We start from the raw sequence: 115,343 nt of genomic DNA, 5'->3' as shown, positions 1-115,343 counted from the left end.
AACGTATATAGCCGCTTTCCGAAACGGCATGCTGACGATATTATCGAGTTACTTATGAACTCTAAACGTTTACAGCAAACGCCTGTGCATGAGTTTATGTCATTACTGATGATCTGACAGAATGTTATGCATAATACAAGCTTACAGTATCTTTATAAGTGCTCTATTAAAGTAGAAAATGATAGCTAAGTGATCATTGTGTAGTAAGCTAAACTTTTTGTAAGTCACTCAGGGTGAGCAGGGAAGAGGTATGAAAAGAGTTTATTTAACGTTATGTTTTCTGTTAGGAGCATCGTTGCTGCTTTGGCCCATTGGACTGGTTCTAATGTTTTTTATGTTTGATGCACCAGGAAGTGAAAGCTCGACACTTACACTGTTTTTAGCTGCAACAATTCTGTTTTATCCTATCCCTGTAGTGTATGGCGCCGTCATGGCATGGAAGAATCGGACGAGCTCTGCCCCTTCGGTAATAGCACGTTACACAGCTATTGCTATGAGTGGCCCGCTGCTGTTGTTTTTTGCGATTTTATTATTAGACGTCATATGTGGTGGTCAGTTTGCTTGCAATGTCTTAACGTAGCTGACGGTTTTGTTGTCATGGAGCGGGTTACACTTCAAGGGTTACCGGGGCGTGGTAGGTGACATCTTGCTGGCTGACAGGGTCGGTGAACTTTAAACAATATGCCAGTAGTTGCAATGGCTTCTCATAGTTATCTGCTGATTTGGGCTGTAGTTCAGGATAGAATCTGTCATTTAAGATGGGGTAGCCAATATGCTGCATATGCAGGCGTAATTGGTGGGTTCTACCGGTTATGGGCTCGAGTTTGAAGAGTGCCTTATTGCTTTTTATTTGGGTGCACTCAATGAGTGATTCGGCGTATTGAGCTTTTACTGTTTCATCAGCAGACTCAAGGTTTTTAAATAAAAACTTAGGGGTGGAGCGGGCAAGATAGTTTTTTATATGCCACTTTTGTCCAACAGAAGGCGAGCTTTGTTCGCTGATCTTTGCGATTGCCTGATACTGTTTTTCAATCTTCTTTTGACCAAACAGCTCATGGTAGTGGTGTCTGGTATCAGGCTTGGTAGAAAAAAGAACCAGGCCTGCAGTATCTCTATCCAAGCGGTGAACGGCCTGTAATTCAGTATTCCCTGTAGCTTTGATGAGTCGTTGTTGCAAACATTCGTTCACAAAAACACCGGTTGGCATTACTGGCAAAAAGTGTGGCTTGTAGGCGATTAAGTAATGCTCGTTGTGCTCTATGATTTCTTCACTGAAAGGGATGGTGGGCTCTGCGCTTACCTGACGGTGGTAGTAAATTAAGCCCGGTTGGTAGGGGCTATCTGGCTTTATTATCGTACCATCCTCTCGGTAAACTGAGTCATCCGCCATGCGCTGCTTCCATTCATGTATTGGAACATGGGGGAACTGCTTGATTAAAAATTCAAGGATCGTAGCGTGAGATGCCTCATGCGGTAAGTTTACTTTCGACGGTTTCTCAGATTTTGACACGATACTTTAAAGGACAGTAAAAGACGTATCATAACATCAGTTACTTTCGGTTAATATTTTTCATGGTTTATTCCTATTTTGTGAAAGAATCGGTATGATGTTTGCTGAATTAACAAAGGACGATATTATGAAAAAATTTATTTATTTACTTGTAGTTGTTGGTTTTTCGTTTGTTTTGGCGGCTTGTGGGGCTCCTACAATTGATGCTTCTAGTGAAGAAGCGATGAAGGCTTCTATGGAAGAAGTAACCAAAGATATGACTGAAGCAGAGAAGGCTGAGTTCGGTGCGGCGATGATGGCGGTTTCGATGAAAGTTGCGATGGAGAACATGTCCGACAAAGAAAAAGCTGAAGAAGCGATGAAAGAAGCTTTGGACGGTAAGACAGCTGAAGAAATTATCGAGATGAGCAAAGAATAACGTCATTATTTCTTTTTTTTTCGATATTAAAAAGCGCCCGAAGGCGCTTTTTTTGTGTCCGTTTTATCTCCAACTCTCTATTTGCTGATGATTTTTATTAATTGAATCAAATTTGACTTGCTTTAAGAATGAGAATTGTTATCATTCGCGACATATTTAATGAATACTCAATAAGCCATGAAAAAAACACCAATTTATAGCGCTGTTGTTGCTGTTATTAGCTCCGTTTTAACTTTGAATACAGCTGTCGCTGAGGACTCTAGAGATACTGAAATACTGGTTGTATCCGCCACCCGGGCACCTTTACAGCAAAGTGCGGTACCAGCGACGGTTACTATCATTGATGGTACCGATATTCGTCAGCAGTTATCGGTCAGCAATTCATTATCAGACATTCTGGGTAACTTATTGCCGTCTTTCAGTCCATCAAGACAGAAATTAACCAGTTCAGGCGAGACATTACGTGGTCGTACGCCTTTGTACCTGATCGATGGTGTGCCGCAGTCGAATCCTTTACGAAATGGATCGCGTTCAGCAAACACCATTGATCCGATGATGATTGAGCGGGTTGAGGTTATTCATGGTGCTAGCGCAATACAGGGGCTGGGTGCCAGTGGTGGTATTATCAATATCATCACTAAGACCGCACAGAGTGGTACGGAGCACGAGCTAACGGCTGGAATTGGTGCGCCAACCAGCGAAACATCTGAAGGCATGTCTTATGACGCAGGCTACTTGGTATCCCATGGAGAGGGGCAGTGGCAGTTTGTGGCTGGCGTTCACTTGCGTGAAACCGGGATGTATGTCGATGGCAACGGCGAGTTAATCGGCGTCGATACGACGCAAGGCGATACCATGGACTCCAGCAGCCAGGATATCTTCGGTAAAGTTATTTATCAATTTAATAATGAGCAGCAATTGCAGTTGATGCTGAATCATTTTGAACTGGCTTCGAATGGAGATTATTCAACCCTTGTCGGTGATCGAGCCGCTGGCATCCCAGCAACCTCTGTTCGAGGTGACGTTGAGGGTGATCCTGCTGAAAATGAAGTTACTACGGTCAGCTTAAATTACAGCGACGCTGACTGGATGGGAGCCGATCTAAAGTGGCAGCTATTCTCGCAGAGTTTTTCAGCGTTGTACGGCGGGGGACGCTTCGCAACATTTCAGGACCCAGAGTATGGTGATGATCTCTATGACCAGTCGCGCAATGACTCCAACAAGCTAGGTTCGCGCCTGACATTAAACTGGCAACAGGTTGCTGATACGGCGATTGATATGACTGGTGGTTTTGACTTTTTAAGAGACCGTACATTCCAGGAGCTGGCACAGACGGGGCGAAAATGGGTTCCTGAAACAGACTTTGAGAATTGGGCACCGTTCCTACAGGCACGTTTGAACCAGGGCGCCTGGAGTTTTAGCGCTGGACTTCGTTATGAATACGGCAAGTTAAAAGTTGACGACTTCACAACACTTGCGTCTTATAACAATAGCTTCGTTAAGGGCGGTGAACCATCGTTCAATGAGCTGCTGACAAATTTTGGTGTGGTATATGAGATTAATGATGAGTGGCGCGCATTCGTCAGCGTTTCGGAAGCCTTCAGCATGCCAGATGTCGGGCGTGTACTGCGTGGCATTAACCAGCCGGACCTGTCAGTTGACTCGTTTCTGAACTTACAGCCAGTGCTCAGCGATAATAATGAAATCGGTGTCGAGTATCTCGGCGAGCAGTTTAGCTTTGCGGCCAGTTACTTCGAGTCGGACTCGGATTTAGGTGCGCGTTTATCGCCCAATGCTGATGGTATCTATGAAGTTAACCGTGAGAAAACAGAGATTCATGGTTTTGAACTATCTGCCGAGTATGGTTTGGCCGATGCAGCTAGCTTGGGTTTGCTGTATGCCGACAATGATGGTGAGTTCGACAGTGATGACGATGGCGTCGTTGATGCCAAGCTGGGAGGCCGCAATATTGCACCCCGTCGCCTGAATTTGTTCTGGCAGCATGACTGGACGGTGAACGTTAATAGTCGACTGCAGTGGAATACATTCTTTGATAGAGATATTTATCAGGGCGCTGATGCGATTAATAACTTTGACGGTTATTCAACCGTAGACTATACGCTGAGCATGCTGACTCAGTCAGCCGGCGAGTTTACCTTGGGTCTGGAAAACCTGTTGGATGAAGAATACTTCACCTATTACGCACAGACTGCCGGTAATGATGCGCGTAATTTCAGAGGACGAGGACGGACGGTTCGTTTGAACTGGTCTTATTCCTGGTAAGGACCGAAGTTTAGTCCAATGAAAAAGTTTTCAATGCTCGTGCACAAATGGCTGGGCCTGGTGCTCAGCCTTTGGCTGTTGTTGATTACTTTAACCGGAACCATTCTGCTCTATAAAAATCATTTTCTCGAGTGGCAATACCCGCAATTAGCAGGACAGGCTGGCGCTAGTGCTGAGCAAGCGGTTCAGGTATTGCAGCTCGATTCCGTATCGGCAGTGGCCGAGTATAGCTTCCTGCCGACGGAGCTTCACCCCTGGATCGAGGTTATTGATAAATCAGGGGGGCGGCTATACTTTTCTCAAAGAGGAGAATTGTTGGTAGAACGCGGCAAGTACGCTGACTGGATAAGCTGGTTTACAGAGTTTCATCACCATTTACTACTCGATAATTTAGGGGAAGAGTTACAGGGCGTGTTGGGCCTGCTCGCGATCCTGGTGTTTATCACCGGGTTAATCAAGTGGTGGCCAAAAGGGAAGTTTAGTAAGCGTGACTTTGGTATTACCTGGTCCAGGCCGGGCAAGAAGAAGTGGGGCCAGACCCTGTGGCAGACCCATCGAACGTTTGGCGTTATATTGTTTCTGCCAATGTTGCTGTTAATCGTTACCGGAGTTGGGATGATATACTCTTCAGCGTTTAATAGCGGTCTCAATTATCTATTCCCCGAAAAGTCAAAAAAAATTGTTGATCATGCCAATACGATCTTAGAGCAGAATAATAAGGCTTCACATTTACCAGCTGACTGGCAAACCCGGATTAAGCAGGTAACAGAAATTTTACCAGAAGCCAGCACCATCATGGTCTACCATCAGCGTGATAAATTAAGATTGAGACAGCCCGAAGAGTGGCACCCCAATGGTCGAAGCTACCTCTCTTTCAATCCAGATAGCAGCGAGGTATTGAGCGTGACCGACTATCGAAATGAAACCGTCGGTACTCAATTGGCACAAAAAATTTACCCGCTTCATATTGCCTCGGTTGGTGGTAATGGCTACTTAATTTTGATTACTTTAAGTGGCATTATTTTAGGGTGGATCTGTGTCAGTGGCAGCTGGTTTTGGTACTGGTGTTATCGGAAAAAATCAGCTGCAAAAAAACGCAAAAAATCTTGCTGATTTCAAATTAGAAAATTTTTATTAAAATCGTTGCAGCCCTTGAATTTATTAATGGTCAAGGAAGTTGCGATATATCTCAATGCAAATATGAGATATAAAACAAGAACTGTTCCACGTTTTGGTGAAAAAGAAAATATAATTGATAAAAATCAAAACTAAATCACGTATTATGGATAGCGTGAAAGGTTCAAAATAAAAATAGGATGTTGAGAAATGGTCAAAACAATAATCAATCAAGTTGAATCTAAAAATGATATTGTTTTAGTTGAAATGCTTGCGAATAAAATATGGAAAGAACACTATCCGCCGATCATCGGAAAGGAACAGGTTCGTTATATGCTCGGTAAGTACCAGACCTCCCCAGCGATTAAGCAACAGATTGAACAGGGCGCTAACTACCATATTTTGTATGAGCAAAGTCATCCTGTGGGCTACTTCAGTTTTCACTTTGAAAATGATGTTGTATTTCTTAGTAAAATTTATGTAGCAAAAGAAGTACGTGGGCATGGCATTGGCAAAAAAGCGATGGATTATATTATCCAACAGGCGAAAGCCCATTCTGCTAAGGTCATACGACTGACGGTTAATAAGCTGAATGTAGCAACAATCGATGCCTATAAAAAGTTGGGCTTCTCCATGACGGACTCCGTCGTCAAAGATATCGGCGGTGGTTATGTTATGGATGACTATGTGATGGAAAAAGCGGTTTAAGCCAATAAGGTAAACCGCTTTGATTTTACGGGGCGGGTTAGAAGCCAGCCGCCTGTCCGTCTTTTCGTGATTCTGAAGCACCGCGATAGACGCCTTCTTCGTGATCACGCAGTATCGCCTGGTAGCCGCCAAATCCACCGTTGCCGCTACGCACGTCATGTCCTTTTTGTTGTAAGTCACGTAGTACTTGTGGGCTGACACCAGACTCTACTTCGATATAGCCGCCATCGGTCAGGTATGCCTGCTGGCTTTCTGTTGGTTCTGTAGAGCCCATATGCTGCCAACGTGTAGCGTCACCGGCTTCCTGCAGGTTCATGCCATAGTCGATCATGTTCACCAGAATCTGTACGTGGCCTTGCGGTTGCATGGCGCCGCCCATGACACCAAAGCTCATATGAGGTTTACCATCCTTTGTGACAAATGCTGGAATAATCGTATGAAAAGGGCGTTTTCCTGGTTCATAGACATTAGCGTGAGACTTGTCCATCGAGAATAACTGTCCACGATCCTGAAAAACGAAGCCCAGCCCAGGGACCACGACCCCAGATCCCATGCCACGATAATTACTCTGGATTAGTGACACCATATTGCCCTCCTGATCTGCCGTAGTCAGATAAATGGTATCGCCTTCTGACAGATTTGGGTTACCTGCCTGAACCGTACGTGCTGCGCGTTCTTTAATCAGTTCTGCGCGCTTTTTACCATAAGCGTCGGAAATCAGTTTCTTCACAGGCTGTTTTCCGAAGTCTAAATCGGCATAAAATTTTGCACGATCTTCGAATGCTAATTTCTTGGCTTCGACCAGCGTATGCAAACTATCTGTCGAGTTGTAGCCCATCTTAGCTAGATCGAAGTTCTTTATGATCTGTAGCATCTGTAGCGCGGCGATACCTTGACCATTCGGTGGCAGTTCCCACAGGGTGTATCCCTTATAGTCGACTCCAAGTGGCTCGACCCAGTTTGAGTCATGCGTGGCTAAATCTTCGTACCTTAAGTAGCCATCATTTTCTTTCATGAAGGCGTCGATTTTCTTAGCAATCTCACCTTTGTAGAAAGCATAACGTCCATCGCGTGCAAGCAATTTATAAGTTGCTGCTAAGTCAGGATTCTTGAACATCTGACCTTCGCGGGGCGCTTTACCATCGATGGTAAAGGTTTCGCTGAACGCACCTGGTTGAGGGCTTAAACGAGGTACACTCAGGTTCCAGTAGTAGGCAATCAATTCTGATACTGGAAAGCCGTTTTCAGCATAATTTATCGCTGGCTGTAAGACTTTATCCATTGGCATTTTGCCAAACTTGTGGTGGAGCTCAAACCAGCCATCAACAGCACCTGGGACAGATATCGGTAGCATGCCATAGGGCGGCAACTTGTCTCGCTCAAGCTTGTCCAGTTCTGCTTTTAATTGGTCGTAGCTCAGACCTTGGGGAGAGCGCCCGGATGCATTTAACCCATACAGTCGCTGAGTTTTTTCGTGCCATACAATAGCAAACAGATCACCACCGATACCACTACCTGTTGGCTCCATAAGGCCGAGTGCTGCATTTGCTGCGATTGCTGCGTCGATGGCATTGCCACCATTTTTCATGACGTCCAGAGCTACTTGTGTGGCGAGCGGTTGGCTGGTCGCTGCCATGGCATTGGGGGCTATTATCTCTGAGCGAGTAGCATGCATGTCCCCGGTCACTCGGTCGGCGGCCTGGGATAAGGGGATAAAGCTGGCGCTTATTATCAGCGTCATCAGGGTTCTTTTTAGTTTCATCGGACTCCACACAGGTTTTTATAAGTGTGTCTTGATAATAAACGCTGTTTGAGCGAAGTTCAAAGAGGTTCTTTTCTTTGTTGTTGATGCAGTTTTGCATTATTTTGCTGCGAGGGAGGTCGCATACTTTAAGTTTTCAGTGACGCATAATAATAATGCGAGCCAGAATATTAAGGATAATGTCATGTACTTTATTACTAACCGCGCTTTTGATGCCAGCCAGCCAGGCTTTGATAAGCTGACCAAACACCCGAATGAGAAGGGCCCTAACGAGTTATCGGTAGTCAGGATTAACGGTTTGCGAAACCCGACTATCGAATTACTGCCCGATGAGTTAACTCAAGAGGAAGTGCAGGCTTTTAAACAGGAGTTCGAGCTGGATCTTGATATGGATGAGCCTCATTATGCCAGCCTTAAAGTTGCCTGCGAGACATTTCGAGAAGCGAAGAAAACGGGTAAGAGCGTTTTGTTATATGTCCATGGTTATAACAATGACCTGAAAGATATTTACCACACTGCGCATGAGCTCGAAAGTTTGTATGATGTTTTGGTTGTGCCTTTTACCTGGCCGGCGAATGGCGGCGGTGCCATGTCAGGGACCCTGTCTTACTTAGCGGATAAGCGGGATGCCAGGGCTTCTGATGATGCCTTAAATCGAGTGATCGATATTGTTGGCCGTCATCATTGTTTATTAACCCAGTCGACGCGCAAACGTCTTGAGAAGCAGGCAGCGGCCAAATTTCCGGAAAACCCAACCAAGCAGCGCGAACACTTGTCGTTATTGTTTGAGCGCTTCTGTGATGTATCGGTCAATTTATTTTGCCACAGCATGGGCAACTATGTGTTAAAGCATGCGTTAAAAAGTAGTTTATCGGAAGCCCGACAGCTGGTGTTTGATAATATCCTGCTGGTCGCTGCCGATACCAATAATGAGGATCATGAGGGCTGGGTTGAAACGCTACGTTGTCGCAAGTCGGTATATGTCACGATTAATGCCGACGATTACGCTCTGTCCTGGTCCAGACGCAAACCGGGCGAAGAGCAAAAGGCCAGACTGGGGCATTACCTGATGTCTCTGGATGCGAAGAATGCGTTATATGTCGACTTTACAAACTGTAAAGCGGTTAATCGAAGCCATTCCTATTTCGATGCAGCGACAGTCGATCGCAATAAAACCGTTAAGCGATTTTTTGAAAAAGCATTCAGTGCGAAAAACTTGCTACCTTATCTGGATTATCAGGCGCATAACAATACCTACCATCCAAAGTAAGCTTATAAGCGTGGTTTGGGAAAATGAGGCATACAAATAAGATGTAGGGCTTATAGAAGTCCTATTATGATGTGCTTATTTTAAGAACGGCAGTACGGCCCTGACTACCAGTCTGTTTTACACAGCAGAGCTAGTGCATCCGCTGCATTATTTTCATCGGTATGGTTGTTTCTGCGTGATCACTGAGTAACGTTAAGTCCGGGTGGCGAGTGCTCATGATCTGCTTGATTTTCGACTCTTCGGCCAGTGTTAAGTCAATCAGCAGCAGGTACTTTCCTTCATCAACCAGATGATAGAACTTTTTAAGTGCATGGTTTTTCGACTGTAGACCAATGAAGCCGCCAAGCCACAGACCAAAACCGGTGAACACTACCAAGGTAGCGAAGATCCCAAGAATGCCATAATTTCCATTAAACGCATTAGTGGCAAAAAAGATGATGGCCATAGCGATCGATACTAAAAAGCCGATGATGGCTCCTTTACTGGCACCGTTAAGGATATCGGTTTTGTACCAGTTATTCGCAGCGTTAAGGCCCCGGCGGAGAACTCTCCCCTGTTTCTTGGCAATAACGTGCAGGTGATCATCGGAAACACCGGAAATACGAAGATCTTCATAGGTATTTTCCAGTTCAGCCAGGTGCTCGGCCTGATAGAGTAAACGTGACATACGAACCTCCTGTAGATTGTCATTAAGACCATTTTACTATAGCAAATGCCGCATAGAAAATCTGCTAAATTACTGGGCTGGGACGGGAGCTGTTGAGGGGGTAATAAAAACAATGGCTTAGAAGTAAGTTTCCCGTTTTTTACCCGTGTTTTATCGGACAGCCTAAGGTTAAAACGATATGATTGTGAGCAGGTTATGTGGCTCAGCGTGAGGCCACTGACACTGGAATGATTTGTAAATAATAATATTGGTGGTCGCGGGGGTAAACTCGCTCACTTTATTGAGGAGATAGTAAAACTGATGAAAGCATTATTGTTAACCGTTTTTGCTTATGGGATGAGTGTTAGCGTACAGGCGCATGAATTACCGGATACGACCTTGCATTCAGGTGAAACATTGGCTGTCGCAACTTCGTATTCGCTGACCAGTGAAGAGGTGAACTCAACGTATAATTATTACGGACAGTTTTTTGACTACGCAGGCTGGGTTAATTATAAGTTAGAGCAAAAAGGTTCGAAAACAAAAGACGAAGGTACTTGTAGTGTTGAGTTGGTGACAGCCAAAACGTGCGGTCAAATCGACCACTTTTATAAGGCGGCCTTAGCGGGAACTATGACCTGCAACGCTTACGCCATATTACACGCTGCAGCGTACCCCAATGGTTTAACCGCACGTTTTACTGGGCCAAGCAGTTTTGTCGATAATATGGATGCGGCAACGGGCCACCATGATTATTATGATTTCTCCCAGGGCATTGCGTTTGACTGTGTTTACCCTGTCAAGGAAGCCGAGCCTGTTGAAGCTGAATTAAGTAAGTTTTAATCATGCTTTAATGCAAGCTTTAAGAGAAGGAGCCAGCCCCTAGCTGATGCCGCCAGGGGCTTTTTTTATGGAGCGCATTTTTACCAGTTGCATCACTTTTTCTAACTTTTTCTCTAAAGCATTCCGATCATCACTATCAAGTGGGCATTCGGCCAATACGTAGTGGCTGGTTTTGACAACATTTCGCCAACGAGGGTGTTGCGGGATTTTATTGATATCAATGTACTTATCCAAAGAACGGGTTCTTAAACGTCCATCATCGATCGAAACTTTCCATATTCCACTTTTTTCAGCCAGCTCGATGCGATCACTTTGAGTTGTCTTCTCCCATAGAGCTAAGGTTTCAATCAGCAACTCCACCAGCAATTGCCTGAAACCCAGATTATCGTCTTCCCTCTCTGCTGAAGCGTCACCCGTTTCCTGATCATGCTCTGATTCTAGCAACAACACTTTTTCTTTATGTGACTGGATGGATTCAACCAGTCGTTGCTTTTCCTTGGCTTTGCGATAGATAACAAAGCTCGCTGAGAAAGCCACGATAATCAGGATCAGGGAGATGATTAGTACGGTATTTGATAAGGACTGGATCTGGTTTTTCTGTTCCTGGCTTTTCAGCTTTTCGGTAACTAGCTGCCTCTCAACCTGTTCTTTCTTTATTTGTTCCTGAATAACCTGTAAGTCGCTTTGATATTGCTTCTTGAGGTTGAGTTCCTTATAGCGATAGGACTGAGACTGGGCATCTATGGCGTCGGTTAAGCGGCCGTCGGCCAGGGCCATAGTGTATTGCAAATAAAAGATTTGCTCCAGTAACAGGTTATTATCATTGTTTTTAGCCAGAGGGGTGGCTTGTTGCAGGAGCACTTTCGCCTGATCATGCTGGTGGCGTAAATGTGCGATACTCGCTTTGATGTAGTCTATCTCAGCTAGATACTTGTTATTACCCGTCGCGTATTCGGCTGCCTGCTCAATGAACGTCTCAGCGCCATCAGCGTCTTTTTGCTCGATATGGATTATGGCTAAATTTTTTAGCGCTCGAACTTTTTCGTTGTTACGGAGTTTTTTGGTAATGGTGTTGATAACTTTTTGCGTGTAGATGTCTCCTTTATCACTCCTTCCTGCCAAGCTATAAGTGACAGCAAGGTCTTCGTAGAGGTGGTAGATGTTGTTGAATACTCGCTGATCGAAGTGTTCCTGTTCGGTATATTCGAGAAAACTTTCCAGTGCCTGCTCATAGTAGTGAATAGACTGAGAATAGTCTTTTAAGTGTCTGTTCAGTAGGCCAAGGTTATTTAATGTGGTGCCAATATAATATTGGTTACCGATGGTCTCTTTAAGCTCGAGACTTTCTTTGTAGAACAGCAGAGCGGCTTTATAGTCTTTCTGCTTAAAGTGGACCAGCCCCATATCGTTTGCGCTTCGAGATTTCTTATTAATGTCACTCAGTTGTTGCGCTATGTTATAGGCCGTTCGGAAGTAGTCTTCCGCTTTTTGGAAGTTTTCATCATGTAGATAGTCTGCTCCCATGGCTCGATACCAGTCGTACTGAATATCACTGTGGCGCTCGAAAGGCTGACTATTGCGAATTTGGCCTAACAGATTTCCTCGTTCCGCTTTTTTTCCTTGTTGGCTGTATAGACTGGCAAGCTGCAGCATAATACGAACGTTTTGCTCGGTATTATCCTGCGCGTAAGATGCCTTGAGCTGCTGTTTGCAGATAGTCACTGCTGTAGAAACCTCTTTGCTCTTGAGGCTGCTTGCGCAGGTTTTCAGAGCCGTTTCTTCGTTGGCTTGTGTAGGAATTAATGGCACGAAGAATAAAGTTAAGCTACTTAGCAGCAGTTTATGGAGTGTCATAGCATATTGATTTCTTTATGTTATTAGGAGCATATCATACAGAGAGTATAGTCGCTGATCCTGAATTAATACAGGCTGAATACGACGACCATAGATATTTTTGATGGCGTTATTGATACTTTATATAAAGCAAATGGTTTATTAATTCGTGGTCCTTCCGGATAATATGCTTGTCGCGTAAAAAGAAAGTGAACTTAAGATGACAAAACAAAAAGCGGTTTGGGTATTAATCAGCGTTATGTTGCTGTCGGTGCTGGGCACTGCCGGGATTGCGTTGCCATACCCTGTGTTAGCACCTTATTTTCTCGATGCACCACCGAATGATTTAACACACTTTATGGGGATTCATCCTAAGATCCTGCTAGGCTTTTCCTTAGCGTTTTATCCTCTGGGCTTGCTTATCGGGAATATTTTTGTGGGGGCTTTGTCCGATAGTTATGGTCGCCGCAAGGTGTTGCTTATTACCTTGTTTGGCAGTGGTGTTGGTTATTTATTAACGGCGTTCGCGGTCATTTATGAGTCCTTTATTGGGTTTACTCTGGCCCGACTCTTGACTGGAGTATGTGAAGGGAACATGTCGATTGCGCGAGCTATTGCAGCAGAGTTGCATCCCCATATTGAGCGTACCAAAGCCATATCCATGACCTATGCAGCGACTTATTCTGGCTGGTTAATTGGTCCTGTGATTGGTGGTTTCTTAGTGGTATATGGCGTGTCTACGGTATTTCTTTTTGCCGCACTGGGGATTGGTGTTGCTTTTGCACTGGTATTTTTCACGATTGAACGTCGCCAACAGAGAAGCGATACGCAACCGATACCGTTTTGGCAGATCATTAAACGCAATAACTCCCTGACGTTATTAAAAAATCGTCAAATTCTGCCGATTTTCTGGTTTTACTTTTTGTACTCTATGGGGCTCAATGCCTTTTATGATTTTTATCCGGTGTGGTTTGTTGATTATCTTGATGCAAATAGCCAAACCATCGCCTGGGCAACAGTTGCACTGACGGCGTGCATGATCATTGTCAGCAGTTTGTGGGTTGGTAGGCTCAATGCGCGCTTTGGCGAGATTAGCCTGATGGTGGTTGGTGGCGCCTTGTTAAGTCTTGCTTTAATAATTCAGCCATTTGCCGGCAAGGGCTTGGTTTTCATCATTTTTGGATGCATTGGTGTAGTCATTGCCATTGCAAACGGCATGGTGCCGACGTATTTGTCGACGTATTTCGGTCATCTCGGGCAGGGTAAGGTTATGGGGCTGCAAACCTCCACATTTTGTGTGACCAACGTCATTATTGCCAGCTTAGGTGGACCTTTGAGCATTCTCAGTTCGCGCTGGGTTATATTAACAGGCGCGGTACTGGTGCTGGCCTCGGTAGTGGTGATGTTAATGACGCGGCAGCAACAGCAAGTCATGATGAACAGTCATCAGGAGGAGGTGTCAGGTGCCTGATAACAATATGGATAAGAGTAACTCGGAGCGCATATTGTATTTATTAAAGACCCGTGGCGAGCAGACCGCAACGGTGCTGGGCGAACTGTTGGGTATAACCATGATGGGAGCTCGGCAGTTGCTATTGTCGCTTGAGGAGCAACAGCTGGTCTTCAGCCGCAAAAAAGCACAGGGGAGAGGACGTCCCAAGTTATTCTGGTCGCTGACCGATAAAGGACATAGCCGTTTCCCCGATCGTCACGCTGATTTAACGCTCAGTTTAATCACCGGTATCCAGCAGACTCTGGGCGGGGAAGCCATGGAACAGCTGATCGCGGTTCGAGAAAAGCAGTCATTACAAGATTATCAGAAACATTTAAAGCAACACCAAAACCTCAAAGATAAAGTCATCGCTTTAGCCGATATACGCAGTCAGGAAGGGTATATGGCGAGCATGGAAGAAGACGAGGAGGGGTATTTGCTGGTTGAAAACCACTGTCCCATCTGCGCCGCAGCTCAGGCATGCCAGGGTTTTTGTCGTTCCGAGCTGGAAGTCTTTAAGCAATGCTTACAGGCTGATGTCGAACGGGTCGAGTATATGCTCGAAGGCGCCAGGCGTTGCGCTTACCGAATCAAGCCGCTAACCCAGAGGGCATAATGCTCTCTGTTGAATTTTGTTACATTTTCATCGGTCTTCCTGTTTGTTGCTCCTTGCCTATTTGATATAGACCACGTATAAAAGATCAGTTGCGAGCCTTAATGATAAACAAGATAGGTAACTATATGAGAAAACTAACCCTTGGGGCAGCTATTGTATCGGCTTTATTGGCCGTCGGCTGTAATGATAGTGACGATAAGCAAGTTACAGCGACTGAAGAAGTACAAGCTGCACAAACAGAGCAGACAGATACTGCAGAAAAAACTGCAGATAAGGTAACCGAAGAAAGTAAAGAAGCGAGTGCGGACGGCACTAACCCTTTCTTCCAGGAGTGGGACACGCCATACGGCATGCCTCCATTCGATAAAATTAAGGACGAACACTTTGCGCCAGCTTATGAAAAAGCCATAGCTGAGGCGCGCTCGGAAGTTGACAGCATCGTCAATAACCCAGATGAGCCGACTTTTGAAAATACCATTGAGGCGCTTGAATACAGTGGTCGTTTATTAACCAAAGTTTCCAGCGTTTTCTATAACCTGACTTCTGCTAATACCAACCCTGAGTTACAGAAGATTCAGAAGGACATTGGTCCGAAACTATCCGCTTTTCGTGATGATATGAATCTTAATGCGGACTTATTCAAGCGTGTTGAAGCCGTGTATGAGCAGCGTGATGAGCTCGGTTTGCGCGAAGACCAGATGCGTCTATTGGAAGAAAAATATAAGTCATTCGTTCGCGGTGGTGCCAAGCTTAATGATGAGGAGAAGCAACAGTTACGTGAGCTTAATAAAGAAATGACGGAACTGGCGTTAGCTTTCTCTGAAAATGTGCTGGCTGAGACCAATAACTGGGAAATGGTTATTGATAACAAAGATGACCTGGCCGGTTTACCGCAGGGCTTAATTGATGCGGCAGCAGATACCGCTGAGAAGCGTGGCCATGAAGGCAAGTGGGTCTTTACCACACACCGCCCGAGTAAGACGCCTTTCCTGATGTACTCGACCAACCGTGAATTACGCGAGAAAATGTATCATGGCTATACACACCGTGGTGACAACGACAATGCGCATGACAATAAAGAAAATGCTGCAAAATTAGCACAACTTCGTGCCAAAAAAGCACAGTTATTAGGTTATGACACTCACGCAGACTTTGTTCTGGAAGAGCGTACGGCGAAGAATGCTGAGAATGTTTATAACTTGTTGAATCAAGTATGGCCGGCAGCTCTGGAGCAAGCGAAAGCTGAACGTGCTCTGATGCAGGAAATGATCGAGAACGAAGGCGGAGACTTTAAATTAAAGGCTTCAGACTGGCGTTACTATGCGGAAAAAATCCGTAATGAAAAATATTCATTAGACGAAGCGGCAGTTAAGCCATACTTCTCACTGGAAAGCACTTTACAGGGCGTGTTCTATACGGCGAATAAGCTATTCGGTATGAACTTTAAAGAGCGCTTTGACCTGCCGAAATACCATGAAGATGTGCGTACCTTCGAAGTGACTGACGAGAATGGTGAGTTGATCGGTATTTATCTGACTGACCACTATGTCCGTGACGGTAAGCGTGGTGGCGCCTGGATGAACTCTTACCGTAAGCAGTTTGTCACAGAAGATGGTGAATTCGTTAAACCAATTATCGTTAATGTCCTGAATTACCCACGCCCAGTCGGCGATGAGCCAACTTTGTTGACGTTTGATCAGGCCAGCACCTTGTTCCATGAGTTCGGTCACGCGGCACACGGCCTCTTGTCAGATGGTGTCTACCCGTCGCAAACGGGTACTTCAGTACCTCGCGACTTCGTAGAATTCCCATCACAGGTACTAGAAAACTGGATGCTGGAACCAGAGGTATTGGCGAAGTTTGCTAAGCATTACAAAACGGGTGAAGTCATCCCACAAGAGATGATCGACAAGATCCAGGCAGCTTCTAAGTTCAATCAGGGCTTTGCCACTACCGAGTATATGGCTGCTGCATTGTTAGATATGGCATGGCATACACTGGACGGTAAGGACCTGAAAGATACTGACGCCTTTGAGAAAGCGACACTCGATGAGCTGGGACTTATCCCTGAGATAGCGCCACGTTATCGTTCGACTTACTTTAACCACATCTTCTCAAGTGCCAGCGGCGGCTATTCAGCGGGCTACTATAGCTATATCTGGTCTGAAATTTTCGCTGCCGATGCCTATCAGGCATTCCGTGAGAATGGCATCTTTGATAAGGAAACAGCGGATAAGTACGTTGAGTTCATCTTATCGAAGGGTGGCACTCAGGATCCGCTGGAACTGTACAAGAAATTCCGCGGTAAAGAAGCTGATCCAAAGTATTTAATGATCAGCCGTGGCTTGATTGATGAACAAGATGTTGAATAAATCAACTTTGAAATGATGCAAAGCCACCCTCGGGTGGCTTTTTTAATACTTAAAATACAAGAGGTAGATAACTTCTTAGCGGCTGGTTGCGAATTGAGCACGTTTCCTAAGTTGCTATAATTGTATTTTGTTGAGCAATTTGCACGTTGTTGTTGCGGATTGAGCACGTTTCCTAAGTTGCTATAATTACGCAACTCGTGATAGCCCAAATGCAGTAGTTGCGGATTGAGCACGTTTCCTAAGTTGCTATAATTCACGGGCGGCGCAGCGTTAACGCGTGGCAGTTGCGGATTGAGCACGTTTCCTAAGTTGCTATAATTTGATCGCCATAAACCCGATGAACTGGCCCGTTGCGGATTGAGCACGTTTCCTAAGTTGCTATAATCGCGTATGGTGCCTGAAACAGATCCAGACAGTTGCGGATTGAGCACGTTTCCTAAGTTGCTATAATACTGGAATAAAATTAGATCTGACTTCCCTGGTTGCGGATTGAGCACGTTTCCTAAGTTGCTATAATAAACTTCAATTGAACTTAAGCGGTACGGTCGTTGCGGATTGAGCACGTTTCCTAAGTTGCTATAATTTCGAGCGGGCCAACAAACCAGACTGCCTTGTTGCGGATTGAGCACGTTTCCTAAGTTGCTATAATTGGATCTCCTAAATTACGCTACGACAGAAGGTTGCGGATTGAGCACGTTTCCTAAGTTGCTATAATATCATTGCTGTTGACTAGTTCGTAATTGTGGTTGCGGATTGAGCACGTTTCCTAAGTTGCTATAATTTCGGACAACTGAGTAAGACGCCTTCGCGCGTTGCGGATTGAGCACGTTTCCTAAGTTGCTATAATGTTAACTTCGCTCATTATCCCGTCCATGATGTTGCGGATTGAGCACGTTTCCTAAGTTGCTATAATATCATAGGGTAAAGCCTTTCGCCTATTGGCGTTGCGGATTGAGCACGTTTCCTAAGTTGCTATAATGGCAAAAAGATAAATACCTGGGAAGGTAGTGTTGCGGATTGAGCACGTTTCCTAAGTTGCTATAATAGAACGTCGCTAAGCCTTTGAAAGGAAAGAGAAAAACAGGCTGGCTTCACGAAAAAAGTTAAGCGGACGCGCTTAAAATAGGTGGAGCTGGTCTGTTTTTTTACAAGTTTCGGGGCTGTTACCATAGTAGGCCTTGATGTTTTCATATTGCTTGTCGGTTATGGTAATGATCTGAACTTTACCCGATTCGGGCAGTTGATCGGCTATTTTATCTTCAAACCGCTCAACGCGTTCTTTGCTCGAGACCAGTCGGAAATATACTGAATATTGCGACATATCAAAACCACAGTCGAGCAGGTAATTTCTAAAGCGGGTATATTCTTTGCGATCTGCCTTGGTCATGGTTGGCAAATCAAACATCACCATCATCCACATAAATTTATAACCACTAATGTACCTTACCGGTGACATGGCTACTCCTTTTTGCTAGCGGACTGTTTATTATATAACCAATTCTGGAATCTGCAAACTAACTTCTTTATTATCAAGGCTTTGTACTACTGACTGAGCCAGTTTCTGCATCGAAGTGTTGACGGTTGTGGTTTCTTCGTTTAGCGTGACATCGGCCTGAAGGACTTTTGTTAACGCTGCTTTATTGCTTGGGGTGAGTGTATCTACTAAATCCATTGTTTGAATGGTTAAGTCGATTAATGGGCGATAGATCTCCATTAGGTCGTCAGCCAGGCAGAAGGGATTATTGATATTCTGATGGTGGAGTCCAAGGCTTGGGTTAAGCCCCGCAGCAACAATGGCTCTGGCGCAGGCGGCTCTTAAAATGGTGTAGCCATAGTTTAAAGCACTGTTTTCGACATCACTGGATCGTGGCCTGCGCCTAAAGTCGCTGCCCATTAATGACTGCCAGTAAATTCTGGAGGCTTGAGCTTCACAGTTATCAGGATCACCTGAACGAACTTTATTGCTTAAACGTTTTAGCCGTAATGTCTCCGCTGACTGGGCCGGATCGCAGTAGTCCAAAACTCGATACTGATTAAAAATTTTGGCTTTTACCAGCCGTTGCCAAAGTCTTTTCTTGAGCGGTTGAGAAGCATCAATTTGAAGATGAATCACTTTATTGGACTGGTGATGAACCGAATAGGGCAGAGTAATGGATATGGGGTGGTAATTTGTACCGCATGTGATTATCGGGATGCCGTGCTCTGCCAGTTTGACTATAATCTGCTTGGAAAGAGTGGCTTGTTCGGCGCTGAGTACAAGGCAGTTCAGTTCGTCAATAATAACTCGACCGAGTTCCTCCTTGTCATCCATCACAAGGAGAAAGCCACGGTAGAGCTTTAAATAGCGCCCGTTCTGAGCAATTTCCAGTACATTCCAGCGCATTTATTGTTTTAACCGGTTAACTTTGTGATTTTGGAAAACGGTATTTATTGATATGAAGTTTCGGCCATCGTTAGTGGCTTTAAGGTTAGGGCGAAGATCAAACTTATTTGCAAAAGCGTGGTATCCAGCTAATCTCATCACCTCTATTTCTCCTGTCTCCAAATTTGTCAGTCTAATATTATCGTCCTTATAAAGTCGCATTAGACGCTTAGCTGCGGGATGGCTTCGTCCTTGTTTATCCGTAGGGCGTTTAGGGTGTCTGTCATATTGTTTTATTTCGGCATAAGGTACGAAAGCCCCTTCGTATTTATAGAGCCATTTCCCCGTCTTGGGATCTTTCTTTGTTGGGATTTGCCAGACATCACAATAAGCATAGCCGTTGAGACCATAGCCTTTGTACGGAGCACTTGGTATTGGTTTAACGCTGTTATTCGGTACGTTTATTCTTAGTTTCTTAATGCCGGTTTTATCGGAGTACTCCTGTAGCGTCTTTTCAAACGCTTTCTGGTTTTTAAAGTGCGCTTTTAACTGCTTAGTAAACCCACGGATGGACTGAACATCGAAATCAATGCCTTCCCCATCAGTCAGATAATCCAGCAGTTGTTCTCCCTGATACTTTCCTCGAATACGGAAGACCTCTTCCCAGCTTAAACTGCCGACCGCTTTACGGGTTATACACCATTGGTTTCCATCTTCATCGTGTTCGATGCCATAAGCGGTATCATTAAACATGGAGCCCTGCTCGGTATGATCGGGCTTATAGGAGGCGTAAACGTTATCCAGAGCCTGCATAAGTTGCTCTTTAAGGTGGGGTATATCATCAACACGGTGTTTAACGAAGTGATATAAATTGCGTTCACTTTGCTCATGTTTGGAGCGTCTGGTGCCAAGCTGTTGTATTAAGCGCCTTGAGGTTAAGCCGACCACAAAGGCATCAACAATATGGTGTCGGTGATCGTCACGATAATGGCCTGTTTCTTTATCCTTAAAGTGATTTAACTGCCAAACGTCGCGTAAAACCGCCGTTAGACGCCCGTTTACCCGAATAACGTCGCTACAAATACAGTTTAAATATTGGGCTGCTTTACGGGTAATATATTTGGTGTCATTGATCTGGCGCTCAATCATGGTGCCTTTTTCTTCGCCATAGAAGTTTTCATAAGCATCTTCTTTAAAGCGTTCGAATTTAGGCCCCTGCCCAAAGCTGGCTAAAGCTCGCTTTAAAATGGCTTGGTACTCTTCGCCACTAAATGCTTCTGCCGGCGTTTTGTTGCCTTTTCGATTATTAACGTTCTTAAACGCCAGGGTTTTATTGACCATACCATCGTCATAACAACGGCTAAAAGGCACGATATGCTCAATTTCTACTTCACCGTTCATGAGTTGGCGAGCGCTAATCGTCCTACCTGTAAAAATACAGTGTCTAGCACCTTGTTTTCCCAGCTCTTCCCACAGTTTTACTTTTTGAAAGTCCTCGCGGTGCGGGTGATCAATATCGTACTCTTCTTTTAAGAATTTACGGATTTCGTCATTTTTCTTTTTGTTTTTGGACTGCGCCTGTTCAATACGCTTGCGGGCTTCTTTTGAGTTTTTGAGGTCGCGGGTAAGCTCAATGTGGATTTTGCCCGGCGTTTGCCCCATTTTCTCGATGACTTGATTAACCACCACCCTAAGTTGGTTTAGGGCAACGTGTACCGTTGGATTGGCAATTTTCCCATGCAGATAAGCGTCCTCATCACGTTCATCCGGACTTTTATTTTTATCAATTTCAGGGTGATCTCCCCAGACGGATTCTGGCATGGCGACACCGTAGTAGGGGAGTTTGTCGTATGTATTGGGTTTTATAAAACTATGATGAAATTTTTCTCCTTTGTCATCTTCAATCCGAGCTACGGCATCTGAATAGACTAATCCTGTGCTTTTTAATACTGGGTTAATTTGTTCCATAAACTTTCTGGATACTGATGCTGTGTCACGTTTAAATCTGTAGCCACAGAGTTTAGATACCTGCTCTTCGCTCAAAGCTGGGAGTTCGTTTTTTAACCAGATTTTTAGTTCAGGAGTTTCTACTACGACATCTTTGTCGTTAACCTTTTTCAAAGGCTCGATTAAATAGTGAATAATGTCATTTAGTTGTTTTTCTGGTAATTCATCTGCCAGTTTGCCCAAATACTCGGGTTTTCGCAGATCACACATGACCTTATTGCCATATAGCTTTCCTGAGCGGCTTTTGACATCAAGATTAAAAGTCGCATCGCTGGGGAAATAAGGTGAGCCGTGTTCATCTTTCAGTTTCAATATGCCTTTAAAGCTGAGAGTCTTCTTGACGTTTAATTCATCATAAAGCGCCAGCCTTTGCCGTTCATCAAGTTCATGGTCAATGCCTTTGGAAACATACTTTAGAGCATTCACTTCCTGATAAATACGAAATTGATGGCTAATCGGTAGGTCGATATGTGCGCGGGTTTCTTCTGGATAGAAGCGGCATTTACCTTTAGGAACGGGTTTTAAGGGGTATTGCCAGAAAGCAGTTTCATACAAGGCATCCCACTGCTCATCGGTTAGATGGTGGTTTCCTTGAACTTCACGAATTCGAGCAAATTCGTCTTTGTACATTTTTCGATCGGCATAGAACTCAGTTTCACCCCCTCTAAAGCGAACGACCTTTTGCTCGATAGGGCGCTTTTTTTGGGCCAGTTTATGATTATTCTGAAGTTTGGCGTATAAGTATTCACCCAGCGTATTATCGCCAAGCTCCTGACGTAGTTCTTTAATTTTATTTTTGTAATCGGATTCTTCCGAATCCCCGGCCAGCCTGTTGGACTTAAAGCCACGACGTCTGCCTATGTGAAAAATGGCTCTCGCCAAAGTTTCTTTATCGACTTTGCTGTTAACTGCCTTATGGCGTGCGTCATAAGGGCATATTTCGTCGAATACTTTTTTCCGTGACTGCTCGTTGGCAGGGAGTAAGCCAAATTCAATAAGTTCTTTGACTAAACGCCTGACACGGTTTTGTCCTCGGTCACGTGTGCGGCGGATACCACGAGCGATACGACGGCTAACGGCAAGCGGTTCTTTGGTTTTAGGATCGCGACCATCAGAAAATATTCTGACACCTAAATCAATAAGATCGGTAGGCAGGATGTCTTCATCAAGCGTAAAAACAGTATAGCCGATAGAAGAGGTTCCAAGGTCTAGCGAGAGCAAATATGGTTGTGCCATGGTGGTTCCCTTTTATGGTTTTTTATTGACATTACCAATTTGGAGCGGTACTGTCTAGTTTGTGACGACGGTCACAAATAGCAACTTAGGAAACGTGTTTTATAATCTGTTAACAAGTTTTAGAACACAAAATAGATAACCCAGCTACGGCTGGGTTACTTGTATCTGGGGCAAATTAAAGTTTGTTTTTTTTACTGAACAAGTTCAATAATTGTCTCTTTAGCATATAGTCGCTTTTGCATCAAAAAAGGGTCACTTTAGCGGTGACCCTTTTGTTTTTGTGAGGGCTCTCACCATTTCTCGTGCATATTCATTGCATGCCTGCATTTTATAAATAAAACTAATCCGAAAGGTTAAAAAATATCCTGTGAAAATGTCTTAAAACTGTCATAGAGAAGGCATATAATTCATCACGTGGCAAACACTTACGGTCGAAATCTTAAAGGAGAAGATGATGAGCGAGTATATCGAAAGTGCATTAGTAGCTGTAATTGCTGTCGTGGTTGTTTCAGCGCTAGTAATCACACTGTTCTAGTTTCATTAAAAAGTACTTGTTAGTTTAGGTTTATTACCCAAATATTCCTATCCAGGCCCGAACGTTATCCACCAACGTTCGGGCTTTATTCTATCTATTGTTGTTGGTTACAATCAGGATACTCTCAATTAATTGATCAGCCAGCCTTTGTCTCAACCAATAACTTTAAAGCCTGCCTTATCCATCAATGAAATAGATGCCAAAGATTGGCAGGACTTATTGAGCGCTGGTGACTCTGCTGATGCCGACCACCCTTTTGTCCAACACGCATTTTTAAAAGCATTGGAAGATTCTGCTTCTGTGGGGGCCGAATCAGGCTGGCAGCCATGCCACCTGGCCTTTTATCGTGATGACAAGCTGGTAGCAGTAATGCCTAATTATATTAAAGGTCACTCATACGGCGAGTATGTGTTTGACTGGACCTGGGCCGATGCATTTCAGCGCAATGGCCTTGAGTATTATCCAAAAGCTCTGACCGCTGTCCCAATGACGCCCGTAACCGGTCCCAGGCTTATCAGCTCCCTCCAGTCTCTGGAGCGGGCGGCATTGATACAGGCTGCGGTTCAGTGGTCTGAACAAAATCATCTCAGCAGCTGGCACGTTAACTTTATTACACCAGAGGAATACTCTGACTTTTCATGCGAGCAGATGCTGGAGCGTTGGGATATTCAGTTTCATTGGCACAATCAGGAGTACGGCTCTTTTGATGACTTTCTGAGCCACCTTAAAGCTAAGAAGCGTAAGAATATCTTGCGGGAGCGTCGTCCTTTTCTAGAGGATGAGTCAGAGCAGGGATGGCAGTTCTGCTGGCTCAATGGACATACGGCTTCTACTGAGGACTGGCAGTTGTTCTATCGGATGTATCGTAATACGTTCGATAGGAAAGGGGGCTGGGCTCAGCTCTCGGTTAGGTTCTTTGAGCAGTGTGCTCGGGCCATGCCTGAGCAGACGTTATTGTTATTGGCCAAATATCGGGGCAAGGTTATCGCTGGTGCCTTTTTTATGCGCTCGCAGGATGCACTGTTTGGACGTTACTGGGGGTGTACGGAAGAGGTTGAGTTTCTGCACTTTGAAACCTGTTATTACCGCGGTATCGAGTACGCCATCAAGCATGGCCTGAAGCGTTTTGAGCCGGGCGCACAGGGAGAGCATAAACTGGCCAGAGGTTTTTTGCCTGTTAAGACCCATTCACGTCATTACGTATTTCATCCGGAGTTTAGAGCAGCGATTGCTGGGGCTTTGCAAGAAGAAGACCGCTGGTTACAACTTCGCTGGAAGGACTACTTCGATCATTCTCCCTACAAGTCATAGACAGGGTTTTCACTAGGATTTGCCGGGTAACCGTTATAGACTGGTAGCAGCCGAGTGTCTTGAAAACTAAGGAGTTATGATGGAATATCAGTTGGATATTGTTATCAATAAGCCGCTTTCAGAGGTCGTAGAATTATTTACAAACGTGGATAATCTAAAAAAATGGCAGCCGGAGATGGTGGCTTTTGAACATTTGAGTGGCGAGCTGGGTCAGGTCGGTTGCCAAAACAAGTTGGTTTACCTTATGGGCAAGCGGGAGTTGTCAATGATTGAGACCATTACCGAACAGCATTTACCTGAGCGACTGTCTGCAACTTATGAGACGGATGGTGTGGTTAATACGGTTGAGAATGAATTTAAGGCGGTGGGTGCTGAACAAACCTATTGGGCGACAAAGAACCACTTCAGGTTTACCAGTTTGGGAATGAAGCTGATGGGTTTTTTTATGAAAAAAGCATTTCCCAATCAGACACGACACTATATGCAGCAGTTTAAAAACTTCGCCGAACAATCATAAAGAGCAACGAAGAGTATAAGGGCTATATGAAAACTCTCAGTAAAATATTCTTGCAGGGCTTATTTGCGATCCTGCCCATCGTTTTAACCATAGCCATTATCGTGTGGCTGGTGTCGACGCTGGAAACTTATTTAAGCAAGCTATTGTTGCTGTTTATGCCAGAGAGCATGTATTGGCCGGGGTTGGGGTTAATACTGGGCATTTTACTGATCTTTGGTTTGGGGCTATTGATTAAGTTTTACCTGGGACAGCTGATTCTTCGTGGCTTGGATCAGTTGATGGAGCGAATCCCGGTGGTGAGCGTAGTCTATAACGCGCTAAATGACATGGTGCGTTTTTTATCACCGTCGAAAAAAGAGGAGCTGCAAAAAACGGTACTGGTTGAGGTTCAGGAGGGCGCTGAGGTGATTGGTTTTGTCACCAGTGACGATATCAGATTAGGCGAACGTTCGGACTTGATCGCTGTGTATATTCCTCTGAGTTACCAAATTGGTGGTTTTACACTGTTTATGGACAAGGATAAGGTTAAAGAGCTGGATATGGCACCGAGCGAAGCCATGAAGAAGGTGTTAACAGCGGCAATGGCTAGCGAAAAGGAACAACGAAACGTGGTGCCGGATAACAATTGAGTGTGGGCGTGTTTCTTGCGAAGGCCGTTATCGTTTGAGAATAATGGGCCTTTTCTGTAGAATGCGCGCCTCCATAGGTCAGCTGACCTGGAGCTTGTTGACCTTTTATAAAGGCTCAACAAGATCTAACCTCCCGTTCTGGGACAATTTTCCTGTTTAGGCGAAAAGATGATTGATTTGATAGTGAATAAGACATCGAGTCTGAAAAACGACTTGTTGTCCGGATTGACTGTGGCGCTGGCGCTGGTGCCAGAAGCCGTGGCTTTTGCATTTGTGGCTGGCGTGGAGCCATTGGTTGGTTTGTACGCTGCTTTTATGGTGGGTTTGATTACGTCAGTATTTGGCGGTCGACCGGGTATGATTTCCGGTGCAACCGGCGCCTTAGCTGTGGTTATGGTCGCTCTAGTGGCGGATCATGGTGTCGAATACCTCTTTGCTACAGTCGTGCTGATGGGGATTATTCAGATGCTGGCCGGTTGGATGAAGCTGGGCAAGCTGATCCGTATGGTACCGCATCCTGTGATGCTGGGTTTTGTTAATGGCCTGGCAATCCTGATTTTCCTGTCGCAGCTAAAACAGTTTGGCGTGCGTGGTGAAGAAGGTTGGTTGCACGGTACTTTTCTTGAGGACAGTAGTATCGACGTGGCCTGGATTGAGGGCTCTGATTTATGGATTATGTTTGGCCTGGTGCTGTTGACCATGTTCATCATCTACATTATGCCAAAAATTACCAAAGCCATTCCTGCAGGATTAGTGGCAATTGTTTCAGTATCCTTTATTGCCTATGCCATGGCGACTTATGGCGGTGTGGATACGGTGACGGTTGGCGATAATGACAAAATTGGCGGTGGCTTCCCTGAGTTCCATATTCCGAGCGTGCCTATGACGCTGGAAACGCTATGGATTATTTTGCCTTATTCCCTGATTCTGGCCGCGATTGGTTTGATCGAGTCCTTGCTGTGCTTGCGTCTGATTGATGAAATTACCGAAACACGGGGCCAGGGCAACCGTGAGTGTTTTGCGCAAGGTTTAGCCAATACGGCGACGGGTTTCTTTGGCGGTATGGGCGGTTGCGCCATGATCGGTCAGAGTTTGATTAACGTCAACTCTGGTGGTCGTGGGCGTACATCGGGAATCGTGGCTGCATTGGCCTTATTATGCTTTATTTTGTTCGCGTCGAGCTGGATTGAACAAATTCCGGTGGCGGCGCTCATTGGCGTGATGTTTATTGTGGTTATAGGTACCTTCGAGTGGGCCAGTTTCCGTATTATGCGTAAAGTGCCGGGGCCAGATGCTTTGGTTTTGGTCATTGTGACTGTGACCACGGTCGTTACTGACTTGGCCATGGCGGTCATCGTTGGTGTGATTGTGTCAGCATTAGTCTTCGCCTGGACCAGTGCCAAGCGTGTGCGTGTTCGTCGTACTGAAAAAGACGGCAAGGCGTTCTACACAGTGCGTGGGCCCTTGTTCTTTGGCTCGACCACACACTTCGCCGAACAGTTCTCGGCACGTACGGATTTGGATGAAGTGTATGTGGACTTCGAAAATTCGCGGGTCTGGGACCATTCAGGGATCGAGGTGATCGATTCATTGGCGATGCGTTATGAGCGCGCCGGTAAAAAGCTGCACTTATTGCACTTAAGCCCAGACTGTACCAAACTACTAAAGAAAGCGGGTAATCTGGTGGAAAAGAATGCTGCCGAGGACCCTCGCTACTTTGTTGCTGATGATGAGCTAGGCGGTTAATAGACTAATGCCTCAAGAAAACCCTTTCGAACAACTGACGCCGGACTTTATCCTTGATGCCGTTGAGTCGAGAGGGTTTTATTCTGATGGGCGAGTTCTCGCCCTCAATAGCTATGAAAATCGTGTCCTGCAGATTGGGCTGGAAGAAGAAGCTCCGCTAATCGCTAAGTTCTATCGCCCTAAGCGCTGGACGAAAGAACAAATTCTGGAAGAGCATAACTTTTGCTTTGAACTCGTTGAGCAGGAATTGCCGGTGGTTGCCCCAATGAAAACGCAGGGCGAGAGCTTGTTCGAGTATCAGGGCTATTACTGTGCCTTATTCGAGCGCAAAGGTGGACATGCTCCAGAGCTGGATAATCTCGATAATTTATTTACTTTGGGCCGATTTTTAGGTCGCATCCATGGGGTGGGGCAGGCAAAGGATTATTCGTTGCGCCCGGCCTTAACTCCAAAGACCTACGGGCATGACAGTATTGAGTACATTATAGAATACGCCCTGCCGGCTGAAGTCAGGATGCCTTATGAAACGCTGGTTCGTGATTTAATGCAGCTAGTTGACGAGTTATGGCAGAGAGCTGGCGAACAGCGCTTTATTCGGGTGCATGGCGATTGCCATATTGGCAATATTTTGTGGCGTGACGACAACCCACACTTCGTCGATCTGGATGACTCGAGAATGGCCCCTGCTATTCAGGACATCTGGATGCTGTTATCTGGAGATCGAGAGCAGCAGCAGAAACAGCTGCTTGAGGTGCTTGAGGGTTATCAGGAGTTTTGTGACTTCAATACTCGAGAACTACAGATGATAGAGTGTTTGCGAACCTTGCGGATGATTTATCACAGTGCCTGGCTCGCTCGTCGTTGGCATGACCCTGCATTTAAATATGCCTTTCCGTATTTCGGTAGCGTGCAGTACTGGCAGGAGCAAATACTGGATTTGCGGATGCAATTTGCCGAGTTACAGGAAGCGCCGCTGAGTTTACCGAATTATTGACGAGCTTACTGTAGGAAGGTCTCAGTAAGCTCGTCATCCTCGCGGGAATGATGTGTTTTAAACCCTGTTTAGTGTAAATTCAGTTTTCTCGTGCTAGTCTTAGAGCATGCAGATTAAACACTTCCATAACATTTATTATTGCTGCCTACTGGTAACGGCTGTTGCGTTACTATCCAGTTGTGCGACCTCACAAAAAAGCAAAACAAGGCATGGTATAACCAAGAGTGGTAGTTCCGAATATAGTGATGATAAAGGAATAAGGATTGCACAAATCGCACAATCCATGGTGGGTATAAAGTATCGCTATGGAGGCAGCAGTCCTGGCGAAGGATTTGATTGCAGTGGCCTGGTCTATTACTCTCACTCCAAAGTTGGCGAACGGGTTCCACGAGTTTCCTATGCGCAGTTAGCCGCTTCTGATGAAGTTGATAGTGATGATTTAAGGCCGGGAGATTTACTCTTTTATCGTATTAATGGTAAAGCCTCACATGTCGGTATTTATATTGGACAAGGACAGTTTGTTCATGCACCATCTAGCGGCAAGAAAGTCAGGGTGAGCTCAATGGCGAATGTCTATTTTAAGCCACGCTTGATTCGAGCTGGACGCTTATACAGCGATGAAGGCAGGAAAGAGTAACCTCTAACCATAAACTGGAGTTTTATGATCTCGGAAGAGTTGGAAGAGAAAGAATGGTGGTATTTATACATCTTACGATGTAAAGATGAAACGCTATATACAGGGATTACTACTGATCTGGAACGTCGGTTTGAGGAACATCAGTCGAATGGTCCGCGCTGTGCCAAATATTTGCGTGGGCGACAACCTTTAACCATGATTTATCATACTGAATTTAAAAGTAAGTCACTGGCTTTAAAGGCCGAGTTAAAAGTTAAAAAGCTAACCGCGAGCCAGAAGAAGTTATTGGCTTCTGGGCAATTAGTGATCAATGAAATTGCTGAAACTCATTAAACGATGACCGAAATTAATCATAACTTTGATTATGAAGTGATCCGTAGTAACCGGCGAACTTTATCTATTGAAGTCCATCATCAAAAGGTAAAGGTTCGTGCGCCACAGGGCGCGCCCAATGACTGGATCGAAGGTTTTGTTTACCAAAAAGCTAAATGGATCGCACGAAAACTGGTTGAGCAGGCACAGAGAGATGAGTCACGACTGAAACTTCAAGATGGCGAGGTCATCAGTTTTATGGGACAAGTACGACACTTAACCATAAAAGAGGGCGTTAACCGGATCCAGCTCACCGATGATAAATTGCAGATCAGCAATAAAGACTTATCCTATGAATCGTTAAAGAAACAGCTGGATCGTTGGTTGCTGGCACAGGCAAAAGAACGGTTACCGCAAAGAGTCGAAACCATGGCCGGAACCATGGGTCTGGCGAGAAAACTCAGCGGCGTCCGTTTTCGTAAAACCAAAACCCAGTGGGGCCACTGTACCGCCAAAGGTATTGTTCAACTGAATCAACTCATATTACTGACCCCAACCCATATTATAGACTATCTGATCGTCCATGAGCTGTGCCATCTCAAACACCTCAACCACTCCAAACGCTTCTGGAAGCTGGTCGAAAAACATTGTCCTGACTACCAACAGGCCGAAGTCTGGCTAAAACAGTATGGGCACAGCGTTTGGTTCTGAGAGTTTGTACGAAGCTGTACAAAAAATACCCAGAAACCCTACACAAATCCGGTAAAAACGATTACAATCACGTCCCAAATTTGCACTGGTTTTACGTTCCAGACAGCGAGGACAATATGACTATTTCTACAACTGCATCTGATGCAGCTGCTAAGCCGACTGTGGTTTGCGCACTCTACAAATTTGTAAATCTCGATAATTTCGAGAATCTTCGTCAGCCTTTACTAGACGTTATGTTGGATAACGAGGTTAAAGGCACTCTATTACTAGCCCAGGAAGGTATTAATGGCACTATTGCCGGTACGCGCGAGGGTATTGATACGGTACTAAACTGGATCAAAAGCGACTCCCGTCTGGCTGAGCTGGACTACAAAGAGTCTTACGATGAAGCCATGCCGTTTTACCGCACCAAGGTGAAACTGAAGAAAGAAATCGTCACCATGGGAGTCGAAGGCATCGATCCTAAAGAGGTGGTGGGCACCTACGTTAAGCCCAAAGACTGGAACGATCTGATTTCTGATCCAGATGTTTTGCTGATCGATACGCGTAACGATTATGAAGTCGGGATCGGCACTTTCAAGGGAGCGGTGAACCCCAAAACCGAGACTTTCCGCGAGTTTCCTGAGTACGTTAAAGAGAATCTTGATCCGGAAAAGCATAAAAAAGTCGCGATGTTCTGTACCGGCGGCATCCGCTGCGAGAAATCAACGGCTTACTTGAAAGAGCAAGGCTTCGAGAACGTTTTCCACCTGGAAGGCGGTATTCTGAAGTACCTTGAGGAAGTGGATAAGGATGAAACTCTGTGGGAAGGCGAGTGTTTCGTGTTTGATAATCGCGTTGCTGTGGATCATGATCTGCAGAAAGGTCAGTACGATCAATGTCATGCTTGTCGTATGCCAATCACAGAAGAAGAAATGCAGCATGAGAAATATGAAAAAGGCGTCAGCTGCCCACACTGTTACGACAAACAAACGCCTGAGCAACGTCAGCGTTATATCGAGCGCGAGCGTCAGGTCCAGCTGGCAAAAGCTCGGGGAGAGAAGCACATCGGTTCAGATGTGATTACGTCGATTGCTAAGCGCCGTCAATGGAAAAAGCTGGCGAAGCAACAACAGTCTGTACAGACAAAAATGAAGGAGCAATAATAGGGGGCATGCCTTTATTTATTAGCAAAAATATATCGTTGGGCGACCATGAAATCGAGCTTCAGGCTATCCGGGCGCAAGGTGCGGGTGGTCAGAATGTTAATAAGGTCGCCTCTGCGATACACCTTCGCTTTGATATACCGCATTCGTCTTTGCCCAAAGAGGTTAAACAACGACTGCTTAACAGCCATGATTCAAGGATTACAGACGAAGGAGTGATGGTTATCAAGGCGCAGAGCTTTAGAACTCAGGAGCGTAACAAAGATGATGCTCTGAAACGCTTGAGAAGCGCTATCCAGCGCTGCCTGAAGCCGCCTAAGAAACGTATTCCCACCAAGCCCTCCAAAGCTTCCAGGAGACGCCGACTGGAAAATAAAAAACAACGGTCTCAGAAAAAGTCTCTGAGAGGAAAAGTGGATTACTAGTTTAAAGTGTGAGGTAACTCACATCATCAAGGTCGAGAAGGTCTTATATTAGCCTTTGTTAATGTTTGCGCATTAATGTTTTTAACCCTGCTGGAGGTACCCCGCCTCCAGCGTTTTATTAACACTTCTTAGAATCAATTCGTTACACAATATTAAGACATTAGTCTTGAATGATTATATGCTGGCGCTATAGTAAAAAGTAGGCTAATAGTCAGAGGTAATTTGTGATGGCTGAATTAAAGCGCTCTCGAGATAAAGTAATCGCCGGTGTGTGTGGTGGGCTAGCCAAATGGTTGGGCTGGGATGTTACAATGACTCGTCTTTTATATGCTCTATTGACCATATTTACAGCTTTTGCTGGTGTGATTGTTTACATTATCCTGTGGATAGTGATGCCAGAAGAGTAAAGATACAAGTTGAACTGAAGTGAGGATGTGATGATTAAAGTTGGCGACAAACTGCCGAATGTGACGGTTAAGGTGATGAGCGAGGAAGGTCCAAAGGACATACAAACGGATGAAATCTTTTCCGGTAAAAAAGTTGTGATGTTTGCGGTTCCAGGAGCCTTTACTCCAACCTGTTCTGCGGCACACCTTCCTGGTTTTGTGGTGAATTACGACAAGTTGAAAGAAAAGGGCGTTGATACGGTTGCCTGTATGGCAGTCAATGATGCTTTTGTCATGGATGCCTGGGGCAAATCACAAAATGCAGAAGACCTTTTGATGGTGGCTGATGGCAATGCAGATTTTTCAGAAGCATTAGGCCTGGAAATGGATGCAACCGGTTTTGGTATGGGTGTTCGCTCTAAGCGGTTTGCATTGATTGCCGAAGATGGCACCGTCACTGCATTAGAAGTGGATGAGAAGGGTTTTGAGAAAAGTTCTGCTGAGAATATCTTAGAGCAGCTTTAAAAGGGTGGTTACTTCATAAAAAAGCCGCCTCAGGGGCGGCTTTTGTTTGCGTCTTAGTTATGACTGCTGTTCTTTTTGATCGCTGATTTCTGTGGCACTTTTAGCCCTTTTGTTTTCTTCTTCTAGCTGCTTCAGCGTTTCTTCAAGGCCAACCTTGGCAATTTGTTCGCGGTACTGAGTAGCGTAGCTCTTAGCCATACTGACACCTTCTATAATGACATCAGTCACTAACCAGCTTTCATCCGGCTGCACTTTAAGGCGGTAGTCGATCAAAATGGGTTCGCCCTCGTTAGGGATAATGGTTGAGCGAACATTCGCTAAATTACCGCTTCTCGAATATTGGGTATCGTCGTAGGTGATCGGCTGGCCATCATAGTTTGCCAGGCCTTTGGCGTAACTGTTCAACAGTAAGCCTATGAATTCATCAATAAACTTTTGGCGCTGCTGTTCGGTTGCCTGCATCCAGTAGGTTTTGCCCAAAATACGTTTCGCCATATACTCGCTATCGACTTCCGGCAGCAGGTAGGTCTCAATGAGGTTTTTAGCGTACTCAGAATCTGTTTTTATCTTGGCTTTATTCTGCAAGATTTCCTGACTGATCTTTTCCGTCACTTCTTCTAAATGCAGCTTGGGGTCTTCGAAAGCCGCGCTTGTCATGCTTAGCATTAAAAGTGTTAGTGTTATCAATGCCTTAGGCATAAAGTTCTTCATAGTTTCCCCTCAAAAATAAGGATCTGATGTTGTGTTGTATTTTACCCTTGCCTGCTATCCTAAACAATCCAGCTTAACGCTACCTTAATGATAACCTTGTAACAAATATTAAATACAACGGGCGGGTTTGGGTAGTCCTGCAATTTTTGTTGCCTGTTTAGCGGGACCTTCTGGGAATAATAGGTGCAGATAGATGCTGTTGCCCTTTTCGCTGGACCACTCTTTAGCCAGGTACTTAACCAATGGTCTAATCGATGGGCTGGTATTAAACTCTTCGTAGAACTGGCGTACATAACGAATAACCTGCCAATGGTCATCGGTCAGCTCAATGCCTTCTTCTTCACTGATAGCGCTGGCAACGTCTTCATTCCAGACGCTCGAGTCTGTTAAGTAGCCTTCTTTATCTCTTGGCAGTGCGTTTAAATCAATACTCATAACCAGGTTACTGTCTTGTCGTATTGTAAGGTCAACTGTACAAACTGAGGGTAGTCTACTGCCTGCCAATGTGACTGCTTAGTAGCAAAGCCTCGTGCAATCAGATCTTCTTCCAGAATATAACTGTTATGCAGGGTGTGTTGGTGGCACAGTAGTACCGCATCTTCAATAAGCAATAGGGCATCATCTGGCGCCATGGCGGATAAACACTGCTCTAAGTTTGCTGGATTATTTAGAATATATAGTGATTTCATAAATGGCCTACAGCATAAACACAAAGTCGGATTGTTGGATATGGCGCTGAATGGTCGCGTTATCTGTCAGTTCGGCGACATCCAGTAATTGCGGCTCCGTCATGTTCCTGTGCGCCAGAGCCTCCTGTTCCAGCAATATCGTCTCAATACCGTAAAGCTCTAATGCTTTGAACGTTGGGCTATGGTTCTTGAGCTGAAGGATATCTGGTTGCTGCTTGTCCAACAGCTGATAGACGCCATTACCTATAAAAATAGCACTGATATCCATATCAAAAGCCGCTGCCATTAAAGCGATATCCAGTAATTCTCTGCCAGCCTGAGAGCCGTAAGGAGCTTTATTAAAAATAACACTGAGACGTTTCATGTAGATCCCCGTAGACTTACCCAAACGTAATTAAACGATCGCTTTCAAGCATGGCTTCGGTTAATTGGCCAAGGCCACTGATTTCATAAGCTGGATCGAGATTGTCGCCAGTTAAAGCATTACGGTCTGCTTCCGCAGCATTGGTAATACCGCGTTTCAGCGCAGCGGTGACACAGACGGTTAATTCAAAGTCATGTTCAATCGCCAGCTTTGCCCAGGATTTGGTCAAATTGATTTCATCGGAAGGAGGGCAGTTAAGTCGACTCGCTACTAAAACACCGTCACCATAGAAAAATATGCGCTTAAGAGTATGGCCTTGTTGCAACAAAGCTTTAGTAAACTCTAATGCGCTATATTGTCCCTGCGATGAATGTGGGCTAGCGGTGACTAATAGTGAAAAGGTCGCCACTGGATAAGCTCCTGAAACCGATGAATAAATTGACCGCTATTCTAAAGGAAATTATTGAAAATTGTTAGTTATGAAGGAAAGGAGCCACCCGATGTAGAGTCATCAGGTGGCTGAAGTGCTTGATTACTTGATACCTAGAACATCTTTGCCTTGCTTGAAGACTACGTCGACCGGAATCTGTTTTTCTTCCAGTAACTCAAGATCTTTGGCCAGTTGCTCGCCAATAAGGCCTTGGTTATCCAGCAAGTCCTTCGCAGCCTGATAGTCGCCGTTACCCTGGATGATCAGAATCTTTTCAGACAGGTTGTTCATGGCCTGAGTCATCTTATCGAAATTAACGCGGTATTGCCCGGTTTCAGGATTGCGTTCAAATGCCCCTTTGTCTTTAAAGTAATTAAAGCGAACCATATTGGCTTTTCCGTGTGCACTGCTGGCGCCGAAGCGAACTGAGCGGAAAATACCGGCAAGGAAAGTGACATAGTTATCCATCAACTCGCCGTCTTCGATTTCGCCTTTCTCGTAAAGCTTGCTGACCATGTATAGACCTAGAATATCGGCTTTACCTTCTTCTAACGCAGAAGCCGTTTCTTTCAGGGCACTGCGGACGGTACCCTGGTCGTTGATGGTGTTCTTAATGCCCAGACCATGTGCAACTTCGTGGAACATAGTATTAGCAAAGAAGGCGTCGAAAGTAATGTGCTGACGCTGATCTTCAGCAATTAACTGATCAGCAATCGGTACCAGAATTTTGTCGAACTTCGCGCGCATAGCATTTTTCAACTGCAGGCGGCGCGTTCCTTTCGCTAACTGAACCTTTTCGTCGTTAGGCAAGTTGATGGCGATGGTTTTGGAGCCAGCGTTGCTATCGCCAGCATAGAAAACCACGTCATAAGCATTCAGATCGCTGTCCGTTCCAGGCATTTCCTGCTTATATTTCTCGTCTACCGGTAAACCTTTCTGCAACTCAGGCAGGAAGGCGGCAAACTTGGATAAACGCTCGCTCCATTCTAAATCTTTTATAAGAACGTACGTTGAGAAAGCTGCGCGGTAACCGAATAACTGATCTTCATAGGTTTCAATTGGACCAATCACGACTTCCACCGGATTATTTTTCATATCCATCCAGGCGAAGTCAGAAGGTTGGTAGTTATCAGTGAGCAGTGCATCGGCGCGAAGCTTTAAGTAGTTTTTAAAGTCTTCGTTTTCCGCTAACTCTGCTGCCTGCTTTAACAGATCACTGGCCTGAGTTAGCTCGCTCTTAAATTTAACAGAGTAAGGGACCAGAGTTAACTGATCATCTTCATCACGCTCAACGAATGAATAAAGGCCTTTTTTGCCTTCCTGCTCCCACGCTTCAAATTCGGCTACCGTCATATCGTCCGGGTAAAACTCCGCACCTTTAGCTTTCTGCTCGTATGAGTCCAGGAAAGGCGAGTTACCGTCCAGGCGATCCCAGGGGCCGTAATTGATTTTAGCGAACTTTCTGGCTTTGGGGTCTTCTATCGAAGCCAACAGAGACTCTTTGTCACCATAGGCCTGCTGCCAGAATAGATTATCCATGATGTTGCCAGCATCAATAAGGTGGCCAATCATTTGCTTCTGATTATCTGACAAGTGGCTTAGATCACTGGTCAGGGTAAAAGGAGCGTAAATATCGAAGCGTGAATACTCTGCCGCTTCTTCTGCTTTGCTATCTTTCGCAGAATCACCAGCTTCAGCTTTTTGCTGGACTTGAGCTTGCTCAACCTGTGTTTCTGCTGCGGACTTTTTGTTCTTGGATTCTTGCTGTTCTGAGCAGGCACTAAGAGCCATTAGCACTGACAGGCTGATGGCACAAAATGATGCATTTTTTGTCAATATCTTCATATATTCATCCTATTACTGATAGTTAACCAGTTATTGTTTTTCTATCGCCAAAGTCTAGCATAGCTGACAATAATCTGAATTGAGCTTCTGCTCATTCTTTAAAATCGATTAAAAGTCGTTAAAAGCGGCTAAATACGTACTTTTCTCGTTTAACTTGCTTTACCCCAAAGTCTTTCTCTTTTAACAGCTCAAAAACGTCGTCGACCATGTCAGGGTTGCCGCACAAGTAAGCCATATCGGTTTCCGCATCAGGATTCAGCTCTGCCAGCTTGGTCTGTACATAACCCGAGGCGCAGCCTTCTTTGTCCTCGCGGCTGAGGCAAGGGTAGAAGTGCACATGGTCCAGCTCTGCAACTTGATGAAAATCATCCAGATAAAACAGATCTTCGTGGTACTGAGCACCAAACAGGATATGAAACTCGGTTTCCGGACGCGCCTTGATTTGCTCTATCATGCAACGATAGGGTGCAACGCCAGTGCCGGTACCAATCAGAAAGACACGCTGCGGTAACTCTTCCAGCAGGCAAAGCAGGCCGAATGGTCCCGTCATCTCCATTTGCATACCTGGCTCGGCATTAAAAAATAATTCGGTCGCTTTGCCGCCCTCGACATAGGCAATCACAAACTCGATATAAGTGGTGTCATCAGAGCTCTTTTCTAAATTGGCTATCGAATAACTGCGCTTAATGGGACGTTCGTCCTCTGATGGCAGCATGAAAGAAACAAACTGTCCCGGCTTGTAGCTTATGGTCTTGGGATCATCTAGTTTAAAAACCAGCTTATGAACTTTTGGGGTGATCTTTTCGTTACTGTCTAAGCGAACCTGGAAGCTCGGAAGTGCCATGGAGTAAACCTATTGATGTTGGTAATTACATTTTGGCACTCATTATATAAGACCATTGCTAAAGATCTAGCTGGGGTTTCCTCAGGCGCTGGTGTTAAATTGTTTATACTGGTTCAGTTATGGTTCATTTCATTTTTGCTTTACTAGTATCAAGCTCCCCAGTAAGTATTGGTTCAAAGCTAGAGACAGGTTGGGGCACAGTATGGAAAGACTTAGGAGAGAATGATGCAAAAAGTCACGACAAAACTTTCGACAGTAGCCGCTGCGGTTCTATTGGCTGTGTTAGCGACGCCAGAACTAAATGCTGCCGAAAATGCAGAGCTGACAAGCGTTGCAGCTGAAACCAGCTCAGAAGCGACCACTGCCATAGCAAAGCGAGCTAGAACGACAACTACGGTTAATAATAAGCTGGAAACCACGCCTTTGAAAGGTGAAGCTGTGTCGTTACAGCGTCAAAATATATATACCAGCCAGCCTTCCGACGCTAATTTAGAAGAAGAGCTTAAGGCGTTTCAGGCGCTTGATTTAAAAAATACTCCTAATCAAACCCGTGCTGAGTTGCAAAAGCAACGCGAGCGCAGCAGTGAACTACCCAAATCATCTGCGACCGCCCAGAAAAGCGGTCTGGATCACCTCTATATCCACGATGCCGCGGTTCTATTGTTTGATGATGATGATGGTGATGGTTATTACAGTCAGTTAAGGGTTGATTTCGACGCCGATGCAGCTTACGACGATTACTATGACGTCTATGCTGAGTTATTTATTCGTCGCATTGGTGATTCGCAGTGGACTCACTACTACACAACTGATGTGTTCGAAATTCACTATGATTACAGTAGCGATGAATACAGCGTGACAACGCGTTTAAATACAGGTTTTCCACCGGATGAATACGAAGTTTTAATTGATTTATTCGAGTATGGCTACTCCGATATTGTCGATACGCTCGGACCTTATGACGACTATGATCTGACGAATCTTCCGCTGGAAGATAAGACCTATGAGTCGAGTAATGTCAGTAGCGATACCTATGTCGACAATGTTAAAACGGAAATCTTTACCGATAAGGATGATGACGGTTTTTATCGAGAGTTTGCTATAACGTTTGATATTGACACTCAAAGCAGTTCTGATCGCGATGTCTACGTTAACTTATATCAGAGACGTAATGGCGGTGACTGGTACTTTGAAACCGAGTCTGATGTGTTTACCGTTTATGGTTATAGCTCGGAAGATGCCTACGAAATCAGTGGTAACTGGCAGTCGGGTTATCCTGCCGGTTATTACGACTTCCGTCTGGAGGTTATTGATGCCAATACCGGTGAAGTGCTGGATGATGTGTCGCCAGAGTTTTCCCCGCTGCTACAGGTTCCTCTGGAAGATGCGGATAGTGATACTCGTGAATCAACGTCCAACCCACCAAGCTCGACTACGAGTTCCGGCTCTGGCGGCGGTAGCACAGGACTGATTACCATTGGTTTGCTAGGTCTGCTGGGGGCTTGGAGAAGGAGAGTAAAACGTTAAATACTACACAAATCTAGTAGATTAGTGTAACCTTGCTGGTGCTTTTATAAGGGAGGGGGCAAATGAAAGCATCAGCAAGACATATCCTGGTAAAGGATGAAGAACTCTGTCATAAGATAAAAACGACCATTGAATCCGGTGCTGAATTTACAGCAATGGCAAAGAAGTATTCGCTTTGCCCGTCTGCAGAGCGTGGTGGTGAGCTGGGTGTGTTTAGAAAGGGCATGATGGTTAAGGAGTTTGATGAGGTTGTGTTCTCACGCCCACTAAGGATGCTTCATGGGCCAGTCAAAACAGCCTTTGGTTTTCATCTAATTGAAATTCTTCAGCGGGATAAAAGTCATATGTGACTTGCGTTTAATGCAGTTTTGACGACAAATTTCTTTACAAATTTTAGCCAAAAAATTTATCAGGACGTTATAATCCCCCCTCAGTCAAAATAATAACAGTATCTATGAAAAAGCAGGGATATATTATAATAAGCTTTGCTTTAGCCGCTTTGATGGCTACAGGCCCCTCTGTGAACGCGGAAGACTCCACCATTTCTATTCCAAAAACGGATAGTAATATTAAAGTTGATGGTAAGTTGGACGAAGCCTTCTGGGCTAATGCAACCAAGGTCGATTACCGCTTCGAGACGCAGCCTCGACATAATATAAAGCCCATAGAGAAAACGACCGCCTACATTATCGAAAATGGCGAGTCACTATTAGTCGGTATCGTTGCTTATGATAGCGATCCAAGCAAGATCCAGGCGTCCTATAAAAAGCGTGATCAAATTTGGGGCGAAGATACGGTTGGCTTTAAGGTTGATACCTTTAATGATGAGCGCAAAGCCTATAATTTCTTTGTGAACCCTTATGGCATTCAGGGAGACAGTATTGAAGATGACGTACTGGGGCGGGAAGACTCCTCGTGGGATGCAATCTGGAATAGTGCGGGGCAATTAACCAAGCAAGGCTATACCGTCGAAATTGAAATCCCTTTTAAAGTGTTGCGTTTCCCCAATACAGAAGGGAGAAAGGTTTGGGGGATTGATTTTATTCGTTTCTATCCTCGAGATTATCAACATCGTTTCGCCTACTCACCAAATGATCGGGATCTGTCCTGTATTCTATGCCAAATTGGCAAGGCCGAGGGCCTGGAAAACATCGTCAGCGGAAATAATCTTGAGGTGACTCCCTATACTGCGGCACAAAAAAGTGAAACTCGAAACCCGCCGGCTCGAACTGAGTGGCAAAGTGAGGGCGTGGACTATGAAGCTGGCGTTGATCTACGCTGGGGCGTGACCGATAACTCAGTATTGGGAGCGACAATAAACCCCGACTTCTCACAAGTTGAAACCGATGCCGCTCAGCTGGACGTCAATAAGCAGTTTTCGTTGTTTTACTCCGAGAAGCGACCATTTTTTCTGGAGGGAGCCGATTATTTTAATACCCAATACACACTGCTGCATACTCGGAATATTGCTGACCCCGACTTCGGTATTAAATATACCGGAAAAAATGACGGCAATTCTTATGCCGCACTAGTTTCTCGGGATCAGACCACGAGTTTTGTTCTGCCGGGCGCACAAGGCTCTTCGGTCTACACTTTACGCGATGACAACGGCCAAAGCGTTGAAAGTGATGTGGCTGTTGCTCGTTATGCGCTTGATGTTGGTGATAATTCACAAGTGGGCGTTATGACCACCCACCGTTCGGCGGGTGAGTATAGCAATAATGTCTATTCAGTCGATGGTATACATCAGTTATACGATGCAGGTAAATTGCGCTATCAGGTAATGTATTCCGACTCGGACAACACCGACGATATGCAGCAGGACCTGGGCATGGCAGCCAACACATCCGGTTTAGGTTATCGATTGAACTATGGTCATAACGATAAACATTGGAGCTGGTATGCTAGCCGAACAGAATTTGATGAAGATTTTCGAATGGACCTTGGCTACCTGACTATCGTTGGTAATGCCAAGGATGTCGCTGGCGCTGGTTATCGCTGGTATGGTGACGATGATGATTTCTTTTACGAGTATAAAGTTAAAGGTGAATACAGCGTCAGACATTTCACCAGTAATCACGATAAATATGAGCAAACTCGAGAAGCCTCAATGAAGCTTTATGGCCGCCTGCGTTCCTCTTTGAACCTTGGTGGTGGAAGTCGTGATTATTTCTTTGAGCAGATCTGGTTTGATCAGGATTTTTACTTTATTAACGGCAGCATTCGCCCTGTGAGTCAATGGAAGCTAGGTTTCAATATTGATGTTTCCGACGATATCGACTTTACGCACATTCGTCCCGGTAAGTACTACGATTACGGAGTTTATACCGAATGGCAAGTTAACGATGAATGGTACTTAGGAGCCGATGTAAGCGAAACCGATTTTGAAGTTAATAATGAGCAATTATTCGATGCTTTAATCTTTAACTTAAATACAAACTACCATTTCAGCGCCAAAAGTTACCTGCGCTTTATCGTTCGCTACAGCGACGTTGACTACAATACCGATTTATATGTAGACCCTGATCAAGTCAGCAACTTAACCCGAGTCAGCCGACAGCTGCTTTACACCTATAAATGGAACCCACGTACAGCATTTTATATTGGTTACTCAGATAACGGTTTTGAAGATGACACCGTCGATAAATTCGAGAAAAAGGGACGGACTTTATTTACCAAGTTTAGCTACGCTTTTCAGTTGTAATAAGAACGCGCCCAAGGGCGCGTTTTTTGTCTATATAAGTAAAAGTTGTAGTGTTAGTTTAAATATATAAACCTCGAAATCGCCACTGCTCTTTCGAGGCTACGCTAGCTTTTTCTTACTTTGCCTATCTCTTATGTATTGGCAGAGAGTATACTGCAATATTTTAATGTGATGAGTGTTTCAATGTTTGGGTTAGCTTCTGCATTAGTTAGTGGTTTTCTATCCTATGCATATATTTTTTTGAAATTAAAAGTGAGTCTTAAACGTTAGAACCTTAAGTAAGGGTAGGGCGCTTCGAAATGGACCCTACATTCACGAAAGAATGGTGAAGGAAAGTCTAGGACACCCACAATTTGTTTGTGATAGTCATCGAGCAAGCGTAGCCTCGACGAGGGATAGCGAACTCGAGGATTTTGGCAGTAGGCAAACGTAAGGCGCGTTATTAGCGCGCCCTTTGGTCTCTCTAGGTTTAGAAGAAGCGCTTGGTGACTTCTTCTGATACGGCCACCCCGGTTACCTGTGCGCGCTGTAGTAGCTGCCAGTAGTAGCGGTAGGTTGCTCTGTCGTGCAGCTCGCCCTGATATTGAATGGGTCCCCAGTCGTTGTCCTGTGCTGCGATAAGAATATTTGCGGCGTCGTTGACTTCTGAGTAGTCGGGTTTCATGGCATCAACGATGGATTTAATTTGGGTCGGATAAATACTCCACATCCGCAGAAAGCCGAATTCATTACGGGCTCTTTCTGCGTCTTTGTAGGTCTGGTAAGGATTTTTCAGGTCTAATGTGACGTTGTGAGACGGTACTACGCCGTTGGCCAGTGCGGCGGTGACCATATCAGCTTTAGCTCGAGCGAGTAGGGGATGATCAAACTGCCCCGGGCTTCGCATGCAGCTGGCGGGAATCGCACCCTGGTGATCGCTGACAAAGTCCATCATGCCGAAGTCGAGCACCTGTACCCAGTCGATCTCTGCGATTTCCCATGATTCTTTTAATGCTCCATGCGTTTCGACCAGCACGTGAATAGGGATATCTCTGTCTATACCAGATTCTTTGGCTTTGGCTTTAATGTAATCAACCATTTCTCGAATATGTGCAGCACATGAAGTTTTGGGTAACGTCAGATAGGCGACTCGATCACCGATGGCTGGAATCAGAATATCAACGTCTGCTTGCCAATGTGGGTGAGTATAATCATGAATTCGGACACCAGCCATATTATGCTTATTAGCGTCGCTGGATAGCACGCGAGCAATCATTTCGGCGTGTTCTTTTTCTTTTCCTGCCTGAGCCCCGTCTTCGCAATCGCAAGTGATGTCGAACACCGGGCCGTACTCGTCCTGTAGTACTAAAGCCTTATTGATGAGTTTCTCGCTTCCTGCAAAATGTTCACAGGTAGGGATTACGGGAAATTGCTTCTCAGCATTAAACAGTGCTTCGTTTGGATGAACCTTTGAGCTCACAATTTTCTCCTTGCATTTCAATGGGATAGCTAATGGTTTTGCGTTTTATCATTAGCTTTGTTTGAGTTTATAGTAACGATTGATAAGAAAAATTCAAACAATAATTTGAAATAAACGTTTGAATATGGTTTATTTATCAATCAACACTGGTCGGATTAGTTTAGATGATGCAAGAGCACTCTTTTTTGGAAAAAGTCGATGAACAAATGGTATTGGGTGGCTACTGGCCTGGAATTCAGCTGTACTATCCACCGGTCAAGTATTCTCCGGCCGATGGTATCTACGAGACGATGGAGCAGGCGTCTCACCGCATGCGAAAATATGCTCATAACACCAAGGCTCATACGCTGTTATTCGATTTAGAAGATGGTTGTCGGCAAAAGGAAATGAGCCGGGAGTTACTGCGCAAGGAACTGCCACTGTTTGAAGGATGTGAGTTTCAAATTGCCCTCCGTATTAATCCTTTTCGTACCGACGAGTACGAAGAAGATTTAAAACTAATCAAAGAGTGCGCCGAATTTATTGATGTCATTATTTTAGCCAAAGCTGGCGAAGTTTATGGCGCCGCAGAAATTCGCGATCTGTCGGCCTGGCTGGTTGGGGTTAACCCCAAGATTGAGATTCAGCCAATTATTGAGCATCCTCGTTCGTTAAAGATTTCACCAGAATTGATGCAATACTCAACCGTGCGCCATGTGGTTTTTGGTATTCACGATTTCTCTAAAGCCATGGCGATCCACCTGACGCCAGAAGGCTGGATTGATGAGTTGAAAACCTATTTAAGACTGTTATTGCTTGAGGCTAGGATTGCCGGTAAGGGAGTCATTGGTGGCGTGGAGGTACTGATCAATAAAACGCCGATGCCAGAATCGTATATTGAGCCCAATGAAGTACGTCGCTGGCTCGATTTACACGGTGAACATGAATCTCATGTGGTGCACCAGCATGCCCTGGTAGAGGCGCAGATGGGCTTAACCGGGAAACAGGTTATCCACCCGTTCCATGTTCACCTGTGTAAAACCGCGTTTACACCGTCACCTCTACAGATCCAGCGTAATGTCGATATTTTGCAGGCGGCAATCGATGCAGACGCTTTATTGGGCGGTGCTATTAAGTTTGAGGGAGAGATGTTGGATCCTCCGATGTTTGGTAAGGCTCTGCAAACGTTATTACGAGCTTATGCATTGAAGTCCCTTGATGATAGAGACAAAGCTTTCGCTATTGAAGTTCTGAAGAAGATGCCAGTTCATGTTATTCGAGAAAACTGGCCATACGGAATGGTGTAATATGAAATATCGTTTCGACAATATTTTGCAGCAGGATTCTGCTGGAGACTGGCAGTGGCATTTACCGGAATACTTTAATATTTGTGAGGCTTGTGTCGATCAGCATTGCGATACTGAGCGAGAGAATCGAGAAGCCTTGATTATTGAGGATGAGGAAAAAGGTCAAACTAGCGTCACTTACCAGGAACTCAGCCACTACACGTCTCAGTTTGCTCATTTGCTTAAGTCGCATCAGCTAGCTACTGGCGAGCGGGTATTAATACGGCTGCCGAACTCCATTGAGTATCCGCTGGCATTTTTTGGTTGCATCAAGCTTGGTGCTATTGCGGTGCCCACTTCGACGTTATTGGCAGCGAGTGAAGTTGCTTATCTCGCCAAAGACTCTGGCGCTAAAGTACTGGTTACTGATAAGTCGATGTGGCAGGACTTATCAATTGAGCTAAAAGGCACCAGTGTTGAGACCGTGTTCTTATGTGGTGAGGGTGAGCTTCCCCACAGCGATGATTTTAAACTGGTGGATATGACTCCGTCTTTAGCGGAACAATCCACTGAGTTCGATAGCTACGCCAGTAAGATTAACGATCCGGCTTATCTGGTGTATACATCTGGAACCACTGGTTACCCTAAGGGCGTATTACACGCTCAGCGGGCGTTACTAGGTCGTTTGCCAGCCAGCCGATACTGGTTTGATTTAGACGATACCAGTAACGAGCGTATTATGCATTCGGGGAAGTTTAACTGGACCTATGTATTAGGTTCAGCCTTGATGGATCCATTGTTGCATGGGCATACGGTGATTGCTTACGAAGGGACGAATGATGCCAATACCTGGCCACGGCTGATTGCAAAACATCAATGTACTATCTTTATCGGGGTTCCGACAATTTATCGCCAGATTGTGCAAAAAACAGAGTATCAAGCTAGCGATTTACCATCGCTAAAACACTGCATGAGTGCTGGTGAGCATTTATCCGATGAGATGCAACAGGTATGGAAAGAACGCTTCGGAGCTCCAATCTACGAAGCCATTGGCATGTCTGAAGTCTCTTACTACATATCACAACACAAATCGGCTGAAGTTGTGCCGGGAGCGGCGGGTTTTGTTCAGCCGGGACATTTCGTCGAGCTGCTGGATGGCGCAGCTAATCCAGTGCGTGCTGGCGAGGAAGGTATGATTTGTATCCGAGAAGATGACCCCGGTTTGTTTTTAGAGTATTGGCAGTTGCCCGATGAAACCAGCGAAGCTCGACATGATGGCTGGTTTTTTACTGGCGATTACGCAAGGCAAGATGAGAAGGGGTATATTTGGTTTTTAGGGCGCAAAGACGACATTATCAATACCTTTGGTTTTCGTGTTTCACCGCATGAAGTGGAACGAGTTTTTAAAGCCCATCCGGCTGTGGCGGATTGTGTGGCAGTAGGCGAAACCATTGGACCCGATAAGACATTAGTGTCCGTTTGTATTGTTAAAGCTCCGGGGGAAGAGTTGACTGAAGATGACATCATTCAGTACGGACGCGAGCACTTAGCAAAATACAAAGCGCCTAAGAAAGTTCACTTTATGTCGGAATATCCGCGCACGAAAAATGGCAAAGTTTTACGCAAGAAATTAGTTCAACAACTACACAATACAGAGGCAAGTTAATGGAAACGTCTATCAATTACCGTCCACGCCGCACCATGCTTTATGTGCCGACTCACGTTGAGCGATATATGAAAAAGGCTCGCGCGCTCGATGCGGATAGTATTATTTTCGATTTCCAGGAGTCGGTTCCTCCGCAATATAAAGAAGCGGGGCGTGAGCTGTTGCGTCGAGAGCTATTACAGTCGAGCGATTACCAGCACTCTGAGTTAGTGGTTAGAATTAATCCTCTGGATAGCGACTGGGGGCAGGGGGATCTCGATGCTATTTCCGATCTGGTTATTGATGCCGTTTTAATTCCGCGAGTCGAATCAGCGAAACAATTACTTGAGGCCATCGATGTTATTGATCAGAGTCGCTCCGATAAGATCGACATTATGGTTAATATCGAGAGCCCACTCGGCGTTTTACACGCGGAAGAAATTTGTGCTGCCACTGACCGATTGGTTGCCATAGTAATTGGTACTACGGATCTATCGAATGAACTTAAAATTAATCAGACCAAAGATCGACTGGGACTGTTACCGAGTCTGTCTATTGTTATGTTAGCGGGCCGCGCTTATAAAAAGTGTGTTATTGATGGGCCGCATTTTGATTTAAAGAGCGTCGAGGCGTGTGAGTATTCATGTCGTCAGGCTCGTGATTTAGGGTTTGATGGAAAGGCGGTCGTGCACCCAATACAGTTGGATTATACCAATGATGCTTTTACTCCCAAGCAGGCGGATATTAGAAAAGCAAAAGCCATTATTGAAGCGATCGAAAAAGCAAACGAGGAAGGTCGTAATGTGGCGGTAATTGATGATAGGCTTATCGAGCCATCCTTAAGGGAGTGGGCGGAGCGTGTTATTTCTCTATATAATACGGTTAAAGCATTGGGGCAAAACGAACTATTAGGAACGGTTCGTTAGCAATAAAATTAGAGGCATAAATGAATAAAGCATCGACCGGACGTTTTTTTGAGGATTTTTCACTAGGGCAGGTACTGGAGCATCCGATACCAAGGACTGTTACCGAAGCTGATGCGAGTTTATATTTAGCGCTCACCGGGAGTCGTTTTAGTCTTTATTGCAATAAAGAATTTGCCTACCAGTTAGGCTACGCCAAACAACCGCTCGACAATATGCTCGTTTTTCATATTGCGTTTGGTAAAACGGTTAATGATATTTCGCTCAATGCGGTAGCCAATTTAGGCTATGCCGAAGTAGAGTTTCTGTTACCGGTTTTTGTTGGCGATACCATTACGGTTGTCTCTGAAGTGATTGGACTGAAGGAAAATTCTAATGGCAAAACGGGCATTGTTTACGTGCATTCGAAAGCGATGAATCAAGAAGGTCACATGGTGTTAAGCTGGAAGCGCTGGGTTATGGTGCACAAGCGTAACGAAGGCATGCAAAATACCTATGCGGTAGAACCTCAATTAAGTTCCAGTGTTGATTTTGCCAGTTTAGCCGTTCCGGATGAGTTAAACCCTAAGGCTTATAGCAAGCGGATGAGTGGGGAGTCCTATACTTATAGTGACTATAGTGTTGGTGAGTGGATAGATCACCTTAGTGGGGTCAGCATTGATCACAGTGAGCACACTATGGCTACCCGGCTTTACCAAAACGATGCCAAGGTACACTTTAACCATCACCAGATGGAGAGTAGTCCTCACCAGCAACGCTTAGTTTATGGTGGTCATATTATCTCGCTGTGTCGTAATTTAACGCAGAATGGGTTGGCTAATGCGCAATGGGTTGCTGCAATTAATGGCGGTGCGCATCTTAACCCAAGCTATGCTGGCGACACGATTTATGCGGTGTCCCAGGTGGTTAAAAAGCAGGAGTTAGGTTATGGCATGGGGGCGTTACGCTTGCGAACGCTTGGTTTTAAAAATGCTTCCTGGCATGATCTGAAGCCTCTATACCAGCAAGCCATGGAGTCTGAAACTCGTCTTTCTTCGGAGTTTGTGCTGGATCTGGATTACACCGTTCTGATTCCGAGTTAAACCTAGACACTATCCACTGACAGCCTTCTGTGATAGCTTTTCTGCTCTTTGAGTAGTGCTTCCTAAAAGAGTCGCTGCCCAGAAGAAAATCCTGGGCATTGTGCTGGCATTTATCGGAGTATCGTTATCTATTAAACGACTTCGCCTACTCGTACAACCTTCATGGCGTTGGTGCCGCCCAGTGTACCCATCGAGTCGCCTTTGGTGATAATGACCAGATCACCATCGTTAACCTGGCCATAGTTCACCAGTTCTTCAACAGCGAGGCGATTAACGTCATGACGGGCGAGTACCGTTGGATCGAATTCAAGCGCTTCTACACCACGATAAAGAGAAACCTTGCGCAATGTACTCAGGTTACGGCTCAAGGCAAAGATAGGAATGCCTGAGCGTATTCTGGATAACCATAATGCGGTTGAGCCAGACTCGGTTAGTGCAATAATTGCTCTAACGCCTTTAAGATGGTTCGCGCTATACATGGCCGCCATGGCAATGGTTTCATCAATTCTGTCGAAGGAAATATCGAGGCGGTGACTCGATGTTTTGGCAAGGGATTGATTTTCGGCACCCTTACACACATTAGCCATAGCATCGACTGTTCTCGCTGGATTGTCACCTGTGGCTGTTTCCGCACTTAACATGACCGCATCAGTCCCGTCTAAAATGGCATTTGCGACGTCAAAAACTTCGGCTCGTGTCGGAATAGGGTTATGAATCATGCTTTCCATCATCTGAGTGGCGGTGATCACCACACGGTTGAGAGTCCTGGCACGATCGATAATTTTTTTCTGAACACCGATTAATTGGGCATCGCCGATTTCCACTCCCAGATCGCCACGAGCGACCATAACAGCATCAGAAGCGATTATAATGTCATCTAAGATCTTGTCATCGTTGACTGTTTCTGCACGCTCAATTTTAGCTACTAACGCACATTTGCCGCCGGCTTCGTATAACAAGTGGCGAGCGTGCTCCATGTCTTCGGCATTTCGTGGGAATGATATCGCCAGATAATCGACATTCATGCTTACTGCTGTAAAAATGTCATCCTTGTCTTTTTGAGTAAGGGCTGGCGCTGATAAACCGCCTCCGAGTAAGTTAATCCCTTTATTATTGCTCAAAATGCCACCGACAATAACTTTACAGATGATTTTTGAAGTAGTCGTTTCTATGACTTCAAGCTGAATGCGGCCATCATCTAGCATTAGGTGGTTACCGACTTTTACGTCATTAGGCAAATCTTTGTAATCAATGCCGACAGTCGTTTCGTCACCATCATTAATTCCAAGCTCTGCATCCAGAGTAAAATTAGCACCTGCTTTTAGGTCAACTTTGCTATTTTTAAATTTTGAAATTCGAATTTTAGGACCTTGCAGATCACCGAGAATACCGATGTAGCGATCCATTTCTTTGGCGATCTTACGAATTTTGTTAGCGCGATCAATATGATCATTTGCCTCACCGTGAGAAAAATTCAAACGAAAAACGTTAGCACCAGCTTCTATCAGTGAGCGAATGGCTTCTTCAGTATCAGTCGCAGGTCCCAGAGTGGCTACAATTTTGGTTCTTTTCAGCATAGTTTTTAGATGTTAGAAACTTACCTCTAGTGTAAAGGTATTAGGCTTGAAAACAACTACATTTTAGTGAAAAAGTAGGTGACTGGAGGGTAACTTTAAGGCAATAAAAAGGGGGCTTGATAGCCCCCATAATGTCTAATAACAAGCTTAGCTTATTGACTTTCAAGTGCTTCCTGCTGCTTATCCAGACTTTTACTGTCACGCTTTAGGAACCAGTCTCGAATGTTAGCTAACGAGACGTAGAGACAAGGAACCCAGATAAGGGTAATGACTGTGGCAAAGATGATACCAAAGCCAAGCGATACCGCCATCGGGATTACCAGCTGTGCCTGTAGGCTCGTTTCCAGAGTTATTGGTAACAAACCAAAGAAGGTCGTCAAGGAGGTTAGGATAATTGCTCGGAAACGTTGCGTTCCGGCACTAACTGCTGCTTCGACTCGACTCATTCCTTCGGCTCGTGCACGGCCGATAAAGTCCACCATCAGTAGACTGTCGTTAACCACAACACCGGACAGAGCGATAATTCCAAATAATGAGAACATACTCAGGTCAAGTCCCAGGAATAGGTGACCAAACATGGCGCCAATGATGCCGAATGGAATGGCCGACATAACAACTGCGGGTTTGACATAAGATTTCAACGGTATCGCCATTAAGCCATAAATAGCGAGTAGAGCAATCAAACCGCCGAGTTTCATTTCATCCTGTAATGTTTTCTCGTCTTCGCTTGGGCCTCCCGGTACCAGCTTAACTGACGGGTGTTCCTGTAAAATATCCGGTATGACATTGGTCTTCATATCGGTATGAATATCGCCGGGAGTAATCGCAGCCTGTTGACTGACATCGGCAGAAATACTGTTGGCGCGAACACCGTCTACACGTGTAATCCTGGAGTAACCTTCTTGCACTGCATAGGTTGCAACGTCAGAGAAAGTGACATATTCACCACTTGGGGTTCTGACTGGCATCTGCTCCAGGTTGCCGATGGAGCGGCGGTCTTCAAGCGGGTAGCGAACAAATACTTTGACCTCTTCCGTATTGCGCAAGAAGCGTTGTGCTTCGGCGCCGTAGAAAGCGTTGCGAACTTGAGTCGACAGACCCTGTAGGGTTAATCCCAAATTACGACCATGAGGAAGCAGTTCAATGATCACTTCTTCTTTACCACCGGATAGGCCATCGCTGATATCGTAGACACCATCATACTCGGCCAACTTGGCTTTGATTTTCTCAGAAACCGTTTGCAATTCATCGATATCAGTACCGATCAAGCGGTAACCAACACCGCCACCACCTGGGCCGCCGTTACCGAAGCTGACTTCTTGTACAGAAGGAAGTTGTCCGACACGATCACGCCACATATCCGTGAACTTATACTGGTTAATTGGCATGTTTTCGCTTTTCACCAGTTCGGTCCACATATAGGCGCCAGTGTTGCTATTGGTCCAGGTAACCGAGTGGCGTTTTACCCCAATACCGTATTCGGCTTTTACTTCTTCGTGAATTTCATTGAGCTTTTCTTCAACGATCGTAATGCTTCGAATAGTTTGCTCAGCGGTGGAGCCTTCGGCCATTTTAACTTCAACGAAAACACCATCCCCAGGGATATTTGGCATCATGGTTGTTTTTACTAAACCACCTTTGATAAAGCCAATGGTCGTAATAAATAGTAAACAAACGAAAGTTAAGATGGTCAGTCCACGGTACTTCATCAACGTTCTGAGGCCAGGCCCATAGATGTTGTTAATGAAACGTTTCAGGAAGCCGCTGATAGTCAAGCGAATACTGCGGAAAAACATTTTTACTTTTCGTAATGCCGGGTTTTTCGTATTCTCTATCCTGTTCAGTTTCATATGGGCCAGGTGAGCTGGAAGAATCAGTTTTGATTCCACCAACGAGAATAGTAGACAGAAAATAACCACTAAGCCCATGGAAGCCATAGCATTGGTCCAAGGACCACTGATAGCCAGGGTCGGGTAAAAGGCAGCCATGGTGGTGAGTACACCGAAGGTCGCAGGCAGGGCAACCTTGCGTGCCCCTTGAATGACACTGTCGACACTATGCCCATGTTTTTCGATCGATGACCAGGCGCTTTCGGCAATAATAATAGCGTCATCGACCACAATCCCCAGAACCAGTATGAAACCGAAGAGGGTGATCATGTTAATGGTCATGGCAAAAGCCGGATACATGTACATCAGTGCAAAAGCACCCAGGAAGCACAGTGGGATGCCGACCATGACCCAGAAAGCTAATTTAAAGCGCAGGAATAGGGCTAAGACAATGAAAACCAGAATCACACCGGCAATCATATTCTTTTGCATCATTTCCAGACGGCCTTTGAGATAATAGGTTCCATCACCCCAGGCGTCGATTGAAATACCGTGTGGTAGGTCGGCCTGTTTTTTATCCAGGTAACGATAGACATCTTCTGCAATGAGTAAGTCGTCCGATTCTAAGGATGACTTGATGCGCATATTGACGGAGTCTTTGCCATCAAAGCGTGAGATAAATTCGTATTCTGCAAACCCATCATCAATGGCAGCAATATCGCCCACTAAAAGCGTGGTACCATCGGCCAGTGTCATGAGTGGGATCTGAGCAAAGTCGAGACCGGTATAGGCCTGATTTTTGGTACGGACGAGGATATCACCGCCAAGAGTTTTAATGGTACCGCTAGGCAAATCGAGAGAATAGCTACGGATAGCCTGAGAAACGTCCTGAATGGTTAGGCCGTATTTACGAAGCTGATGATCGTTAACTAAGATACCCACTTCATAGGGACGGGTACCGTTAATGTCGACAATAGAAACATTTGGCTGGCCTAACAACTCTGTTTTTATTTCGTTGGCATATTCTTTCAATGTGCGCTCATTGGCGTCACCAAAGACACTGATCCACATGACCTGTCGTTGCATTCGGTTTTCATAAATAACCGGCCGCTCTGCAAGGTCGGGTAAATTAGGGATGGCGTCAATCCGAATTTTTACTTCATCCAAAACGGACGGAACATCGTAATTTTCTTCGACTTCAACGGTGATGTTTCCCGAGCCTTCTCGTGCACTGGACGTAATCTTCTTGATGCCCTCAATTTCCTTAATATTTTCCTCAATAAGGATAATTATTCCTTCCTCTACTTCCTGTGGCGCTGCGCCAGGATAGGGGACGCGGATGCTGATAGAGTTAACAACCATATCGGGAAATACTTGCTGTCGCAGGTGGAAAATACCTATTGCCCCGGCAACGATGATGGCTATCATCAGGAGGTTTGCCGCAACTGAGTTACGAGCGAACCAGGAGATGATGCCTGACTTTGTATCGAATTCTTGTGACATGTCTAACCCCTACTGACTAACCGATGCCGTTTTGGCTTTTTTAGCCGCATCGCCATCATCACTTGATGATTGATCGTCTTCTTCATTTTGTTTCGCTAGTTGCTGTTCCTTTTCCTTGGCCGCTTTTTCACGTTCTGCCTGTAATGTGGTTAAGGTCTTAACCTTCATACCATTAACAGGATTCTGTACTGGAGTTGTTATCACTTCCTGGCCATCTTCCAGTCCTTCACTAATAAAAATCGTGTTACTTTCTGTTCGAGCCAGTTTGACTTCAACTAGTTTAATTTCATTCTCGTTAACTAAAGTTAACACTTTATTGCCATAGTATAGGGCTTGCCTTGGCAAGGTGATTAAACCTTCACGCTCAACACCGGCAATTTCAGCCTTAACGAAAGTACCAAAACGAAGCGGTGTTTCTCGGGTCGCCTCAAGTCCGTAAGGGTCGTTGATTTCAGCAACGAGATAGGTCAGTCGGTTATTTTCTTCAACCACACCTTCGGTTCTCACCAGCTTGCCAAACCACTCCTTTTTCTCGCCAGCAAAAATACCGCTTAAGCGCACGTCGGGAAAGGTATTTTTTTGTCCTTGGCGAGGCAGGTTGAGATAAGCCAGCTGTTGATCCGGGATAGGCAGACGCACCTCAGCAATATCGGTTCCATAAAGAGTTGCTACCTGACTTCCTACATTAACAAATTGCCCCAGGCCAACTTGTTTACTTTTGATCAATGCATCAAAGTTTGCCCTGACTTTGGTGCGCTCCAGATCTTGGCGAGCGCGATAAAGCGCGGCTTCTGCCGATTGCACCGCGGCTTTCGCCTGATTTAATTGAGGAAGTTTGAGCACTAAATCCGTTGGTTCGCCACGACCAATTTTCTTCCAGTCCTTGCGAGCCTGTTCAGAAGTAGCCTGTGCATTCTGCAGGGTTGCTTTGGCTTGCGCTAGACTGGCTTCTGCAGAGCGGACGTTAGCAATATAATTTGCAGGATCCACTTCAAGTAGCACATCTCCTTTTTCGACAAAGGAGCCGACACGAAACTTATCAGACACTTTGGTGATACGTCCGTTAACTTCGGCAACCAGATTGGTATTGGTCACTGGTTGCACTGGTCCCTGACTATCAACAATAAATTGAGTTGGTTGCTTTTCAACAGTAATAGTTTCAACTACTGTTGCCTGAACCACGGGTTTCTTTTTTGGTGGTTCTTTTTTTAGAGATGAAAGAAAGCCTATAATGACAACTGCTGCTATTACGATTGCAATTCCTGATACTACTCGTAAGTTCATAAAGCCCCGCCCCGCAAGGTACTGTTAGTACTGTGAAATTTTGATATTAACATTATAGAGCGCGACCAAGCCTAAAACTAATGATTTGTGGTGACAAAAAGTTAGCAAATGTTACAGCCGACACGTCATGACATAAAAAAAGGCGCTAAAAAGCGCCTTTAAATTAACCGGTTACAGAGCTGTTTAATTTATCTATTGTTATTGGTCTAGCCATTGATGTAACCAATCATTGACCACGTGATGCCATTGAATGCTGTTATTGGGTTTTAACACCCAGTGATTTTCATCTTCAAATACCAATAACTGACTCGGTATTCCTTGGCGTTGCAAGGCTGTAAAGGTACCTAAGGACTGAGTCTCAGGAACTCGGAAGTCTTTGGTGCCCTGTACCACCAGCATTGGCGTTTGCCACTTATCGACATGATGCACTGGATTAAACTTCTCGAAGCTTTCTGGCTCCTCGTAGTAAGTGCCACCATTTTCCCACTCGACAAACCACAGCTCTTCGGTAGCATAGTACATCATGCGGTTATCAAAAATACCGTCGTGGTTTACCAGGCACTTAAATTGCTCAGGCCACTTACCCGCAATCCAGTTAATCATATAACCGCCATAAGAGGCGCCGAGGGCACAACTATTATCAGTATCAATAAAGTTGTAAGTCTCATCGATGTACGCCATGCCTTTTTGTAAATCTTCAAACGGCTTGCCACCCCAGTCGCCAGTAATGGAGTCGGTAAACTCCTGCCCGTATCCTGTCGAGCCATGGAAGTCGATCATGACAGCAACAAAACCCTGGCCGGTATAAGTCTGTGGATTCCAGCGGTAGTGGAAGTGATCACCAAAGCTGCCTTGCGGCCCGCCGTGAATTAAAAACGCCAGCGGGTATTTTTTCTTTGGATCAAAGTCCGTAGGTTTCACCACGTATCCATACACGGTTTCATTATTCCATCCCTCAAAGCTGAATTGCTCGTAATCACCAAACTCTAAGTTGGCCATGACTTTTTTATTAACGTGGGTTAGTTGCGATTTTTTGCCAGTCTTTAAATCCATCCGGTATAAATTAGCTGGCTGCTTTAAATCGTCATATTGATAAATCAACTGATCCGAGCCAACACTCACGCCGCCGACATAACCCTTGTGGGTCAATAGAGTGGGTTTGCGGCTCTTTGTATCAAAAGACCATAGTGATTTCTTGCCGATATTATTACCCGTAACGAATAGGGTTTTGCCATCCTGACTGAAATTATAAGACGCAATAGAGCGATCCCAATCTTTGGTAAGGTTAGTCACTTCGCCTGATGCTAAATCTTTAATATGAAGTTGTAACCGATCCGCTTCAAAACCAGGGCGATCCATAGCTAACCAGGCAAGCTTACTGCCATCCGGGCTGAATACGGGCTGGGTATCCCAGGCTTTGTTTTCGACAGTTAAGTTTTTAACTTCACCACCGTTGATAGCTACCTGATAGAGATCAAAGTTTGTCGAGCGGGACTCTTTCTCATCAGCGATACGTAAAGTGAAAACAACCGTCTTACCATCGGGGCTAATGGTGTACTCTTCGGCGCCGCCAAACGGACTCGATGGCACATTGCCATTAAGCGCGTGGGAGAGGGCGGTGACATCAGTTGCCGAGTCGTTATCAAGTTTGGCGCTAAACAGACGACTTTGAGTACCGTCAAGCCAATGATCCCAGTGACGCACAAACGTTTGTTTATACAGTTTCCCCGATGCTTTCTGTTTCTCCTGTTTATCAAAATGTTCTTTGCTGCAGGCAAGTGTTTTACATTCTGGGAATACGGTAGCGCTGAATACCATATGTGTATTATCGGCAGACAACTTAAAGGTATTAATCCCTACTGGGAAGTCCGTAACTTTGCTGATATCGCCTGACTTTAGATCATAGCGATGGAGCTGGTTCGAGCCGCTACGGCTTGATAAGAAATAAATCGACTGACCATTGGCAGACCAGGTTGGTGTCGTATCGGCCGCTTTATGTTTAGTTACCTGAGTTGGCGTGCCACCTTCGGAGGCGATAGTGTATATGTTATACAAGCCTTTATCGGCTTTCAGGTCGGTTGTACGCAGTTGGTAGGCAACCGTTGAGCCGTCGGGTGATAGAGTGGCTCCGCCGACTCGGTTGAGAGTTACCAAGTCTTCAGCGGTAAAGTTTTTAGCTTCCGTTGCGGGAAGCTGGGTAGCTACGAGAGTACCTACGAGTAACGCTAAGTATTTCATATTGATAGGTCAGGCTATTTGTTCGAGTTGTGACAAAACTATACAAAGCTTTCTTTATTAAGTCGATATTTTTACTCAAAATGCAGTTGACAGGATCCGATCTCATGCTAAAATGCGCGCCTGTTTGGGGCTATAGCTCAGCTGGGAGAGCGCTACACTGGCAGTGTAGAGGTCAGCGGTTCGATCCCGCTTAGCTCCACCATTTTGTCTTATTGCTTTGTTGGTTGATTCGTCGTTTGCTAATGCAAACTTCCTTATCAACCGCCGCGCACTAAGAGCAAAAACACATTAGTTTTTAAAAGTTTTGTGTCCCGTTCGTCTAGAGGCCTAGGACACCGCCCTTTCACGGCGGTAACAGGGGTTCGACTCCCCTACGGGATACCATATACAGAAAAAGCCCAGCTACATGCTGGGCTTTTTTGTATCTATAGTTTACGTATGTGAGCTTTTAAACATTTCGATGACCGCCATGGATGGCGGGAATGCCTAAAACGCATGGATGCAGTTTTCGGCCTCCCCAACGGAATAAGTGCAGGAGCAGTTTCTCTGTCTCCCTGAGAAAGATACTAGATCCTGAATCTAGTTCAGGATGACAAGATAAGTGGAACGGAGCAAGGGGCTGCTCCTTGGGTTCGCTGCTCCGACGCGCGGAGTGGTCCCCAACGTGCAGGCAATGTCCCAAACATTTCTTCTGGGTCAGAGCGGGTTAGCTTTCCTAATCCAGCTCTTCGATAAAGCTGCGGGTTTTTTCTCTTAACGTTTTGATCTGTGCGCTGATCTCTTTTTCGGAAGGGGAGCTTCGATTACCCAGGTTGGTATGCTGGAGGCTCCAGGTGGACTTTAGGTTTGTGGCTTGCTGCGAAAATTCTGAAGTTAGCAGCGCAGACAGGTCTTCAATTAGAGCAATATGTCCCCAGCCTTCGATTAAGCTTTTGTCATAGTGGCGTTGCCACTCTTCTGACTGTGTTTCAGGGGCGTTAAAGTGCAGATCATTCGTGATACTTTGTAGTTCACCAAGCTGCAAAATAAGCTCAAAAGCAGCATTGCGATAATTTCGGTTGATCTCGCTGGTAGATGCTCGCCAGGTATTGTAGGTTAAAGCAATGATGGCGATAATGAGACTGAGTATCGCTAAGCTGTTATTTTTCAGTTGTTGGGTGAAGCTTTTATTCACACGCATGTTATCACTATAACTGAGTTGATAGGTTGATGACTACTTTAAGTCCTTGTTTCTGATCGCCTTTAACGCGATTTTCGGCAATTATTGTCCCGCCGTGACGTATAATCGCTTTACTGGCAATAGCGAGTCCTAACCCGGCACCATTGGATTCCTGCATTGCATGTTTGCCGCGGAAGAAGGGTACAAACAGGTGCTCCAACTCATGTTCATCAACCCCGGGCCCCTGGTCTTCAATGGAGACCTGTATGCTACTGGTATCCGAATGAGTTTCAATCCTGACCGTACTGCCCTGAGAACTGTATTTGATGGCATTACGAAGCACGTTATCGAAAGTAAAGCCCAGGAGAATCTCGTCGCCAGTAAGTTGAAGATTATCTTCTATCTGTTGAGAAATAGTGATGTCTTTTTCATTTGCTTCTAAACGGCAGGAGCGAACAATTTGCGATAATAGCTCACTTAAGTCTACCTCCTCCTGCTCAATAGAAACTTCATGATTTTCCAGTTTTGCCAAGCGCAGAACATTGCCAATAATATCATCCAGTTTGTGCAGCTCTCTTTCCGCTCGCTCCAATTGTTTTTGATTATCCTTCGGTGACTTTAACGCCATGGCTAATGACAGTTCAAGACGGGTGAGGGGAGTGCGTAATTCATGCGAAACATCAGCCAATAATCGTTTATAGAGATCAACCATGGCTGATAACTTATGCGCCATATTGTTAAAGTCACTGGCGAGATAACCAATTTCATCCTGTCGCCTGTCGAAGCCTTCTACTCGATGCTGAAGTTCGCCTTCAGCCAAAGCCTGGCTGCTATGACGAAGTTTAGCAATCGGCTTACTAATACCTCGCGCAATAAACCAGCAGGGGACTAATGTGACCAGTCCTAACAGAACAACTTTCAGCCATATCGGCATTTTCCATATCTGTAGCCAAATATGCCCGGAGTGACGATTCTCCGTCATGAGGATAAGCTGGTAGGTATCTTCTCCAATATTAATTAGTTTGGGGCCGATCAGCGTCATTTCCTCCTGCCGAATCTGTAAAGGCTTTGGCTTTAATGCCAGTGAGGATATAACACCGCGGTTTTCTGCGTAGGGAAGGGGGCGGGGGTAACGTAGCTTGCCAGTATTGGCATCTTTTAAAATGATATGCGTGTGTTGAAGTTTTCGTTCCAACTTTTTTGCAACGATCGCAATAGCATAGTGTGATTTTTTTTCTAAAGTCTCAGAGATTTTATGCAGCTGTTTCTTCTGATATTTATCAATCGGGCGTACGCGATCCCATTCAGCCAGTTGCTGGTTAACGAAAAGGATGGTGGCAACAATAAATACAACCGTACCCCAGAAACCTAAAAAAATTCTGCCAAAAAGTGAGTTAAAAGGATTGAGCTTATTTAAAAAACTAGGCATTGCTGGCCAGCTCTTTATGGATGAGTCGATAACCGGAGCCACGGATGGTTTTGATTTCAAGCTCAGATTCGGCCTTAAGCTTCTTGCGCAGATTACTGATATGAACATCAATACTGCGATCGTACTGGACGATGCGTCGCCCGAGAATTTCTTTACTTAACGTGTCCTTGCTCACCAGATCACCAAAATTTTCCAGAAAGAATGCCATGAACTGGTATTCTGTGCCTGTCAGTTCAACTTCTTCACCATTGATGTGAACCATATGAGTATTGTGGTTTATCACCACGGTTCCGGCTTTAAGAATATTGCTTTTCTTTTCTTCTTGAGCGTAATCGAAGCGCCTCAATAACGCTTTCACCCGTGCTAGCAGTTCACGGTGATTAAAAGGCTTCGGCAGGTAATCATCGGCGCCTAACTCAAGGCCAAGGATTTTATCGTAATCTTCACCGCGTGCAGTTAGCATCAGTACGGGTACTTTAGTAAAGCGTCTGAGTTGCTTGAGCGTTTCCAGCCCATCGATACCTGGCATCATAATGTCCAAAAGTACGAGATCGTAGGGCTTTTGCTTACAATAGTTTAAACCGGACTCACCATCAAAAGCCTGATCGCAGGCGAGACTTTCGCTTGAAAGGTACTCCTGCAATAGGCTGGACAGCTCTTTGTCGTCATCAATAATGAGTATTTGCTTGCTCATAATGGGTAATGGTCTCAGTTTTCTATTGTATTTATAGCCGCGTTAACGTTTTGAATAAACTACTTTTACCTAAACTTTACATTGGCTTAGCGTTACTTTGTATTGGTAGGCGTAGACTGCTAATCGTTGAAATTAAATACACACACATAGCAATGAAAAGAGGAAATAGTATGAGCAGTCTAAAGAAACCCCTGACTTATTTATCAATGGTAGCCTTCTTTACTGGCGCCTTAGCTGTCGCACCAGCACAGGCAGGCTCAAAACATAAGCACCATCACCATGGGCATCATCATATCTTAAAGAAACTTGATTTGAGCGAAGAGCAGAAAGCTCAAATTAAAGAAATTAAGATGAATGCTAAAACGGAGAAAAAAGCGCTGTATAAATCCATAAAGGAGTATAAATCAGCACTGAAGGAACTAGTAAAAAGTGACAACTACAGTGAGCAGGCGGTTCGTAGCTTACATGCTCAATACCAATCGGTATTTGCTGATAAAGCTGTACTGAAAGCTAATATGTATAACCAAATTGAGCAGGTACTGACCGATGAGCAGAAAGCAAAGCGAGCTCAAATTAAAGAAAAAATGAAAAAGCACTGGGCTGAAAAGAAAAAGCGCATGAAAGAGCGCCAGTCTGATAGCGAATAAGCTTGATTGAAAGACTATCTACCACCTGGGGACCGCCGGGTGGTAGACTTTTTTGCGTTTGATATTTAAGCAAAGTGATTGATTTTAGAGCAAAAATTAAAAAATACCTAAAAAATAGAAAAAAAGTGCAATTATCTTTTGACAAACGTCCCCGATAACATTATTATTTCGCCCGCGTTTGAGGCATACAGTAAGAAATGCAGCAAACAACAAGTTTTGTGTCCCGTTCGTCTAGAGGCCTAGGACACCGCCCTTTCACGGCGGTAACAGGGGTTCGACTCCCCTACGGGATACCATATAAAGAAAACCCAGCTTTTAGCTGGGTTTTTTATATCTGTATATTTTGTAGTGGAGCCCTTTAACATTTCGATGACCGCCATGGATGGCGGGAATGCCGAAAACGCATGGATGCAGTTTTCGGCCTCCCTGAAGACAGTTTCTAGCTCTTGGGTACGCTGGCCCGAAGGGCGGAGCACAGGACGTGCGGAGTACTCCCCTACGGGATACAAACAAAACCACTGAATCCCGCGGTTTGCCCCTATCTCTTATACACATCTTTAAATAAGTTGATCGTAGCCCGGATAGAGTGTAACGGCATCCGGGGTCTATAATTAAGGCTATTCTTAATGTTCATTTTTTGAACGATCAAACGACCAAAGGAAGTCCCTTTAGGGGAAACGAACCAAAAAAATCGCCCCTGAAAGTTAGGCCCTAAAGGGCAAACCTCATGATTAAAAATTATTGACGTGCCGCAAAACGAAACGTCCATGTTTCGTCTTTGCTAAATTGGGCGTCTCCCTAAAGGGATTTCCTTCGGTCACTTCCCAATTTGCCCGATAATTTTGAATCCTGAGGCTAACTTTTAAGGGGAATATGGGGTGCTAGCCATTAAACTGAGTTTTAAATAGTAACAGCAACTTGGTTTGTGAACTCAGAATTGTGTATGAGAGATAGGGTTAAACCGCGGATGACAATTTTACATCACTTCCCACAACTTCTTGATTTTGCTACTATCCATATAAGCAAAGACGACATTGATGTCCGGTTTGCTGGGTATTAGCCTGAAAAACGGACATTAAAAATAAGCACTTTAAAATCAAAAAGTTATCGGCGTTGTCCGGTAATATAATGTTATGCCTAGGAAAGTATGAAACAGTTACTCGAACTCATAGGAAACGAATTTTGCGATAGTGATGGTTGGTTTCGCATCATAAGCGCGGATTGGACTGCTGATGAATTGCGGTTGGACGTATCCGTCTGTTTATGTGAAGAAAAAGAAACCCAGCTATGGGAGATTTCATGTGAGTCCGTATTTGAGGAGAAATTATCTTCGTATTACTCGGAGATATTGACCCTAAAATCAGATCATTCGCTTCTTTTAAAATTCAAAGAACCTGAAGTAGATGTTGCTTTTTCACAAAATTCAATGTGTCCAGAAGAGTTGTTCGGCATTGTAGCTACAAGCTGCTTCAAATATCTTGGGGAGCAGCCGTTAACCAACTGGATTAATCAGCGAGCATCAAGCAAGGGCATATGTTCTTCAAAGTACGGCATACTTGGCAGATTCCCTCTCTCTGTAGCTAATGAAATAACGGGCCTGCTCAATGGTAAGGATATATCTGTAAATCTATTAGAGCCTCGCCCACCAAAGTACTGGGATGGTGCGCAACACTGTGAGTACCCCGGCAATATCGAGGTTCTTATAATTGGTAATTCATATGTTGTTGGTACCAATTTCAATGCGGTGAGGGCATAACAAGGTGCTGCTAGGGACAAACCTACGCTGCGCTTCGGTTTGCCCCAGAGCACGGCGTTAGCACCTTATGATGGAAGAGCACGTACCATACGAACAAAGAGCTCGACGATCTCCAGATTTCATCGTGGAGTATGAAATTGACTTGGCTGACGAAATTGGAAATGCGAAGCCTGGGCAAGGCATGAGAGTGGACTTTCTTTACGACGGCGATGATCCTCAGACCGATGGGGTTCACATGATTTGGCCAGAAATACTCGATCAGGATGGCTTGGTAATTAGAGATACCACTCCTGGAAATATCCCCAAACGGGGTTGTGCGAATATGTGGGTCGTTGATGAAGATCGCCGGGAGTATCACCATAATAGAATCAAGGTTGGTACCAAAGGTACGTGGTGGCGCGGTGGGCGCGTAGCATATGTAACCGTGGTGCAGGTAAATGAGTTCAAGTGCTAACAATCGCAGGCACGGCGACGTCTTTTCCATTGCGGCTTCGCCTCCATTCCAAAGCCGCGCATGCTGCGGGCGTTAAATGCCATGAAGAACTCTAGGTTCGTGCTTATCTCTGAAACCGGCTACCAGTCGGAACATGATGAAATCCTCAAAGCTGTACTAGAGAGAGGGTTTGAGCTTTTCTGTGCAGTTGGTAAAGATTGTGAGCTTTGGGAAGAGGTAATGGATGAGCTGGCAGTAGGTGATGGAATCGACAGTCGCTATATCACTACCACAAGTCACCCTGGTGAGTCAGAGGAAGAGGTTATTGAGTTTGCTAAATCTTGGATCGGAGAAGGCGAATCTGGCATCGAGATCGTTCGCATTTAACCAGGCAATGTAGCCGACGGCTAAATGCGGCGTTAACTCCTGAAATCCTTGCCGTCACCAACTATTCATTAGCCTATTCTTACCGCATGATGTATCATTCTTCATAAAATTCTAATTGAGAATCATTCACACATGATCGAGTCAATAATCAATCGAGCATCTTGTGGTCGCCTGGAAGCGCCGGCGCCGAGCAAAGAGCACATGGAGCTGATGTTTCAGGCCGCTTTACGCGCGCCGGATCATCGTGGTTTGAAGCCGTGGGAATATATTGTATTTGAAGGGGAAGAGGCTTTAAATCGTCTGGGTGACTATTTGTTGCAGGCGAGCCTGAAGGAACAGCCGGATCTGGGCGAGGAAGCCCAGTTAAAGATTAAAGGCAAGCCACATCGTGCGCCGATGGTGATTGTGGCTGTGGCGAAAGCGCAAAATCATCCAAAAGTTCCTCATATTGAGGAAGTGTTATCTGTTGGAGCAGGGGTACAGAACTTAATTCTTGGCGCTTACGACCTGGGTTATGGCGTTTATTGGCGCACCGGTGGCGTGGCTTATAACGACTATCTGAAAGAACCGCTGGGGCTAGGTTATGAAGACACCATTGTTGGCTTTATTTACCTTGGTACGCCTTCAATAGAATTAAAATCTAAACCAGTTCCTAAGGTTGAGGAGTTTGTGAGGAAGGGCTAGTCCTTCCTCTGCATCTTAAGGGTTAGTCACACCAAGTACTAACATTTCCCTGATTTGCTGAACAATGGCTGCAATAACTTCTTTATCAAATTCTTTAATTCGTGGCGTATGAATATGTCCTGTGGGGACTGTGGTTTCTAATTTATTGCCTAGATTAACGGTGCGGTAGGAAATTTCGTTGGAGAGGTAGCCGCCACCGCCGCCTTCAACGGCTACTGCGCCATTCAGTTCTTCTAAATTGTTTGGCTTAAATGTTTTTTCGAGCGTAGTCACTTCACGGTTGTCGTTAATTTTGTATGGCCCCTTGGCTTGCATCATGGCTTGGTAGGGCAGCGAAAACTCAACAAACTCAGGGCCTTGAAGTGGTTTTTCGCCTAATTTCGGTATCACGGGGCTTTCAGCAGAGCCGCCAGAATAGAGATTGTTATTATCGGGAGCTGGTGCGGAGCGACGACGCCCCGGGAAGTGTTCCAGATCGAAATTTTCACGGCCCATGCTGATGGTGGCGAGCAGATTAATACTGTTATTTTTAAGATAAGGTTTGACGACTTTTTCGACAATGCCATCATCAAAGTCCTGATAACGCACAGGGAACATGGCCGCCTGAATCTCAATGGTTTTGCCATTGTGTTCAATCACCTGATTATCGAGGCGTAACGCTGCAACGCCGGACGGATTGCTTTGCTTGATATTGCGATCCAGCAGGAAAGGATCAAAACCAGTGATCAGGATTTTAATATCCGAATCACTGCTGAACTGAATATCGCTATAGCCGCGAGAAGCTTGCTCGGCGACTGCCACCAGTTGTTGGACTTGTAACGGAGTGAAACCGACGGATTCGCCGCGAAGTCTTAAGGTTTTAGTTAGCTTCAATCGGGCCCAATACAGGGCGCGATCATCATAGCTTGAACCGGACTGTTGCAAGTCGTTCACTGCGGTATGCCATAATTTTGACGCGTATCGATGGGTAAGCGACTTTGCTTGCTGAAAACTGTTTGCTTGTAGAAACTGTTCTTCAAAGGGGGTGATATGCTCATTGTAACGATGAACAATTTTCGGCATTTCATCGTCTGCTTTAAACAGACGAATTTCTTCAACAGTAATTTCTATGGATGCATGAGAGCTTAAAGCCGCCATTGCCAAGCCTGCTGCGGCTAACAGTTTTTTCATATGCTAAAAACCTTTCCAAATTTTGGATTTTTTCTCTTCGTAATCCGGGTTATCTCGTTTTTCGTTGATGTCGTCGTATTTTTTACGTTCAGCTTGGCGGGCAGGGGAGTCGGGATGGATGGTTTCGTCCAGTTCTTCTAAGAATTGGGTAATCTCGCTTTTATAACCCGACTTGGTGACGGATTTTTGTTTTTTTTGCTTCTTTTCGGTACTCATATAGAAGGCTCCCGGTTGGTCTAAGACGACTATATCAGCATATAAAAAAGGCTGCAAAAGTGCAGCCTTTAATTTGTTACTTAATGTATCTTTAGAATTTAACGTTATTCGGTACCCGAGGGAACGGAATCACATCGCGAATGTTTGAAACACCAGTCACATAAGATACGCAGCGATCGAAACCAAGACCAAAACCAGCGTGTGGTACTGTACCGTAGCGACGCAGGTCTCGGTACCACCAGTAATGCTCGGCAGGTAGGCCCATCTCTTTGATACGCTTATCCAATACGTCCAGACGTTCTTCACGTTGAGCTCCGCCGATGATTTCGCCAATGCCCGGCGCCAACACGTCCATCGCGGCAACGGTTTTCTCGTCATCATTTAAGCGCATATAGAAGGCTTTGATGTCTTTAGGGTAGTTCATGACCACCGTTGGACGACCAACATGCTCTTCAGCGATGAATCGCTCGTGCTCTGACTGTAAATCAATTCCCCATTCGACAGGGAATTCGAATTTCTTGCCAGATTTTTTCAGAATATCGATAACGTCTGTGTAGTCCAGACGCTCAAACTTATTATCAATAACATTGCGTAGACGGTTAATACATTCACCGTCAACACGTTGCTGGAAGAAGGCCATATCATCTTCTCGCTCATTCAACACGGCCTCAAAAACATAACGCATCATTTTTTCAGCCAGATCGGCGTTGTCATTTAAATCGGCAAACGCAATTTCTGGCTCGACCATCCAGAATTCTGCCAGATGGCGGCTGGTGTTTGAATTTTCGGCGCGGAAGGTTGGGCCAAAGGTGTAAACCTTAGACATTGCCATTGCGTACGCTTCAACATTCAGCTGCCCTGATACTGTCAAGAACGCTTCGGAGCCAAAGAAGTCTTTACTGTAGTCAATGTTACCTTTGTCGTCTTTTGGCAGGTTCATCTGATCCAGAGTGCTGACACGGAACATTTCACCAGCACCTTCGGCATCAGAGGCCGTGATAATCGGCGTGTGGATCCAGTTAAAGCCGTTCTCGTGGAAGAAGCGGTGGATTGCCTGCGCAATTGAGTTACGAACACGCGTTACAGCGCCAGTGATATTGGTTCGAGGGCGCAAGTGTGCGTTATCACGCAAGAACTCCATGCTGTGGCGTTTGGGTTGCATTGGGTAGGTGTCGGGATCATCAACCCAGCCGACGACTTCGACTTGGGTCGCCTGAATTTCAAAGGATTGGCCTTTACCCTGAGACTCAACCAGCTTGCCCGTAATTTTTACAGCACAGCCTGCCGTAAGCTTAATAACCTCTGAGTTATAATTCTCAATATTATTGTCGACCACGGCTTGGATAGGATTGAAACAGCTGCCATCATGTAGGTTTATGAATGACAATCCAGCTTTTGAGTCGCGACGTGTGCGAACCCAACCTTGAACGGTGACTTCTTCACCAATGCCTGGTTTTCCCGCAAGGGCATCGACAATAGTTACTAGCATAGCGTTAAGCTCCAAATTAGGCTTATTGTTGGTTGTGGTTAAAAAAAGAAAGGGTATTGTATTAGAACTTTAATTTTCCTTCCATTTTTAGACGGAAATTGACCGCTTTTTTTTGATTATCGGTGTAGGTATGCCAATTTAAGACTTCGTCAAAGGTTCTGCCACAGCCACGACATACTTCATCTCCTAGAACCGTACTACATGTTCCGATGCAAGGGGAAGCAGTGGGGCTGCGTTTGCCTTTAGTGGAAATTGACACTTCTCTTAACTCCTAAAACTCAATAAAGCTTACAATACACGTCTTATGGTACCGTGACATTTATCGTATTGCTAGTGGTGTTTATTCTAATTTGCCACAATATCTAGTTATTCTAAAGAGTTATATAGATGCTCATAGATTCTTCTTGTCAAGGCATACATTCTAAGCTACTGTACGCAAAATTATCTATTTAAACGTCTAAAAGGCCATGTTTGAGCTCGATCCAAGTCAAATTGAAGAGTACAGCCGTAATAAACCCGAATACTATCGCCAGCTAGCCCTGCAACTGGAGTCACTGCTGGGCGAAGATAGCAATATGGTTACCAACATGGCGCAAACCTCGGCATTTATCTTTCAGATGCTGCCTGATTTAAATTGGGCTGGGTTCTATCTGGCTAACCCAGAAAAGAGCAACAGTCTTATTTTGGGACCTTATCAGGGCAAGGTGGCCTGTGTGCATATTCCGTTTGGACGTGGGGTCTGCGGCACAGCTGCACAGATACAAGAAACACAGCTGGTTGAGGACGTAGAGCAGTTTGAGGGGCACATTGCCTGTGATGCCGCTTCACAAAGCGAAGTAGTGGTGCCGTTGGTGGTAGACGGCGAGCTCAAAGGGGTGCTAGATATTGATAGTCCTAAAAAAGAGCGTTTTGATACTGAAGATGCCGCAGGCTTCGAATTACTGGCTGACGTTTTTCTAAAAAGTAGTTCGTTGATATAAGAAAAGCCACTGTGAGCAGTGGCTTTTCTTAGGCTAGGACTTAGCCGCCTTTCTTACTATCATCCTGAGCAGGGTTTTTACTGTCGTCCTCAGGTTTATCTTTTGGGGCGCTGTCTTTATCATTCTTATCCTTAGACTCTGAATCAGCTGTGTCTTCGGTTTCATTTTTATCTTGCTCTTTGCCCTTACCTTCACCTGAACTCTCTTCAGTATTTTCGACCAGAGACTCATATTCCTTGATTAATGCCTTGGCACCTTGGTTGTCTTCATCCAGTTTAACGATATTTTTAGCCTCGTTGACACATTCAGCGTACTTTCGGGCATCGCATAACAGAATGGCTCTGAGCTGTCGTGCATCAATATAAGATGAGTCTCGCTCAAGCAAGTCGTCAAGGATGAGCAGGCTTTGTCGGTCATTGCCCAGCTCAGACTCCAGTTTTGCCAGCTCGTAGGCTGAATGCAGGTTCTTGTCGTCCAGCTCGAAGGCCTGAGTATAAGCCTCTCTCGCCAGATCGTACTGCGCCAGCTCCTGGTGTACCCGTGCCTTGAGCTCATAGGCAGCGATGAATTTCTGGTGCTGCTCGATAAGTATATTAACAACGGCTAAGGCTTGTTTATAGCGTTCAAACTCGAACAGTGACTGTGCATAAATAAAGGCGATACGACGGCTTTCGGGGTAAATATTATAAGCATGTTTCAGGCTCTGGAAACCGGTCGTAATCTGCTCGTTCTTCAGCTCAACCTGACCGTTAATCAGGTGAGCTTCTGCGCTATTGGGTTGGTTATCTGCTATCTTTGTGGCGAATGTTTGAGCTTCTTTATACTGTTCCTGTTGATACAGTGCACGGGTATATTCGAGCTGGCTGGGCCAGCCGACAAGAGGGTGTTCAAATAAATCCTTATCAAAGGATTTGATAATGGACTTATCTTCTTGAATCACGGCCAGCTTGAGTTTTAAATACTTAAACAATTCATCGTGCTTGAAGTTTTTTTCGTCGTTGATTTCATCAATAACTGACTCAGCGGCATCGTACTTTTCATTACTCAGGGCCTTGAGCAGCTCAATTAATAACTCTTCATCATCGTTTGACTGACGAATGGAATTTAGTGATTTATCGGCGGCTTCCAGATCACCAGCAGCCAGATAGTTAATGCTTTGCATCAAAGCCGTTTCGACCAGGTCGCTAGAACGTTTGCGAGCCTCCGCATAGTCTTTAGCTGCATCGGCAAACATTAGCTCTGAGAACAGATAGTTGCCCCGTTTCAGCGCTGATTTATAACGGTTAGGGGCGAGCGAAATCGACTTTTGGTAAGTTTCGAGAACTTCCTTCTGCGAAAACTTCGGTAGCTCCTGTTGGGCTTCCGCCAGTTTTAGCCAGGTCGTGCTGTTATTGGGCTGGTACTCAATCGCTTTTTTAAAACTCTTGACTGCATCTTCGTATTGCCCAAGTTCATAATAAGCCGTACCTAAATTACGGTAGGACTTCGATTTGCGGCGGCCACTGGTTGTGCTGATGGCATATTTAAAAGCTTTTACGGCTTTTTCATATTGCTTATCATCCAGTAGCAATAAGCCATAGTTAATAGCGCTTGCCTGATGATGGGGGAAGCGTTCAAGTTGTCCTTGATAGGCTTTTATCGCCTTATCAATTTCGTCATCTTTGGTTAGCGCCAGAGCATAATAAAAGCCAGGACGTTCTTTATGGCGAGTGCTCCTTGGTAATTTACCAAGGATTTTATGAGTGCGCTCGTAATCACCTTTGGCAAACAGCTTTAAAGCTGCTTTAAAGAGAACTTTATTTTTATCTTTCTCACTAAAGCCTTTTAGTGGTTCGATGCGGTGAATGCGCCACAATACCTTCTTATAAACGTCTGTTTTAGACAGTACTAAGGTGGTTTCTTTAATCAGCTCTTCAGTGATACTTTTGTTGTCAGAATTGTCGTCGACCTGAGGCGCAGGTATATCAAATTCATCATTATCACTACCAGAGTCAACGCTTTCGCTTGGGCTGTCATCAACATCGATCTGAATTAAGGTTCCCTCATTAATCACTTCGCGCTCGTTGCGCTCTACGATAACTAAAACAATGGTTAACAGAAGGGCGATAAGGCACAACGCAGGTGCCGAAAGCCCTTTATTGTATTTAGATGAGATCACGTGCTGTCTCCATTTCTCCAGAGAAACCTTTGTGCTGGACGTTCTGTATTTCAAGGCCTGGTCGACCATTGACTTCCAACACCATGGGGCCAAGTTTTTCATCGATACAGATATCCACCCCGATATAACCTAACGGGATAGCTTTTTGTGAGTTCTGTGCAATTTCTTTGATCTTATTCCAGAATGGAACCTGATGACCGATTAATTCGGCTCCAGAGTCTGGGTGATGCTCGAGCTCTTTACCTTTGAAACTACATTTTGTGGTTTTGCCACTTTCGATATCAACGCTTAGGCCGATGGCACCCTGGTGCAGGTTGGCTTTACCCTCAGATAGTTTGGTTGGAACCCGCAGCATGCAGCTGATAATTTTCTGGTTGCAAAGAATAACGCGGATGTCACTTAATCCAAGGTCTGCAATTTCAGAAATACGGTGGTGCTCGATAAGAAGCGGCTCGATATAGGCAGTGTCCGGCGCGCCATCTTGAGCAAAGTTACCCGTGATAATTTCAGAGACGTGATAACGGATATCCATCAGACTTAAGTGCTTGCCAGAAGCGGTAATGAAAGTACCTTCGTCATTGTCAACGATAACGAGAATACCATTACCCTGTGAGCCTCGGTTAGGTTTTACCACAAAACTCTTAAAGTCTTCCAAGTGTTCTACAAACGAATCAAGATCTCTAAAGCTGTCGCACATATCTAATGTTTGTGGGACTGGAACACCTTCCTGTAGTAAGACTTTTTTGGTTTCAATCTTATCAATCGCCAGCTGTAGAAGCTTGCGTTCGTTTAGTTTGTAGACATATTCACGGTTACGCTTATTGATACCAAGCGTATTGTTCTGGGTGTTGATCTTCTTGAAGCGCATGTATTCTGAAATACGGAGTCCGGTCCATTGACCGATAAATATCTGAGCGGCCATTACCAGTAGCAGACTTTCGGGGTACAAGGCGAAGAAACTTTGTAGCGTAATGGATGAGAAGGCCAGATAGCACACTGAAATCATGATAATGCTACCGAAAGCAGTAATGAAGAGCTCCCGCCAATTGTTATCCTGTGACATATTGCTGAGGCGCTCAGCAATGAAGGAAATAATCACAACCGGGAAAAGGGTCATCATGCCCATCTGCAAAGGGGTTTGCTCGCCCAGCACCATAAAAATGGCAATGAACAGCATGGTATTCAGGGTAATAATTGCAGCCAGTCGTGGAATTTTCAGTAACTTATGCCGTTCAAAGAAAATCTGTCCGAGCCAGGCTGTCATCAGTACACCGATAAAGCCACCAAGCCCCATCCAGAAGCCGGTATAAATACAGGCCGCCGACACCAACATTGGCATGAAAATACCAAAGGTTTTAATGCCTAGAATATTTCTGGCAAAAGAAATGAGCAGGGCAACAAGAGGGAATAATAAGAATATTCCAGCGGTTTTATTTTCGATCCCCAGTTTAGCCAGCAAGGAAGCTGCATTGAAAAATGCTCCTTCGTCATTATCAAAGCGCAATAGCGGGGCGGCGATATGTTCTCGTCTAATATCAAACAAATAATCGAAGTTGATATTACGCGTGTGGCTGAACAACGCCTGATCGTCGATATACAGCTCTAAATAGTGGTGCGGGATATGGGCAAAGTAATCATTTAACGGATCAAAGGGGACCCAGTGGCCCTGGATATAGGCTTCGACCCATTGGTGGGATGTCTTTTTCTTTGTCGTTTCAAGAATGACGCCGCCAACAAGCCGGGTCGGGATGCCATTTAAACGGGCTAAGGCTGCGAAAAGACGGCTCTTTCCGTTACAGCTGGCACGCTTTAAGATCATGGTAGTTATGGCATCGGTCGTACCTTTAAATGGAGCGCCCTCAATCTCGTTATAGGTGTAATCATGAATCGCCTCGAGCGTAGCTAACAGTTTGCGCTCTTTCGGCTGAATATTCATCCATAGTTCTAGGATTCTAGGATCATTAACCTGGATAAACTCAGTCGGTTCAAGCCAACGCTTTAAATGAGGTGGATAATCGGTGGGAATATCCAGTTCAGGATCAATGTCATACTTCTGCTCACGCGATGAGATAATAGCGTTATAGCGAATGGGGGTAGTCGAGAAGCCTGTCCAGATACCCTGGCGACCAATCAGTGATTCATCGTTGGTAAACTCTAAAGTGCCTGACTGAAGTGTCTCATTGATAACCTCCTGACGGTCGTTAGTCAGAGGTAAATATGTCCGAGTAACGATGTCTTCGTTAGCGGCATCAAAGGACATGGTCAGCGAGTAGCGATGCAATAGCTCTGCACCCAGCTGCTTCATATGCGATGGTTGCCACCAGAAATGTAACGCCAGCAGGGTAAGCCCTAAGAAAGCAAACCACACTGAAGGCTTATTTAATCGTCGAAATATACTCATTCACAAATAGCCATAGGTTGGCTAGTCAGCAGGAGCTTCCTTTTACCTTTCCACTAGCACGGTGTAAATTTAAATGTGGCGCAATTTTAAAGCATTAGAGCTTTATGAATGTGAAAAGCCTCACAAGTTATCAACCGTAAAAAAGTTAAAACTCCATAAATATGCTGTTAAATTGCCTCGAAAACCATGCTTTGATGCCTTATCGGGCAAAGAGTTCCATTTTACACTATATTTTTTGATTTTATCGGAATTAAGCCCCGAGCTTCCTCGGGGCTGGCATTTTAGCGTACTGTTAGAGGTTAAAGTTAACAGCTTTAATTACTTCCGGAGGTAGCTCAGGTAAAGATGAGCGCGGGATAAGGAATGTGGTTAGGTTGAATAAGTCCCTGAAAAAACGATTATTTTGTGTTGTTTGTTTTAAGTAATCGTGACCTGACGAGCCGCCTGTACCGATTTTCGTACCCAGCATGCGATGGACCATAGTGGTATGACGGTAGCGCCAGGTCGTGAAGTTTTCGTCGATTTCGACCAAGCCTTGTAACAAGCGGAAGGGTGAATTTAGCATCGGTTGTTCACGGTATAAGTTGATGAACAGGGCGCTTAAGGTTGCTTCCTGACTCAAACGGAAACGGCCTTGCTGTTTCAGTTCATCGTATTTTTCTTTATCAAACAAAGCGTCGAAGTTAGCGCGGGTATTCGCCAGGTCATTCAACTGGAAGGTTTTTTCGGCATCCGTCAGATAGTCAGCCTCTTTTATAACCTTTTCATCATGTGCCAGCATGGTTTCTACGGCATCTTTGTACATCTGCCAGAATTTGAAGTCACCAAACTCCAGGAAAGGCATGCGTTCAAGCCAGTTTTCAATGGCATCGAATAGGCTGGGTTGCTCTTCCAGATCCATCAGGTAGTGACGATCTTTTTCATTCAAGCGGTTATAGAATGATTTTTTGTCAAAATTGATACGGAACTCTGACTTTAAGCCCAACAATATTTCGAGCTCTTTAAACTGAATACTTTGAAAACCAGAGGCCGGGATCAGGTAATCGCGGAAGTCAAGGAAGTCCAACGGTGTCATGGTTTCCAGAATATCAATTTGATCCACCAGAACTTCCTGAATACGGTGAATACGTTCAATCCGTAAGTTAACTGTACTCAGCCTATCTTCAGTCACGTGATCTTGCGAAAGTACCGGTAAAATTGCGTGGATTTCATGCAAAATCTGTTTAAACCAGAGTTCGTAGGCTTGGTGTACGATGATGAAAAGGGTTTCATCGTGTGCTTCGGCGCCGTATTTTTTGCTTTCCGGATGCTGTGCATCCAGCAACTTATCCAGTTGTAAATAATCTGAGTAATAACAGGGTTTAACGTTCTTTTGCATATTCCACCAGCATTAAATCAATCGATTATGAATTATTGTTTATTTCTTAAAACCATAGTTTAGAGTGCTAAGCTAAAACGAGACAAGGTGGGCTGAAATTTTTATGAGGCGTTTAGCTTTACTGAATAACGAATAAAAAATTTCAATGACCGACGATGTATCGTTGACGACTAGCGCTATAAATAAAAAAGGAGTGACGTCACAAACGCCACTCCTTTCCGATTATAGACATTTCAAAAAAATAATGTCAGCAAAGATTTTAACTTTTTTGAGCTAAACCTGATCTCTTATTTTCTTGAGTTGATATCTACATAATCACGTGCTTTTTCACCAGTATACAACTGACGTGGGCGACCAATCTTACGGCTTGATTCGCCCATCATTTCGTTCCACTGTGATACCCAGCCAACAGTACGTGATAATGCAAAGATGACGGTGAACATGTTAGTTGGAATACCGATGGCATCAAGAATAACACCCGAGTAGAAATCAACGTTAGGATAAAGTTTCTTCTCTACGAAGTAAGGATCTTCCAGTGCGATTTTTTCCAGCTCAAGAGCTACCTTGAACGTTGGATCATCATGTTTACCTAAAAGCTCTAACACTTCGTGTGCACTTTCACGCATTACCTTTGCGCGTGGGTCGAAGTTCTTATAAACACGGTGACCGAAGCCCATCAGGCGGAACGGATCGTCTTTATCTTTTGCACGCTTAACATATTCAGGAATGTTTTCAACATCACCAATTTCACGCAACATGTTCAAGCAGGCTTCGTTCGCGCCGCCGTGCGCTGGTCCCCAAAGACAGGCGATACCAGATGCGATGGCTGCGAAGGGGTTAGCGCCAGATGAACCTGCTAAACGTACCGTTGATGTTGAAGCATTTTGCTCGTGATCAGCATGCAATACAAAGATGCGATCCATAGCTTTTACTAATACCGGATCTGGTTTCCAGTTCTTTTCTGATGGCATGCTGAACATCATGTTCAGGAAGTTTTCAGCCAGGCTCATATCGTTGTTTGGATAAACGAAAGGATGGCCGACTGAATAGCGGTAGCACATGGCCGCGATAGTTGGCACTTTAGAAATAAGACGCAGTGCGCTGATATCACGGTGCTTCGGATTATTAATGTCTAATGAGTCGTGGTAGAACGCAGATAGGGCGCCTACTACTGATACCATGATGGCCATTGGGTGAGCGTCACGGCGGAAGCCGTTAAAGAAGCTCATCATTTGCTCGTGAACCATGGTGTGATTATTAATTTTAGCGACGAATTCTTCGTATTGCTCTTTACTCGGTAGCTCGCCATTGAGTAATAAATAGGCAACTTCTTCAAAGTTAGAGTTATCCGCTAGCTGTTCGATTGGATAACCGCGATAAAGTAGCTGTCCTTTGGCGCCGTCGATATAAGTGATTTTTGATTCACAGGCACCAGTAGATACATAGCCCGGGTCGTAAGTGAAATAACCCGCTTTCCCTAATGCACCAACGGCAACGACATCTTTACCTAGACTTGGTGACAGTACGTCCAGGGTGAGTTCTTCGCCATTTGGTAGGCTAAGTTTAGCTGTTTTATCCGACATATAGTCTCCTCGGGACAATAAATTGCTTACTTTTTAATCTAAAAGCTAGAGAGGCCACACATTCTACAAAATTTTGAATCATTTTCATAAATTAATTTTATGATGTTTTCTATTAAGGCATAAGATTTAGCAATGACCCCAAATTTGGTAGGTGAAATAATTGTAATCGGCGACAAGCACTTATATAATTTCGTCTGAACTATGTATCACCTCAAGGGGAGTTCGTCAGGTATATTTTTCTGGGTCGAACACTATTACCAAAATCCTGACGGAAACATAAACTCACGCCTTCTTCGGCCAAGGCAATAATTTAAAAGATACGTTGTGATTAAAAAGAGACCTAAAAACTTAGACCTTACTACGGTAAGTTTTCCTGTGCCTGCAATATCGTCAATCTTGCATCGTATTACAGGTGTTGTTCTATTCATCGCTGTGCCTATTCTTCTATGGATGCTGCAAAAATCGCTTGATAGCGCCGGCTATGCCGAGCTTCAAGCCATGTTTTCAGAATCCTTCTTATGGCAGCTCATCCTTTGGGCGATTCTAACCTCTGTTGCTTACCACGTCATAGCAGGTGTTCGTCACTTGTTAATGGACCTGGGCATTGGTGAATCACTTAAAGGTGGCCGACGTGGCGCTTGGAGCGTGTTGATTCTTTCTGTCATCTCAGCAGTATTATTAGGAGTATGGGTATGGTAACTACCGTTACGAGTTTGGGCCGTTCTGGTCTACACGATTGGGTGTTGCAGCGCCTTTCTGCGGTAATCATGTTGGCCTACGTCATTTACTTGGGCTACTTCTTTGCAACAACACCAGAAATTACGTTCGCTGCCTGGCAAGGTCTGTTCGCTAGCACTTTCATGAAGGTGTTTTCGTTCCTGGCCCTGTTGTCGGTTGTGATTCATGCCTGGGTTGGCTTGTGGATTGTGTCGACAGACTATATGCCAAAAGTTAGCATCCGTATCGCATTCCAGGCGATTGTTATTGTGATATGTCTTTCACTTATCGTGTGGGGCATCCAGATATTGTGGAGCTTATAAAGCATGTCTATACCTACTTACACTTTTGATGCCGTAATTGTTGGTGGCGGTGGCGCTGGTATGCGTGCCTCGCTGCAACTAGCGAAAAGCGGCCAAAAAGTCGCATTGATTTCTAAAGTATTCCCAACCCGTTCGCATACGGTATCTGCTCAAGGTGGTATTACCGTTGCGCTGGGTAATTCACACCCAGACGATTGGCGCTGGCACATGTTCGATACGGTAAAAGGTTCGGACTATATTGGTGATCAGGACGCTATCGAGTACATGTGTGAAAATGGCCCGGCAGCTGTTTATGAGCTGGAACATATGGGCTTACCGTTTTCGCGTCTGGATAACGGAAGAATTTATCAACGTCCTTTCGGCGGTCAGTCGAAAGAGTACGGTGGCGAGCAGGCGGCACGTACCGCAGCAGCGGCTGACCGTACGGGCCACGCTTTGCTACACACCCTGTATCAGGCCAATTTAGCCGCCCAGACAGAATTCTTCAACGAATGGTATGCGATGGATATCGTGCGTAATGAAGACGGCGATGTGTGTGGTGTTACCGCCATGTCGATTGAAACGGGCGAAGTGGCTCTGTTTAAATCACGTGCAACCGTTTTTGCAACGGGCGGCTCCGGTCGTATTTATAATTCGACAACGAACGCCCTGATTAACACTGGTGACGGTGTTGGTATGGCGCTTCGCGCGAAACTTCCTGTGCAGGATATCGAAATGTGGCAGTTCCACCCAACGGGTATCGCTGGTGCCGGTGTTTTGGTTACAGAAGGTTGTCGTGGTGAAGGTGGCTATCTTATTAATAAGGATGGCGAGCGCTTTATGGAGCGTTATGCGCCAAATGCCAAAGACTTGGCCTCGCGTGACGTGGTGGCACGTTCGATGATGAAAGAAATCCTTGCGGGTCGCGGTGCTGGCGAGAATGGCGATCACGTTTTCTTGAAACTGGATCACCTGGGCGAAGAAGTGCTTAACAAGCGTCTTCCAGGTATTAGCGAGTTGGCGAAGATTTTCGCACACGTCGATCCGGTCAAAGATCCGATTCCAGTGGTTCCAACCTGTCACTATATGATGGGCGGCATTCCAACCAACAAGTACGGTCAGGTTATTGACCGTGATCCTGACGGTTCGGAAAGAGTGGTTAAAGGTTTCTACGCTGTGGGCGAGGTTGCTTGTGTCTCGGTACACGGTGCTAATCGCTTGGGCGGTAACTCACTGCTTGATTTGGTGGTATTCGGTCGTGCGGCTGGTTTACACCTTGAAGAATCGTTGCGTGAAGGCCTGCCATTCTCTGACTTTAACGACGCTGATGCTGAACGCTCGATGGCGCGTTACAGCCGTTGGGAAGAGTCGAAAGAAGGTGAAGATGTTGCTGAGTTGCGCAAAGAGTTACAGCAAACCATGCAGAACCACTTCGGTGTATTCCGTACCGGTGACTTGATGAAAGAAGGTCTTGAGAAAGTTAAAAAGCTTCGTGAGCGCATGAAAAATGCAGTATTGAAAGATAAATCACAAGCCTTTAATACCGAGCGCGTGGAGTGCCTGGAGCTTGAGAACCTGATGGAAGTTGCTTACGCCACAGCGATGGCCGCAGAATTCCGTACCGAAAGTCGTGGTGCACACAGCCGCGAAGATTACCCGGATCGAGATGACGAAAACTGGTTAGTACATTCGGTGTTCTATCCGGAAACCGAGGAAATGGGTACTCGCGACGTGAATATGCACCCTGACAAAGTCGATGCTTTCCCGCCGAAAGCACGTACTTATTAATCCGTAACGAAATGCATACGGAGCAAAGAATATGAAGTTTAAAATTTATCGTTATAACCCTGAGACAGACAAAAAGCCTTATATGCAGGAATTCGATATCGACATTCCTGAAGGCTCGGATAAGATGCTGCTGGATGTGTTGGTAGACCTGAAAGAGCAAGAGCCAACGCTATCGTTCCGTCGCTCTTGCCGCGAAGGTGTGTGTGGCTCAGATGGTGTGAATATTAATGGCAAAAACGGTCTGGCTTGCATTACCGCTGTGTCCAGCCTGAAGTCGCCAGTAGTCATTCGTCCATTACCAGGCTTGCCTGTGATTCGTGACTTAGTGGTAGATATGGCGCAATTCTATAAGCAGTATGAGAAGATCAAACCTTATTTGATCGCCGATACCGAAACGCCGGCGAAAGAACGTTTGCAGTCGCCTGAAGATCGCGAAAAGTTGGATGGCTTGTACGAGTGTATCTTGTGCGCCTGCTGTTCTACTTCTTGCCCATCTTTCTGGTGGAACCCTGATAAGTTTGTTGGCCCAGCGGGTTTGTTGCAGGCTTATCGTTTCTTGACGGATAGTCGTGATACGCATACAGAAGAGCGTTTAAACGATTTAGATGATGCCTACAGCGTTTTCCGCTGTCGCGGTATCATGAACTGTGTAGACGTATGTCCAAAAGGCTTGAATCCAACTAAAGCAATTGGCCATATCCGTTCTATGCTACTAAAAAGTGGTGTATAATCGGCTTTTTTAGAAATTAGCTAATCGAAGCGTTGAAAGGTTGCTCTATTAATAGCAATATTAACAACGAGATAAATCGCAGCTCTTGCAGTAACTCTTTGTAAATTAAACTGGCGTTACTGTGTTAAGAGTTGCGATTTTTGGTTATCATAGCGGTACAAATACCGAGAACTGGTGTTAAATTAAAATGAAGAACGGCTTAGAGGCGATGTTTGACAGTGCCTACCTTTCGGGAGGTAGCGCCGCCTATTTGGAAGAACTATACGAGCAATATTTAGAAGATCCTCAATCAGTCGATGCCGAATGGCGTGAAAAATTTGATGAGTACGACAAAGTTAACGATAAACAAGAAGTGGCTCATGGCGCAATTCGAGAGCACTTCCGCCAAATTGGGTTGAATCGCCAAAAGTTAGCTTTTTCTCAAGGTGGCGGTGAATCAACTGCCGACCCAAAGCAAGTCAAAGTCTTACACCTTATCGAGTCATACCGAGCGCGTGGTCACCATCACGCTAATATCGACCCTCTTGGTTTATGGAAACATCCTTACCCAACCGACTTAAGTTTAGATAGTTTTGAGCTTGGTGATGTCGATCCAAATAAGAAATTTCACGTTGGAAATCTGGCAGGGCCGGAACAGCAGTCACTTAAAGAAATCGAAGACCGTCTGAAAAGAACCTACTGCAACTCAATTGGTGCAGAGTTCTTACACATTAATGATTTAGAAGAGCGCCGCTGGATTCAGGAGAAGCTGGAATCAGTATCTGCATCTCACGATTTCCGCGAGCAGACCAAGAAGAAAATTCTCGAGGGATTGACTGCGGCAGAAGGTCTTGAAAAGTATTTAGGTTCGAAGTTCCCGGGAGCCAAACGCTTTTCATTGGAGGGAGGCGATAGCCTGATCCCAATGATGCGTGACTTCATTAATCAGGCGGGTGCCAAAGGAGCTAAAGAGATTGTCATCGGCATGGCGCACCGCGGTCGCTTGAACATGCTGGTTAATGTGATGGGTAAAAAGCCCGAAGTCCTGTTTGACGAGTTTGCGGGTAAAAATGCAGTGGTCGAAGAAGGGTCTTCCGGTGACGTTAAATACCATATGGGCTATTCCAGTGATGTTGAAACGGACGGTGGTCCAGTTCATCTGGCGTTAGCCTTTAACCCGTCTCATTTGGAAATTGTCAGCCCGGTAGTGATTGGTTCGGTTCGAGCTCGTCAGGAACGCCGCAGCGATAAACATTGCGAACAGGTGTTGCCAGTTCTAATTCACGGTGACTCGGCTGTAACAGGGCAGGGCGTAGTGATGGAACTGTTCAATATGTCACAGGCGCGTGGCTTCTATGTTGGTGGTTCGGTACACCTTGTAATTAATAATCAGGTAGGCTTCACCACATCTAAGATGGCAGACACTCGCTCAACGGCTTATTGCACCGACGTTGCAAAGATGGTTGAAGCACCAGTATTCCACGTTAATGCGGACGATCCTGAGGCGGTATTGTATGTTACGCGCTTAGCTTTAGAGTTCCGTAATAAATTTAAGAAAGATGTGGTCATTGATTTGGTTTGTTACCGCCGCCATGGCCATAATGAAGCGGATGAGCCGAATGCGACTCAGCCAATCATGTACCAGAAGATCAAGAAACATCCAACGACCCGTAAAATCTACGAAGATAAGCTCACATCTGCGGGGACTATTACAGCGGATGAAGCGAAAACGTTTGTCAATGATTACCGTGACCTGTTGGATAAAGGAGACTCGGTCGTTCTTAATCGTATTAAGACCCATAAGAATGAATTCAGCGTTGACTGGTCACCGTTTGAAAATCAATCGTGGCAGTCTCCAGCCGATACATCGATCAGTAAAAAGAAGTTTGACACGTTAGCTGAGCGAATCACAGACTATCCTGAAGAGCTTCCTCTACAGCGGCAAGTCAAGAAGATTATGGCGCTGCGCAAAGAGATGGCGCAAGGCGAGTCACCGATGGACTGGGGCTTTGCAGAGACCCTGGCTTACGCTTCGTTGTTGGATGACGACTATGAAGTGCGTTTGTGTGGCCAGGATAGTGGCCGGGGTACTTTCTTCCATCGCCATGCGGTATTACACGATCAGAATGATGCTGAAGTCTACATCCCTCTGAATCATATTAAAGAAGAGCAACCTCGTTTCACGGTCATTGATTCCGTTTTATCGGAAGAGGCGGTGATGGCATTCGAGTATGGCTACTCAACGAATGAGCCGAATTCTATGGTGATTTGGGAAGGGCAGTTTGGTGACTTTGCCAATGGTGCTCAGGTGGTCATTGATCAGTTTATTAGCTCTGGTGAGCATAAGTGGGGACGTCTGTCTGGTCTTACGTTGTTTTTACCACATGGTTACGAGGGACAGGGGCCCGAGCATAGCTCTGCACGCCTGGAACGCTTCTTACAGTTATCGGCTGAACAGAATATGCAGGTTGTCGTGCCTTCTACTCCGGCACAGGCTTTTCACATGATCCGTCGTCAGATGGTTCGTAGTTTACGTAAGCCATTGATTGTGATGACTCCGAAGAGTTTATTACGTCATCGTGACGCGGTATCCAGTATTGATGAATTGACCAAGGGCCAATTCCAGAATGCGATCGATGAAGTCGATAAACTGGATAAAAAGAAAGTGGCACGGGTAGTCATGTGCTCTGGTAAGGTTTATTATGATCTGCTGAAAAAGCGTCATGATGAAAAGCTGGATCATGTAGCTGTTGTTCGAATCGAGCAGCTATACCCATTCCCGCACGAAGAAGTGGAGAAAATTTTAACATCATACAAAAACGCGAGTACCTTTGTGTGGTGTCAGGAAGAGCCGAAAAACCAAGGTGCCTGGTATTGTAGTCGTCATAATTTAGACGATGCCGTACCAACGAATGACCCTGTGATTTTTGCTGGCCGAGCGGCTTCTGCTGCACCTGCTGTTGGTTATGCAAGTGTTCACAATGAACAGCAAGTTAAATTGGTTAACGATGCGCTAGGTATTGAATAACCTGCATCAAATAAAAGAATTTAAATTAAGTTAAGGTAAATAAGGTTATAACATGGCTATCGAAATTAAAGTTCCTGTGTTGCCTGAATCTGTAGCGGATGCCACTATTGCTACCTGGCACGTCAAGCCGGGTGAAGCAGTGTCGCGTGATCAGAACTTGGTCGATATTGAAACTGATAAAGTGGTTTTAGAGGTTGTTGCTCCAGAAGATGGTGCTATTTCTGAAATCTTAAAAGAAGAAGGTGATACGGTTCTTCAAGAAGAAGCGATTGCTAAGTTTGAAGCCGGCGCAGGTGGTGATGCTGGCGCTGAAGCTAAGGATGATTCTACTGATAAGAAAGAAGACCCTAAGGCAGAAGCAAAGTCAGAAGATAAACCTGCAGAGCCTGCTAAAGATACAGACGTTTTATCTCCTGCCGTTCGTCGTTTGGTAGCCGAACATAACCTTGATGCCAGTCAAATCCCTGCAACAGGTAAAAATGGCCGCTTGACTAAAGAAGATGTTGAAAACTTCATGAAGAGCGGCGGTAAAAAAGCAGCTCCTGCAGCTAAGAGCAGTGATGCTCCAGTTTCTGCCGGTTTACGTGAAGAGAAGCGTGTTCCAATGACGCGTTTACGTAAGCGTATTGCTGAGCGTTTGGTTGAAGCTCAACAAAATGCGGCGCTACTAACGACCTTCAACGATATCAATATGAAAGAAGTCGTTGAGCTTCGTGCACGTTATAAGGAGCAGTTTGAAAAAGTACATGACACTCGTCTGGGCTTCATGTCTTTCTTTGTAAAAGCAACAGTGGAAGCGTTGAAGCGCTATCCTGCTGTTAATGCTTCAATTGATGGCGACGATATCGTTTATCATGGTTACTATGATATCGGTGTTGCCGTCTCTTCTCCGCGTGGTTTGGTTGTGCCGGTGCTACGTGACGCTGACACCATGAGCCTTGCTGAGATTGAAGCAAAGATTCGTGAGTTTGGTATTAAAGCTCGTGATAACAAATTGACTGTCGAAGAGATGACAGGCGGTACCTTTACTATCTCTAACGGTGGTGTGTTTGGTTCGTTAATGGCGACTCCAATTATCAACCCACCTCAAAGCGGTATTTTAGGTATGAATCGTATGGAAGACCGTCCGGTCGTCATTGATGGTGAAATTGTTATTCGCCCAATGATGAACGTCGCGCTTTCATATGACCATCGTATTATCGATGGCCGTGAATCAGTTGGCTTCCTGAAAACTATTAAAGAGTTCATCGAAGATCCAGCTCGCATCCTACTGGATGTTTAATCAGTAAGTATCAAGTACAGCCGGGTAATTGCTATCCGGCTTTTGTTTTTTTAATTAACGTGAATTTAGGAACATCAAATGAACCTACACGAGTATCAAGGTAAACAATTATTCCGTGAATACGGTTTACCAGTATCTGAAGGTTATGCTGTTGATAATCCTCAGTCAGCTTTCGAAGCTGCTGGCCGTATCGGTGGTGACATGTGGGTTGTTAAAGCTCAGGTGCACGCAGGCGGTCGTGGTAAAGCGGGCGGTGTTAAGCTTGTTAAAACTAAAGATGAAGTGAAAGAGTTTGCTAAGCAGTGGTTAGGCAAAAACTTAGTCACTTATCAGACGGATGCTAACGGTCAGCCAGTGAGTAAAATCTTGGTTGAGTCTTGCACTGATATCGGGCAAGAGCTTTACTTGGGTGCCGTTATTGATCGCTCTTCTCGTCGTGTTGTCTTTATGGCCTCGACTGAAGGTGGTGTTGAGATTGAGAAAGTAGCTGAAGAAACTCCTGAGAAGATTCTTAAAGCTACTGTTGATCCATTAGTTGGCCCTCAACCATATCAAGGACGTGAGTTGGCATTTAAGCTTGGTCTGGAAGGTAAGCAGGTAAAGCAGTTTACTCACATCTTCATCCAGCTTGCTAAAATGTTTGTTGAGAAAGATTTAGCGCTTCTTGAAATCAACCCACTAGTGATTAAAGAAGACGGTGATTTGCACTGCCTTGATTCTAAGATCAACATTGATGGTAATGCCTTATACCGTCATAACAAACTGGCTGAAATGCACGATCCATCGCAAGAAGACGAGCGTGAAGCTCATGCTGCTAAATTTGAGCTTAACTATGTTGCTCTGGATGGCAATATTGGCTGTATGGTGAATGGTGCCGGTCTTGCGATGGGCACGATGGATATCATTAAATTACACGGTGGCGAGCCTGCGAACTTCCTTGACGTTGGTGGTGGTGCGACAAAAGAGCGTGTAACAGAAGCATTCAAGATTATTTTGTCAGACGACAATGTTAAAGCCGTTCTGGTAAACATTTTCGGTGGTATCGTTCGTTGTGATTTGATTGCGGAAGGTATTATCGGTGCCGTTAAAGACGTCGGTATTGAAGACCCTGTGGTCGTTCGCCTGGAAGGAAATAATGCTGAACTGGGCACAAAAGTACTTGCTGAATCAGGCTTAAATATCATTGCGGCGGAAAGCTTAACTGACGCAGCGAAGAAAGTTGTTGCTGCAGCGGAGGGCAAATAATGAGTATTTTACTTAATAAAGACACGAAAGTTATTTGTCAGGGTATCACTGGCTCACAAGGTACTTTCCATACTGAGCAGGCGATTGAATACGGCACGAATATGGTTGGTGGTGTGACTCCGGGAAAAGGCGGTCAAACTCACTTAGGCCTACCTGTATTTAACACTGTTTCCGAAGCAGTTGAAGAAACTGGTGCAGAAGCATCGGTTATCTATGTACCTGCGCCTTTCTGTAAAGACTCTATTTTGGAAGCGGCTAACGCTGGTATCAAGTTGGTTATCTGTATTACAGAAGGTATTCCAACGCTTGATATGTTGGACGCTAAGATCGTTTGTGATCAATTGGGCGTTCGTCTAATTGGCCCTAACTGTCCGGGTGTTATCACTCCAGGTGAAAGCAAGATCGGTATTATGCCGGGTCATATCCATAAGCCAGGTAAAGTCGGTATCGTTTCCCGTTCTGGTACTTTGACCTATGAAGCGGTTAAGCAAACGACAGATCATGGTTTTGGTCAGTCAACCTGTGTTGGTATCGGCGGTGACCCAATCCCTGGCTCAAACTTCATCGACATTCTTGAAATGTTTGAAAAAGATCCTGCGACTGAAGCGATCGTTATGATTGGTGAAATCGGCGGTTCTGCAGAAGAAGAAGCGGCGGCTTACATTAAAGAAAACGTCACTAAGCCAGTGGTTTCTTATATTGCTGGTGTTACAGCACCTCCAGGCAAACGTATGGGCCATGCTGGTGCCATTATTGCTGGCGGTAAAGGTACAGCGGCTGAGAAATTTGCTGCACTGGAAGATGCCGGTGTTAAAACCGTGCGCTCTTTAGCTGAAATCGGCTCAGCAATGAAAGAAATTACAGGCTGGTAATATATAGTTTTGTTGTTCTTTAAAACCGCAAGCCATTTGGTTTGCGGTTTTTTTATGCCTTTCTGAATCGCTTTCATGCAACATTTTGTTATTTCTGTCATATTTATTAACATTTCCTACCTATACTGTTACAAAGCTTTATACGATACTGCTTTATTGCGAAACTTTGATGAAGCAATGATTTCATCAGTTGTATTGTTGAATAATTATTATTGACTCTACAGAAAGTAAAGAACTCAGATAAATAGAGGGATATCTATGGTCTTAAAATTTAAGAAAACCTTTTTAGCCATCGCTTTAGCCACCGGCATGGGGGCGAGTTATGCAGCACTACCTGAAGGCATCGAAAAAGTTACTTCAGTGGAAGGTATTACTGAATATCGTTTAGACAATGGCTTACAAGTCTTATTGTTTCCAGATCCGACCCAGGAAACGGTGACTGTTAATGTGACTTATCACGTCGGCTCTAAGCATGAAAACTATGGTGAGACTGGTATGGCACACTTATTGGAGCACTTGGTTTTTAAAGGGACTCCCGACCATAAGGATATTCCTAAAGAGTTAACCGATCACGGTGCAGAGCCAAATGGTACCACCTGGTATGATCGTACCAATTATTTTGAAACCTTCTCTGCAACGCCTGAAAATATTGAGTGGGCACTGGATTTAGAAGCGGATCGAATGATCAATTCCTTCATTGCCAAGAAAGATTTAGACAGTGAAATGACGGTAGTTCGAAATGAGCTTGAAAACGGTGAAAATAGCCCTTTCCGTGTTTTACTGCAGCGCCTGATGTCAACAGCTTATGATTGGCACAACTATGGCAAGTCTACAATCGGCGCTCGCTCAGATCTGGAAAACGTTGATATCACCAATCTACAGGCTTTCTACCGAAAGTATTATCAGCCCGACAATGCCACGCTAATTGTGTCGGGTAAAATTGATGAAGATAACATTATCAATTTAATTGAAGACGAGTTTGGTGATATTCCAAAACCAAAACGTGTGATCCCTGAATTATATACTGAAGAGCCGACTCAAGATGGTGAGCGCCGAGTAATCGTTCGTCGCCCGGGTGATGTGCAAATGGTTGGTGTTCTATATAAAACGCCAGCAGGGCCATCAGAACAGTTTGCGGCAGTTCAGGTGCTTAATCAGATTTTAGGTGATAGTAAAACAGGCCGCTTACATGGTGAACTTGTAAAGAATAAATTAGCGGCTTCAACTTTTGGTTTTCCGTTCCAGCTAGGCGAGCCAGGTGCGTTACTGTTTGGTGCGCAGGTCGCTAAAGATAAAGATATTGAGAAAACTGAAGCTGCACTACTGAGAACATTAGAGGACATAAAGAATAATCCGATTACCGAAAAAGAAGTGAAACAGGCTAAAGCCAAGATTTTAAAACAGGTTGAGCTTAGCTTTAACTCTTCACAAAGCATTGCTTTAGAGCTGACTGAGTGGATCGGTATGGGCGACTGGAGGTTGTTGTTCTTAAACCGTGATCGTCTGGAGCAAGTAACGGTCGAAGATGTTCAAGCTGCAGCGGAAGAATATCTGGTTAACGACAACCGTACACTTGGATTATTCCTGCCAGAGCAAAAGCCTGATCGTGCTGACTCAATTGTACGTCTGGATGACGAAGAAATCGATGCCATGCTTGAAGGGTATAAGGGACGCAAAGCAGTGGCACAGGGTGAAGACTTCGATCCATCACACGATAACATTGATAAACGTACAGCCGATGCTACCTTAAGTAATGGCGCGAAAGTTGTTTATTTGCCAAAGAAAACCCGTGGGGAATCCGTTGTTGCTCAAATCCACTTAGATTTGGGTAATTTGAAAGACCTGCGAAACAGTGGTGTTATACCGTCTTTAACAGCGGGCATGCTGGATCGTGGTACGAAAGAATTGAGTCGTGAAGAACTGCAGGCTGAGTTCGATCGCTTAAAGGCAAATGTTAGCGTTAGCGGCGGTTCAACCAGTGTTACCGCACGTATTGAAACTAAAAAAGAAAATCTGGATGAAGTCATTCATCTGGTTGAAGACGTTCTAAAGAACCCGCGCTTCAGCAAAGAAGAGCTGGAAGTTTTAAAACGTGAGCGTATCGTTTCTTTAGAGCAGCAAAAGCAACAGCCGACGACGCAAGTGTTTTTGCAATTAAGCCGCCATCTAAACCCTTATGATAAGTCTCATCCTTTCTACAGTATGAGTATTGATGAGAAAATTGCAGAGATCGAGAAGGCGACACCTGAGCAGTTGAAAGCATTCCATAAAAACTTCATGGGTGCACAAGATGCTGACATCGCTTTAGTCGGTGATTTTGAGCAAATTGAAATGCAGGAATTACTGGAGGAAACGTTGGGTAACTGGAGCTCCAGGGTTAGCTTTGAACGTATTAAGACCTCGGCTTCTGACGTTGAGTCTATCAATAAGTTTGTCAATACTCCCGATAAAGCGGGCGCTGCCTTTGGTGCCATGACTCAGGTTGCTGTCAGCGACAGCCATCCGGACTATCCTGCATTGGTTGTAGCTAATCAGATTTTTGGCGGTGGCTTCCTGAATAGCCGTTTAGCAACTCGTCTGCGTCAAAAAGACGGTCTAAGTTACGGTGCTGGCTCATTCTTTAATGCCAGTTCTTATGATGATAAGGCTACATTCGGTGCTTATGCGATTTGTGCACCAGAGAATCTGGCGAAAGTAGAGCAAGGCTATAAAGAAGAATTTGAAAAAGTTATTAAAGATGGCTTTACTCAGAAAGAGCTGGATGATGCGGTAAAAGGTATGCTGCAAAATCGCCGTATTGATCGTGCTAAAGATAACCGTTTAGTCGGTACTTTAGCTGGCAACCTTGACTTGCAACGTTCAATGGCCTGGGATAAAGATTTTGAGCAGGCTCTTAAGTCCCTGACATTAGATGATGTTAATGGTGCTTTCCGTCGCCACTTCAGCTTGGATAAAATGTCGATTATCAAAGCGGGCGATAAAACCAAAACTGAGTAAGTTTGCTGTTGTAAAAAAGCCGCGGCGAGAGCTGCGGCTTTATTGTTTTAAGCTTCGATTACTTACCAGGAGTAGTTAACGGTGTAGTTGACCGTAACCTCACCGTTGGCAGGAACCTTGACATCAAAGTGAATGTGTCTTGCATCCTGTTTGGTAAAGTCATGGGATTTGCGGCCAATTTCCCATTGTGACCAGCGATACAGAGTTTCTCGAATAACCACTTTGGCATCTTCTGCCTTATGGTTTTTTAAGGTGATTTCAAAGCTCTCGCTCATGGTACGAGCCTTGGTATTAACCCGGTAATCGATCTGTTTGCGCTCGCCCTTAATATCGAATGCATTACCCATTTTGATCAATACATCTTCGTCCTTCGGAGTATGATCAATAATATCTTCGCCGATAAACTCCAAGCTTCCATCAGTGTCCTTCTGGTTAACACGGATACGGCCAGCTGGCAGTGGCATCCCCATATTGTTATCTTCGCTGTTATTAAAGCGTAGATAGACATTCACGTCGCTCTGAGTGTTTCGACCATAGTTTTGGTTGGTATTTAATCCACCATAGCCGTATTGGCTGGAGGCATCAAACACGAGCTCTTTATTACAATCGATAGCCTTGACAGCCGGGAATAGCTCAAGCTGTTTAGTTGAGTTATCGGGAAGTGTCGCAGGACGACCCAGGGTGTAAAGATGGTATTCAAAGAAAGATTTCTCCTCAAATCCTGCACCATCAGCCATGGCTGCTTTTTCATATACCACTTGATTACGTCTCACCGCAGAAGGCGGCTGCGCACGATTAACGTCTCCGGCGATTAATTTCAATTTAGCATCGTTATAACTGGCACCAGACTGGTTAATGATGCTGACCCAGGCCGACAGGTCCAGCTGACAGTTGTTGTCTTCGCTGTAGGTAACGTTATAATCCGACCACCAAGTCATGCCTTCGGTTTGGTAGCTTAGCTCAATGTCGTGCTTTCCAGGTCTCGTAGCATTCAAGTCCCAGACTAACGTTGGCTTGGTTCTCAGACCACCGGGAAGCTGTGGAAACTTAATGTTACTGTAGTTATTAATGCTATGAACATTACCACGTTTATCCTCTAGTACCAGACCACCAGCTGCACTGATTAATTCACCCTCAATGGTGTTGGTGTCATTACCTTGCACCTGTTCGACTAGAATGGTTTTACCCAGGTAGCGTTGTAGTAATTTTTGCTGACTAACCAGGTCAAATTGGTAGTTTTGCTCGAGAACATGGGCTTCAGGATCGGTTAAGGAGCGGAATGATACGGTAGTAGGGTCGAGTAGGGCAGCAACGTTATTGATCTCTAGTTGATTTCGACCTTTTTTAATATTATGTTGCTGCGTGGTTTTAATGACAGCGTAGCCTGGGACCTTATAATTGCCAAAATGTTGCCCCGGAACTGGCCGGTAACTGTTAGGGGAAATAGAACCAGGCTGTGCGCTACTGTAAATCGTGATAGCCTCTTTGCTATTTGCCATTGTCGTAACTCCGGATAATGTTGATGCAATCAGTAATGTCAGAATGCTATGTAAGTTATGTTTATTACGCATAAGGGTTTCCTTGTATTTTCACAGTTATGCCTCTATAAACGTCAGAGTAACTCAAAAGGGTTATTTAAGACAAAATTCTTAAGGTAATGATAGCTATGTTTTACAAAAATAAATTAAGTTTAGGTATTTTATTAATGGGCTTGTCATTAATGGCTGGTGCTAAAGAGTATACAAAATTGGCGGATGACAGTTACATCCAGTTCAGTGGCGTACAAAATAAGAAGAATACATTTACGGGGCACTTTGAAAGCTTTGAGGTCAATGCTGATTTTGACAATAACAATCTTGAACAAAGTAAGATCAACGTTACTGTTGATTTAGCCTCGGTAGAAAGCGGTAGTTCAAAACGTGACTCAATGCTCAAAAAAAACAACTGGTTTGACGTGCAAAATACACCTAGAAGTTACTTTAAGTCGACATCAATAAAGGCTGTTTCTGACGACACTTATGAGCTGGCAGGTGAGTTAAAAATTAAAGAAATAACAAGACCATACAGCTTTAGAATAGAAATTCGTGAACTGGTCGACTTGTTGCAGCTTAGTGGCAAACTTACAATAAACCGGCTTGACTTTGAACTTGGACTTGGTTCTTGGAAGAACCCCGACTGGGTCAGGCACGAAGTAGAAGTTAAGTTTGATATAGCTGTTAAACCTTAATTACAGGAAGTAAAAAATAACTTGGGATCGGGTTTCAGCTCTTATTGTTATTAACCATATAGCGTTAGAGTAAAGGAAAATGAAGAAACCAATCCTCACTGGGATATTGCTTCTGGTCGGAGCGAGTGTAACAAAAGCAGAAGTTTTAGATATTGATTCTCAAATGGCTGATAAAATTGTCTCTATCTGTAAGTTTGTTCAGGGCAAGGGGCATCCGGAGCAACTCCGCTTAAAAGGCATGGCCTGGTGTAAAGTTGGGGTCGATTATATGCCTGATGAGTATAAACGCCAAAAGCAGTTAGTGAATCATCTGTATCAGTCTGAGAGTTATAAACACCTTCTTAAAAAGCAAGAGTTTACTACTCATCTGCGTAAAGCGCGTCGGCGTATCGCTGAAATCTCTTTAGGCATGTAGTTTGAACACTTAGTTTCTGTAGTATCGGTTTCCTTATCCGACACTCTCTGGGCGATCCAGAGAGTGTCGAGCTCTCAGGTGACCCTGTATTTCACACTACTGAAGGATAGGATTCACATTAATACCACCGTCAATATTATATTCCGCACCCGTGATAAAACTGGCTTCATCTGATGCTAGAAATGCTACCAAATTAGCAATATCCTTAGGCTCGCCGAATCGCTTCATGGGAATGCGTTCCTGTACGACACCGGCAAACTCATTAAATGCTTCTTCAGGCATCCCTAATTTTCCAAAAATAGCCGTATTAACAGGTCCTGGATTGACAGAGTTTACCCTGATTTCCTGAGGGGCAAGTTCGTAAGCTGCTGTTCGGGTTAGTGCGTTTAAAGCGGCTTTACTAGCTGCGTAAACAGCGGTATTAGGCATTCCTGTATAAGCATTGATTGAGGAAAGATTAATAACAGATGAGCCTTTACTTAGAATTGGGATAAACTTCTGTAGGGTGAAAAAGGCTCCTTTGAAGTTAATATTCATAATGTCATCAAATTGTGCTTCATCCATTTCCTCTACGGGTGCAAATTTAACGACTCCTGCATTAATGAATAGCACATCGACACTTCCAAACTTCTCTTTAACTGTATCAACCAGGTTGTGGGTATCATCTGTATTTGCTTGATCTGCCACAATACCTTCTACGTCAAGTTCAGTGGCAGCTTTTGCTACTGCGGTTTTATTACGACCGGTAATAATCACATTAGCCCCTTTTTGCTTGAATTTTTTTGCCGTTGCATAACCGATGCCGCTATTTCCGCCAGTTATTACTACATTTTTGTTGATTAAATTACTCACTTTTAACTCCTTAGGTTCACACTAGCAATTTGTACCGATCGGTACATGTGTTGCATACTGTACCACTCGGTATATAATGTCAAGTAATGTATCGAAAGTATTGGGTAGTACAATGGTGGGTAGGCAAAGAACGTTTGAGAAAAGCGACGCTTTAGCGAGCGCTATGAAAGTCTTTTGGCAAAAAGGCTATAGCGGTACATCATTGAGTGATTTAACTGCGGCAATGGGCATTAATAAGCCCAGTTTATATACCGCATTTGGCAATAAAGAAAAGCTTTTCATCAGTGCTTTAGAGCAATATGTTTGTGAATACGGTTCGCCACATGCAGCAAAGCTATTGGATAGACAATTCGGTTTAAAGCAAAGGGTCCGCCTGTATCTTGAGTCAATAGTAGAGAAGTTGCTGGATTCGGATTTACCTAAAGGGTGCTTTGTAATGACTAGCACTTGTGAAGCCGAGAGTGACTGTTTGCCTGAAGAGGCCATGAGGAAAGTCCGTAGCATAAATCATAACTCGAGAAGTGAGCTTGCGAGCTTTTTTCAGGAAGAGCTGAAAAAAGGTGAGTTAAACTCAACGGCTTCCCCAGACGAGTTAGCGGATTTTTTGTTAACGATACAGTTTGGCCTGGCTGTAATGGCTAGAAGTAGGGCCTCTCATGAAAGACTTCAGAGAGTTATTAACTACGCCACACAGTCCTTTTAAGTCTTTGCTGCAATAAAAAAGCACCGGAAGGTGCTTTTTTATTGCGTAGGCTACTAATGAGCAGTTAGATACTTGGAAGCTCTAGCTCTCTGGTAAATTGATTAAAAAAGCCGCTTTCGATCAGCTCACGAATGGCTTCGATGTCAGGGCCAAAATGACGATCTTTGTCGTAGTATGGGACTTTCTCACGAATGGCATTGTAAGCTTTTTGCAGTGTATTGGATGTTTTCAATGGGGCTCTAAAGTCGATGCCTTGTGCCGCGCTTAATAACTCAACGGCAATAACGCCCGCAGTATTGAAATTCATATCGCGTAAGCGACGGGCGGCAAAAGTGGCCATGGAGACATGGTCTTCCTGATTAGCAGAGGTCGGTAAACTATCGACCGAAGCAGGGTGGGCCAACGTCTTATTTTCAGAAGCCAGTGCTGCTGCTGTAACCTGAGCAATCATAAAGCCAGAGTTAACGCCGCTGTCCTCAACCAGAAATGCTGGAAGACCACTTAAGTGCTTATCCAGCATCAATGCAATACGTCGCTCGACAATGGCGCCAACTTCAGAAATAACCACGGCCAGTAAGTCCGAAGACATGGCAACGGGTTCGGCATGGAAGTTGCCGCCAGAAATAATGTCACCATCTTCAGGGAATACGAGAGGGTTGTCAGAAACGGCGTTTGCTTCAGTCAACAATACTGAAGCGGCAAAGCGCATGTGATCCAGAGCGGCACCCATAACCTGTGGTTGGCAACGAAGCGAGTAGGGATCCTGAACTTTATCGCAGTCTTCATGAGACTTGTTGATTTCACTGTCTTTAATTAAGTTAAGCAGTGATAAAGCGACTTTTTTCTGCCCATCGTGACCGCGCACTTTGTGAATTCGAGCATCGAATGGCGCGACTGAACCGAGTACAGCGTCTACGGTTAGTCCACCAGCAACAATTGCCGCTGAGAAGTTGTTTTCTGCTCCGAATAAACCGGCTAAAGCAAGAGCCGTCGAACATTGTGTCCCGTTCAGTAGCGCTAAACCTTCCTTCGCGGCAAGCGTCATTGGTTTTAAACCAGCAATCTTAAGGCCCTCTTCGGCGCTCAGGATTTTGCCGTTATGACGAACTTCACCGACACCAATCAAAGTACAGCTCATGTGTGCCAGTGGGGCCAGGTCACCCGAGGCACCAACCGATCCTTTTTCAGGAATACACGGGTAAACTTCATGGTTTACCAGCTGGATTAAAGCGTCAACGGTTTCACGACGAACTCCAGAATGGCCCTGTGACAGGCTGGACAGTTTTAATACCATCAATAAGCGCACTACATTGTCAGGTAGTAGCTCGCCAATACCTGCTGAGTGCGACAGCACTAAGCTTTCCTGGAGTAGTTCCAGTTTATCGCGAGGAATACGCGTTGAAGCTAGAAGACCAAAGCCGGTGTTAATTCCATAAACAGTCTGATTATTTTCGACCACGTCAGCAACGGTTTGTGCCGAGCGATCAATGACTGGATAATAGTCAGCATTCAGTTCGATCTGACAAGGCTTCGAGTAAATATCTCGACAGTCGGCGAGGCTCAGCTCGCCGGGTGTTAACGTAAATGTTGTCATAAATTAATAACCCTATAATTGATAAAACAGCTTGTAAACTGTCTCGTCAGTTCTTACTTCACCATGGGAAGATTTAAGTTGTTCTCTTTAGCGCATTCGATTGCCGCTTCGTAGCCTGCATCGGCGTGGCGCATAACACCGGTCGCTGGATCATTAAACAGTACGCGGTTAATACGCTCAGCGGCCTCATCGCTACCGTCACAGCAAATTACTACACCTGAGTGTTGTGAGAAGCCCATACCAACGCCTCCGCCGTGGTGCAGGGATACCCAGGTTGCACCACCTGCTACGTTTAGCATGGCGTTAAGCAGTGGCCAGTCTGATACGGCATCCGAACCATCTTTCATGCCTTCTGTTTCACGGTTTGGACTGGCAACAGAACCTGAGTCAAGGTGATCTCGACCAATAACAACGGGAGCCTTTAGCTCGCCATTTTTAACCATTTCATTGAAGGCTAAGCCTAATTTATGGCGTAGTCCTAAACCGACCCAACAGATACGTGACGGTAAGCCTTGGAACTGGATTCGTTCTCTCGCCATATCCAGCCAGTTATGCAGGTGTGGATCGTCAGCAATGATTTCTTTGACTTTTTGATCGGTTTTATAAATATCTTCCGGATCACCAGAAAGTGCGGCCCAGCGGAACGGCCCGATACCGCGGCAGAAAAGAGGGCGGATATAGGCGGGTACAAAGCCCGGAAAGTCGAATGCATTTTCTACGCCTTCTTCCAGTGCCATCTGACGGATATTGTTACCATAGTCGACAGTAGGGATACCCGCGTGAGCAAACTCAACCATGGCCTTAACTTGAACGGCCATGGACTTTTTAGCTGCCTTAGAGACCTCTTCCGGGGTTGTCTGTGCTTTTTCGCGCCATTCTTCAACCGTCCAGCCCTGTGGAAGGTAACCGTTAACCGGATCATGTGCAGAGGTTTGATCTGTTACCAAGTCTGGTTTAACGCCACGCTGCTGTAATTCAGGGAACACATCGGCTGCGTTTCCTAACAGGCCGATTGAAATCGCTTCGCCTTTATCTAAAGCTTCCTGCAACATCGATAAAGCTTCATCGATTGTTTTCGCTTTCTTATCAACGTAGCCTGTGCGCAGTCGGAAGTCGATTCGAGTTTCATCACACTCAACAGCGATCATGCAGTAGCCTGCCATGGTTGCCGCCAGTGGCTGAGCGCCACCCATACCGCCTAGACCACCGGTTAAAATCCATTTACCTTTTGTATTACCGTCAAAGTGTTGGCGACCCGCTTCAACAAAGGTTTCGTATGTCCCCTGGACAATGCCCTGACTGCCGATGTAAATCCATGAACCTGCAGTCATCTGGCCGTACATCATCAAGCCTTTGCGATCGAGCTCGTTAAAATGCTCCCAGTTTGCCCAGTGCGGTACCAGGTTGGAGTTAGCGATTAAGACACGAGGTGCATCGGCATGAGTTTTAAATACACCAACAGGCTTACCGGATTGAACCAATAAGGTTTCATCGTCATTAAGTTCTTTGAGGCTTTCAACGATTTTGTCGTAACATTCCCAGTCACGTGCCGCACGGCCGATACCACCATAGACCACAAGCCCCTGTGGGTGCTCGGCTACGTCCGGATCCAGGTTATTCATCAGCATACGAAGTGGTGCTTCGGTTAGCCATGACTTTGCATTTAAGTCTGTGCCGTGAGGTGCTCTGATTTCACGACCTGCATCAAAACGTTTCTTTTCAAAATTTGTATCCGACATTTTGATTCCTCTCTCATGTTGTTGATTGTCCGAACTTATAGCTCGGTCAATTGATGTTCTGTGGTAAAACGTCCTGTCAGCTTAAAACGGCTGGCAGGGTGGAATAATTGACAGTAACTGACCAGTAAATCTCTAGACCATGTGGTGCGGTCGATCGACAGAACTGGTTCGTTGTCCTGTAGTTTGAGTGTGACACGCATAAACGGATCGGCTTCTTTGGCTTCGATCTGATGCTCAGCCTGAGTCAGCGGTGCAACAGCCGACAGGTAGACGTTAGGTGTCATTTCATTAAAGTTCTGTTTCAGGTAATCGGGCGCCGCTTTCGGATTAACATAACGTTGCTCGATTTGGATGGGCTTATTATCTTCCTTATGCACCATGATGGAGTGGTATATATCATCGCCTTCATCTAAATCAAAGTAATGTAACAGATGATTAGGGCATTGCTCCTTTTGCAACAAAATTAACTCATTGGAGTATTTATGGCCCCTCTCACTGACTTCATCGGCAATGTTGCGAATTTCAAGCATGGGGGAATGCAGTTTCTTAGGAGCTACAAAGGTGCCACGGCCTTGCACCCGGTATAGAATGCCTTCTTCCGTTAATTCGTCGAGGGCACGACGCGCCGTCATGCGGCTGACGTTACAGGTTTCTACCAGCTGGTTTTCTGAAGGAACGCGTTTATGCTCCTTCCAGCTACCATCTTCGATACCCTGCTTAATAAAATTTTTAACCACCATATAGCGGCGTGCGTTCGCTTCTGTCATTTCTTATTCAGTTGCAAAGTTGGTACGTCCTTATCGTGGCTTGAACCTGGCAAAATTTCCTGTATGCTAAGTTGTATATACAAGTTGAACTATACTAATAAAGCGGCAGACTTTTCAAGTAAAAATATAGAAACGAAGGTAGTTTAAGCATATGAACTCAGAAACTTTATTCTCTCGGTTCCAAACACAGCAAGTATCAGCGGATGAATTCAATCACTTAGCGCATTTAAAGGTGGCCTGGTATTATATTTGTCGAAAATCCATCACTGATGCCAGGGAAAAGTTTCATAAAGACCTGATTGAACTAACCAGCGCATTAGGGGCGGAAGAAAAGTACCACCGTACCTTAACGGATTTCTTTTTAGATTATCTCTACCAGGTCAAGTGGTATTTCAACACAGAGTCATGGGCTGTGGTGGAGGAAAAGTGTCCGCTTCTGATTCATGATGCAAAGAAACTGGTGAGTTATTATTACAGTGATAAAGTGATTGAGTCTGACCTGGCTCGAACAGGTTACGTTGCGGCTGATCTTATGCCGCTGGATAGAGCCAGTCTTGTTTTGACGGACAAGGCGATTCCTGTTTATGACTTCGTAGACCACGACTCGCCAGTGATCGTTTCAATGCCACACCATGGCCAGTTTATGCCTCATGATGTGCTGAGGCAGATGACTCCTGCAGCGCTTAACAGCGCGGATACAGATTGGTATCTGGTTCAGTTATACGATTTCTTAGATGCCTTAGGCGTGAGTCGAATGAATGCCAACTATTCGCGCTATCTGATCGACTTAAACCGTGACTCTAGCGGCAAAGTTTTATACAAAGGGGCCGATAATACCGAATTATGTCCGACTTCGACGTTTGATACCGAACCGCTCTACGGTGATGGCAAGGAACCTGACTCTACTGAAGTTAAGCGCCGTACCGAGCTGTATTGGAAGCCGTATCATGACAAGCTGCAGCAGTTAATTGAGCACACTAAAGCAAAGTTTGGCTATTGCCTGTTATTTGAAGCGCATACTATTCAGTCACGTGTACCAAGGTTTTTTGAGGGGCAGTTACCGGACTTTAATTTTGGCACCAACGAAGGGAAGACTGTTGAGCATGAATTAAGCTCCTTGCTACAAAACTTCGATACCCACGGTTACTCAAAAATTATTAATGGTCGATTTAAAGGAGGCTATATTACGCGCCAGTATGCTGACCCTGACAATAATATTTATACTGTTCAGTTGGAGCTTTCGCAAGCAACCTACTTAAAAGAAAAAGAGCGTTTTTACGACCATGAGAAGGCCGCGGACGTAACTAAGGTTTTACAGTCGTTACTGGCTCAGTTGGTTCAATTTATGGATAAGGAAAAGTAATCAAAGCATTGCTTTTCGATACGAAATATACGATGAAAATTTGCGTTGACAGGTATAAATTTTAGACAAAAGGAGTATTATTAATGCAGGTTTATAACAACGTAAAGGTGATTCTATGTATAAGGCACTATTATCTTTGGTATTAACGCTTGCAGTAATGCCATTGGCTGCAAAAGATATTACAATTAATGCAAACGATCAGATGCAGTTTGATGTTACTGATATCAAAGTAAACGCAGGTGAAGATATTAACCTGACCCTAAATCATACCGGTAAGTTGGGTAAGAACGTGATGGGCCATAATGTCGTCATTCTTACTAAAGGTGCTGATACTAAAGCGTTTGCACAGAAAGCTCAGAAGGCTAAAGATAATGACTATATCCCTAAAAACTCGGACAAAGTCATTGCTCATACCAAAGTGATTGGCGGCGGTGAGTCGGACAGTATTAGCTTCAAAATAGATGAAGCTGGTACCTACGAATTCATCTGCAGCTTCCCGGGACACTCTTTCGTCATGAAAGGAACGATTACGGTTGAGTAATTGATACCTGGATATTAAAGAAGGCGCTTTAAGCGCCTTTTTTTATGGTTTGAAGGTTTTGCTCAGTGAGCTTCCCCCCAGCTGGTAGCTTAACTGGTTAGGATGTTCGATGTCCCACAGGGCCAGTTCTGCTTTCTTACCAATTTCAATCGAGCCAGCCTGTCTTTCGATGCCTAACGCTTGTGCTGCATGAATGGTGACACCCTGTAATGCCTCCAGTGGCGTCATGCGGAACAAGGTACAGGCCATATTCAGCATCAGCAATAATGATTGTGCCGGAGACGTGCCGGGGTTACTGTCGGATGCCAGGGCTATCGGTACACCGGCTTTTCTTAGTGCTTCTAAGGGTGGCAGTTTGGTCTCGCGCAAGAAATAAAAAGCACCAGGTAACAATACGGCAACGGTGCCGTTGTCGGCCATTTTCTTGATAGATTCTTCGGATAAGTACTCCAGGTGATCGGCTGACAGTGCTTGATATTCTGCAGCTAAACCTGCACCGGATTGATCTGATAGCTGTTCGGCGTGCAACTTAACCGGTAAGCCATGTTGTTGTGCAGCTTTAAAAACGCGTTCGGTTTGCTCATAACTGAAACCAATATTTTCACAGAAAGCATCAACCGAGTCTGCCAGGCCTAACTCGGCAACCTTTGGGATCATCTCATTGCATACTAAATCAATGTAAGCATCTGCATTATTTTTATATTCAGGGGGGAGCGCATGAGCACCTAAGAATGTGGTGCTGACACGGATGGGAAATTTTTGCTGCAGGCGTTTGGCTACTTTCAGCATTTTTATTTCACTATGGGTATCAAGACCGTAACCTGATTTAATTTCGATAGTCGTGACGCCTTCCTTCATAAAGCTTTTAAGTCTTTTGGCGGCGCTTTTGAATAATTCATCTTCACTGGCGGCGCGGGTTGCTGTTACCGTTGAAATGATGCCGCCCCCAGCTTTGGCAATATCTTCATAAGCTGCGCCATTTAAACGCATTTCAAATTCGTTGGCACGATTACCGCCATAAACCAGGTGAGTATGACAGTCAATGAGTCCAGGCGTTAACCACTGACCTTCACCATCGATGTACTCATCTGCCTTGAGCTCAGGATCGTATGCGCCAAGATAGCCAATGACACTGCCGTTGACACCGACACAGCCGTTCTCAATCACGCCGTAAGGATTATCGCTATTTGTGTACTGGTTGGCTAACGTCGCAATGTTGACGTTATGAATGATGTAATCAAAAGGTTTCGTTTCTCTCTGGCTCATATTATGATCCCAATAATCTTTAAACTATTACTATTCCAAATATCATGACAAGTATTCACCCGCAGCAGATTTATGCAAAATCAATATTATTGGCCGATGGTTGGCAGGAGAATGTGTTATTGCAACACGATTCTAATGGGGTTATCACCAAAATTAAACCACAAACGGCAAAACCAGCTAATTTTAGTGGCAAAGTGATTGAAGGTGCGGTGATTCCGGGGATGGTTAATAATCATTCACATGCGTTTCAGTGGGCGATGGCCGGCCTTGGTGAAGCGAGTGGAGAAACGAAGGACAGCTTCTGGACCTGGCGCAAAGCCATGTATGGTTTTGTCGAAAACATCGCCCCGGAAGATTTAAACCATATTGCCAGTGCGCTCTATATGCAGATGCTTAAAGCGGGTTATACTTCTGTTGGTGAGTTTCACTACTTGCATCATGACAAAACCGGTAGTTTTTATGAGAATCCGGCTGAAATGTCGATGCAGATTTTTGAGGCTGGAAACAACAGTGGGATAGATGTGACCTTGCTCCCTGTGTTTTACCGTTACAGTGGTTTTGGACCACGGGATCCGACTGACGGTCAAAAACGTTTTATTCATTCGCAAGATGCATACGGGCGCTTGTTGGAGCAGGTACACTTATTGGCCTCTGAGTATAATCAAAGCTACGGTATCGCACCGCATTCACTAAGAGCTGTTGCCAGGGAAGATTTAGAATTTGCAGTTAAGGCGTTGCGCTCTCAGTCAACAACTGCTCCTGTTCATATTCATATCGCCGAACAAACCAAAGAAGTTGATGACTGCATCGCGCATTATGGCGAACGTCCGGTGGAGTGGCTGTATAATCATTTATCGCCCGATGAAACCTGGTGTCTGGTGCACGCAACACATCTAACTCCGGAAGAGGTGACTTCGATAGCAGATTCAAAAGCGGTGGTTTCTATTTGTACCACAACTGAAGCTAATTTAGGCGATGGTTTCTTCCCCATGCTCGACTATAAGTCACAGCAAGGGCGCTGGTCAGTAGGCAGCGATAGTCATATCTCAGTTAACGCAACGGAAGAATTACGTTGGTTGGAATACCAGCAACGACTACGAGAGCGCTCTCGAACGGTTCTTGTCGATGGTGCAAATAGTTCGACAGGGAATTGGTTATGGACTCAGGCGGCTCAAGGTGGTGCGCAGAGTTTGCAGCAACCGGTCGGACAGATCGCCATTGGTCATAAAGCTAACTTTTTAGAGCTTAATACGGATTCGCTGGTGTTTGTCGGAAAGTCAAAAGAGCAGTTACTGGATGCTTTTATTTTCAACCAGGCTGATACCGATACTATTGCCTCTGTATGGGTGAACGGCATCAAGCTGGTCGAGCAGGGCGCTCATCATGCAGAAGAGCGTATTATCGAATCCTTTAAGGAGAGTATGACAAAGCTACAGCGAGCTTAATACTCGAGCAAGTTTTTTGGGATCGACCGGCTTAGTAATAAACTTGGCCGCTTGCAGTTGCTGGAAGATATCCGACTCCGTTATTGAATAGTCATGACTGATAATAATTATCTGAGGACGAACTTCCAGCTGCTCGATTTCCGCTAAAAAGTTTTTAAAAGAAAAGGCCGGATCTTCTGTTATAAAGTCTGAGTTAACCAAGATGACATCATAGTTATCATGACGTAATTTTTGCAGCACGACCTGTTTTGTTGTTGCTTTATCGACTTCAGCTCCAAGTTTATTGAGGTAACCAATCAGCACCATTTTATCGATGGGATCGGAATCATAAACTAATACCGATAACTTAACGCTAAGTGGATTGATCGGTTCTGGCTGGATCTTATTATCGGGTAAGTCCAGAGTGGTTACCGGTAATTCAAATCGAAACTCTTCATTGAGGTAGAAAAATTCGCCACCAAACTTTCTAAGGATATGCTTGGCGGAGATCAGCTGAATATTATTACTGGAGACAGAAACGGGTAACTCTTCTTCAAACTGAAACAGGCTTTGCGCCTTTACGGCCTCGATAAACTCTTGTGACTTGGAGGCAAAAGAGATACGCAAAACCGCTTTATCCTGATAGTCCTGCCTCAAATCAAAGTGCACATTGAGAGAGTGGCCTTTACAGATATGGATAAGTTGTTGTAGCAATAGTCTGAGCATTTGTTTAAAGGCTTTAGCATCCGTATGAACCTGATAATTCATACGATTCCCGCTAAACGAGTCTTGTATTAACGTCTGTTCAGCTTTTGCATCGTTAGACAGTTCGGTTAATGTCTGAGCAATAAGATCCCGGCACCAGACGGCATCCCGCTCTTTGTTGACTGGTTGCTTAATGATGTCGTAAAAGAGCATCAGGTTATTGATTGAGCTGTTAAAGTTTTGCTGGGTAATAAAACCAATAAACTCATGAAGTTCAGTATTTGCATCGAGTCGTGCCTGCTGCACCTCTGACTTTAGCAAGTTAAGCTGATGCCTTAGGTTTTGAGTTCTGATTACCTGTTGCTCAACGGCCTGTAACAATTCCGAGCCTTCAGCTGTTTTTAAGTTACTTTTAAACTCCTTATAGCCCTTAGACTCGTTAAGGATATCGATCAGTTTTTTAACTATTCTTCTCTGATGTGCCTGCCTGACCTGTAAATAAACCCAAAACAGTATCATGGGTAGAGCAAGAGCGAGATTGATTGTCCACTGGGTGACGCCGTCATTAAAACGGCTATAGCTAAATGGTGTGGCTGCTATCTGTATCTGCCCCAGCTTTCGGTCCGAACTTTCCTGATTTTTGATTAACTGGCTGGGAAATTCGGATTGGATGCCGCTACCTAAAGTTTGGATAATGTCACTGTTCAAAGTGGTTAGTTTGACATCCTGCGAAATACCAATCAGACCGCGGTTGTCGACCTGAGACACTATGGTCTCCTGATTATCAACAACCCGAACAAATGCAATATCTGGGTTATTGCGTAACGGGTAAAGCGTATGTTCCAGGTCCGTTTTATTGCCGAAGCTTAGACCATACTCCAAACCAGGAGTAAAGCTGGAGATGATGAGCTCACACAGTTTATTTTGCTGGTTTATATGCGAAGCTTCCTGATATTTATAGAAAATATAATTCACCGTCGTTAACACAACAAAAAACATTAGTGCGTAGGCAATATTAAACTGACGAGTGAACTTTATGTGTTTCAAACCTTGATCCTATCAATAGGCACACAAACCAAAACTGAATACTGGGTTTGCTGTTATAGTTATTGTTTCTGAATGTACCTAATTGATCTCCTCTTGTCCAATGACCTCAACTAATTGATTTGTATGTAAAACCTAAGGGGATATGAACAGGGATGAGATTATAGATATTTGGCAGAGTGTTATTGTGCAGGCGCAAGTCGCTTGGTAGCTTTTATCAGGCTGCTATCTTCGTTCGATATTATGATTAACAAAAGCTTCAAGTATTTAATAATTTTTAGCATCCATCAAGCTCAGGGCAGACTCAAGTGAGTCGGCTTGGGCTTCGATTTCGACTCGGCTATCCGTTTCGTATGCTCCAGACCAGTTATCCGGTGGAGCGATGGGCGAGAGTTCTAATAACTCCCAACTGGCTTGGTCGATTTCTTCTATCTCGCCACTATAGTATTGAATTTCAATACATTCTTCGTCGCGATCTATTGCCACGACTTCAAAACTAGCATCTAAATCAAGCCTTTTATACCACTGACCTCTTTCTGGATTAATGGTTTGTCCCATAAAACCTCCCAGTAGCCATTCTTGTATCAGCTACTTTTAGTAGTGTTTAGATTACCATATCGGTATAAAAAATGTACGAATCGTGCCTGTAGTTTGTCTATTGGTTCAGATTTTTTTAGGCAGTCATTTTATCGTTGGTAGTAATTGTTCTTCCTTTTACATACAATACGCCAAAACAACAGACCAAACGGTATGTGTGGTGATAATTCAAGGATTCAAACGTTTTATTTCTTGCCTGATGTTAGGTGGGTTTTTAGTTCTGGTTACTACTTCCAGTGATGCAGCAGAATGGAGTGGTGTGGTATCAACCGAGGGACGGTACTTCTTCGAGGAAGGGGATTTTGGACAAAAGCAATCAGAGTTTGCACTGGCGGCAGAACCTGAGTTCTACCATCGCTGGCAGGACTCTGATTGGAGTATCGTGTTTAAACCATTCTTTCGCTGGGACAGTCTGGATGACGAGCGGACGCATGCTGATATCCGAGAATTGATGGTGCGTTACGTTGGAAATGACTGGGAGTTGAAAGTTGGTGTTAGCAAAGTGTTCTGGGGCGTTGCCGAGTCTCAACATTTGGTGGATGTGATAAACCAGACGGATTTCGTCGAAAATATTGACGGTGAAGACAAGCTGGGGCAACAGATGCTAACGCTATCTACAGAGCAGGGCTTTGGTTACCTTGAGTTATTCCTGCTGCCAGGATTTCGTGAAAGAACCTTTGCTGATGAAGGTGGGCGTTTCCGCTTCCCATTAACTATTGATGAAGACAACCCTATTTATGCAGATGAAGACGGTAAGCAGCATCTTGATGCAGCAATTCGGTGGTCACGCTGGATCGGGGATTGGGATATTGGTTTATCGCACTTTTCGGGTACCAGTCGTGAACCCTTGTTTGTGGTTAACTCAAGCAACCCTCTACAGCCAACGCTCAGACCCTTATACGTAACCATCGATCAAACCGCGTTAGATGTTCAGGCGACCAAAGGTGCCTGGCTCTGGAAGTTAGAAGCCATGACGCGCTCTGGGTTTAGTGAGGATCGTTACTGGGCTGCGGTTGGTGGTCTGGAGTATACCTTCTTTGGTATTACGGACAGTGGAGCCGACTTGGGTATGATTGTCGAGTATCAGCATGATTCGCGTGATAATCTTCCCGGCGGTTTCGAACAGCATGATGTTGCTGTGGCCGGCTTTCGCCTGGCGATGAATGATATTCAGTCGACAGAAGCATTATTGGTCTATTCTCAGGGAGAGGGGCAGAGGTTTTTAAACTTGGAAGCCAGCCGACGCTTAGGAGATGACTGGAAAGTGATTCTTGAAGCGCGACTTTTTTCTGTAGACAACGAGCAAAACCCATTTGAAAGTCAGTTATATCCTTTCCGCAATGATGACTATATCTCGCTGACTTTTGAGAGGTATTTTTAATAACATAGTAAGGAGCTATTGGCTCGTTAGAGCTGAAAGCTGATGGGGAGATTAATATTCCCCCATCAGTTTTTACGTATTAGCAACTGGCGGCAGAATTACTACTGGTATCAGCTACATAACTACAAGTCTCATCGCCACCTGTTTCTGACGCTAAAATATAATTAAAAATATTATCATCAATGCCAAGTTTCAGGGCATAGATGGCACGATAGGTCATGACCTTTTTTATGTAGTCGCGCGTTTCTGTATAAGGAATACTTTCTATCCAGATATCGGTCGAGTGCCGGCCGAACTCTTTCCATAAATCGATACGATGTTTTCCTGCGTTATAAGCTGCAGATGCATAGATGGGGTTGTTCCCCATCTGCTTATTTCGTAACTCCAGATAGCGGCTACCCATCTCAATATTGACATGTGGCTTGAGTAAGTCTCTGCGCGAACTATAAGGTATTTTAAACTTTCTAGAATAAGCCTTGGCTGTTGAAGGCATGACCTGCATCAGCCCGTACGCACCGGCAGGTGATACTGCCAGTGGACCGTAGGCGCTTTCCTGACGTGATACCCCCATCAACCATTGTGGCGGTAGATTGACTTTCTTGGCCATTTTGATGTAGCTATCCTTAAAGGCTGTTGGGAAGCGGATCTCCGTATCATCCCAGTACCCTGATTTGGCAATGGTGATAATCGCCTGATTATACCAGCCCCAGGAGTGAGCTATTTTGGATGCAGCCTGTATTTCGCTACTAGAATTCATCTGTTTTAATTGTTTACGCCACTCTCTGCTGGCATTAATGTATCGCTCCAGCTCAAACAGCTCTTTTGCACGTTGAACGTTGTCGCTTTGTTTGACTCGTTTGAAAACCTCCCCGGGTATTTTCACGGGGTTATGATTAAGTTTTAATGGTTGCTTGAGTTTAGAGGCTGCCAGGTAGCCATAGTAGTCACGCTTTTCCGCCAGTAACTTTAAGGTTAAGGCCGATTCTTTTAGCTGGCCAGTTTTTTCCTGTGCAATAGCATTCCAGTATTGCCATTGGTTACTGTTCTTCTGATCGGCTGGAAGCAGCTCATGCAAGCGGCGGATATCATTCCAGCGTTCATTGCGCAGTAATACGGCAAGTTTCCAATGATTGACCAGATCGTCGGTGATAAACCGATCCAGGTTTTTATTATCCAACCACTTTAACGCCTTGTCATTATTCTCAGTGGCTAATGCCAAAAATAATGTCCGCTCAACCTCATCCAGGTGATCTTGAGCTAATGGTATTCGGTTTTTTGTATGCTGCCATACACGGTGTGCTCGATCTCGATCACCCCAGGCCAGACGTTTAATGGCGTAAACCAGAATTGGGGCTTCCAGATTAGGATCTTTGCCTGGGAAAAAGCTACGGCGATTAACAACTCCCGGATTCTTCTTTACTCGGATCCACAGGTCGGCAATATACTGCTGCTCTCTTGGCAAGAAGCGTTCGAGGTACTTAAGCAAACCAACAGAGCCGTCATGAGCGGTGCGATAAAAGCGATGATAGGCAACGGTATCTGACAACAGGTTCTTGTCCATCCAGCGCTTAAAAACCGGATCACAGGCTTTGTGCTGGGATTTCGGTACGCTCCAGAGATCTTCAATTTTATTGGCAATGTTTTTGACAGAAGTGCCATTTTTCAGTTGGTCTTCAAGGAGTAAGCAATCAAGACGGGCATTATCACCATACTCATAATACTGTTGCATCAGCTTGAACTTTTTTTGGTTTGCAAGCTGGTGAATAAAACGGTACTTCAGACGATCGGCGAGAGGGGAGCTGCTGTATTTGCTGATGAACCCATCAATATCCTTACGGTGCTTTGCGTCAAGCTTTTTGAGTAGCTCTTTATATTCTAGATATGGATAGAGAGGGTAGTTTTTTAGCGCTTTCTTTAGTTTTGAATAAGTTTTTAAGTCGCCTTTTGAAAAAGCTTTTTCCGCTGCCAGAAAGGTTAGCTGTTCGGGGCTATTGATAGCTTGGCTGGGAAGCGTCAAGCTGGTTAAAGCTACTGAAAATATGATGACTAAAGCGTTTTTTATCACGATCAGAGGTCCCTGTTTTATCCTTAAACGAGAATGTGTATCCATTATGTATCAACTAAGCGCTGAGTTGAGTAAAGAAATGTAAGATCTTGAGTAATTATCAAACATTTCGCAGTTTATTTGAAAAAAGTGATAACTATTTCTTAATTTAATACGAGTGCTTTGAACTTGCAAACGATATAACTCTTTGAATCTGGTTTATCCAGTGGATTTTACTTGTTTTTATTATATGAGCTGTAATAATGTGTGCGCCTTTGAGGGGGCGTTCAACTGAAGAATTGCTCCTGATACGGTATAATAGTATTCAGTCACAAAAATATTTAGGTAGGTTTATGGCTAAAGGTACAAAGTATAAAGCGCGTCCGATGGACGATGATGGTTTTATTCATTACACAGACGAAGAGCATCAGATTTGGAGCGAGCTTATGGCTCGTCAGGAAAAGCTGATCCAAGGTCGTGCCTGCCCTGAGTATTTCGAAGGTCTTGAAAAAATTAACCTTCCCAACGATCGTATTCCACAGCTGGAAGAAGTGTCCAGCGTCCTGCGCAAAGAAACGGGCTGGGAAGTGGCCTGGGTTCCAGCGTTAATTAACTTTGATAAGTTTTTTGCGCTCTTAGCCGATAAGAAATTCCCCTGTGCGACCTTTATCCGTACTCGTGAAGAGATGGATTATCTGCAAGAACCCGATGTGTTTCATGAAATCTATGGTCATACGGCGATGCTAACTAACCCGTATTTTGCTGAATTTACAGCAGCTTACGGTAAGCTTGGCTATGAAGCGAGCAAAGAAGACCGGGTTTATTTGGCCCGTCTTTACTGGTTTACCGTTGAGTTTGGCCTGATTAATACGGCAGAAGGCCGACGCATTTACGGTGGCGGTATCTTGTCATCGATTGGTGAAACGCCACACAGTCTGGAGGATCCTGACGTTATTCGTGCTCCTTTTGACCCAGTCGAAATGTTACGTACGCCATACCGTATTGATATCATGCAGCCGAAATATTTTGTTATTGACGACTTTAAGCAGTTGTTCGATTTGGCTAACGGTGATGTCATGGGTATGGTAAAAGAAGCCAAGCGTCTTGGCTTACGTGAACCTTTATACCCACCAAAGGAAGAACAGAAAGCTAGCTAGTTTTCAAAATTCCATTTTGCAGCCCGCGAGATTGTGAAATGTCGCGGGCTGTTGCATAATATGGGGATAACTAAAGCTTTGATATTGCTTTAAAACTTGGTTATATGTTATTGAATCTTAATAAACAACTCATCCCAACGTTTATCGTTGCGGCACAAATACGCGCTCAGTGGAGCAAAGCGTAGGAATACCTGCTACTAACATTTAGGTCTTTTGATCAATAAGTGGCGAACTGTTCGGTAGTTTAAACAATATTGAAATATGACACCGAGTGAGCTGGATCAAAAGGTAAGTAATTCCACCTCGAAAATTGAGGAGTTTATAAAATGACTGATACAACGTTTAATCCCCTTGGAACTGATGGTTTTGAGTTTGTTGAATATTCTGCGCCTGACGCAGCTGGCGTGAAGAAGTTAAAAGAGCTATTTGAGCTATTAGGTTTTACCGAAGTTGCTAAACATAAATCAAAAGAAGTGTTTTTGTATCGCCAGGGCGATATCAACTTCTTAGTAAACGGTGAGTCAGAAGGTTACTTTAATGAGTTTAGCCAGTCGCACGGTCCATGTGCATGTGCAATGGCATGGCGTGTGGAAGATGCTCAGAAGGCATTTGAGTATGCTGTAGAGAAAGGTGCTAAGCCATTTGATAAAGATGAGCATAACTCGCACCCAGGCGTTTATGGTATCGGTGGCTCGGTATTGTATTTCGTTGATAAGTGGGGCAAAGAAAACAACATTTATGATGCTGACTTTGACTTCTACGAAGGCGTTGAGAGGTTCCCTGCTGGTATGGGCTTGCACACACTTGATCACCTGACACACAATGTGAAGCGTGGTGGTATGGACGTGTGGGCAACTTTCTATGAAAACATCGCTAACTTCCGTGAGATTCGTTACTTCGATATTGAAGGTAAGCAAACTGGCTTATTCTCTAAGGCGATGACAGGTCCATGTAATAAGCTGCGTATCCCTATCAACGAGTCTGCAGACGATAAGTCACAAATCGAAGAGTTCTTGAAAGAGTACAATGGTGAAGGCATCCAGCATATCGCATTGGCCACAGATGATATCTACGGCACGATTGAAAAGCTTCGTGACGGTGGTATGGACTTTATGGATACGCCAGATACCTATTACGATATGATCCCACGCCGTATTCCCAAGCACCATGAGGACGTAGAGGAACTTCGTAAGAACCGCATCTTGATCGATGGCTCTCTTGAGCACGAGGAAGGTATTTTGCTACAAATCTTTACTAACACTGTGATTGGTCCAATTTTCTTTGAAATCATTCAGCGTAAAGGTAACCAGGGCTTCGGCGAAGGTAACTTTAAAGCGCTATTCGAATCTATCGAGCTGGATCAGCAAAAACGTGGAGTAATTTAAGATGCGTAAATGGATTGCTTTCCCTCATAAGGAAGGAACCATTTCTCGCCAGGCTCATGCGGATCTGCCTGAAGAGGCGCCGTATGAGCGTGAAGCGGGCCGAAGTGGTTTCTTCGGTCCAACGGCTCACTTCCACCACAAGCACCCACCTACTGCATGGGAAAAGTGGGAAGGACCGTTGCGTCCGCGTGCCTATGACTTAAACGAGTTGAATAAAAACTCTAACTCGCCATGGGGCGCAGAAAACCTTCTATACAACGCACATTGCAAATTCCGTATCTGGAACTGTAACGAAGCCATGTTGAATCTGGTTCGTAATGGTGATGGTGACGAACTGCTGTTTATTCATAAAGGGCAGGGTGATTTATTCTGTGACTATGGTCATCTGGAAATCCGTGAAGGCGATTATGTTGTCGTTCCTCGCGGTACTATGTGGCGTATTGAGCCACAAGCGCCAATGACCATGCTGCTAATTGAAGCGACCAATGATAGCTATCAATTACCTGAAAAAGGCCTGGTAGGCCCGCAGGCCATTTTTGATCCGGCTATGCTGGATGTGCCGAGCATTAACGATAAGTTCAAAGCCCAGCAGGATGATACGCCGTGGACCGTTGAAATTAAGCGTCGTGGTCAGTTATCGCGTGTGCAGTACAATTATTCGCCTTTAGACGCTATCGGTTGGCACGGTGACTTGTCGGTGGTGCGTATAAACTGGCGTGATATTCGTCCGTTAATGTCCCACCGCTATCACTTACCACCATCAGCGCATACCACTTTTGTGGCGAGTCGTTTTGTGGTGTGTACTTTTGTACCAAGACCGATCGAATCGGATCCTGGTGCCTTGAAAGTACCGTTCTATCACAACAACGATGATTTTGATGAAGTCCTGTTCTATCATGCAGGCGACTTCTTCAGTCGTGATAATATTGATGCTGGCATGGTAACGTTCCATCCATCAGGTTTCACTCATGGGCCACATCCAAAAGCTTTCGAAGCAGGGCGCAAGTATGCCAAGAAAGAAACGGATGAAGTGGCAGTGATGCTGGATACGCGTGATGCGCTGGAAGTCGGTGATGCCATGGCTGGGGTTGAAAACCCAGAGTACTGCAATAGCTGGAAAGCTTCCCAATAACGGGTAATGATCTTTTCTGGCTTATACGTTGTTATTTAGCGTACTCAGTGAGTCATGTATTATGCATACACCCCTCACATCCGTGCGCTAAATGCCTCGTCTAAGCAAGAAAGTCCTCATGACAGGGTTTTGTTTAAAGCGTGTTGTCAGAGTAGTAGATTCTCGTTATTAATGAACCAGGTCAACATGAGAGTGCTGGCCTAAGCGGTTGAATTTAGTGTTGTTGGTGCCATATCAATGCGTATCAGCAATAAAATAGATTAAAAATTTAGGATAGTAGAATGAAATTAGCTACGTTAAGAGACGGTTCTCGTGATGGCCAGCTAGTGGTTGTCAGTAAAGATTTAACCAAAGCAACAAAAGTTGATTACGTTAAAACGTTACAGGCTGCTTTAGATGAGTGGGATGCATTCAAGCCAAAGCTAGAAAAAACGTATCAGGAATTGAACGACGGTCAAATTGTTGATGTAATGGATTTTGAGCAAGGAGCTTGTGAGTCTCCTTTACCGCGTGCTTATCAGTGGGCTGATGGCAGTGCTTATGTAAATCACGTTGAGTTGGTTCGTAAGGCTCGTAACGCAGAAATGCCTGAAACATTCTGGACTGACCCACTAATGTACCAAGGCGGCAGTGATGCTTTCTTAGGCCCTCGTGATAATATCAAAATGGCGAGTGAAGAGTATGGTATCGACATGGAAGCGGAAGTTGCGGTCATTACGGGTGACGTTCCAATGGGTGCTACAGCTGAGCAGGCGGAAAAAGAAATTCGTTTGTTGATGACTGTGAATGACGTATCATTGCGTAACCTGATTCCGGGTGAATTGGCGAAAGGCTTTGGTTTCTTCCAGTCTAAGCCGTCGTCTGCGTTTTCGCCTGTTGCGGTCACTCCAGATGAGTTAGGCGATAAGTGGGATGGCAAGAAAGTGTTCTTGCCATTAATCACACACTTAAACGAAAAAGAACTGGGTCATCCAGACTGTGGCGTCGACATGGTTTTTGATTTCCCAACGCTAGTTGCCCATGCCGCAAAAACACGTCCGCTAACAGCTGGTTGTATCGTTGGCTCTGGCACTATCTCTAACAAGGATCGTTCGGTAGGCTCTTCATGTCTTGCGGAAGTTCGCATGTTGGAAATCATTGCCGATGGTAAGCCTTCAACACCATTCATGCAGTTCGGCGACAAAGTAACGATCGAAATGTTTGATGAAAATCAGCAAAGCATTTTCGGTCAAATCAACCAGGTTGTTGAAAAGTACGAAGTATAATCAGTATAAATAAAGGAGAGGGTTTATGTTGAAGCTTTATAGCTACTGGCGTTCTACGGCGGCTTATCGTGTACGCATTGCCTTAAATATCAAGCGCTTATCTTACTCTGTTATTCCAATCCACTTGGTTAAGGATGGAGGCGAGCAACATAAACCCGAATATGCTGAAAAAAACCCTCAAGAGTTAGTGCCATTATTAGACGATAATGGCAAACTCCTGACTCAGTCTATGGCCATCTGTGAATATCTGGACGATGTTTATGATGGGCCATTCCTATTTCCGAGTGAACCTTTTCTCAAGGCAAAAGTCAGAAGTGTATGCCAAATCATTGCCTGCGATATTCACCCATTGGATAATTTGCGTGTGTTGCAATACTTGAAGGGTGAATTGAAGGTGAGTGATGAACAGAAGTTGACTTGGTACGCACATTGGATCCATGAAGGCTTTAAAGCGTTAGAGTCGATGTTGGCGGAATACAAAACTCAAGGACCATTTTGTTTTGGAGATAAGCTGACATTAGCTGACGTGTTTTTAGTGTCTCAGCTGTACAATGCTCGTAGGTTCGAGGTTCCTCTTGACGATTACCCTCGTTTAGTGGAAATTGAGCAGCATTGTTTAACGCTTGATGCATTTAAAGATGCTCAGCCAGAGTCGCAGCCAGACGCGGTATCATAATAGAAAACTGACGAATATTGACCGAAGAGAGAATTAATGAAGTTAACAATGACAAAAACCTTACTTGCGCTTAGCTTATCTGCTGTATTTTCTACATCGCTGGCAGCTCCTTATGAACTTGTTGACCTTGGCGGGTTAGATGGGAACTTTAGTATCGCAAGAGATATTAACGAAGCAGGTATCGCTATTGGTTATGCAAATGGACCTATAAATGAGGATGGAGGAAGTGATTTCGTTCGCCATGCAGTATTGTTCGATGATGCAGGAAATATTGATTTAGGGGCTGTGGAAGCAGGAACCATTAGTGAAGGTTTATCCCTAAACGATGCGATGGTTGGAGTGGGGTTGTCGAATGAAGTGATAGAGAAAGAGTTGGATGATGGCTCGACGGAAGTTACTCTACAGCAACACGCTGTTATTTTTGAGAGTGAGGTTGTAAGTCAATTACCTGATTTAGAAAACCTAAGTAACGTTACTGCTTTTGGGATAAACAATAATGACATAATTATCTTGTCGGGAAAATTTGATGTCAATCCTGATGATGATGAGAACCCTACGACAAGGGCCTTTGTCTACGATAGACAAAATAACTCCTATAGTGCTGTAGAGCCATTTTCTGAAGGAGCAGATAAACAATCTTTTTTGATTGATATCAACGATAATAACTACGTGTTAGGTTTTAGTGATGCTGAGGTTAATGGGGAAGCAACGATTAAATCCTTCATTGCTTCAACAAATGATCTTGGTCAACTTGTCGAAGTGCCACAGCTTAATGAACGAGCTATGCTAGCCCAAGGGATAAATGATCTAAACCAAGTTGTCGGAAGTATGCAAATACCTGACACTAGAAACCAGAGAGAAGCATTTGTCATTGATATGGCAGCAGGAGACTCTGAGCCAACATTTTTAGGTTTTTTTGATAGCAGATTCAATGATTCAAGGGCAAATGATATTAATAATAGTGGACAGATCGTCGGTCGGGCCCTAATTTCGAGCCCAACGATTGGTGAGTACGGAGCTTTTATTCATGAAAATGGTGAAATGAAGAATCTTAATGAGCTCGTGTCGTGTAATACTGACTGGAAACTGACAGAAGCAACAGCGATTAATGATTCAGGGCAAATTGTAGGGTTTGGTACGGTTGATGGTGAAGTTAGAGCATTCCGACTTGACCCTACTGGTGAGCCAATAGAAGATTGTAGTACCGGTGAAGATGACTCGAGTGGTGGCGGTAGCTTCCCGGCGGTGCTAGTAGCAATCCTCGCTGTATTGGGTATAAGAAGAAGTATTCCAGTCACTAGTATTAGCTAGGACTTATTGAATCAAAAAAGCCTCCCTTCTTGGGAGGCTTTTTTGATGGCACAAACTTACATGTTTGGATAGTTTGGGCCGCCGGCACCTTCCGGTGTCACCCAGGTGATGTTCTGGCTCGGATCTTTAATATCACAGGTCTTACAGTGAACACAGTTTTGTGCATTGATCACAAACTGTGGGTTATTGCCATCATCATCACGAACGACTTCATAGACACCAGCAGGGCAGTAGCGCTGAGCTGGTTCGTCATACTTTTCCAGGTTCACTTCAATCGGAATATTGTTATCCGACAGCTTTAAGTGAACAGGCTGATCTTCTTCGTGATTGGTGTTAGAAATAAACACTGAAGAGAGCCTGTCAAAAGACAATTTACCGTCCGGTTTAGGGTAGTCAATTTTCTTGCACTGATCGGCTGGCTTCATCGTTGTATAATCAGGCTCTGGATCGCTTAAGGTCCAAGGTAATTTGCCATTAAAGATATTGATATCTATAAAGGCATAAGCTGAGCCGAGGAAGTTACCCCATTTATGTTGTGCAGGGCCAAAGTTACGTTGTTGATGTAGTTCTTTCCATGCCCATGAAGCTTTGTAATTATCTGCAAACTCGACCAGGTCATCATTACGACGTTCTTTGCTCATCGCATTTACAATTGTTTCTGCTGCAATCATACCTGACTTCATCGCGGTATGTGTGCCTTTAATTTTAGCAAAGTTGAGGGTCCCGGCATTATCGCCGATTAACAGACCGCCTGGGAACGACATTTTAGGTTGTGACTGTAAGCCCCCTTTGGTTATCGCTCGAGCTCCGTATGAAATACGCTCACCATCCTGTAAGAATTTTTTGATCTCTTTCTGGTGCTTGAAGCGCTGAAATTCATGGAACGGGCTGACGTGAGGGTTTGAATAGGATAAATCCGTAATCAAGCCAACGGCAACCTGGTTATCTTCGATATGGTATAAGAAGCCACCGCCAGCAGAGCCTGACTCACTTAATGGCCAGCCAGCACTATGTACAACTAGACCTTCCTGATGTTGTTCTGCAGGGACTTTCCACAGCTCTTTAATACCGATGCCATAGTGTTGGGGTTCACTATCTTTATCAAGATCAAACTTACCAATCAGTTCTTTACCTAAATGACCGCGACAGCCTTCGGCAAATAAGGTGTACTTAGCGTGTAACTCCATGCCTGGCATGTAGCCGTCTTTCTTTTCACCGTCTTTGCCAATGCCCATATCCCCCGTGGCGATACCTTTAACCGAGCCATCGTCATTGTATAAGACTTCTGCTGCTGCAAATCCTGGGAAGATTTCAACTCCTAGCGCCTCAGCTTGTTCTGCCAACCAACGGCAGAGGTTACCCAGGCTAATAATGTAGTTGCCTTCGTTGTGCATGGTTTTAGGAACGAAAAAGTTAGGGATTTTCGTTGCCTTATCTTCGCCCTTCATGAGATAGATGGAATCACCCGTGACCTTCGTATTTAAGGGAGCTCCTTTTTCTTTCCAGTCAGGGATAAGCTCGTTAAGCGCTTTTGGTTCAATCACAGCTCCTGACAGGATATGAGCGCCAACTTCCGAGCCTTTCTCTACGACACAAACCATTAGTTCTTGATCGTTTTCTTGGGCTAGTTGACGTAATTTGATAGCAGCCGAGAGGCCAGAAGGGCCGGCGCCTACTATCACGACATCAAACTCCATAAATTCGCGTTCCACCTAGATCTCCTCTTAAAATTGTTTAAAATTCGCTCAAAACGGACTCAAAATCACGATTAACTATTGACCTTGAGCCAGTAAAACGTCACCATTACGCCCTATTTTACAAAAGATAGGCGCTTTGGTCGTCTATTTTGCCAAGAATTATACATACGATAGGGTTTTCATGAAAATTCTAGTTGCAATTAAACGTGTTATCGACGCGAATGTTAAAGTCCGCGTTAAGCCAGACAATAGCGGTGTCGAAACTGCTAACGTTAAAATGTCTATGAA

General features: G+C 44.8%; 99 protein-coding genes, 3 tRNA genes and 1 CRISPR repeat array (2 of these 103 only partly in view). Of the genes, 62 read left to right on the top strand and 40 right to left on the bottom strand.

The window, feature by feature from the left end:
* Both H7708_RS03415 and H7708_RS03410 read left to right on the top strand, forming a co-directional pair.
* Window positions 1-117, top strand: partial view of a bifunctional 2-methylcitrate dehydratase/aconitate hydratase gene (locus H7708_RS03415; protein WP_223669068.1) — the 3' end only. Its footprint begins 1,329 nt before the window's first position; 117 of the gene's 1,446 nt are visible here — the last part of the coding sequence; its start codon lies off the left edge, out of view; the stop codon is at window positions 115-117.
* 133 nt (window positions 118-250) lie between these two features.
* Window positions 251-580 (top strand): hypothetical protein, encoded by a 330-nt coding sequence (locus H7708_RS03410; protein ID WP_223669067.1) that lies wholly within the window; start codon window positions 251-253, stop codon window positions 578-580.
* A gap of 27 nt (window positions 581-607) precedes the next feature.
* Here H7708_RS03410 and H7708_RS03405 read toward each other — a convergent pair whose 3' ends face one another.
* A complete protein-coding gene (locus tag H7708_RS03405) occupies window positions 608-1,510 on the bottom strand; it encodes a pseudouridine synthase (protein ID WP_223669066.1) in 903 nt (300 codons plus the stop codon).
* A 94-nt stretch (window positions 1,511-1,604) separates the two neighbouring features.
* Here H7708_RS03405 and H7708_RS03400 point away from each other — a divergent pair, with 94 nt between their 5' ends.
* From H7708_RS03400 to H7708_RS03385, 4 genes are all read left to right on the top strand, one after another.
* The gene (locus tag H7708_RS03400; RefSeq protein WP_223669065.1) at window positions 1,605-1,928 is read left to right on the top strand and encodes a DUF6694 family lipoprotein; all 324 of its coding nucleotides are present in this window, start codon (window positions 1,605-1,607) and stop codon (window positions 1,926-1,928) included.
* A gap of 177 nt (window positions 1,929-2,105) precedes the next feature.
* Window positions 2,106-4,211 carry a TonB-dependent receptor gene (locus H7708_RS03395; protein ID WP_223669064.1) on the top strand — a complete coding sequence of 702 codons (2,106 nt, stop codon included), beginning with the start codon at window positions 2,106-2,108 and terminating at the stop codon, window positions 4,209-4,211.
* A gap of 18 nt (window positions 4,212-4,229) precedes the next feature.
* A complete protein-coding gene (locus tag H7708_RS03390; protein WP_223669063.1) occupies window positions 4,230-5,324 on the top strand; it encodes a PepSY-associated TM helix domain-containing protein in 1,095 nt (364 codons plus the stop codon).
* A gap of 213 nt (window positions 5,325-5,537) precedes the next feature.
* On the top strand, window positions 5,538-6,035 hold the full coding sequence (locus tag H7708_RS03385) for a GNAT family N-acetyltransferase (protein ID WP_223669062.1): 498 nt from the start codon (window positions 5,538-5,540) through the stop codon (window positions 6,033-6,035).
* A 37-nt stretch (window positions 6,036-6,072) separates the two neighbouring features.
* Here the strand turns inward: H7708_RS03385 and ggt are convergent, their stop codons facing one another.
* Window positions 6,073-7,797, bottom strand: a complete 1,725-nt coding sequence (gene ggt, locus H7708_RS03380; RefSeq protein WP_223669061.1) for a gamma-glutamyltransferase — start codon at window positions 7,795-7,797, stop codon at window positions 6,073-6,075.
* Window positions 7,798-7,981: 184 nt separating this feature from the next.
* Between ggt and H7708_RS03375 the strand changes: the two genes are divergently transcribed.
* Complete coding sequence (locus H7708_RS03375; protein ID WP_223669060.1) at window positions 7,982-9,067, top strand: alpha/beta hydrolase; 1,086 nt, start codon at window positions 7,982-7,984, stop codon at window positions 9,065-9,067.
* A gap of 130 nt (window positions 9,068-9,197) precedes the next feature.
* On the opposite strand, the gene H7708_RS03370 is transcribed toward H7708_RS03375, so the two are convergent.
* Window positions 9,198-9,734: a hypothetical protein gene (locus tag H7708_RS03370; protein WP_223669059.1), complete on the bottom strand. Its 537-nt coding sequence runs from the start codon at window positions 9,732-9,734 to the stop codon at window positions 9,198-9,200.
* A 300-nt stretch (window positions 9,735-10,034) separates the two neighbouring features.
* Here H7708_RS03370 and H7708_RS03365 point away from each other — a divergent pair, with 300 nt between their 5' ends.
* Complete coding sequence (locus H7708_RS03365; RefSeq protein ID WP_223669058.1) at window positions 10,035-10,556, top strand: hypothetical protein; 522 nt, start codon at window positions 10,035-10,037, stop codon at window positions 10,554-10,556.
* A gap of 39 nt (window positions 10,557-10,595) precedes the next feature.
* On the opposite strand, the gene H7708_RS03360 is transcribed toward H7708_RS03365, so the two are convergent.
* Window positions 10,596-12,410, bottom strand: a complete 1,815-nt coding sequence (locus H7708_RS03360) for a tetratricopeptide repeat protein (RefSeq protein ID WP_223669057.1) — start codon at window positions 12,408-12,410, stop codon at window positions 10,596-10,598.
* 199 nt (window positions 12,411-12,609) lie between these two features.
* On the opposite strand from H7708_RS03360, the gene H7708_RS03355 reads away from it, so the two are divergent.
* From H7708_RS03355 to H7708_RS03345, 3 genes are all read left to right on the top strand, one after another.
* The gene (locus H7708_RS03355) at window positions 12,610-13,860 is read left to right on the top strand and encodes an MFS transporter (protein ID WP_223669056.1); all 1,251 of its coding nucleotides are present in this window, start codon (window positions 12,610-12,612) and stop codon (window positions 13,858-13,860) included.
* On the top strand, window positions 13,853-14,497 hold the full coding sequence (locus H7708_RS03350; protein WP_223669055.1) for a helix-turn-helix transcriptional regulator: 645 nt from the start codon (window positions 13,853-13,855) through the stop codon (window positions 14,495-14,497). The genes H7708_RS03355 and H7708_RS03350 overlap by 8 nt, the downstream gene beginning before the upstream one ends.
* A 125-nt stretch (window positions 14,498-14,622) precedes the next feature.
* Window positions 14,623-16,869 carry a M3 family metallopeptidase gene (locus tag H7708_RS03345; protein ID WP_223669054.1) on the top strand — a complete coding sequence of 749 codons (2,247 nt, stop codon included), beginning with the start codon at window positions 14,623-14,625 and terminating at the stop codon, window positions 16,867-16,869.
* Between the two features lie 85 nt (window positions 16,870-16,954).
* Window positions 16,955-17,914: direct repeats of the CRISPR family, unit length 36 nt; unit sequence GTTGCGGATTGAGCACGTTTCCTAAGTTGCTATAAT.
* Window positions 17,915-17,986: 72 nt separating this feature from the next.
* Here the strand turns inward: H7708_RS03345 and cas2 are convergent.
* Genes cas2 through cas9 form a run of 3 tightly spaced genes read right to left on the bottom strand, consistent with a single transcriptional unit; the run spans window position 17,987 to window position 22,474 of the window.
* Window positions 17,987-18,325, bottom strand: coding sequence for a CRISPR-associated endonuclease Cas2 (gene cas2, locus H7708_RS03340; protein ID WP_223669053.1), 339 nt, complete (start codon window positions 18,323-18,325; stop codon window positions 17,987-17,989).
* Between the two features lie 30 nt (window positions 18,326-18,355).
* Window positions 18,356-19,252 (bottom strand): type II CRISPR-associated endonuclease Cas1, encoded by an 897-nt coding sequence (gene cas1, locus H7708_RS03335; protein WP_223669052.1) that lies wholly within the window; start codon window positions 19,250-19,252, stop codon window positions 18,356-18,358.
* A complete protein-coding gene (gene cas9 / locus H7708_RS03330; protein WP_223669051.1) occupies window positions 19,253-22,474 on the bottom strand; it encodes a type II CRISPR RNA-guided endonuclease Cas9 in 3,222 nt (1,073 codons plus the stop codon).
* Between the two features lie 682 nt (window positions 22,475-23,156).
* Here cas9 and H7708_RS03325 point away from each other — a divergent pair.
* From H7708_RS03325 to H7708_RS03270, 12 genes are all read left to right on the top strand, one after another.
* Window positions 23,157-24,320, top strand: a complete 1,164-nt coding sequence (locus tag H7708_RS03325; RefSeq protein WP_223669050.1) for a GNAT family N-acetyltransferase — start codon at window positions 23,157-23,159, stop codon at window positions 24,318-24,320.
* Between the two features lie 79 nt (window positions 24,321-24,399).
* A complete protein-coding gene (locus tag H7708_RS03320) occupies window positions 24,400-24,837 on the top strand; it encodes an SRPBCC family protein (RefSeq protein ID WP_223669049.1) in 438 nt (145 codons plus the stop codon).
* Window positions 24,838-24,863: 26 nt separating this feature from the next.
* Window positions 24,864-25,466 carry a DUF502 domain-containing protein gene (locus tag H7708_RS03315; protein ID WP_223669048.1) on the top strand — a complete coding sequence of 201 codons (603 nt, stop codon included), beginning with the start codon at window positions 24,864-24,866 and terminating at the stop codon, window positions 25,464-25,466.
* A 168-nt stretch (window positions 25,467-25,634) separates the two neighbouring features.
* A complete protein-coding gene (locus H7708_RS03310; protein WP_223669047.1) occupies window positions 25,635-27,212 on the top strand; it encodes a SulP family inorganic anion transporter in 1,578 nt (525 codons plus the stop codon).
* A 7-nt stretch (window positions 27,213-27,219) separates the two neighbouring features.
* Entirely contained in the window at window positions 27,220-28,206 is a 987-nt protein-coding gene (locus tag H7708_RS03305) for a serine/threonine protein kinase (RefSeq protein WP_223669046.1), read from the top strand.
* A gap of 106 nt (window positions 28,207-28,312) precedes the next feature.
* Complete coding sequence (locus H7708_RS03300) at window positions 28,313-28,843, top strand: C40 family peptidase (protein ID WP_223669045.1); 531 nt, start codon at window positions 28,313-28,315, stop codon at window positions 28,841-28,843.
* Window positions 28,844-28,867: 24 nt separating this feature from the next.
* Window positions 28,868-29,176 (top strand): GIY-YIG nuclease family protein, encoded by a 309-nt coding sequence (locus tag H7708_RS03295; RefSeq protein ID WP_223669044.1) that lies wholly within the window; start codon window positions 28,868-28,870, stop codon window positions 29,174-29,176.
* A 3-nt stretch (window positions 29,177-29,179) separates the two neighbouring features.
* Complete coding sequence (locus tag H7708_RS03290; RefSeq protein WP_223669043.1) at window positions 29,180-29,866, top strand: M48 family metallopeptidase; 687 nt, start codon at window positions 29,180-29,182, stop codon at window positions 29,864-29,866.
* Between the two features lie 116 nt (window positions 29,867-29,982).
* Entirely contained in the window at window positions 29,983-31,011 is a 1,029-nt protein-coding gene (gene trhO / locus H7708_RS03285) for an oxygen-dependent tRNA uridine(34) hydroxylase TrhO (protein WP_223669042.1), read from the top strand.
* Between the two features lie 8 nt (window positions 31,012-31,019).
* Window positions 31,020-31,436 carry an alternative ribosome rescue aminoacyl-tRNA hydrolase ArfB gene (gene arfB, locus H7708_RS03280; protein ID WP_223669041.1) on the top strand — a complete coding sequence of 139 codons (417 nt, stop codon included), beginning with the start codon at window positions 31,020-31,022 and terminating at the stop codon, window positions 31,434-31,436.
* A gap of 227 nt (window positions 31,437-31,663) precedes the next feature.
* Entirely contained in the window at window positions 31,664-31,843 is a 180-nt protein-coding gene (locus tag H7708_RS03275) for a PspC domain-containing protein (RefSeq protein WP_223669040.1), read from the top strand.
* 30 nt (window positions 31,844-31,873) lie between these two features.
* Window positions 31,874-32,347, top strand: coding sequence for a peroxiredoxin (locus tag H7708_RS03270; protein ID WP_223669085.1), 474 nt, complete (start codon window positions 31,874-31,876; stop codon window positions 32,345-32,347).
* A 57-nt stretch (window positions 32,348-32,404) separates the two neighbouring features.
* Here the strand turns inward: H7708_RS03270 and H7708_RS03265 are convergent, their stop codons facing one another.
* The 7 genes from H7708_RS03265 to H7708_RS03235 form a co-directional block, all read right to left on the bottom strand.
* Entirely contained in the window at window positions 32,405-33,058 is a 654-nt protein-coding gene (locus H7708_RS03265; RefSeq protein ID WP_223669039.1) for an MlaC/ttg2D family ABC transporter substrate-binding protein, read from the bottom strand.
* Between the two features lie 108 nt (window positions 33,059-33,166).
* On the bottom strand, window positions 33,167-33,493 hold the full coding sequence (locus tag H7708_RS03260) for a TusE/DsrC/DsvC family sulfur relay protein (protein WP_223669038.1): 327 nt from the start codon (window positions 33,491-33,493) through the stop codon (window positions 33,167-33,169).
* Window positions 33,490-33,747, bottom strand: coding sequence for a sulfurtransferase complex subunit TusB (tusB, locus tag H7708_RS03255; RefSeq protein WP_223669037.1), 258 nt, complete (start codon window positions 33,745-33,747; stop codon window positions 33,490-33,492). The genes H7708_RS03260 and tusB overlap by 4 nt, the downstream gene beginning before the upstream one ends.
* A gap of 7 nt (window positions 33,748-33,754) precedes the next feature.
* Complete coding sequence (gene tusC / locus H7708_RS03250) at window positions 33,755-34,111, bottom strand: sulfurtransferase complex subunit TusC (protein ID WP_223669036.1); 357 nt, start codon at window positions 34,109-34,111, stop codon at window positions 33,755-33,757.
* 16 nt (window positions 34,112-34,127) lie between these two features.
* The gene (tusD, locus tag H7708_RS03245; RefSeq protein WP_223669035.1) at window positions 34,128-34,520 is read right to left on the bottom strand and encodes a sulfurtransferase complex subunit TusD; all 393 of its coding nucleotides are present in this window, start codon (window positions 34,518-34,520) and stop codon (window positions 34,128-34,130) included.
* A 123-nt stretch (window positions 34,521-34,643) separates the two neighbouring features.
* Complete coding sequence (locus H7708_RS03240; protein ID WP_223669034.1) at window positions 34,644-36,386, bottom strand: dipeptidyl-peptidase 3 family protein; 1,743 nt, start codon at window positions 36,384-36,386, stop codon at window positions 34,644-34,646.
* 118 nt (window positions 36,387-36,504) lie between these two features.
* Window positions 36,505-37,230, bottom strand: coding sequence for an FAD-binding oxidoreductase (locus H7708_RS03235; protein WP_223669033.1), 726 nt, complete (start codon window positions 37,228-37,230; stop codon window positions 36,505-36,507).
* 222 nt (window positions 37,231-37,452) lie between these two features.
* Between H7708_RS03235 and H7708_RS03230 the strand changes: the two genes are divergently transcribed.
* The 3 genes from H7708_RS03230 (at window position 37,453) to H7708_RS03220 (ending at window position 41,461) form a co-directional block, all read left to right on the top strand.
* Entirely contained in the window at window positions 37,453-38,757 is a 1,305-nt protein-coding gene (locus tag H7708_RS03230) for a choice-of-anchor H family protein (protein WP_223669032.1), read from the top strand.
* Between the two features lie 62 nt (window positions 38,758-38,819).
* On the top strand, window positions 38,820-39,107 hold the full coding sequence (locus H7708_RS03225) for a peptidylprolyl isomerase (RefSeq protein WP_223669031.1): 288 nt from the start codon (window positions 38,820-38,822) through the stop codon (window positions 39,105-39,107).
* A gap of 104 nt (window positions 39,108-39,211) precedes the next feature.
* On the top strand, window positions 39,212-41,461 hold the full coding sequence (locus H7708_RS03220) for a carbohydrate binding family 9 domain-containing protein (protein WP_223669030.1): 2,250 nt from the start codon (window positions 39,212-39,214) through the stop codon (window positions 41,459-41,461).
* A gap of 469 nt (window positions 41,462-41,930) precedes the next feature.
* On the opposite strand, the gene H7708_RS03215 is transcribed toward H7708_RS03220, so the two are convergent.
* A complete protein-coding gene (locus tag H7708_RS03215; RefSeq protein ID WP_223669029.1) occupies window positions 41,931-42,920 on the bottom strand; it encodes an HpcH/HpaI aldolase/citrate lyase family protein in 990 nt (329 codons plus the stop codon).
* A gap of 164 nt (window positions 42,921-43,084) precedes the next feature.
* Here H7708_RS03215 and H7708_RS03210 point away from each other — a divergent pair, with 164 nt between their 5' ends.
* The 4 genes from H7708_RS03210 to H7708_RS03195 are packed head-to-tail and all read left to right on the top strand — an operon-like array spanning window position 43,085 to window position 47,835.
* The gene (locus H7708_RS03210; protein WP_223669028.1) at window positions 43,085-44,206 is read left to right on the top strand and encodes an HpcH/HpaI aldolase/citrate lyase family protein; all 1,122 of its coding nucleotides are present in this window, start codon (window positions 43,085-43,087) and stop codon (window positions 44,204-44,206) included.
* Between the two features lies 1 nt (window position 44,207).
* Window positions 44,208-45,851 (top strand): acyl-CoA synthetase, encoded by a 1,644-nt coding sequence (locus H7708_RS03205; protein ID WP_223669027.1) that lies wholly within the window; start codon window positions 44,208-44,210, stop codon window positions 45,849-45,851.
* The gene (locus H7708_RS03200; RefSeq protein WP_223669026.1) at window positions 45,851-46,756 is read left to right on the top strand and encodes an HpcH/HpaI aldolase/citrate lyase family protein; all 906 of its coding nucleotides are present in this window, start codon (window positions 45,851-45,853) and stop codon (window positions 46,754-46,756) included. The genes H7708_RS03205 and H7708_RS03200 overlap by 1 nt, the downstream gene beginning before the upstream one ends.
* A gap of 20 nt (window positions 46,757-46,776) precedes the next feature.
* Window positions 46,777-47,835, top strand: a complete 1,059-nt coding sequence (locus tag H7708_RS03195) for a MaoC family dehydratase (RefSeq protein ID WP_223669025.1) — start codon at window positions 46,777-46,779, stop codon at window positions 47,833-47,835.
* 131 nt (window positions 47,836-47,966) lie between these two features.
* Here H7708_RS03195 and pyk read toward each other — a convergent pair whose 3' ends face one another.
* The 4 genes from pyk to H7708_RS03175 form a co-directional block, all read right to left on the bottom strand.
* On the bottom strand, window positions 47,967-49,412 hold the full coding sequence (gene pyk, locus H7708_RS03190; RefSeq protein WP_223669024.1) for a pyruvate kinase: 1,446 nt from the start codon (window positions 49,410-49,412) through the stop codon (window positions 47,967-47,969).
* 152 nt (window positions 49,413-49,564) lie between these two features.
* On the bottom strand, window positions 49,565-52,744 hold the full coding sequence (locus H7708_RS03185) for an efflux RND transporter permease subunit (RefSeq protein WP_223669023.1): 3,180 nt from the start codon (window positions 52,742-52,744) through the stop codon (window positions 49,565-49,567).
* 9 nt (window positions 52,745-52,753) lie between these two features.
* The gene (locus H7708_RS03180; RefSeq protein WP_223669022.1) at window positions 52,754-54,028 is read right to left on the bottom strand and encodes an efflux RND transporter periplasmic adaptor subunit; all 1,275 of its coding nucleotides are present in this window, start codon (window positions 54,026-54,028) and stop codon (window positions 52,754-52,756) included.
* Window positions 54,029-54,226: 198 nt separating this feature from the next.
* The gene (locus H7708_RS03175) at window positions 54,227-56,266 is read right to left on the bottom strand and encodes a S9 family peptidase (RefSeq protein WP_223669021.1); all 2,040 of its coding nucleotides are present in this window, start codon (window positions 56,264-56,266) and stop codon (window positions 54,227-54,229) included.
* A 126-nt stretch (window positions 56,267-56,392) separates the two neighbouring features.
* Between H7708_RS03175 and H7708_RS03170 the strand changes: the two genes are divergently transcribed.
* Window positions 56,393-56,468 (top strand) — tRNA-Ala (locus H7708_RS03170).
* 106 nt (window positions 56,469-56,574) lie between these two features.
* A tRNA-Glu gene (locus tag H7708_RS03165) sits at window positions 56,575-56,650 on the top strand.
* A gap of 331 nt (window positions 56,651-56,981) precedes the next feature.
* On the opposite strand, the gene H7708_RS03160 is transcribed toward H7708_RS03165, so the two are convergent.
* From H7708_RS03160 to H7708_RS03150, 3 genes are read right to left on the bottom strand one after another with little or no spacing between them, the layout of a single operon-like run.
* Window positions 56,982-57,446 carry a hypothetical protein gene (locus H7708_RS03160; RefSeq protein WP_223669020.1) on the bottom strand — a complete coding sequence of 155 codons (465 nt, stop codon included), beginning with the start codon at window positions 57,444-57,446 and terminating at the stop codon, window positions 56,982-56,984.
* A 7-nt stretch (window positions 57,447-57,453) separates the two neighbouring features.
* Complete coding sequence (locus H7708_RS03155) at window positions 57,454-58,854, bottom strand: sensor histidine kinase (RefSeq protein ID WP_223669019.1); 1,401 nt, start codon at window positions 58,852-58,854, stop codon at window positions 57,454-57,456.
* Window positions 58,847-59,548 (bottom strand): response regulator transcription factor, encoded by a 702-nt coding sequence (locus tag H7708_RS03150; protein WP_223669018.1) that lies wholly within the window; start codon window positions 59,546-59,548, stop codon window positions 58,847-58,849. The genes H7708_RS03155 and H7708_RS03150 overlap by 8 nt, the downstream gene beginning before the upstream one ends.
* A gap of 170 nt (window positions 59,549-59,718) precedes the next feature.
* Here H7708_RS03150 and H7708_RS03145 point away from each other — a divergent pair, with 170 nt between their 5' ends.
* The 6 genes from H7708_RS03145 (at window position 59,719) to H7708_RS03120 (ending at window position 63,455) form a co-directional block, all read left to right on the top strand.
* Window positions 59,719-60,195, top strand: coding sequence for a Spy/CpxP family protein refolding chaperone (locus H7708_RS03145; RefSeq protein WP_223669017.1), 477 nt, complete (start codon window positions 59,719-59,721; stop codon window positions 60,193-60,195).
* A 220-nt stretch (window positions 60,196-60,415) separates the two neighbouring features.
* A tRNA-Glu gene (locus tag H7708_RS03140) sits at window positions 60,416-60,491 on the top strand.
* Window positions 60,492-61,342: 851 nt separating this feature from the next.
* The gene (locus tag H7708_RS03135) at window positions 61,343-61,951 is read left to right on the top strand and encodes a hypothetical protein (RefSeq protein WP_223669016.1); all 609 of its coding nucleotides are present in this window, start codon (window positions 61,343-61,345) and stop codon (window positions 61,949-61,951) included.
* A gap of 70 nt (window positions 61,952-62,021) precedes the next feature.
* On the top strand, window positions 62,022-62,405 hold the full coding sequence (locus H7708_RS03130) for a hypothetical protein (RefSeq protein ID WP_223669015.1): 384 nt from the start codon (window positions 62,022-62,024) through the stop codon (window positions 62,403-62,405).
* 81 nt (window positions 62,406-62,486) lie between these two features.
* Complete coding sequence (locus H7708_RS03125) at window positions 62,487-62,771, top strand: hypothetical protein (protein WP_223669014.1); 285 nt, start codon at window positions 62,487-62,489, stop codon at window positions 62,769-62,771.
* A 132-nt stretch (window positions 62,772-62,903) separates the two neighbouring features.
* Window positions 62,904-63,455, top strand: a complete 552-nt coding sequence (locus tag H7708_RS03120) for a nitroreductase family protein (protein ID WP_223669013.1) — start codon at window positions 62,904-62,906, stop codon at window positions 63,453-63,455.
* A 15-nt stretch (window positions 63,456-63,470) separates the two neighbouring features.
* Here H7708_RS03120 and H7708_RS03115 read toward each other — a convergent pair whose 3' ends face one another.
* The 4 genes from H7708_RS03115 to H7708_RS13395 all read right to left on the bottom strand — a co-directional run bounded on the left by H7708_RS03115 (window position 63,471) and on the right by H7708_RS13395 (window position 66,589).
* Window positions 63,471-64,625, bottom strand: coding sequence for a C15 family peptidase (locus H7708_RS03115; RefSeq protein WP_223669012.1), 1,155 nt, complete (start codon window positions 64,623-64,625; stop codon window positions 63,471-63,473).
* A gap of 3 nt (window positions 64,626-64,628) precedes the next feature.
* Window positions 64,629-64,841 (bottom strand): CBU_0585 family protein, encoded by a 213-nt coding sequence (locus H7708_RS03110; protein ID WP_223669011.1) that lies wholly within the window; start codon window positions 64,839-64,841, stop codon window positions 64,629-64,631.
* A gap of 91 nt (window positions 64,842-64,932) precedes the next feature.
* Entirely contained in the window at window positions 64,933-66,330 is a 1,398-nt protein-coding gene (gene asnS, locus H7708_RS03105) for an asparagine--tRNA ligase (protein ID WP_223669010.1), read from the bottom strand.
* A gap of 61 nt (window positions 66,331-66,391) precedes the next feature.
* Window positions 66,392-66,589: a DUF1289 domain-containing protein gene (locus tag H7708_RS13395; RefSeq protein WP_223669009.1), complete on the bottom strand. Its 198-nt coding sequence runs from the start codon at window positions 66,587-66,589 to the stop codon at window positions 66,392-66,394.
* A 208-nt stretch (window positions 66,590-66,797) separates the two neighbouring features.
* Here H7708_RS13395 and H7708_RS03095 point away from each other — a divergent pair, with 208 nt between their 5' ends.
* On the top strand, window positions 66,798-67,310 hold the full coding sequence (locus tag H7708_RS03095) for a GAF domain-containing protein (RefSeq protein WP_223669008.1): 513 nt from the start codon (window positions 66,798-66,800) through the stop codon (window positions 67,308-67,310).
* A 40-nt stretch (window positions 67,311-67,350) separates the two neighbouring features.
* On the opposite strand, the gene H7708_RS03090 is transcribed toward H7708_RS03095, so the two are convergent.
* The 4 genes from H7708_RS03090 to gltA form a co-directional block, all read right to left on the bottom strand.
* Entirely contained in the window at window positions 67,351-69,468 is a 2,118-nt protein-coding gene (locus H7708_RS03090; RefSeq protein WP_223669007.1) for a tetratricopeptide repeat protein, read from the bottom strand.
* The gene (locus tag H7708_RS03085) at window positions 69,455-71,869 is read right to left on the bottom strand and encodes a sugar-transfer associated ATP-grasp domain-containing protein (protein WP_223669006.1); all 2,415 of its coding nucleotides are present in this window, start codon (window positions 71,867-71,869) and stop codon (window positions 69,455-69,457) included. The genes H7708_RS03090 and H7708_RS03085 overlap by 14 nt, the downstream gene beginning before the upstream one ends.
* A 292-nt stretch (window positions 71,870-72,161) precedes the next feature.
* Window positions 72,162-73,247: a tryptophan 2,3-dioxygenase family protein gene (locus H7708_RS03080; protein ID WP_223669005.1), complete on the bottom strand. Its 1,086-nt coding sequence runs from the start codon at window positions 73,245-73,247 to the stop codon at window positions 72,162-72,164.
* A gap of 287 nt (window positions 73,248-73,534) precedes the next feature.
* Entirely contained in the window at window positions 73,535-74,830 is a 1,296-nt protein-coding gene (gltA, locus tag H7708_RS03075) for a citrate synthase (RefSeq protein ID WP_223669004.1), read from the bottom strand.
* A 324-nt stretch (window positions 74,831-75,154) separates the two neighbouring features.
* Between gltA and sdhC the strand changes: the two genes are divergently transcribed.
* The 9 genes from sdhC to H7708_RS03030 all read left to right on the top strand — a co-directional run bounded on the left by sdhC (window position 75,155) and on the right by H7708_RS03030 (window position 87,770).
* A complete protein-coding gene (sdhC, locus tag H7708_RS03070; protein ID WP_223669003.1) occupies window positions 75,155-75,529 on the top strand; it encodes a succinate dehydrogenase, cytochrome b556 subunit in 375 nt (124 codons plus the stop codon).
* Window positions 75,523-75,870: a succinate dehydrogenase, hydrophobic membrane anchor protein gene (gene sdhD / locus H7708_RS03065; RefSeq protein WP_223669002.1), complete on the top strand. Its 348-nt coding sequence runs from the start codon at window positions 75,523-75,525 to the stop codon at window positions 75,868-75,870. The genes sdhC and sdhD overlap by 7 nt, the downstream gene beginning before the upstream one ends.
* Window positions 75,871-75,873: 3 nt before the next feature.
* A complete protein-coding gene (gene sdhA / locus H7708_RS03060; RefSeq protein ID WP_223669001.1) occupies window positions 75,874-77,637 on the top strand; it encodes a succinate dehydrogenase flavoprotein subunit in 1,764 nt (587 codons plus the stop codon).
* A gap of 31 nt (window positions 77,638-77,668) precedes the next feature.
* A complete protein-coding gene (locus H7708_RS03055) occupies window positions 77,669-78,367 on the top strand; it encodes a succinate dehydrogenase iron-sulfur subunit (RefSeq protein ID WP_223669000.1) in 699 nt (232 codons plus the stop codon).
* A gap of 187 nt (window positions 78,368-78,554) precedes the next feature.
* On the top strand, window positions 78,555-81,374 hold the full coding sequence (locus tag H7708_RS03050; protein ID WP_223668999.1) for a 2-oxoglutarate dehydrogenase E1 component: 2,820 nt from the start codon (window positions 78,555-78,557) through the stop codon (window positions 81,372-81,374).
* Between the two features lie 52 nt (window positions 81,375-81,426).
* Window positions 81,427-82,656: a 2-oxoglutarate dehydrogenase complex dihydrolipoyllysine-residue succinyltransferase gene (odhB, locus tag H7708_RS03045; protein ID WP_223668998.1), complete on the top strand. Its 1,230-nt coding sequence runs from the start codon at window positions 81,427-81,429 to the stop codon at window positions 82,654-82,656.
* A 78-nt stretch (window positions 82,657-82,734) separates the two neighbouring features.
* Window positions 82,735-83,901 carry an ADP-forming succinate--CoA ligase subunit beta gene (gene sucC / locus H7708_RS03040; protein ID WP_223668997.1) on the top strand — a complete coding sequence of 389 codons (1,167 nt, stop codon included), beginning with the start codon at window positions 82,735-82,737 and terminating at the stop codon, window positions 83,899-83,901.
* Window positions 83,901-84,773 (top strand): succinate--CoA ligase subunit alpha, encoded by an 873-nt coding sequence (sucD, locus tag H7708_RS03035; protein WP_223668996.1) that lies wholly within the window; start codon window positions 83,901-83,903, stop codon window positions 84,771-84,773. The genes sucC and sucD overlap by 1 nt, the downstream gene beginning before the upstream one ends.
* Window positions 84,774-85,031: 258 nt before the next feature.
* On the top strand, window positions 85,032-87,770 hold the full coding sequence (locus tag H7708_RS03030; protein WP_223668995.1) for a M16 family metallopeptidase: 2,739 nt from the start codon (window positions 85,032-85,034) through the stop codon (window positions 87,768-87,770).
* Between the two features lie 62 nt (window positions 87,771-87,832).
* Here the strand turns inward: H7708_RS03030 and H7708_RS03025 are convergent, their stop codons facing one another.
* On the bottom strand, window positions 87,833-89,341 hold the full coding sequence (locus H7708_RS03025; protein ID WP_223668994.1) for a DUF4139 domain-containing protein: 1,509 nt from the start codon (window positions 89,339-89,341) through the stop codon (window positions 87,833-87,835).
* 95 nt (window positions 89,342-89,436) lie between these two features.
* Between H7708_RS03025 and H7708_RS03020 the strand changes: the two genes are divergently transcribed.
* A complete protein-coding gene (locus H7708_RS03020) occupies window positions 89,437-89,997 on the top strand; it encodes a YceI family protein (RefSeq protein ID WP_223668993.1) in 561 nt (186 codons plus the stop codon).
* Window positions 89,998-90,076: 79 nt separating this feature from the next.
* The gene (locus H7708_RS03015; protein WP_223668992.1) at window positions 90,077-90,412 is read left to right on the top strand and encodes a hypothetical protein; all 336 of its coding nucleotides are present in this window, start codon (window positions 90,077-90,079) and stop codon (window positions 90,410-90,412) included.
* Between the two features lie 96 nt (window positions 90,413-90,508).
* Here H7708_RS03015 and H7708_RS03010 read toward each other — a convergent pair whose 3' ends face one another.
* The gene (locus H7708_RS03010) at window positions 90,509-91,264 is read right to left on the bottom strand and encodes an SDR family oxidoreductase (RefSeq protein WP_223668991.1); all 756 of its coding nucleotides are present in this window, start codon (window positions 91,262-91,264) and stop codon (window positions 90,509-90,511) included.
* A 76-nt stretch (window positions 91,265-91,340) separates the two neighbouring features.
* Between H7708_RS03010 and H7708_RS03005 the strand changes: the two genes are divergently transcribed.
* Window positions 91,341-91,967: a TetR/AcrR family transcriptional regulator gene (locus H7708_RS03005; protein WP_223668990.1), complete on the top strand. Its 627-nt coding sequence runs from the start codon at window positions 91,341-91,343 to the stop codon at window positions 91,965-91,967.
* A 64-nt stretch (window positions 91,968-92,031) separates the two neighbouring features.
* Here H7708_RS03005 and hutH read toward each other — a convergent pair whose 3' ends face one another.
* Genes hutH through hutC form a run of 3 tightly spaced genes read right to left on the bottom strand, consistent with a single transcriptional unit; the run spans window position 92,032 to window position 96,067 of the window.
* A complete protein-coding gene (gene hutH, locus H7708_RS03000; RefSeq protein WP_223668989.1) occupies window positions 92,032-93,561 on the bottom strand; it encodes a histidine ammonia-lyase in 1,530 nt (509 codons plus the stop codon).
* Between the two features lie 53 nt (window positions 93,562-93,614).
* Entirely contained in the window at window positions 93,615-95,300 is a 1,686-nt protein-coding gene (gene hutU / locus H7708_RS02995) for a urocanate hydratase (RefSeq protein ID WP_223668988.1), read from the bottom strand.
* Window positions 95,301-95,335: 35 nt separating this feature from the next.
* Window positions 95,336-96,067 (bottom strand): histidine utilization repressor, encoded by a 732-nt coding sequence (gene hutC / locus H7708_RS02990; RefSeq protein WP_223668987.1) that lies wholly within the window; start codon window positions 96,065-96,067, stop codon window positions 95,336-95,338.
* Window positions 96,068-96,218: 151 nt separating this feature from the next.
* Between hutC and hutG the strand changes: the two genes are divergently transcribed.
* The gene (gene hutG / locus H7708_RS02985) at window positions 96,219-97,430 is read left to right on the top strand and encodes an N-formylglutamate deformylase (protein WP_223668986.1); all 1,212 of its coding nucleotides are present in this window, start codon (window positions 96,219-96,221) and stop codon (window positions 97,428-97,430) included.
* 115 nt (window positions 97,431-97,545) lie between these two features.
* Complete coding sequence (azu, locus tag H7708_RS02980) at window positions 97,546-97,971, top strand: azurin (protein WP_223668985.1); 426 nt, start codon at window positions 97,546-97,548, stop codon at window positions 97,969-97,971.
* A 42-nt stretch (window positions 97,972-98,013) separates the two neighbouring features.
* Here the strand turns inward: azu and hutI are convergent, their stop codons facing one another.
* Window positions 98,014-99,237 (bottom strand): imidazolonepropionase, encoded by a 1,224-nt coding sequence (hutI, locus tag H7708_RS02975; RefSeq protein WP_223668984.1) that lies wholly within the window; start codon window positions 99,235-99,237, stop codon window positions 98,014-98,016.
* A 44-nt stretch (window positions 99,238-99,281) separates the two neighbouring features.
* On the opposite strand from hutI, the gene H7708_RS02970 reads away from it, so the two are divergent.
* On the top strand, window positions 99,282-100,682 hold the full coding sequence (locus H7708_RS02970) for a formimidoylglutamate deiminase (RefSeq protein ID WP_223668983.1): 1,401 nt from the start codon (window positions 99,282-99,284) through the stop codon (window positions 100,680-100,682).
* On the opposite strand, the gene H7708_RS02965 is transcribed toward H7708_RS02970, so the two are convergent.
* Window positions 100,668-102,413, bottom strand: coding sequence for a response regulator (locus H7708_RS02965; protein ID WP_223668982.1), 1,746 nt, complete (start codon window positions 102,411-102,413; stop codon window positions 100,668-100,670). The two genes, H7708_RS02970 and H7708_RS02965, sit on opposite strands and share 15 nt — an antisense overlap.
* Window positions 102,414-102,677: 264 nt before the next feature.
* Complete coding sequence (locus H7708_RS02960; protein WP_223668981.1) at window positions 102,678-102,968, bottom strand: DUF6763 family protein; 291 nt, start codon at window positions 102,966-102,968, stop codon at window positions 102,678-102,680.
* A gap of 199 nt (window positions 102,969-103,167) precedes the next feature.
* Between H7708_RS02960 and H7708_RS02955 the strand changes: the two genes are divergently transcribed.
* Window positions 103,168-104,388, top strand: coding sequence for a hypothetical protein (locus H7708_RS02955; protein ID WP_223668980.1), 1,221 nt, complete (start codon window positions 103,168-103,170; stop codon window positions 104,386-104,388).
* Between the two features lie 79 nt (window positions 104,389-104,467).
* Here the strand turns inward: H7708_RS02955 and H7708_RS02950 are convergent, their stop codons facing one another.
* Window positions 104,468-106,453, bottom strand: a complete 1,986-nt coding sequence (locus tag H7708_RS02950; RefSeq protein WP_223668979.1) for a transglycosylase SLT domain-containing protein — start codon at window positions 106,451-106,453, stop codon at window positions 104,468-104,470.
* A gap of 332 nt (window positions 106,454-106,785) precedes the next feature.
* Here H7708_RS02950 and phhA point away from each other — a divergent pair, with 332 nt between their 5' ends.
* The 6 genes from phhA to H7708_RS02920 all read left to right on the top strand — a co-directional run bounded on the left by phhA (window position 106,786) and on the right by H7708_RS02920 (window position 113,358).
* Window positions 106,786-107,589 (top strand): phenylalanine 4-monooxygenase, encoded by an 804-nt coding sequence (phhA, locus tag H7708_RS02945; RefSeq protein ID WP_223668978.1) that lies wholly within the window; start codon window positions 106,786-106,788, stop codon window positions 107,587-107,589.
* Between the two features lie 326 nt (window positions 107,590-107,915).
* A complete protein-coding gene (gene hppD / locus H7708_RS02940; RefSeq protein ID WP_223668977.1) occupies window positions 107,916-108,974 on the top strand; it encodes a 4-hydroxyphenylpyruvate dioxygenase in 1,059 nt (352 codons plus the stop codon).
* Window position 108,975: 1 nt separating this feature from the next.
* Window positions 108,976-110,106, top strand: a complete 1,131-nt coding sequence (locus H7708_RS02935) for a homogentisate 1,2-dioxygenase (RefSeq protein ID WP_223668976.1) — start codon at window positions 108,976-108,978, stop codon at window positions 110,104-110,106.
* Window positions 110,107-110,387: 281 nt separating this feature from the next.
* A complete protein-coding gene (locus H7708_RS02930) occupies window positions 110,388-111,371 on the top strand; it encodes a fumarylacetoacetate hydrolase family protein (protein ID WP_223668975.1) in 984 nt (327 codons plus the stop codon).
* 25 nt (window positions 111,372-111,396) lie between these two features.
* A complete protein-coding gene (gene maiA, locus H7708_RS02925; RefSeq protein ID WP_223668974.1) occupies window positions 111,397-112,047 on the top strand; it encodes a maleylacetoacetate isomerase in 651 nt (216 codons plus the stop codon).
* A gap of 36 nt (window positions 112,048-112,083) precedes the next feature.
* Window positions 112,084-113,358 carry a DUF3466 family protein gene (locus H7708_RS02920; RefSeq protein WP_223668973.1) on the top strand — a complete coding sequence of 425 codons (1,275 nt, stop codon included), beginning with the start codon at window positions 112,084-112,086 and terminating at the stop codon, window positions 113,356-113,358.
* Window positions 113,359-113,414: 56 nt separating this feature from the next.
* Here the strand turns inward: H7708_RS02920 and H7708_RS02915 are convergent, their stop codons facing one another.
* Window positions 113,415-115,070: an electron transfer flavoprotein-ubiquinone oxidoreductase gene (locus H7708_RS02915; RefSeq protein ID WP_223668972.1), complete on the bottom strand. Its 1,656-nt coding sequence runs from the start codon at window positions 115,068-115,070 to the stop codon at window positions 113,415-113,417.
* Between the two features lie 166 nt (window positions 115,071-115,236).
* Here H7708_RS02915 and H7708_RS02910 point away from each other — a divergent pair, with 166 nt between their 5' ends.
* Window positions 115,237-115,343 carry the beginning of an electron transfer flavoprotein subunit beta/FixA family protein gene (locus H7708_RS02910; RefSeq protein ID WP_223668971.1) on the top strand. The gene runs 643 nt beyond the window's last position, so only the first 107 of its 750 coding nucleotides appear in the window; it begins with the start codon at window positions 115,237-115,239; its stop codon lies off the right edge, out of view.

The sequence above is a fragment of the Kangiella shandongensis genome, assembly GCF_020005365.1.
Lineage (GTDB): Bacteria > Pseudomonadota > Gammaproteobacteria > Enterobacterales > Kangiellaceae > Kangiella > Kangiella shandongensis.
This window is presented reverse-complemented; position numbering and strand designations above follow the sequence as displayed.

What these genes read in the sequence shown, in the direction of transcription:
- H7708_RS03185 (WP_223669023.1), bottom strand. Translation starts at nt 52,744, where the DNA reads ATGTCACAAGAATTCGATACAAAGTCAGGCATCATCTCCTGGTTCGCT.
- H7708_RS03385 (WP_223669062.1), top strand. Translation starts at nt 5,538, where the DNA reads ATGGTCAAAACAATAATCAATCAAGTTGAATCTAAAAATGATATTGTT.
- H7708_RS03085 (WP_223669006.1), bottom strand. Translation starts at nt 71,869, where the DNA reads ATGAGTATATTTCGACGATTAAATAAGCCTTCAGTGTGGTTTGCTTTC.
- H7708_RS03205 (WP_223669027.1), top strand. Translation starts at nt 44,208, where the DNA reads ATGAAATATCGTTTCGACAATATTTTGCAGCAGGATTCTGCTGGAGAC.
- H7708_RS03150 (WP_223669018.1), bottom strand. Translation starts at nt 59,548, where the DNA reads ATGAGCAAGCAAATACTCATTATTGATGACGACAAAGAGCTGTCCAGC.
- H7708_RS03265 (WP_223669039.1), bottom strand. Translation starts at nt 33,058, where the DNA reads ATGAAGAACTTTATGCCTAAGGCATTGATAACACTAACACTTTTAATG.
- tusB (WP_223669037.1), bottom strand. Translation starts at nt 33,747, where the DNA reads ATGAAATCACTATATATTCTAAATAATCCAGCAAACTTAGAGCAGTGT.
- H7708_RS03175 (WP_223669021.1), bottom strand. Translation starts at nt 56,266, where the DNA reads ATGAAATACTTAGCGTTACTCGTAGGTACTCTCGTAGCTACCCAGCTT.
- phhA (WP_223668978.1), top strand. Translation starts at nt 106,786, where the DNA reads ATGGCTAAAGGTACAAAGTATAAAGCGCGTCCGATGGACGATGATGGT.
- H7708_RS03050 (WP_223668999.1), top strand. Translation starts at nt 78,555, where the DNA reads ATGAAGAACGGCTTAGAGGCGATGTTTGACAGTGCCTACCTTTCGGGA.
- H7708_RS02970 (WP_223668983.1), top strand. Translation starts at nt 99,282, where the DNA reads ATGACAAGTATTCACCCGCAGCAGATTTATGCAAAATCAATATTATTG.
- H7708_RS02935 (WP_223668976.1), top strand. Translation starts at nt 108,976, where the DNA reads ATGCGTAAATGGATTGCTTTCCCTCATAAGGAAGGAACCATTTCTCGC.
- H7708_RS03005 (WP_223668990.1), top strand. Translation starts at nt 91,341, where the DNA reads ATGTCAAGTAATGTATCGAAAGTATTGGGTAGTACAATGGTGGGTAGG.
- H7708_RS03230 (WP_223669032.1), top strand. Translation starts at nt 37,453, where the DNA reads ATGATGCAAAAAGTCACGACAAAACTTTCGACAGTAGCCGCTGCGGTT.
- azu (WP_223668985.1), top strand. Translation starts at nt 97,546, where the DNA reads ATGTATAAGGCACTATTATCTTTGGTATTAACGCTTGCAGTAATGCCA.
- H7708_RS03120 (WP_223669013.1), top strand. Translation starts at nt 62,904, where the DNA reads ATGATCGAGTCAATAATCAATCGAGCATCTTGTGGTCGCCTGGAAGCG.
- pyk (WP_223669024.1), bottom strand. Translation starts at nt 49,412, where the DNA reads ATGCTGAAAAGAACCAAAATTGTAGCCACTCTGGGACCTGCGACTGAT.
- arfB (WP_223669041.1), top strand. Translation starts at nt 31,020, where the DNA reads ATGCCTTTATTTATTAGCAAAAATATATCGTTGGGCGACCATGAAATC.
- H7708_RS03300 (WP_223669045.1), top strand. Translation starts at nt 28,313, where the DNA reads ATGCAGATTAAACACTTCCATAACATTTATTATTGCTGCCTACTGGTA.
- H7708_RS03275 (WP_223669040.1), top strand. Translation starts at nt 31,664, where the DNA reads ATGGCTGAATTAAAGCGCTCTCGAGATAAAGTAATCGCCGGTGTGTGT.
- H7708_RS03240 (WP_223669034.1), bottom strand. Translation starts at nt 36,386, where the DNA reads ATGAAGATATTGACAAAAAATGCATCATTTTGTGCCATCAGCCTGTCA.
- H7708_RS03355 (WP_223669056.1), top strand. Translation starts at nt 12,610, where the DNA reads ATGACAAAACAAAAAGCGGTTTGGGTATTAATCAGCGTTATGTTGCTG.
- asnS (WP_223669010.1), bottom strand. Translation starts at nt 66,330, where the DNA reads ATGCTAGTAACTATTGTCGATGCCCTTGCGGGAAAACCAGGCATTGGT.
- sucC (WP_223668997.1), top strand. Translation starts at nt 82,735, where the DNA reads ATGAACCTACACGAGTATCAAGGTAAACAATTATTCCGTGAATACGGT.
- H7708_RS03200 (WP_223669026.1), top strand. Translation starts at nt 45,851, where the DNA reads ATGGAAACGTCTATCAATTACCGTCCACGCCGCACCATGCTTTATGTG.
- sdhD (WP_223669002.1), top strand. Translation starts at nt 75,523, where the DNA reads ATGGTAACTACCGTTACGAGTTTGGGCCGTTCTGGTCTACACGATTGG.
- H7708_RS03410 (WP_223669067.1), top strand. Translation starts at nt 251, where the DNA reads ATGAAAAGAGTTTATTTAACGTTATGTTTTCTGTTAGGAGCATCGTTG.
- cas2 (WP_223669053.1), bottom strand. Translation starts at nt 18,325, where the DNA reads ATGTCACCGGTAAGGTACATTAGTGGTTATAAATTTATGTGGATGATG.
- H7708_RS03260 (WP_223669038.1), bottom strand. Translation starts at nt 33,493, where the DNA reads ATGAGTATTGATTTAAACGCACTGCCAAGAGATAAAGAAGGCTACTTA.
- H7708_RS03055 (WP_223669000.1), top strand. Translation starts at nt 77,669, where the DNA reads ATGAAGTTTAAAATTTATCGTTATAACCCTGAGACAGACAAAAAGCCT.
- H7708_RS03310 (WP_223669047.1), top strand. Translation starts at nt 25,635, where the DNA reads ATGATTGATTTGATAGTGAATAAGACATCGAGTCTGAAAAACGACTTG.
- H7708_RS03095 (WP_223669008.1), top strand. Translation starts at nt 66,798, where the DNA reads ATGTTTGAGCTCGATCCAAGTCAAATTGAAGAGTACAGCCGTAATAAA.
- hutG (WP_223668986.1), top strand. Translation starts at nt 96,219, where the DNA reads ATGAACTCAGAAACTTTATTCTCTCGGTTCCAAACACAGCAAGTATCA.
- H7708_RS02920 (WP_223668973.1), top strand. Translation starts at nt 112,084, where the DNA reads ATGAAGTTAACAATGACAAAAACCTTACTTGCGCTTAGCTTATCTGCT.
- H7708_RS03155 (WP_223669019.1), bottom strand. Translation starts at nt 58,854, where the DNA reads ATGCCTAGTTTTTTAAATAAGCTCAATCCTTTTAACTCACTTTTTGGC.
- cas1 (WP_223669052.1), bottom strand. Translation starts at nt 19,252, where the DNA reads ATGCGCTGGAATGTACTGGAAATTGCTCAGAACGGGCGCTATTTAAAG.
- H7708_RS03180 (WP_223669022.1), bottom strand. Translation starts at nt 54,028, where the DNA reads ATGAACTTACGAGTAGTATCAGGAATTGCAATCGTAATAGCAGCAGTT.
- H7708_RS03295 (WP_223669044.1), top strand. Translation starts at nt 28,868, where the DNA reads ATGATCTCGGAAGAGTTGGAAGAGAAAGAATGGTGGTATTTATACATC.
- gltA (WP_223669004.1), bottom strand. Translation starts at nt 74,830, where the DNA reads ATGTCGGATAAAACAGCTAAACTTAGCCTACCAAATGGCGAAGAACTC.
- H7708_RS02930 (WP_223668975.1), top strand. Translation starts at nt 110,388, where the DNA reads ATGAAATTAGCTACGTTAAGAGACGGTTCTCGTGATGGCCAGCTAGTG.
- H7708_RS03345 (WP_223669054.1), top strand. Translation starts at nt 14,623, where the DNA reads ATGAGAAAACTAACCCTTGGGGCAGCTATTGTATCGGCTTTATTGGCC.
- H7708_RS03360 (WP_223669057.1), bottom strand. Translation starts at nt 12,410, where the DNA reads ATGACACTCCATAAACTGCTGCTAAGTAGCTTAACTTTATTCTTCGTG.
- H7708_RS03160 (WP_223669020.1), bottom strand. Translation starts at nt 57,446, where the DNA reads ATGCGTGTGAATAAAAGCTTCACCCAACAACTGAAAAATAACAGCTTA.
- H7708_RS03390 (WP_223669063.1), top strand. Translation starts at nt 4,230, where the DNA reads ATGAAAAAGTTTTCAATGCTCGTGCACAAATGGCTGGGCCTGGTGCTC.
- H7708_RS03210 (WP_223669028.1), top strand. Translation starts at nt 43,085, where the DNA reads ATGATGCAAGAGCACTCTTTTTTGGAAAAAGTCGATGAACAAATGGTA.
- H7708_RS03030 (WP_223668995.1), top strand. Translation starts at nt 85,032, where the DNA reads ATGGTCTTAAAATTTAAGAAAACCTTTTTAGCCATCGCTTTAGCCACC.
- H7708_RS03125 (WP_223669014.1), top strand. Translation starts at nt 62,487, where the DNA reads ATGAAGAACTCTAGGTTCGTGCTTATCTCTGAAACCGGCTACCAGTCG.
- sucD (WP_223668996.1), top strand. Translation starts at nt 83,901, where the DNA reads ATGAGTATTTTACTTAATAAAGACACGAAAGTTATTTGTCAGGGTATC.
- H7708_RS03235 (WP_223669033.1), bottom strand. Translation starts at nt 37,230, where the DNA reads ATGGCACTTCCGAGCTTCCAGGTTCGCTTAGACAGTAACGAAAAGATC.
- H7708_RS03365 (WP_223669058.1), top strand. Translation starts at nt 10,035, where the DNA reads ATGAAAGCATTATTGTTAACCGTTTTTGCTTATGGGATGAGTGTTAGC.
- H7708_RS03115 (WP_223669012.1), bottom strand. Translation starts at nt 64,625, where the DNA reads ATGAAAAAACTGTTAGCCGCAGCAGGCTTGGCAATGGCGGCTTTAAGC.
- H7708_RS03320 (WP_223669049.1), top strand. Translation starts at nt 24,400, where the DNA reads ATGGAATATCAGTTGGATATTGTTATCAATAAGCCGCTTTCAGAGGTC.
- sdhA (WP_223669001.1), top strand. Translation starts at nt 75,874, where the DNA reads ATGTCTATACCTACTTACACTTTTGATGCCGTAATTGTTGGTGGCGGT.
- hutU (WP_223668988.1), bottom strand. Translation starts at nt 95,300, where the DNA reads ATGTCGGATACAAATTTTGAAAAGAAACGTTTTGATGCAGGTCGTGAA.
- H7708_RS03195 (WP_223669025.1), top strand. Translation starts at nt 46,777, where the DNA reads ATGAATAAAGCATCGACCGGACGTTTTTTTGAGGATTTTTCACTAGGG.
- H7708_RS02960 (WP_223668981.1), bottom strand. Translation starts at nt 102,968, where the DNA reads ATGGGACAAACCATTAATCCAGAAAGAGGTCAGTGGTATAAAAGGCTT.
- odhB (WP_223668998.1), top strand. Translation starts at nt 81,427, where the DNA reads ATGGCTATCGAAATTAAAGTTCCTGTGTTGCCTGAATCTGTAGCGGAT.
- H7708_RS03145 (WP_223669017.1), top strand. Translation starts at nt 59,719, where the DNA reads ATGAGCAGTCTAAAGAAACCCCTGACTTATTTATCAATGGTAGCCTTC.
- H7708_RS03110 (WP_223669011.1), bottom strand. Translation starts at nt 64,841, where the DNA reads ATGAGTACCGAAAAGAAGCAAAAAAAACAAAAATCCGTCACCAAGTCG.
- H7708_RS03135 (WP_223669016.1), top strand. Translation starts at nt 61,343, where the DNA reads ATGAAACAGTTACTCGAACTCATAGGAAACGAATTTTGCGATAGTGAT.
- ggt (WP_223669061.1), bottom strand. Translation starts at nt 7,797, where the DNA reads ATGAAACTAAAAAGAACCCTGATGACGCTGATAATAAGCGCCAGCTTT.
- H7708_RS03080 (WP_223669005.1), bottom strand. Translation starts at nt 73,247, where the DNA reads ATGCAAAAGAACGTTAAACCCTGTTATTACTCAGATTATTTACAACTG.
- H7708_RS03015 (WP_223668992.1), top strand. Translation starts at nt 90,077, where the DNA reads ATGAAGAAACCAATCCTCACTGGGATATTGCTTCTGGTCGGAGCGAGT.
- hppD (WP_223668977.1), top strand. Translation starts at nt 107,916, where the DNA reads ATGACTGATACAACGTTTAATCCCCTTGGAACTGATGGTTTTGAGTTT.
- maiA (WP_223668974.1), top strand. Translation starts at nt 111,397, where the DNA reads ATGTTGAAGCTTTATAGCTACTGGCGTTCTACGGCGGCTTATCGTGTA.
- H7708_RS03315 (WP_223669048.1), top strand. Translation starts at nt 24,864, where the DNA reads ATGAAAACTCTCAGTAAAATATTCTTGCAGGGCTTATTTGCGATCCTG.
- H7708_RS03270 (WP_223669085.1), top strand. Translation starts at nt 31,874, where the DNA reads ATGATTAAAGTTGGCGACAAACTGCCGAATGTGACGGTTAAGGTGATG.
- H7708_RS03370 (WP_223669059.1), bottom strand. Translation starts at nt 9,734, where the DNA reads ATGTCACGTTTACTCTATCAGGCCGAGCACCTGGCTGAACTGGAAAAT.
- H7708_RS03225 (WP_223669031.1), top strand. Translation starts at nt 38,820, where the DNA reads ATGAAAGCATCAGCAAGACATATCCTGGTAAAGGATGAAGAACTCTGT.
- H7708_RS03395 (WP_223669064.1), top strand. Translation starts at nt 2,106, where the DNA reads ATGAAAAAAACACCAATTTATAGCGCTGTTGTTGCTGTTATTAGCTCC.
- H7708_RS03400 (WP_223669065.1), top strand. Translation starts at nt 1,605, where the DNA reads ATGATGTTTGCTGAATTAACAAAGGACGATATTATGAAAAAATTTATT.
- H7708_RS03220 (WP_223669030.1), top strand. Translation starts at nt 39,212, where the DNA reads ATGAAAAAGCAGGGATATATTATAATAAGCTTTGCTTTAGCCGCTTTG.
- cas9 (WP_223669051.1), bottom strand. Translation starts at nt 22,474, where the DNA reads ATGGCACAACCATATTTGCTCTCGCTAGACCTTGGAACCTCTTCTATC.
- H7708_RS03025 (WP_223668994.1), bottom strand. Translation starts at nt 89,341, where the DNA reads ATGCGTAATAAACATAACTTACATAGCATTCTGACATTACTGATTGCA.
- hutH (WP_223668989.1), bottom strand. Translation starts at nt 93,561, where the DNA reads ATGACAACATTTACGTTAACACCCGGCGAGCTGAGCCTCGCCGACTGT.
- trhO (WP_223669042.1), top strand. Translation starts at nt 29,983, where the DNA reads ATGACTATTTCTACAACTGCATCTGATGCAGCTGCTAAGCCGACTGTG.
- hutI (WP_223668984.1), bottom strand. Translation starts at nt 99,237, where the DNA reads ATGAGCCAGAGAGAAACGAAACCTTTTGATTACATCATTCATAACGTC.
- hutC (WP_223668987.1), bottom strand. Translation starts at nt 96,067, where the DNA reads ATGACAGAAGCGAACGCACGCCGCTATATGGTGGTTAAAAATTTTATT.
- H7708_RS03375 (WP_223669060.1), top strand. Translation starts at nt 7,982, where the DNA reads ATGTACTTTATTACTAACCGCGCTTTTGATGCCAGCCAGCCAGGCTTT.
- H7708_RS03020 (WP_223668993.1), top strand. Translation starts at nt 89,437, where the DNA reads ATGTTTTACAAAAATAAATTAAGTTTAGGTATTTTATTAATGGGCTTG.
- tusC (WP_223669036.1), bottom strand. Translation starts at nt 34,111, where the DNA reads ATGAAACGTCTCAGTGTTATTTTTAATAAAGCTCCTTACGGCTCTCAG.
- H7708_RS03290 (WP_223669043.1), top strand. Translation starts at nt 29,180, where the DNA reads ATGACCGAAATTAATCATAACTTTGATTATGAAGTGATCCGTAGTAAC.
- H7708_RS03305 (WP_223669046.1), top strand. Translation starts at nt 27,220, where the DNA reads ATGCCTCAAGAAAACCCTTTCGAACAACTGACGCCGGACTTTATCCTT.
- H7708_RS03130 (WP_223669015.1), top strand. Translation starts at nt 62,022, where the DNA reads ATGGAAGAGCACGTACCATACGAACAAAGAGCTCGACGATCTCCAGAT.